The organism is Streptomyces sp. NPDC000229 (assembly GCF_040300825.1).
GTDB lineage: Bacteria > Actinomycetota > Actinomycetes > Streptomycetales > Streptomycetaceae > Streptomyces.
Map to the genome: position 1 here is coordinate 1 of NZ_JBEPEL010000012.1, position 113,021 is coordinate 113,021.

The 113,021-nt window shown below is 71.3% G+C and carries 107 protein-coding genes (1 of these 107 running past the window's edge); 63 read left to right on the top strand and 44 right to left on the bottom strand.

Translation table 11 applies throughout. The annotated features are described in order from the left end of the window. Positions 1–737: 737 nt before the first annotated feature. A complete protein-coding gene (locus ABT360_RS09265) occupies positions 738–923 on the bottom strand; it encodes a GntR family transcriptional regulator (protein ID WP_351813145.1) in 186 nt (61 codons plus the stop codon). Between the two features lie 79 nt (positions 924–1,002). Between ABT360_RS09265 and ABT360_RS09270 the strand changes: the two genes are divergently transcribed. The 3 genes from ABT360_RS09270 (at position 1,003) to ABT360_RS09280 (ending at position 3,138) form a co-directional block, all read left to right on the top strand. Beyond that, on the top strand, positions 1,003–1,437 hold the full coding sequence (locus ABT360_RS09270; RefSeq protein ID WP_351813148.1) for a hypothetical protein: 435 nt from the start codon (positions 1,003–1,005) through the stop codon (positions 1,435–1,437). Then, entirely contained in the window at positions 1,416–1,916 is a 501-nt protein-coding gene (locus ABT360_RS09275; protein WP_351813151.1) for an SUKH-4 family immunity protein, read from the top strand. Before ABT360_RS09270 ends, ABT360_RS09275 begins: the two co-directional genes overlap by 22 nt. Positions 1,917–2,598: 682 nt before the next feature. Then, positions 2,599–3,138 (top strand): SMI1/KNR4 family protein, encoded by a 540-nt coding sequence (locus tag ABT360_RS09280; protein ID WP_351813154.1) that lies wholly within the window; start codon positions 2,599–2,601, stop codon positions 3,136–3,138. Between the two features lie 212 nt (positions 3,139–3,350). On the opposite strand, the gene ABT360_RS09285 is transcribed toward ABT360_RS09280, so the two are convergent. Then, the gene (locus tag ABT360_RS09285; RefSeq protein ID WP_351813157.1) at positions 3,351–3,905 is read right to left on the bottom strand and encodes an Imm21 family immunity protein; all 555 of its coding nucleotides are present in this window, start codon (positions 3,903–3,905) and stop codon (positions 3,351–3,353) included. Between the two features lie 62 nt (positions 3,906–3,967). Between ABT360_RS09285 and ABT360_RS09290 the strand changes: the two genes are divergently transcribed. The 4 genes from ABT360_RS09290 to ABT360_RS09305 all read left to right on the top strand — a co-directional run bounded on the left by ABT360_RS09290 (position 3,968) and on the right by ABT360_RS09305 (position 6,252). Further along, the gene (locus tag ABT360_RS09290; protein ID WP_351813160.1) at positions 3,968–4,501 is read left to right on the top strand and encodes an SMI1/KNR4 family protein; all 534 of its coding nucleotides are present in this window, start codon (positions 3,968–3,970) and stop codon (positions 4,499–4,501) included. Positions 4,502–4,660: 159 nt separating this feature from the next. Then, on the top strand, positions 4,661–5,671 hold the full coding sequence (locus ABT360_RS09295) for a hypothetical protein (protein WP_351813163.1): 1,011 nt from the start codon (positions 4,661–4,663) through the stop codon (positions 5,669–5,671). A gap of 40 nt (positions 5,672–5,711) precedes the next feature. After that, the gene (locus ABT360_RS09300) at positions 5,712–5,855 is read left to right on the top strand and encodes a hypothetical protein (protein WP_351813166.1); all 144 of its coding nucleotides are present in this window, start codon (positions 5,712–5,714) and stop codon (positions 5,853–5,855) included. Between the two features lie 124 nt (positions 5,856–5,979). Further along, positions 5,980–6,252 (top strand): hypothetical protein, encoded by a 273-nt coding sequence (locus tag ABT360_RS09305; protein ID WP_351813168.1) that lies wholly within the window; start codon positions 5,980–5,982, stop codon positions 6,250–6,252. Positions 6,253–6,502: 250 nt separating this feature from the next. Here the strand turns inward: ABT360_RS09305 and ABT360_RS09310 are convergent, their stop codons facing one another. Continuing rightward, entirely contained in the window at positions 6,503–6,979 is a 477-nt protein-coding gene (locus tag ABT360_RS09310; protein ID WP_351813171.1) for a hypothetical protein, read from the bottom strand. A 127-nt stretch (positions 6,980–7,106) separates the two neighbouring features. On the opposite strand from ABT360_RS09310, the gene ABT360_RS09315 reads away from it, so the two are divergent. From ABT360_RS09315 to ABT360_RS09335, 5 genes are all read left to right on the top strand, one after another. Then, the gene (locus ABT360_RS09315; RefSeq protein ID WP_351813174.1) at positions 7,107–7,541 is read left to right on the top strand and encodes a hypothetical protein; all 435 of its coding nucleotides are present in this window, start codon (positions 7,107–7,109) and stop codon (positions 7,539–7,541) included. A gap of 66 nt (positions 7,542–7,607) precedes the next feature. After that, positions 7,608–8,168, top strand: a complete 561-nt coding sequence (locus ABT360_RS09320) for an RNA polymerase sigma factor (RefSeq protein ID WP_351813177.1) — start codon at positions 7,608–7,610, stop codon at positions 8,166–8,168. Further along, positions 8,165–9,190, top strand: coding sequence for a hypothetical protein (locus tag ABT360_RS09325; protein WP_351813180.1), 1,026 nt, complete (start codon positions 8,165–8,167; stop codon positions 9,188–9,190). The genes ABT360_RS09320 and ABT360_RS09325 overlap by 4 nt, the downstream gene beginning before the upstream one ends. Before the next feature lie 263 nt (positions 9,191–9,453). Beyond that, on the top strand, positions 9,454–10,137 hold the full coding sequence (locus ABT360_RS09330; protein WP_351813372.1) for an RNA polymerase sigma factor: 684 nt from the start codon (positions 9,454–9,456) through the stop codon (positions 10,135–10,137). Next, positions 10,137–11,264: a hypothetical protein gene (locus tag ABT360_RS09335; RefSeq protein ID WP_351813182.1), complete on the top strand. Its 1,128-nt coding sequence runs from the start codon at positions 10,137–10,139 to the stop codon at positions 11,262–11,264. Before ABT360_RS09330 ends, ABT360_RS09335 begins: the two co-directional genes overlap by 1 nt. Before the next feature lie 219 nt (positions 11,265–11,483). On the opposite strand, the gene ABT360_RS09340 is transcribed toward ABT360_RS09335, so the two are convergent. Then, on the bottom strand, positions 11,484–12,329 hold the full coding sequence (locus tag ABT360_RS09340) for a L,D-transpeptidase family protein (protein WP_351813185.1): 846 nt from the start codon (positions 12,327–12,329) through the stop codon (positions 11,484–11,486). A 184-nt stretch (positions 12,330–12,513) separates the two neighbouring features. Between ABT360_RS09340 and ABT360_RS09345 the strand changes: the two genes are divergently transcribed. The 5 genes from ABT360_RS09345 to ABT360_RS09365 all read left to right on the top strand — a co-directional run bounded on the left by ABT360_RS09345 (position 12,514) and on the right by ABT360_RS09365 (position 25,511). Continuing rightward, positions 12,514–14,094: an acyl-CoA mutase large subunit family protein gene (locus ABT360_RS09345; RefSeq protein WP_351813188.1), complete on the top strand. Its 1,581-nt coding sequence runs from the start codon at positions 12,514–12,516 to the stop codon at positions 14,092–14,094. 72 nt (positions 14,095–14,166) lie between these two features. Then, positions 14,167–14,826: a leucine efflux protein LeuE gene (leuE, locus tag ABT360_RS09350; RefSeq protein ID WP_351813191.1), complete on the top strand. Its 660-nt coding sequence runs from the start codon at positions 14,167–14,169 to the stop codon at positions 14,824–14,826. A 54-nt stretch (positions 14,827–14,880) separates the two neighbouring features. Further along, positions 14,881–15,714 carry a MerR family transcriptional regulator gene (locus ABT360_RS09355; protein ID WP_351813194.1) on the top strand — a complete coding sequence of 278 codons (834 nt, stop codon included), beginning with the start codon at positions 14,881–14,883 and terminating at the stop codon, positions 15,712–15,714. Between the two features lie 169 nt (positions 15,715–15,883). Continuing rightward, a complete protein-coding gene (locus tag ABT360_RS09360) occupies positions 15,884–24,991 on the top strand; it encodes a golvesin C-terminal-like domain-containing protein (RefSeq protein ID WP_351813197.1) in 9,108 nt (3,035 codons plus the stop codon). Between the two features lie 118 nt (positions 24,992–25,109). Beyond that, a complete protein-coding gene (locus ABT360_RS09365; RefSeq protein WP_351813200.1) occupies positions 25,110–25,511 on the top strand; it encodes a hypothetical protein in 402 nt (133 codons plus the stop codon). Here ABT360_RS09365 and ABT360_RS09370 read toward each other — a convergent pair. Both ABT360_RS09370 and ABT360_RS09375 read right to left on the bottom strand, forming a co-directional pair. Next, positions 25,468–26,805, bottom strand: a complete 1,338-nt coding sequence (locus ABT360_RS09370; RefSeq protein WP_351813203.1) for a polysialyltransferase family glycosyltransferase — start codon at positions 26,803–26,805, stop codon at positions 25,468–25,470. The genes ABT360_RS09365 and ABT360_RS09370 overlap by 44 nt on opposite strands. Then, positions 26,802–27,791 (bottom strand): glycosyltransferase family 2 protein, encoded by a 990-nt coding sequence (locus ABT360_RS09375; protein ID WP_351813206.1) that lies wholly within the window; start codon positions 27,789–27,791, stop codon positions 26,802–26,804. The genes ABT360_RS09370 and ABT360_RS09375 overlap by 4 nt, the downstream gene beginning before the upstream one ends. Positions 27,792–27,957: 166 nt before the next feature. Between ABT360_RS09375 and ABT360_RS09380 the strand changes: the two genes are divergently transcribed. The 12 genes from ABT360_RS09380 to ABT360_RS09435 all read left to right on the top strand — a co-directional run bounded on the left by ABT360_RS09380 (position 27,958) and on the right by ABT360_RS09435 (position 41,771). Continuing rightward, positions 27,958–29,226, top strand: a complete 1,269-nt coding sequence (locus ABT360_RS09380; protein WP_351813209.1) for a DUF6716 putative glycosyltransferase — start codon at positions 27,958–27,960, stop codon at positions 29,224–29,226. Beyond that, positions 29,223–30,416: an acylneuraminate cytidylyltransferase gene (locus ABT360_RS09385; protein WP_351813212.1), complete on the top strand. Its 1,194-nt coding sequence runs from the start codon at positions 29,223–29,225 to the stop codon at positions 30,414–30,416. Before ABT360_RS09380 ends, ABT360_RS09385 begins: the two co-directional genes overlap by 4 nt. 9 nt (positions 30,417–30,425) lie before the next feature. After that, a complete protein-coding gene (locus ABT360_RS09390; RefSeq protein ID WP_351813215.1) occupies positions 30,426–31,313 on the top strand; it encodes an N-acetylneuraminate synthase family protein in 888 nt (295 codons plus the stop codon). Continuing rightward, a complete protein-coding gene (locus ABT360_RS09395; RefSeq protein WP_351813217.1) occupies positions 31,310–32,404 on the top strand; it encodes a hypothetical protein in 1,095 nt (364 codons plus the stop codon). Before ABT360_RS09390 ends, ABT360_RS09395 begins: the two co-directional genes overlap by 4 nt. 216 nt (positions 32,405–32,620) lie before the next feature. After that, entirely contained in the window at positions 32,621–33,841 is a 1,221-nt protein-coding gene (locus ABT360_RS09400) for an amidohydrolase (RefSeq protein ID WP_351813374.1), read from the top strand. Between the two features lie 257 nt (positions 33,842–34,098). Further along, positions 34,099–35,142, top strand: coding sequence for a BMP family lipoprotein (locus ABT360_RS09405; protein ID WP_351813220.1), 1,044 nt, complete (start codon positions 34,099–34,101; stop codon positions 35,140–35,142). 126 nt (positions 35,143–35,268) lie between these two features. Next, positions 35,269–36,933 (top strand): ABC transporter ATP-binding protein, encoded by a 1,665-nt coding sequence (locus ABT360_RS09410; RefSeq protein WP_444852208.1) that lies wholly within the window; start codon positions 35,269–35,271, stop codon positions 36,931–36,933. Next, the gene (locus ABT360_RS09415; RefSeq protein ID WP_351813223.1) at positions 36,930–38,039 is read left to right on the top strand and encodes an ABC transporter permease; all 1,110 of its coding nucleotides are present in this window, start codon (positions 36,930–36,932) and stop codon (positions 38,037–38,039) included. Before ABT360_RS09410 ends, ABT360_RS09415 begins: the two co-directional genes overlap by 4 nt. Next, a complete protein-coding gene (locus tag ABT360_RS09420) occupies positions 38,036–39,307 on the top strand; it encodes an ABC transporter permease (protein WP_351813226.1) in 1,272 nt (423 codons plus the stop codon). Before ABT360_RS09415 ends, ABT360_RS09420 begins: the two co-directional genes overlap by 4 nt. Continuing rightward, the gene (locus tag ABT360_RS09425; RefSeq protein ID WP_351813228.1) at positions 39,304–39,693 is read left to right on the top strand and encodes a cytidine deaminase; all 390 of its coding nucleotides are present in this window, start codon (positions 39,304–39,306) and stop codon (positions 39,691–39,693) included. The genes ABT360_RS09420 and ABT360_RS09425 overlap by 4 nt, the downstream gene beginning before the upstream one ends. Before the next feature lie 120 nt (positions 39,694–39,813). Continuing rightward, positions 39,814–41,091: a thymidine phosphorylase gene (locus ABT360_RS09430; RefSeq protein WP_351813231.1), complete on the top strand. Its 1,278-nt coding sequence runs from the start codon at positions 39,814–39,816 to the stop codon at positions 41,089–41,091. 89 nt (positions 41,092–41,180) lie between these two features. Then, complete coding sequence (locus tag ABT360_RS09435) at positions 41,181–41,771, top strand: Uma2 family endonuclease (protein ID WP_351813234.1); 591 nt, start codon at positions 41,181–41,183, stop codon at positions 41,769–41,771. Here the strand turns inward: ABT360_RS09435 and ABT360_RS09440 are convergent. Next, positions 41,737–42,024: a hypothetical protein gene (locus tag ABT360_RS09440; protein ID WP_444852202.1), complete on the bottom strand. Its 288-nt coding sequence runs from the start codon at positions 42,022–42,024 to the stop codon at positions 41,737–41,739. The two genes, ABT360_RS09435 and ABT360_RS09440, sit on opposite strands and share 35 nt — an antisense overlap. A 56-nt stretch (positions 42,025–42,080) precedes the next feature. Between ABT360_RS09440 and ABT360_RS09445 the strand changes: the two genes are divergently transcribed. Next, positions 42,081–42,437, top strand: coding sequence for an STAS domain-containing protein (locus ABT360_RS09445; protein ID WP_351813237.1), 357 nt, complete (start codon positions 42,081–42,083; stop codon positions 42,435–42,437). Here the strand turns inward: ABT360_RS09445 and ABT360_RS09450 are convergent. From ABT360_RS09450 to ABT360_RS09460, 3 genes are read right to left on the bottom strand one after another with little or no spacing between them, the layout of a single operon-like run. Next, entirely contained in the window at positions 42,370–43,365 is a 996-nt protein-coding gene (locus tag ABT360_RS09450; protein WP_444852203.1) for a sigma-70 family RNA polymerase sigma factor, read from the bottom strand. The genes ABT360_RS09445 and ABT360_RS09450 overlap by 68 nt on opposite strands. Before the next feature lie 41 nt (positions 43,366–43,406). After that, on the bottom strand, positions 43,407–44,102 hold the full coding sequence (locus ABT360_RS09455; protein WP_444852204.1) for a L,D-transpeptidase family protein: 696 nt from the start codon (positions 44,100–44,102) through the stop codon (positions 43,407–43,409). 32 nt (positions 44,103–44,134) lie between these two features. Beyond that, positions 44,135–45,424 carry an MFS transporter gene (locus ABT360_RS09460; protein WP_351813241.1) on the bottom strand — a complete coding sequence of 430 codons (1,290 nt, stop codon included), beginning with the start codon at positions 45,422–45,424 and terminating at the stop codon, positions 44,135–44,137. A 62-nt stretch (positions 45,425–45,486) separates the two neighbouring features. Here ABT360_RS09460 and ABT360_RS09465 point away from each other — a divergent pair, with 62 nt between their 5' ends. Next, positions 45,487–46,446 carry a LysR family transcriptional regulator gene (locus ABT360_RS09465; RefSeq protein ID WP_351813243.1) on the top strand — a complete coding sequence of 320 codons (960 nt, stop codon included), beginning with the start codon at positions 45,487–45,489 and terminating at the stop codon, positions 46,444–46,446. Between the two features lie 21 nt (positions 46,447–46,467). Here ABT360_RS09465 and ABT360_RS09470 read toward each other — a convergent pair whose 3' ends face one another. The 3 genes from ABT360_RS09470 to ABT360_RS09480 form a co-directional block, all read right to left on the bottom strand. Then, the gene (locus tag ABT360_RS09470) at positions 46,468–47,649 is read right to left on the bottom strand and encodes a hypothetical protein (protein WP_351813244.1); all 1,182 of its coding nucleotides are present in this window, start codon (positions 47,647–47,649) and stop codon (positions 46,468–46,470) included. A gap of 308 nt (positions 47,650–47,957) precedes the next feature. Continuing rightward, positions 47,958–48,218, bottom strand: coding sequence for a hypothetical protein (locus ABT360_RS09475; RefSeq protein ID WP_351813246.1), 261 nt, complete (start codon positions 48,216–48,218; stop codon positions 47,958–47,960). A gap of 250 nt (positions 48,219–48,468) precedes the next feature. After that, entirely contained in the window at positions 48,469–48,816 is a 348-nt protein-coding gene (locus ABT360_RS09480; protein ID WP_351813248.1) for a helix-turn-helix transcriptional regulator, read from the bottom strand. A gap of 187 nt (positions 48,817–49,003) precedes the next feature. On the opposite strand from ABT360_RS09480, the gene ABT360_RS09485 reads away from it, so the two are divergent. Continuing rightward, positions 49,004–49,768, top strand: coding sequence for a hypothetical protein (locus ABT360_RS09485; RefSeq protein WP_351813250.1), 765 nt, complete (start codon positions 49,004–49,006; stop codon positions 49,766–49,768). A gap of 109 nt (positions 49,769–49,877) precedes the next feature. Here the strand turns inward: ABT360_RS09485 and ABT360_RS09490 are convergent, their stop codons facing one another. Beyond that, on the bottom strand, positions 49,878–50,399 hold the full coding sequence (locus ABT360_RS09490) for an RICIN domain-containing protein (RefSeq protein ID WP_351813252.1): 522 nt from the start codon (positions 50,397–50,399) through the stop codon (positions 49,878–49,880). 183 nt (positions 50,400–50,582) lie between these two features. Here ABT360_RS09490 and ABT360_RS09495 point away from each other — a divergent pair, with 183 nt between their 5' ends. After that, positions 50,583–51,104, top strand: a complete 522-nt coding sequence (locus ABT360_RS09495; RefSeq protein ID WP_351813254.1) for a DUF3515 family protein — start codon at positions 50,583–50,585, stop codon at positions 51,102–51,104. Between the two features lie 63 nt (positions 51,105–51,167). On the opposite strand, the gene ABT360_RS09500 is transcribed toward ABT360_RS09495, so the two are convergent. Continuing rightward, positions 51,168–51,938, bottom strand: a complete 771-nt coding sequence (locus tag ABT360_RS09500) for an alpha/beta hydrolase (protein WP_351813256.1) — start codon at positions 51,936–51,938, stop codon at positions 51,168–51,170. Between the two features lie 115 nt (positions 51,939–52,053). On the opposite strand from ABT360_RS09500, the gene ABT360_RS09505 reads away from it, so the two are divergent. Together ABT360_RS09505 and ABT360_RS09510 are read left to right on the top strand one after the other, a co-directional pair. Then, on the top strand, positions 52,054–53,208 hold the full coding sequence (locus ABT360_RS09505; RefSeq protein WP_351813258.1) for an adenosine deaminase: 1,155 nt from the start codon (positions 52,054–52,056) through the stop codon (positions 53,206–53,208). A gap of 129 nt (positions 53,209–53,337) precedes the next feature. Further along, positions 53,338–53,670, top strand: coding sequence for an ATP-binding protein (locus tag ABT360_RS09510; RefSeq protein ID WP_351813259.1), 333 nt, complete (start codon positions 53,338–53,340; stop codon positions 53,668–53,670). A 76-nt stretch (positions 53,671–53,746) separates the two neighbouring features. On the opposite strand, the gene ABT360_RS09515 is transcribed toward ABT360_RS09510, so the two are convergent. The 5 genes from ABT360_RS09515 to afsQ1 all read right to left on the bottom strand — a co-directional run bounded on the left by ABT360_RS09515 (position 53,747) and on the right by afsQ1 (position 57,447). Continuing rightward, positions 53,747–53,947: a PspC domain-containing protein gene (locus ABT360_RS09515; protein WP_351813260.1), complete on the bottom strand. Its 201-nt coding sequence runs from the start codon at positions 53,945–53,947 to the stop codon at positions 53,747–53,749. 79 nt (positions 53,948–54,026) lie between these two features. After that, positions 54,027–54,617 (bottom strand): VanZ family protein, encoded by a 591-nt coding sequence (locus ABT360_RS09520; protein WP_444852205.1) that lies wholly within the window; start codon positions 54,615–54,617, stop codon positions 54,027–54,029. A 55-nt stretch (positions 54,618–54,672) separates the two neighbouring features. Further along, entirely contained in the window at positions 54,673–55,281 is a 609-nt protein-coding gene (locus tag ABT360_RS09525) for a hypothetical protein (RefSeq protein ID WP_351813264.1), read from the bottom strand. Further along, the gene (locus ABT360_RS09530) at positions 55,274–56,773 is read right to left on the bottom strand and encodes a HAMP domain-containing sensor histidine kinase (RefSeq protein ID WP_351813266.1); all 1,500 of its coding nucleotides are present in this window, start codon (positions 56,771–56,773) and stop codon (positions 55,274–55,276) included. Before ABT360_RS09530 ends, ABT360_RS09525 begins: the two co-directional genes overlap by 8 nt. Then, complete coding sequence (afsQ1, locus tag ABT360_RS09535) at positions 56,770–57,447, bottom strand: two-component system response regulator AfsQ1 (RefSeq protein WP_179166385.1); 678 nt, start codon at positions 57,445–57,447, stop codon at positions 56,770–56,772. The genes ABT360_RS09530 and afsQ1 overlap by 4 nt, the downstream gene beginning before the upstream one ends. A 149-nt stretch (positions 57,448–57,596) precedes the next feature. Between afsQ1 and ABT360_RS09540 the strand changes: the two genes are divergently transcribed. Beyond that, complete coding sequence (locus ABT360_RS09540) at positions 57,597–58,319, top strand: SigE family RNA polymerase sigma factor (protein ID WP_351813268.1); 723 nt, start codon at positions 57,597–57,599, stop codon at positions 58,317–58,319. A 255-nt stretch (positions 58,320–58,574) separates the two neighbouring features. Here the strand turns inward: ABT360_RS09540 and ABT360_RS09545 are convergent, their stop codons facing one another. Beyond that, positions 58,575–59,288, bottom strand: coding sequence for a uridine kinase (locus ABT360_RS09545; protein WP_351813269.1), 714 nt, complete (start codon positions 59,286–59,288; stop codon positions 58,575–58,577). A 54-nt stretch (positions 59,289–59,342) separates the two neighbouring features. Here ABT360_RS09545 and ABT360_RS09550 point away from each other — a divergent pair, with 54 nt between their 5' ends. Further along, entirely contained in the window at positions 59,343–59,705 is a 363-nt protein-coding gene (locus ABT360_RS09550) for a hypothetical protein (RefSeq protein ID WP_351813271.1), read from the top strand. Positions 59,706–59,795: 90 nt separating this feature from the next. Here the strand turns inward: ABT360_RS09550 and ABT360_RS09555 are convergent, their stop codons facing one another. From ABT360_RS09555 to deoC, 3 genes are read right to left on the bottom strand one after another with little or no spacing between them, the layout of a single operon-like run. Further along, a complete protein-coding gene (locus ABT360_RS09555; RefSeq protein ID WP_351813273.1) occupies positions 59,796–60,698 on the bottom strand; it encodes an aldehyde dehydrogenase family protein in 903 nt (300 codons plus the stop codon). Further along, positions 60,691–62,124: an aldehyde dehydrogenase family protein gene (locus ABT360_RS09560; protein WP_351813275.1), complete on the bottom strand. Its 1,434-nt coding sequence runs from the start codon at positions 62,122–62,124 to the stop codon at positions 60,691–60,693. The genes ABT360_RS09555 and ABT360_RS09560 overlap by 8 nt, the downstream gene beginning before the upstream one ends. Positions 62,125–62,129: 5 nt before the next feature. After that, positions 62,130–63,071 carry a deoxyribose-phosphate aldolase gene (deoC, locus tag ABT360_RS09565; RefSeq protein ID WP_351813277.1) on the bottom strand — a complete coding sequence of 314 codons (942 nt, stop codon included), beginning with the start codon at positions 63,069–63,071 and terminating at the stop codon, positions 62,130–62,132. A 260-nt stretch (positions 63,072–63,331) separates the two neighbouring features. On the opposite strand from deoC, the gene ABT360_RS09570 reads away from it, so the two are divergent. From ABT360_RS09570 to ABT360_RS09580, 3 genes are all read left to right on the top strand, one after another. Further along, positions 63,332–64,615 (top strand): hypothetical protein, encoded by a 1,284-nt coding sequence (locus ABT360_RS09570; RefSeq protein ID WP_351813279.1) that lies wholly within the window; start codon positions 63,332–63,334, stop codon positions 64,613–64,615. Positions 64,616–64,737: 122 nt separating this feature from the next. Beyond that, positions 64,738–65,331 (top strand): class F sortase, encoded by a 594-nt coding sequence (locus ABT360_RS09575; protein WP_351813281.1) that lies wholly within the window; start codon positions 64,738–64,740, stop codon positions 65,329–65,331. A gap of 30 nt (positions 65,332–65,361) precedes the next feature. Further along, positions 65,362–65,952, top strand: a complete 591-nt coding sequence (locus tag ABT360_RS09580) for a PH domain-containing protein (RefSeq protein WP_351813283.1) — start codon at positions 65,362–65,364, stop codon at positions 65,950–65,952. A gap of 3 nt (positions 65,953–65,955) precedes the next feature. Here ABT360_RS09580 and ABT360_RS09585 read toward each other — a convergent pair whose 3' ends face one another. The 4 genes from ABT360_RS09585 to ABT360_RS09600 all read right to left on the bottom strand — a co-directional run bounded on the left by ABT360_RS09585 (position 65,956) and on the right by ABT360_RS09600 (position 70,799). Continuing rightward, positions 65,956–67,146, bottom strand: coding sequence for a hypothetical protein (locus tag ABT360_RS09585; protein WP_351813285.1), 1,191 nt, complete (start codon positions 67,144–67,146; stop codon positions 65,956–65,958). 125 nt (positions 67,147–67,271) lie between these two features. Continuing rightward, positions 67,272–68,912: a phospho-sugar mutase gene (locus tag ABT360_RS09590; protein ID WP_351813287.1), complete on the bottom strand. Its 1,641-nt coding sequence runs from the start codon at positions 68,910–68,912 to the stop codon at positions 67,272–67,274. Between the two features lie 445 nt (positions 68,913–69,357). Continuing rightward, entirely contained in the window at positions 69,358–70,182 is an 825-nt protein-coding gene (locus tag ABT360_RS09595) for a purine-nucleoside phosphorylase (protein WP_351813289.1), read from the bottom strand. A 179-nt stretch (positions 70,183–70,361) separates the two neighbouring features. After that, positions 70,362–70,799 carry a gamma-glutamylcyclotransferase gene (locus tag ABT360_RS09600; RefSeq protein ID WP_329876342.1) on the bottom strand — a complete coding sequence of 146 codons (438 nt, stop codon included), beginning with the start codon at positions 70,797–70,799 and terminating at the stop codon, positions 70,362–70,364. Between the two features lie 139 nt (positions 70,800–70,938). Here ABT360_RS09600 and ABT360_RS09605 point away from each other — a divergent pair, with 139 nt between their 5' ends. After that, positions 70,939–72,378, top strand: a complete 1,440-nt coding sequence (locus tag ABT360_RS09605; RefSeq protein ID WP_351813292.1) for an NAD(P)H-quinone dehydrogenase — start codon at positions 70,939–70,941, stop codon at positions 72,376–72,378. 189 nt (positions 72,379–72,567) lie between these two features. Further along, the gene (locus ABT360_RS09610; RefSeq protein WP_351813294.1) at positions 72,568–73,530 is read left to right on the top strand and encodes a DeoR/GlpR family DNA-binding transcription regulator; all 963 of its coding nucleotides are present in this window, start codon (positions 72,568–72,570) and stop codon (positions 73,528–73,530) included. 121 nt (positions 73,531–73,651) lie between these two features. On the opposite strand, the gene ABT360_RS09615 is transcribed toward ABT360_RS09610, so the two are convergent. Both ABT360_RS09615 and ABT360_RS09620 read right to left on the bottom strand, forming a co-directional pair. After that, on the bottom strand, positions 73,652–74,260 hold the full coding sequence (locus ABT360_RS09615) for a TetR/AcrR family transcriptional regulator (protein ID WP_351813379.1): 609 nt from the start codon (positions 74,258–74,260) through the stop codon (positions 73,652–73,654). Between the two features lie 107 nt (positions 74,261–74,367). Further along, positions 74,368–76,122, bottom strand: coding sequence for an acetyl/propionyl/methylcrotonyl-CoA carboxylase subunit alpha (locus tag ABT360_RS09620; RefSeq protein ID WP_351813296.1), 1,755 nt, complete (start codon positions 76,120–76,122; stop codon positions 74,368–74,370). A gap of 356 nt (positions 76,123–76,478) precedes the next feature. Between ABT360_RS09620 and ABT360_RS09625 the strand changes: the two genes are divergently transcribed. After that, complete coding sequence (locus ABT360_RS09625; protein ID WP_351813298.1) at positions 76,479–76,922, top strand: hypothetical protein; 444 nt, start codon at positions 76,479–76,481, stop codon at positions 76,920–76,922. Positions 76,923–76,931: 9 nt separating this feature from the next. Here the strand turns inward: ABT360_RS09625 and ABT360_RS09630 are convergent, their stop codons facing one another. After that, a complete protein-coding gene (locus tag ABT360_RS09630; protein ID WP_351813300.1) occupies positions 76,932–77,543 on the bottom strand; it encodes a Maf family protein in 612 nt (203 codons plus the stop codon). Positions 77,544–77,592: 49 nt separating this feature from the next. Beyond that, entirely contained in the window at positions 77,593–77,721 is a 129-nt protein-coding gene (gene mmpB, locus ABT360_RS09635; protein WP_351813302.1) for a morphogenic membrane protein MmpB, read from the bottom strand. A gap of 125 nt (positions 77,722–77,846) precedes the next feature. On the opposite strand from mmpB, the gene ABT360_RS09640 reads away from it, so the two are divergent. Continuing rightward, complete coding sequence (locus tag ABT360_RS09640) at positions 77,847–78,038, top strand: hypothetical protein (RefSeq protein ID WP_351813304.1); 192 nt, start codon at positions 77,847–77,849, stop codon at positions 78,036–78,038. Here the strand turns inward: ABT360_RS09640 and ABT360_RS09645 are convergent. Beyond that, complete coding sequence (locus ABT360_RS09645; protein WP_351813305.1) at positions 78,035–78,244, bottom strand: acyl-CoA carboxylase epsilon subunit; 210 nt, start codon at positions 78,242–78,244, stop codon at positions 78,035–78,037. The genes ABT360_RS09640 and ABT360_RS09645 overlap by 4 nt on opposite strands. A gap of 9 nt (positions 78,245–78,253) precedes the next feature. Continuing rightward, positions 78,254–79,855, bottom strand: coding sequence for an acyl-CoA carboxylase subunit beta (locus tag ABT360_RS09650; RefSeq protein ID WP_351813307.1), 1,602 nt, complete (start codon positions 79,853–79,855; stop codon positions 78,254–78,256). 109 nt (positions 79,856–79,964) lie between these two features. Between ABT360_RS09650 and ABT360_RS09655 the strand changes: the two genes are divergently transcribed. The 5 genes from ABT360_RS09655 to hutH all read left to right on the top strand — a co-directional run bounded on the left by ABT360_RS09655 (position 79,965) and on the right by hutH (position 85,902). Continuing rightward, on the top strand, positions 79,965–80,816 hold the full coding sequence (locus ABT360_RS09655) for a biotin--[acetyl-CoA-carboxylase] ligase (protein ID WP_351813309.1): 852 nt from the start codon (positions 79,965–79,967) through the stop codon (positions 80,814–80,816). Positions 80,817–80,924: 108 nt separating this feature from the next. After that, positions 80,925–82,151: an adenylate/guanylate cyclase domain-containing protein gene (locus tag ABT360_RS09660; RefSeq protein ID WP_351813311.1), complete on the top strand. Its 1,227-nt coding sequence runs from the start codon at positions 80,925–80,927 to the stop codon at positions 82,149–82,151. A gap of 39 nt (positions 82,152–82,190) precedes the next feature. After that, positions 82,191–82,979: an enoyl-CoA hydratase/isomerase family protein gene (locus tag ABT360_RS09665; protein WP_351813313.1), complete on the top strand. Its 789-nt coding sequence runs from the start codon at positions 82,191–82,193 to the stop codon at positions 82,977–82,979. Positions 82,980–83,009: 30 nt separating this feature from the next. After that, a complete protein-coding gene (locus tag ABT360_RS09670; protein WP_351813315.1) occupies positions 83,010–84,296 on the top strand; it encodes a GGDEF domain-containing protein in 1,287 nt (428 codons plus the stop codon). Between the two features lie 64 nt (positions 84,297–84,360). Further along, complete coding sequence (gene hutH / locus ABT360_RS09675) at positions 84,361–85,902, top strand: histidine ammonia-lyase (RefSeq protein WP_351813381.1); 1,542 nt, start codon at positions 84,361–84,363, stop codon at positions 85,900–85,902. Positions 85,903–85,929: 27 nt separating this feature from the next. Here the strand turns inward: hutH and ABT360_RS09680 are convergent, their stop codons facing one another. After that, positions 85,930–86,214, bottom strand: coding sequence for a hypothetical protein (locus tag ABT360_RS09680; RefSeq protein WP_351813317.1), 285 nt, complete (start codon positions 86,212–86,214; stop codon positions 85,930–85,932). Between the two features lie 106 nt (positions 86,215–86,320). Between ABT360_RS09680 and ABT360_RS09685 the strand changes: the two genes are divergently transcribed. From ABT360_RS09685 to ABT360_RS09695, 3 genes are all read left to right on the top strand, one after another. Further along, a complete protein-coding gene (locus ABT360_RS09685; protein ID WP_351813319.1) occupies positions 86,321–86,662 on the top strand; it encodes a hypothetical protein in 342 nt (113 codons plus the stop codon). A gap of 213 nt (positions 86,663–86,875) precedes the next feature. Beyond that, entirely contained in the window at positions 86,876–88,141 is a 1,266-nt protein-coding gene (locus ABT360_RS09690) for a L,D-transpeptidase (protein WP_351813320.1), read from the top strand. Between the two features lie 204 nt (positions 88,142–88,345). After that, a complete protein-coding gene (locus tag ABT360_RS09695) occupies positions 88,346–88,693 on the top strand; it encodes a DUF1330 domain-containing protein (protein WP_351813322.1) in 348 nt (115 codons plus the stop codon). 37 nt (positions 88,694–88,730) lie between these two features. Here ABT360_RS09695 and abc-f read toward each other — a convergent pair whose 3' ends face one another. The 3 genes from abc-f to ABT360_RS09710 form a co-directional block, all read right to left on the bottom strand. Further along, the gene (gene abc-f / locus ABT360_RS09700) at positions 88,731–90,350 is read right to left on the bottom strand and encodes a ribosomal protection-like ABC-F family protein (protein ID WP_351813323.1); all 1,620 of its coding nucleotides are present in this window, start codon (positions 90,348–90,350) and stop codon (positions 88,731–88,733) included. Between the two features lie 330 nt (positions 90,351–90,680). Further along, positions 90,681–91,343 carry a peptide-methionine (S)-S-oxide reductase MsrA gene (gene msrA, locus ABT360_RS09705; protein WP_351813325.1) on the bottom strand — a complete coding sequence of 221 codons (663 nt, stop codon included), beginning with the start codon at positions 91,341–91,343 and terminating at the stop codon, positions 90,681–90,683. 95 nt (positions 91,344–91,438) lie between these two features. Beyond that, the gene (locus ABT360_RS09710; RefSeq protein ID WP_351813327.1) at positions 91,439–92,548 is read right to left on the bottom strand and encodes a hypothetical protein; all 1,110 of its coding nucleotides are present in this window, start codon (positions 92,546–92,548) and stop codon (positions 91,439–91,441) included. A gap of 60 nt (positions 92,549–92,608) precedes the next feature. Here ABT360_RS09710 and ABT360_RS09715 point away from each other — a divergent pair, with 60 nt between their 5' ends. Further along, a complete protein-coding gene (locus tag ABT360_RS09715; protein ID WP_351813329.1) occupies positions 92,609–93,763 on the top strand; it encodes a cystathionine gamma-synthase in 1,155 nt (384 codons plus the stop codon). A 24-nt stretch (positions 93,764–93,787) separates the two neighbouring features. Here the strand turns inward: ABT360_RS09715 and ABT360_RS09720 are convergent, their stop codons facing one another. Genes ABT360_RS09720 through ABT360_RS09730 form a run of 3 tightly spaced genes read right to left on the bottom strand, consistent with a single transcriptional unit; the run spans position 93,788 to position 95,054 of the window. Then, positions 93,788–94,036, bottom strand: coding sequence for a hypothetical protein (locus ABT360_RS09720; RefSeq protein WP_351813331.1), 249 nt, complete (start codon positions 94,034–94,036; stop codon positions 93,788–93,790). Next, positions 94,033–94,485 carry a sigma factor-like helix-turn-helix DNA-binding protein gene (locus tag ABT360_RS09725; RefSeq protein WP_351813333.1) on the bottom strand — a complete coding sequence of 151 codons (453 nt, stop codon included), beginning with the start codon at positions 94,483–94,485 and terminating at the stop codon, positions 94,033–94,035. The genes ABT360_RS09720 and ABT360_RS09725 overlap by 4 nt, the downstream gene beginning before the upstream one ends. A gap of 32 nt (positions 94,486–94,517) precedes the next feature. Then, positions 94,518–95,054, bottom strand: a complete 537-nt coding sequence (locus ABT360_RS09730; RefSeq protein ID WP_351813335.1) for a MarR family winged helix-turn-helix transcriptional regulator — start codon at positions 95,052–95,054, stop codon at positions 94,518–94,520. Between the two features lie 132 nt (positions 95,055–95,186). Between ABT360_RS09730 and ilvA the strand changes: the two genes are divergently transcribed. From ilvA to ABT360_RS09745, 3 genes are all read left to right on the top strand, one after another. Next, positions 95,187–96,416, top strand: a complete 1,230-nt coding sequence (gene ilvA, locus ABT360_RS09735) for a threonine ammonia-lyase (protein ID WP_351813337.1) — start codon at positions 95,187–95,189, stop codon at positions 96,414–96,416. Between the two features lie 157 nt (positions 96,417–96,573). Continuing rightward, positions 96,574–97,593 carry an ATP-binding cassette domain-containing protein gene (locus ABT360_RS09740; protein WP_351813339.1) on the top strand — a complete coding sequence of 340 codons (1,020 nt, stop codon included), beginning with the start codon at positions 96,574–96,576 and terminating at the stop codon, positions 97,591–97,593. Further along, positions 97,590–98,441 (top strand): ABC transporter permease, encoded by an 852-nt coding sequence (locus tag ABT360_RS09745; protein ID WP_351813341.1) that lies wholly within the window; start codon positions 97,590–97,592, stop codon positions 98,439–98,441. Before ABT360_RS09740 ends, ABT360_RS09745 begins: the two co-directional genes overlap by 4 nt. Positions 98,442–98,504: 63 nt before the next feature. Here the strand turns inward: ABT360_RS09745 and greA are convergent, their stop codons facing one another. Continuing rightward, positions 98,505–99,002, bottom strand: a complete 498-nt coding sequence (gene greA, locus ABT360_RS09750; protein ID WP_351813343.1) for a transcription elongation factor GreA — start codon at positions 99,000–99,002, stop codon at positions 98,505–98,507. A 178-nt stretch (positions 99,003–99,180) separates the two neighbouring features. Continuing rightward, on the bottom strand, positions 99,181–99,582 hold the full coding sequence (locus ABT360_RS09755) for a DUF4307 domain-containing protein (protein WP_351813345.1): 402 nt from the start codon (positions 99,580–99,582) through the stop codon (positions 99,181–99,183). A gap of 151 nt (positions 99,583–99,733) precedes the next feature. On the opposite strand from ABT360_RS09755, the gene mca reads away from it, so the two are divergent. After that, on the top strand, positions 99,734–100,615 hold the full coding sequence (gene mca / locus ABT360_RS09760; protein ID WP_351813348.1) for a mycothiol conjugate amidase Mca: 882 nt from the start codon (positions 99,734–99,736) through the stop codon (positions 100,613–100,615). Beyond that, on the top strand, positions 100,608–100,850 hold the full coding sequence (locus ABT360_RS09765) for a hypothetical protein (protein WP_444852206.1): 243 nt from the start codon (positions 100,608–100,610) through the stop codon (positions 100,848–100,850). The genes mca and ABT360_RS09765 overlap by 8 nt, the downstream gene beginning before the upstream one ends. 362 nt (positions 100,851–101,212) lie before the next feature. Here ABT360_RS09765 and ABT360_RS09770 read toward each other — a convergent pair whose 3' ends face one another. Continuing rightward, complete coding sequence (locus tag ABT360_RS09770) at positions 101,213–104,440, bottom strand: tetratricopeptide repeat protein (RefSeq protein WP_351813382.1); 3,228 nt, start codon at positions 104,438–104,440, stop codon at positions 101,213–101,215. A 138-nt stretch (positions 104,441–104,578) separates the two neighbouring features. Between ABT360_RS09770 and ABT360_RS09775 the strand changes: the two genes are divergently transcribed. From ABT360_RS09775 to ABT360_RS09795, 5 genes are all read left to right on the top strand, one after another. Then, on the top strand, positions 104,579–106,612 hold the full coding sequence (locus ABT360_RS09775; RefSeq protein ID WP_351813352.1) for a thioredoxin domain-containing protein: 2,034 nt from the start codon (positions 104,579–104,581) through the stop codon (positions 106,610–106,612). Between the two features lie 271 nt (positions 106,613–106,883). After that, positions 106,884–108,140 (top strand): glycosyltransferase, encoded by a 1,257-nt coding sequence (locus ABT360_RS09780; RefSeq protein ID WP_351813354.1) that lies wholly within the window; start codon positions 106,884–106,886, stop codon positions 108,138–108,140. Further along, entirely contained in the window at positions 108,137–109,822 is a 1,686-nt protein-coding gene (locus ABT360_RS09785) for an ArnT family glycosyltransferase (protein ID WP_444852207.1), read from the top strand. Before ABT360_RS09780 ends, ABT360_RS09785 begins: the two co-directional genes overlap by 4 nt. Further along, a complete protein-coding gene (locus ABT360_RS09790; protein ID WP_351813356.1) occupies positions 109,819–111,000 on the top strand; it encodes a glycosyltransferase family 2 protein in 1,182 nt (393 codons plus the stop codon). The genes ABT360_RS09785 and ABT360_RS09790 overlap by 4 nt, the downstream gene beginning before the upstream one ends. Positions 111,001–111,050: 50 nt before the next feature. Continuing rightward, on the top strand, positions 111,051–113,021 hold the 5' portion of the coding sequence (locus ABT360_RS09795; RefSeq protein WP_351813386.1) for a galactose oxidase early set domain-containing protein. The gene runs 420 nt beyond the window's last position; only the first 1,971 of its 2,391 coding nucleotides appear in the window; the start codon lies at positions 111,051–111,053; its stop codon lies beyond the right edge, outside the window.

Here is a 113,021-nt window from a genome sequence, read left to right on the forward strand (position 1 = left end):
GGGACACCAAGTGGGTCGTCGCACCATGGAGTTGGCCGGGTGTCGGTTCCGTAGCGGCTCATGTACACTCTTTCCCTACACGACGCTCTTCCGATTCCATGGCGCCATTCACGGCCTCCTCCCTACTGAAATCGCTTGGGGAGTATGCCGAATTCTCTTCAGGGGAGATGTGGGAAGCGGGAGTCCTGACAGTCATGTCGTCCTGCTATGACTCCATTCTCTCGTTCGAGTCGATCGGGCGGATAGTCAATGCCGAAGAGGAGAGGGCCAATGGCCGGTGCAGGCGCGCGGTCGCGTCCCAACTGCATCTTGTTCATCAAGCCCTTGCTGGTGATTCATGAGATGATCGCTCCGGCAGCATGCTGGGCGAGCTCACCGGCCATGCCATCAACTCGGGTGTGGCCAACCTTGTTATTTAACCGAAATGATCTTTTCCCTACTGGACCGGGGAGTGGACTGGCGGGCGTGGAAGCAGCCGCGGATGATGTGGGGGCGTGGCCGATCTCGCCAGCGGGCTCATTCCTCCTTGCGAGGTTGAACGCACTGCCTCTCGGCGCGCTGCCGCAGGGCGGCATCAAGGGGTTCCAGCGCGTCTTGGGTCGGCGGGTAATGAGGCGCGTACGCAGAGCAGGCGTAGACGTTCCAGCCGGGGCCGCTGGCGCTGTGGACTTCGTGGACGAGGACTGGGGAGTCGGTGATGTGCTGGCAGCGGGCGCACATGCGGACCGGGTCGGGCATCACGCGACCTCCATGCCGTGGATCCAGTATGGGCCAGGGGTGTCGATGCCGAGGGTGGCAAGCAGCGGCGCGGCGCGGCGCTCGACTTGTTCGGCGAGGGCCCGTTCCGCCGGCAGGCGCATTCCCGGACGCAGCTCCCCAGCGACAATCCGTGCCGCGATGTGGTCAGCGACGGCTACGTACACCAGCTGCGGCGCCTGGGGGTCGAACTCCGGAATTTCGCGAGTAACCGAAGGACCAGGCGGCAGGAGCCCGCGTAAAGCGGTGGACGTGGTGCGGGTTATGTGTTCGGACGCCGGGTCGATCGACTCTCCGAACGGGCGATTCTTCGGCGTCGTGCGAAGGTTTTCTGCGGTTGAGTTCGACGTTCCTGACGATCCTGACGCAGATGGGTACATCTTTCAGTACGGAAAGGTGAACTGGCTCCCGGAGCCCACCTTTTCTTTGAGTCTGGTCCGCCAGCTTGAGGTAACGGATTCTTCCGGGGAGCATGAGGGATACCTCCAAGTTCAGTTCGAGCTCAGATATTCCTTGAGTGAAGAGCTTGAAAGTCTGGGAAGTCGCACGGAATGGTGGTTTCCCGGTGATGAATCCTCGCTCGACACGTGGCTGAGCTCCTTGGCGGAGCTGCCGATCGTCGACCTGCTTTCCAGGAAGGTCGCCAGGGAGTTCGCCGTATGGGAGGACGGGACCTGCTGAACACCCTTCGATGGAGCGACGATCGGGCGTGTGCCGTGTCCGACGCCTGGACCAGGGCCTTTTTGGTGGATCAAGGGATGCCGACGTTGGCGATCCTGTTCGAGGCCGACCCACAGCCGTCGGAGGTGTTTTCGACGGACGCCGGGGACGAGATCCTCAGGATCGGGTCGTTCGATGGCGACTTCGATTTCTTTCTGAATGTCGATACGGGTGAGGTTCTTTTCGGGATGGACAGGGACCCCGATCCCGTCTTCGCAAATACGAGCCTGTCCGCTTTCGTCGCATGTCTCCGGTGGGTCGACGCCAAGTTCCCGTTTTACTCGTCGCCCGACGACACCTCGGTGAAACTGGCTGCCGGGCAGCGGGTCCGGGAGTTCCTGCGGTCGGTGGACCCCGCGTGTGTCGAGGCCCCGGAGGGGTTCTGGAAGTCCTTCGTGCACGACGTCGAGAGCGGGGACTACTACGAGGGCTCGTTTTAGCTCGGGAGCTGGACCAGGCCGATCGCGTGTGCTCCTCGGTCTTGGTACGGACGGCGCGGACCTTCCAGGTGCCGGCGGGCAGGGGAACGGGTGCTTGGTCGGGCAGTCCACCGCCCGGGTACTCGACGTTCAAGTCGGTGCCCGCGCTCGCCGAGTCCATGAGCACCGACCTCACCGTCCAAGGTCAGCACACCTACTACGTCACCGTGGGCACGGGGCAGGTGCTCATGCACAATGTCGGCGGGGCAAATGCGGAGTCGCTTCGACGGCGCCTCCGGGCGCGTCGATTCCGGGGCGCACGCCCGCGACGGTGGGCAACTCCAGAGGACGGACGGACTACACAGAGATCTTCTTCGAGGCGAACCCTGCCCAGCGAGGAAATGTGTGAGCACCTCACGCTGTCGAACAGTAGGTGTTGAACCGATACCCCGGCCCCTTCTCGGCGGATTAAATTCACTCGCTGGAGAATCTCCGGGGAATCCCCACTGGAACGGTGAACAGTCGCGTGCACAGTGAAATCCGAAACCTCTGGAATGCGTTTTGTGACGCGTACGAAGAGACGGGCTCGACGCCGTCCCGTGGCAATGCCTTCGTCTATCAACACAGTTCGGGTCGAGGATCAGTTGGGCCACTGGTTCTCGCCCGTACCAGGTAAGTGCCAACGTCGGCGCAGGCTGGCCGAGTGGCCCTCGGTAGCCTGCGCCGACCATTTCCCATGGCGCCTGTCTTGCGGCGCCTGCTCGAATTCACCATGACGAGGTGCACAGTGTGGCGTGAGTTGATCGGGTCTGTGGGCCCTGATGTGACCTTTCACGGGTCGGAATCCGAGGAGACGATCGCCGCGCTTGAGCAGAGCCTCTCGTGTCGGCTGCCGCCCGACCTCGGAGAGGTGTTGTCCGAGGTCGGAGGCGTGTCCTGTCGGGGGGTCCCGGTCCTGTGGACTGCCGAAGAGGTGCTTCGCGAAAACCGTGCCCTCCGCGACGACCCCGACTTCGCCGATCTGTATATGCCCTTCGATCCGCTGTTGTTCTTCGGTGGCGGAGGTGGCGGAGGTGGCGGAGATCTGTTCGCTTTCATCCGCAATCCGGAACGCGACCGTGACATTTTTCTATGGGAGCACGAGAGTGACAGTCGCTATCGCGTCGCCTTTTCGCTGCGCGATTACTTGCGGCAAGCCATTTCCGGGGCAGGCGGTGACTGGTTCAGAGGTAATCCGGTATAGCTGATCCGAGCTACGTCGGACAAGGAATGTCGCCGACGGCGTGATACTCAGGGGTCAGCTCGTCCGTTCTGCTCGTCGTTCGACGACGCATCGGTGAAGATGAGTACGGGGTAGCGGATCCGGGAATTACGGCGTTCGGTGGTCCCGGCGTGTGTCGAGGCCGCGGATGGGTTCTCGACGTCGTTCGTGCACGACGTCGAGATCGGGGACTACTACGAGGGATCGTTGTAGCTCAGGAGCTGAACCAGGCCGACCCATGTGTGCTCGTCGGCCTTGGTGTGGACGGCGCGGACCCTCCAGGTGCCGGCGGGCAGCGGGACGGGTGCTTGCTCCGGCAGACCGCCGCCCGGGTACGTGACGTCCAGGTCGGTACCGGCGCTCACCGAGTCCATGAGCACCGCCGGGCCGTCCGTCGTCCAGGTGCCGCAGTCCTCCCAGGCGGTCGAGGGGCTCGTGAGGACGCGCTCGGCCGCGGCGGTCAGCTCGGCTTCGGACGAGGCGGCCAGCCATCGCAGGAAGGCGCGGTGCTCCGGGAGGTAGCGGGTGGTGGCCGGCTCGTCCCCCAGGATCAGGGCCTCGGCCTCCCCGCCTCTGATCGCGATCGCATCGGCCAGGTCCTCGACCGCGCACGCCCGGTCGTAGTCGTCCGGCGTATCGGTGTCGCCGACGATCATCCCGCCTTCGGTGCAGCCGCCCCATCCGGCCAGCGCGGAAACGGGAACGACGGCGAGGGGCCCGCCCATTGACTCCACCCAGGTGCGCTTCATGGCGTCAGTGTGCACTCGGCCACTGACAAGACCATGCCTGCCCGGTGGTATCCATGGGCCGCATGGATACCGAGCAGGCCGACCCCGCTGACCTCGCCGCCCTTCGTGCCGCCTTCGACGTGGACGACGGTGGCGCGTCCGCCCTGGGCTGGGAGGCCGTGTACGCCTTCGAGACGGAGCACGGCATCGTGGTGCCCGAGCCGTACCGGACGTTCGTCGCCGAGATAAGCGACGGCTCGTATGCCGGGCCGCCGGACTACGGGTTGGTGGGGCTGGCCGAGCTGCCGAACGACTGGGGGGACGGCAGGCCGGAGCGGGAGCTGAGCCGGCCGTTTCCGCTGACCGAGGCGTGGCTGTGGGAGGACGACCCGAGGCCGGAGGAGGAGATCGAGCCGATCCTCGACCAAGTCTTCGACCACGGTTCGATCGTGCTCGGTACGGACGGGTGCGGTATGTACTGGCACCTTGTCGTCACCGGGCCGCAGCGCGGCCGCATCTGGAACATCTGCGGTGAGGGCGCGACGCCCTTCGGGGCGGGCTTCGCCGGGTGGGTCGCGCACTGGGCCGCGGGCAGGCCGTGGTTCGACGACGAGTGAGACGGCGACGGGGCAACCCTTTGGGGGAGTTGTGAGTCTCCTGAGTGATCACGCCGTGATCGCACTGACGAGGAGACCACCATCACCGCCATACGCAAGACTCTGACCGCCACCGCAGTCGTCGGCGCCGTCCTGGCGGGTTCGGCCGCCTGCGGCACGGTGGAGCAGCTTTCCGCCGGGAAGAAGCTCGACCAGGCCTTCGAGAAGCTCGGCAAGGAGAAGACGATCTCCTTCGAGCTCGACCTGGACACCGACGCCCAGAGCCTGAAGGCGCTCGACGCCTCCTCGGACCCGGAGCCCGGCGAGGAGATTCCCGACGAGGCCGCCGATCTGCTCAGCGGCGCCAAGATCAGCGTCACCGTGCAGTCGAAGAAGCCGATCGACGAGTCCGGCGAGAAGGACTACGTCGGCATGGCCATGAAGGTCAGCACCAAGGACGGCGACCTCGTCGAGTACCGGGTCGTCGGCGACTACACCTACCTCCGCTCCGACATCGACGCCCTCGGCAAGGCGATGAACACCCCCATGCCGTCCGCGAAGGACCTGCCCCCGGAGGCGGGCGGCCTCAAGAAGGCGTTCGAGGGCGAGTGGGTCAAGTTCAACACCAAGGAGATGGAGAAGACCACCGCCGAGATGGGGGCGGAGCCCGGCGCCAAGCCCGCGCCCGAGCCCACCCTCGACGCCAAGACGCAGAAGCAACTGCTCGAGGCGCTCCGCGAGACCATCGCCCGCGAGGTCGAGTTCACGACCTCGTCCAGCAAGGACGGCACCGAGCACATCACCGCCACGGCTCCGTTCCGCACGCTGATCACGGAGCTGGTCGGCGAGATCCGCCCGCTCGCGAAGGACCTGCCCCCGGGCATGGAACTGCCGACGGACAAGGACCTGAAGGACGCCCCGAACGCCAAGGTCACGGCCGACTTCACGCTCAAGAACGGCGAACTGGCCGAAGTGAACATCGACCTCGCCAAGCTGGCCGAGGACGCGAAGGTCAAGAAGTTCGGCCTGGTGCTGCGGATGAGCGAGGGCCAGGCCCCCACGGCCCCGGCCGGTGCCACCGAGCTGGACATCGACGAGCTCATGGGTGGGTTCGTTGGCGCAATGATGTCCGACGAGGAATTCGGCGAGGAGGGCTTCCCGGAGGAGGGCTTCCCCGAGGACGCGGCGTAGCACACGCCGGGGCGGGGGGCGCGCGGGGCGTGGGGCGCGCATGGGGATACTGATGTCCGCGGGGCTGCTGGGGCCGCTCGCCCTCGTCCAGTGGTACGTGGCGTTCATGCGAGTGGCGGCCGGTGTCCTCCGCCTGGTCGCCGCGCCCCTGCTTCTCTTCCCCGCCGCTCCACGGCGCGGGTGACCGCGTATGCGGGGGGATCGCCGTGTTCTGAGGGGGCTCACGGGGGCACTCGTCGCCCAGGTGGTGCAGGCAGCGGCGCTGCGGGAGGCTGACGGCGATGGTGACGGGTCGGCGAGTGGATCCCGTGCAGATCCTCATCCGGGTCGGCGACACCGATCCGGACGTCGGCGGGAACGAGGAGGCCTACCAGGAGTGGGTGTACCTGGCCCGCGAGGCCGGGTGGGACGTGGTCGAGAGCCCCGGTTTCCAGGAGCCCGAGGACGGCGGGACGCAGTGCGGGCTCGTCGAGATCGAGGGCCTCACGTACCGCATCCACTACGGCCCACGGGCCCGGCTCGACCTGACGGATGGCGACACGGTCCTCGGGTACGCCGCATGGGCCGAGCCCGTACAGTGAGTAACTGCACGGGTGCGCAGTGCGGACGGCGCGCCCGATCCCCTCGGTACCCGGGGCTGTTGCAGACGGCGCCGTACGCGCGGGTGCTGTTTACGCGGCCCCGACGTCGTACAGGCCGCCGTGCGTCTCGCGGTGAGCACCCTCCGCCTGGCGTTCGGTGACGCCGACCGGGCCGCGGTGACATCCGCGGCCGGGAACGGCTCATGGACGGCCGGCGCTGGTACGGGGCTGTGGCGGCGGACAGGGAGTTCTAGGGCCGGTCCGACGGTTCTTCCTCCGCCCCGCTGAGGTGGGCGTACGGCGCCACGGACACGCCTTCGGCGACGGCTCGACGGTCGTCCTCGCCCGCTGCCGGGTCGAGGTCGCCGGCCCACAGGGACCTCATGGACCACACGGCGAACCCGGCGTGGAAGTCGTGGCCGATGTCGGACGGCGTGCTGGTGTACCCCAGGGCTTGGAGATCGGCGACGACGTCGTCGAGGAACCGGTGGGTGAGCTGGACACCGGCGTAGTGGGCTTCGGCGTCGCCACCCTCGCCGCTGTAGCTGATTTCCACGAGTTCGACCGTGTCGTCCTCCGCGTAGGTGACCACGAGCATCGGCGAGGTGTCGTAGACCGCGCGCTCGCCCCCAGGGCCGTGGTGCGGCGGCCCGACGCGCTCCTCGACGTCGGAGCGACGGTCTCCGATTTTGACGAGGTCGACGCCGTGTCCGGGAATGATCAGCATGCCGGGATCATGCCAGCCGACGCACGAGTTGTGCGAATGGTTGTACGAGTCTGATGAAGTCGTCGTATGAGAAGCCACACATTCTGTTTCGCGTGACGGTCGCGGTGCCCGCGTCGCTGGGTCTGGCATGGATGGGGACTTCAGCACACTGCCGGCCGCACGGAGCGTCCGCGCCTATGTGACGCAGTTCGTGGCGCGGGTCACCGAGCGGAACCGGCTGCCGCTCGACTACAGCGTCGCCAGCCTGCGGCTCGTCGACCTCGTCGTCGACGGCCTGCGGCGCGACCAGCCCGAGCGGTCGCGGGTCGAGCCGTTCCTGTGCGGGCTCGGTGCGTACACCGGGGAGGTCATCGTGCGGCGGGCCGGGGCGGAGTGGGTGGACTTCGACGACGGGCAGCGGGAGTACTTCGGGCAGCCCGTCGGCATCGTGATGCCGGACGGGCGGGCCTGGAACCCGCTGGGCAAGGTCGTGAACCGGTTCGAGGCGGGCCCGGAGGAGTCCGTCCAGCACTTCTACCTGATGATCCACGGCCGGGCGGGGCGCGGGAAGGTGCTGCTGTGACACTTCCGTGCGTTCTGGCGCAGAGAATGGTGGGGGATCTGTGACGGGCGGCGCGAAGAGGGCAGTGTGGGGGCGTACGACACGGAGCTCGGCGCTGCCGTCGAGCGCGCCCAGCGGGGGGACGAGGACGCGTTCGCGCGGGCGTACCGGCTGGTCCACCCAGGGCTGCTCGGATACGTACGCGGGCTCGTCGGCGACGACGCGGAGGACGTCGCCGCCGAGGCGTGGCTGGAGATCGCCCGGGACCTCGGGCGTTTCCGGGGCGACGGCGCGGGTTTCCGCGGGTGGACGGCGACCATCGCCCGCCACCGGGCGCTCGACCATCTGCGCAAGCAGAAGCGAAGCCCCCGTACCTCTTTAATCGAACAGGACGTACTGGATTTGCCGGGCGGCCAGGACACGGCCGCCGCGGCTCTGGAGAGCCTCTCGACGGAGCAGGCGCTCGCGATGATTCGCGGGCTGCCCCGCGAGCAGGCCGAAGCGGTGCTGCTCCGCGTGGTCGTGGGGCTGGACGGGCCCGCGACGGCGCGGGTGTTGGGCAAGCGGCCGGGAGCGGTGCGCACCGCCGCGTACCGAGGACTGAAGAAACTCGCCGGGCGACTGGCGCAGGGCGGAGCTAGGGGATGAGCAGGGACAGGAAGCCGCGGGACGGTGACGCCGCGGCCGGTGACACCGTGGTGCCGGCCGCGGTGCCGGCCGCGCTGCTGGCGGCCGTCGTGCGGAACGCCGAGGTCGACCCGGCGGGTGAGGAACGGGCGGTCGCGGCGTTCCGGGCGGCCCGTGACGAGGGCCGGCACGCCGTGGGCAAGACCCGGCGGCGTGACGACTGGCGGCCGGGCCGGGAGCAGCGCCGTCGGCGTTCGCTGCGGGCGGCGGCGATGGGGCTGGCGGCGACCGTGCTGCTGGGCGGTGTCGCCGTGGCGGCGCAGACCGGCGCGATCCCCTCGCCATTCGGCGGCGGTGACGGCGGTGCGGTCCCGGAGCCACGGCCTTCGACGACGTCCACGCCCGAAGGCGGCGTACCGGCGACGCCGCTCGCGGAGCGGCCGCGCGCGGAGCAGGGTCCGATCTCACGGCCGACGCGCTCGGCGCGTACGTCCGGGGCCGGCACGGGTGAGGAGAACGGCGCGGAGGGGGTCGACGGTCGCTCCGACGGGAAGTCGGGCCCGAAGCCCAAGGGCAAGGCCGGGTCCCACTCCGGGGCGAACGCCGGTGGCCGGGCGGGTGCGAAGGACGGGCAGCAGCCGGACACGAAGGCCGGGCGGAAGCCGAACGCCAAGGCGGGTACGGAGTCCGCCGGGAAGCCCGACACGCCCCCGGAGGCAAAGCCGGCCACGAAGGGCGGCTCGAAGGACAGATCGAAGGGCGGCCCCAAGGGTGGTTCGCAGGGCGGCAGCTCGAAGGTGAGCGGCGGCTCCAAGGGCGGGCCGAAGACGGCTGCCGAGCCGGGTGGCGGAAAGCCCGCCGCGAAGGGCGACGGAAAGCCCGCCGCGAAGGGCGGCAGCTCGAAGGTGAGCGGCGGCTCGAAGAACGGGCCGAAGGCGGCCGCCGAGCCCGGGGGGAAGGCGACCGGCGCCGAGCCGCAGAAGGCGGGGGCGCATTCCCGGCCGGGCGGCCCTGCCAAGAACGACCCGAACGGCAAGCCATGACCTGCACCCGTGTCCGGGGCGGAGGACGACCGGGGCCGCCACCCCCCACAGGAGAGGCCCCGGTCGTCGTCCACGGGTCCGTGGTACGGCCCCGTACTCCTATCAGCGCCACGGGTGCGGTTTCTGTCACACCGCATTCAGTCAACGTGATGTTGCAGGTTGTACAAGACGTGGACGCGACGGCGGGTGACCACGTAGCGTGCTGCTGCGCGCCGGGCGTAGTGACGGCGGTGACCAGCCGCGATGACGAACAGGTAGTGGGAGTGCTGGGGGACGACGCGGAGCTGACCACCGCGGTGCTGGCGGCGCAGGACGGGGACGAAGACGCCTTCCGTGCTGTGTACCGCGCCGTGCATCCGCGGTTGCTCGGCTACATACGCACGCTGGTCGGCGACGCCGACGCGGAGGACGTCGCGTCCGAGGCCTGGCTCCAGATCTCCCGTGACCTCGACCGGTTCAGCGGGGACGCCGACCGCTTCCGCGGCTGGGCGGCCCGTATCGCTCGCAACCGCGCCCTGGACCACCTGCGCATGCGCGGCAGGCGCCCCGCCGTCGGTGGGGACGAGACCGAGCTCACGGACAAGCCGGCCGAGTCCGACACCGCGGACGAGGCCATGGAAGCCCTGGCCACCGGCCGGACCATGAACCTGATCGCGCAGCTTCCGCAGGACCAGGCGGAGGCCGTCATCCTGCGTGTCGTCGTCGGGCTGGACGCCAAGAGCGCCGCCAAGACGCTGGGCAAGCGACCCGGCGCCGTACGTACCGCCGCCCACCGCGGACTGAAGCGGCTGGCCGAGCTGCTGGAGGCGGACGCGGGTGCCGGCGCCCCGGCCGAAACCCCGCCCGGCGCGCTGAGCGCCGTGCCGCCACAGCCCAAGCACCGTGCGGTTTCCGGGGTGCGTACCGGTGTGACGCATTGGCGCTCGCGGACGCAGAAGGACATGTGATGGCCGACGAGCGGGATGAGTGGCTCGACCAGGACGCGGCGGAGAACCTGCTGCGGGGTGAACCGGTCGGTCCCGTCGACGATCACGCGCGGGAGCGGGCCCGGCAGGTCGCGCGGGCGCTGGACGCCCTGCGCGCCGCCGCCGACCCCGCGGCGGGCGAGCTGCCAGGCGAGGAGGCCGCGCTGGCGGCGTTCCGTGAGGCGCGGGCGGAGAGGGCCGCCGGGGCGCGAGCCGCCGTGACACCGTTGTCCGGTTCGCCCGGCGTCGCGGACGTGCCGGACCTCGGTGCGGTACGCGACAGTGCGGGGCCCAGGAGACGGATGCGCTGGGCACGGCCCGTGCGGTGGGGCCTGGCCGCGTCGGTCGCCGGCCTGGCCGTCGGCGGCGTGGCCGTGGGCGCCGGTACGGGCATGCTGCCGGTGCTGGGCGGCGAGAGCGAGCCGCTGCCCGCCGCGTCGGTGTCCGGTGTCGCCACGCCGGGTACGTCGGCGTCCGGCGGGGTGACCGCCGGCTCCGGCTCCGCCACACCCGGAACGGGCGGCGAGCCCGGGGGCGTACCGCCGTCCGCGTCGGCGACGCCCGGGGCGGGCGAGGAGCGCGTCCCGGGGCGCCCGGACCCGGAGTCGAACGGCGGAGTCGGGGACGACGACGGTTCGGGCGGGCCCGGGGACGGCACGGGTGACGTGCCGGGTGCGGGACCGGACTCGGGTTCCTCCGGCATCTCCGGCTCCGGCTCGGAGCACGGCTGGCCGGCGCGGACCGTGGAGGACTGCCGGGACTACCGCGACGGCCGCCTCGACCGGGACCGCCGGGAGCGGCTCGCCGACGAGGCCGAGGGCGAGGCCAACATCAAGATCCTGTGCGACAAGGCGCTGTCCGGTGACGCCCAGCACCAGAACGGCTCCACCGGCGCCGGCGGTTCCACCGGCTCCGGCTCCGGCTCCGGCAGCGGCGGCCACGGGGGCGACGGCTCCGGCGGCGGCAGCGGCTCCGGCACGGGTGGTGGCTCGGGCGGCGGCGAGGACGAGGGCCGCGACGACGACGACTCGGACGCGGCGCGCCCGTCGGTCTCCTGGACTCCGCTGGCCCCGGCGCTCTCCGTGCGCCGGACCGGATGGGTCTTCTGACCCGCCGAACGGCCCTTGACCTGCGGTTTCAAAATTTCTTCCGCGAGGGTGTGACGTTTTTCCACCCCACGGCGCAGTAATGAGTGAGCCGACTGGTCATCGGCAGCGCGAAGAGCCGGGGTTCCCCCCGTACCTACGGCTCAGCGCACACGGCGCGGGCGGGACACGTTCCCCCGGTCCCGCCCGCGCCCTCTCTTCTCCCCACGGATCGCCAACGGATCACCAGTGGACGACGACCTTGTCCCCGACCTTCACCTGGTCGAAGACCGCGGCGAGCCGTTCCATGTCCCGGACGTTGACGCAGCCGTGCGAGCCGCCGTTGTAGCCGCGGGCCTTGAAGTCCGACGAGTAGTGCACGGCCTGGCCGCCGCTGAAGAACATCGAGTACGGCATCGAGGTGTGGTAGAGCGTCGACTCCCACTCCCGTTCCTTGCGGTCGACCTTGAAGATGCCTTCGCGGGTCGGCGTGTTCTCCGAGCCGAAGCGGACGTCCATCGCCGACACGACCTTGCCGTCGATCATCCAGGCGAGGGTCCGGCTCTCCTTGCTGATGCACAGCACCCGGCCCGTCATACAGCGCGCGTCGGGCTTGTCCAGCTCGTTGGTGGTCGGCGGCCGCAGCTCCGCGGCGCTCGGCTTGCGCGAGCTGGACGTCAGCTTCGCCCAGGTCGTCCCGTCGACCTCGCCGGTGGCGGACAGTCCCTGCTTCTTCTGGAACGCCGAGACCGCCTTGGCGGTCATCGAGCCGTAGAAGGCGGTGGGGCTGCGGTGGAAGTGGCCGAGCTGGCGCAGCCGCGCCTGCACCTCGCGGACCTGCTCGTTCTCCGTACCCTCCGCCATCAGGACCTTCGCGGCGGGCGGCGAGGCCGGCGCGGGGGCCGTCGGCTCGGCACCGCCGGCGGCCGACGCGCCCGACGAGGGCGAGGCGGACGCCGAGGGTGACCCTTCCGACGGTGAGGCCGCCCCCCCGGCCGCCCCCACGGCCTGGGTGGTGCAGCCGGTGGCGGCCAGGGCGACGGCGGCTGCGGCCAGTACCGCTCTGCGTATGACGGACGTACGGTGCATGTGAGCCCCCCCGAGTTGATGACCTGTACCTATTGGATGCTCGTCAGGGGTGCTTGGTTGCGCGCTGCGGCGCATGCTGTGAGCAAGGTCCCAGCGTGCGGCTCTCCACCCGTCGCACGCCCGCCGCTACAGTCCGTCGCGAGGGTCGGTACCAGCGAGTAGGTCGAATCGGAAGGCACAGCACATGGCGCGCGAGTCGGAGTCGGGACTGCCCATCGAGCCGGTGTACGGGCCGGACGCTCTGAGTGGGTGGGACCCCGACGAGAAACTGGGCGAACCGGGCTCGTACCCCTTCACGCGCGGTGTCTACCCGACGATGTACACCGGGCGGCCGTGGACGATGCGCCAGTACGCCGGTTTCGGCACCGCCGTGGAGTCCAACGCCCGGTACAAGCAGCTGATCGCCAACGGCACCATGGGCCTGTCGGTCGCGTTCGACCTGCCGACCCAGATGGGGCACGACAGCGACGCTCCGATCGCGCACGGCGAGGTCGGCAAGGTGGGCGTGGCGATCGACTCGATCGACGACATGCGGGTGCTGTTCGGCGGGATCCCGCTGGACAAGGTCTCCACCTCGATGACGATCAACGCCCCCGCCGCTCTCCTCCTGCTCCTGTACCAACTCGTCGGCGAGGAGCAGGGCGTCCCGGCGGACAAGCTGACCGGCACCATCCAGAACGATGTGCTCAAGGAGTACATCGCGCGCGGCACGTACATCTTCCCGCCGAAGCCGTCGCTGCGGCTGATCGCGGACATCTTCAAGTACTGCAAGGCCGAGATCCCGAAGTGGAACACCATCTCGATCTCCGGCTACCACATGGCGGAGGCCGGGGCGTCGCCCGCCCAGGAGATCGCCTTCACCCTCGCGGACGGCATCGAGTACGTCCGTACGGCCGTGGCCGCGGGCATGGACGTCGACGACTTCGCGCCCCGCCTCTCGTTCTTCTTCGTCGCCCGCACCACCATCCTCGAAGAGGTCGCGAAGTTCCGGGCCGCCCGCCGTATCTGGGCGCGGGTGATGCGGGACGAGTTCGGCGCGAAGAACCCCAAGTCGATGATGCTGCGCTTCCACACCCAGACGGCGGGCGTGCAGCTCACCGCCCAGCAGCCCGAGGTGAACCTGGTGCGCGTCGCCGTACAGGGCCTGGCGGCGGTCCTCGGCGGTACGCAGTCCCTGCACACCAACTCCTTCGACGAGGCCATCGCGCTGCCGACGGACAAGAGCGCCCGCCTGGCGCTGCGTACGCAGCAGGTCCTGGCGTACGAGACGGACGTCACCGCCACCGTCGACCCGTTCGCCGGGTCCTACGTCATCGAGAAGATGACGGACGAGGTGGAGGCCGCGGCCCTCGAGCTGATGACGAAGGTCGAGGACCTCGGCGGCGCGGTCAACGCCATCGAGCGCGGCTTCCAGAAGAACGAGATCGAGCGCTCCGCCTACCGCATCGCCCAGGAGACCGACTCCGGCGAGCGCGTCGTCGTCGGCGTCAACCGCTACACGCTCGACGAGGAGGAGCCCTACGAGCCGCTGCGCGTCGACCCGGCGATCGAGGCCCAGCAGGCCGAGCGCCTCGCCAAGCTGCGCGCCGAGCGCGACCAGGCGGCGGTCGACACGGCGCTCGCGGAGCTGAAGAAGGCCGCCGAGGGCACCGACAACGTCCTGTACCCGATGAAGGACGCCCTCAAGGCCCGGGCCACGGTCGGCGAGGTCTGCAACGCGCTGCGCGAGGTGTGGGGGACGTACGTCCCGACGGACGCGTTCTGACGCGTACGCCCGCTATTCCGCGAGCCGGAAACCTGAGGCGGAGTGTCGTACCCCTGTGCGACACTCCGCCCCATGCTGGGTGTCACCGATCTGCCGACCTATCTCGCGGGCCTCGTCCTGATCATTCTGCTGCCGGGGCCGAATTCGCTGTACGTGCTGTCCGTCGCCGCCCGGCGCGGCGTACGGACCGGGTATGTCGCCGCCTCCGGTGTGTGGTGCGGCGACACGGTCCTGATGACGCTGTCCGCGGCCGGTGTCGCCTCTCTGCTCCAGGCGAACGCGCTGCTGTTCGGGATCGTGAAGTTCGCGGGCGCCGGTTACCTGACGTGGCTCGCTGTCGGGATGCTGCGGGCGGCCTGGTCGATGTGGCGGACGCGGCGGGAGCGGGTGGCGGAGGAGCTCGGCGAGGCCGCTCCGGAGGCGGCCGCGGAGCGGCCGTTCCGGCGGGCTTTCGTGATCAGCCTGCTGAACCCGAAGGCGATCCTGTTCTTCATCGCGTTCTTCGTCCAGTTCGTCGACCCGGCGTACCAGTACCCCGCGCTGTCCTTCGTGGTGCTCGGGTCGCTCGCGCAGGCGGCGAGCGTCCTCTACCTCACCCTGCTGATATTCGCCGGCACGCACCTGGCCGCCGCGTTCCGCCGCCGCAAGCGCCTTTCGGCCACCGCCACCTCGGCGGCGGGCGCGCTGTTCCTCGGCTTCGCGGTGAAGCTCTCGCTCAGCAGCGCGGTGTGAGTGCCGGGCGGGCTTGACCCTGACACCGTGTGAGGCCGTGTCGTAGGAGGCGTCATGTTCACCATCGGAGACTTCGCCAGACACGGCCGGGTGTCGGTCCGGATGCTGCGCCACTACGACGCCATCGGACTGCTGCGCCCCGCCCGCGTCGACCCGTACAGCGGCTACCGCTTCTACGAAGCCGGTCAGCTCGCCCGGCTCAACCGCGTCATCGCGCTCAAGGACCTCGGCTTCACGCTCGACCAGGTGCGGTCGATCCTCGACGAACAGGTCGGCGCCGAGGAGCTGCGCGGGATGCTGCGGCTGCGGCAGGCCGAGCTGGAATCGGCCATCGGCGAGGCGGCCGCGCGGCTGGCGCAAGTCGGGGCGAGGCTCCGAGCCATCGAGAGCGAGGGACACATGTCCACGCAGGATGTCGTCGTCAAGAGCGTTCCGGGCGTCCGGCTGGCCGAGCTGACCGGCATCGCCGCGGGCTTCGGTCCGGGCGAGATCGGGCCCGTCATCACGCCCCTCTACCAGGAGCTGTGCACCCGTCTGGAGGCCGCCGGAGTCACCGGCTTCGGCCCGGGCATCGCCTACTACGAGGACGCCCCGGCGGGCGACGGCTCGATCGTCGTCCACGCGGGGATGACCGTCCCGGCAGGCGTGGCCGTGCCGGACGTCCCCGACGTGCGGATCGTCGACCTGCCCGGCATCGACGAGGCGGCGACGGTCGTCCACCGGGGCCCGATGGACGAGCTGCTGCCCACCATCCAGACCCTGGCCACCTGGATCGACACCAACGGCTACCGCTCGGCGGGCTACTCGCGCGAGCTGTACCTGGAGTGCCCCGAGGACCACGCCAAGTGGGTCACGGAGATCCAGGAGCCGGTCGTCAGGGCGACCTGAGCCCCCTCCTGGCAGTGGCTGGAATCCCTTTTCGGGGGAATGTCCGGACGGTTGACATGGCCCTGTCGTAGGGCGCTAGAAACTCCGCCGGACCTGTACGGACCACCCGCGCCCGGCGTGCACACACGCCGGGGCCTGGTTCCATGCGCCCTCGGAAAGGGAGTACGTGATGCCTGGTCAACACAGACGGCGGCTCCTGGCGGTGAGTGCCCTGGTGGCGCTCCTCGCCACGGGTGTGCCGCAGCCCGCCTTCGCCGCCCCGCCACCCGGTGACGACGGAGGCGGAGGAGTCATCGACGGCCTGAAGGACTTCTTCGGGGCCGGTGACGACGATCCGCAACCTGCCCGACCACCCAAGCTCCCCGACACCGGGGTGCCCGCGAACGAGCACCTGCCCAAGGGGCGCGCCGCCGCCCCCGCCAAACGGGTCAAGGAACTGGAGCAGCGGCGGACGCCGAACGCCCGGTACTGGCAACTGTCCGACGGACGGGTCCAGTCGGAGGTCTCCGCCGTGCCGACCCACTACCGGGCCGGCAAGGAGTGGAAGGCCATCGACACGGCGGTCCGGCCCGCCGACCGTACCGGTTTCAGCCACGCCAACACCACCAACCTCACCCGCAGTTACTTCAGCGACCGCCCCGGCGAACTCGTCCGCTTCGAGCTCGATCCGGGCCACTGGGTCGCGCTCGGCCTCAAGGGCGCACCGGCCGCGAAGCTGACGCCCCTCGTCTCCGGCTCCACCGTCACGTACAAGAACGCCCTCGGTGCCGGCACCGACCTGACCTACACGGTCGGCAACGGCACCATCAAGGAGGGCATCGTCCTCAACGGGCGGCCCGCCGCCCAGGCGCCCGCGTACGCCTTCACGCTCACCACGCACGGCCTGACCGCCCAGCGGCAGAAGAACGGGTCGATCGCCCTCCACAGCGAGAGCGCGGGCCCCACCCGGCCCGAACTCGTCATCCCCGCGCCCTTCATGACCGACGCGAAGAAGGACGCCCGGGCGCCGTACGGGACGGCGAGCAGCGACCAGGTCCGGCAGGACCTGACCGGGAAGAACGGTTCGTACACGCTCACCCTCCGGCCGGACGCCGACTGGCTGGCGGCACCCGGGCGCCGGTACCCGGTGGTCGTCGACCCGACCATCTCCATCGCGCCCACGTCCACCCAGTCCCAGGACGTGATGATCTCCTCGGACGGGCCGGCGTCGAACTACGACGGCAACTGGCGGCTGTCCGTCGGCAACACCGGCACCGGCTCCTCACGGGCCCTGCTGAAGTTCCCGCTGACCGGCGTCCCCGCCGGCACGAAACTGGACTCGGCCGACCTCAAGCTCTACTTCGACCAGACCCACACCACCGGTGACTCCGAAGTCCGGCTGGAGGCGCACCGCGCCACCGCCGCCTGGAGCGAGTCCACCGCCACCTGGAACAACGCGAGCGGCATCACCGGCGAACTGTCCGGCACCTCCGTCCTCGTGGACGACCGTGACGCGGGCACCACGGCCGCCAAGGGCTCGTGGCCGGCGTCGGCCAACACCACGTACACCCAGCACGCCGTCAACCAGGACTACCTCTTCAACAAGGACGCGGTCGCCGGGGACACCTACACCTGGCAGCCCAGCCTCCCCGAGGACGGCGACTACCAGGTCGAGGCGCACTACGTGCCCGCCTCCGACCGGGCCGCGAACGCCCCGTACACCGTCACCTACAACGGCGGCAGCAAGACGTACACCGTCGACCAGCGCGCCGGCAGCGGCGGGGTGTGGAAGACGCTCGGCACCCACCCGTTCAAGGCCGGCACGCTGGGCAAGGTCGTCCTCGGCGACGGCCCCGCCTCCACCTCCACCGCCGTCCTCGCCGACGCCGTCCGCTTCACCAAGGGCGGCGTGGTCACCAAGAAGCCCGGTGAGGCCAACACCTGGCACTCCTTCAGCGTCACCAAGACCGTCCAGTCCTGGATCGACGGTACGCACGCCAACCACGGGTTCGTGGTGAAGGCCGGTGACGAGTCGGCGAACGGCCCCAAGGGCGGCCCGCGCTACGAAGCCGCCGAGTACGCCTACAAGGGCGAGGTCGCCAACTATCCCAAGCTGGTCCTCACCTGGGGCCGTCCCGGCGTCACCCTGGACGCGCCGCAGGTGATCCGGGCCACCGGCGCCGAGCTGTCCTGGTCCGCCTACCAGGACCCCGACGCGGCGAGCACCGCCGACGACATCGTCGAGTACCAGGTCCACCGCAGCGTCTTCCAGACGTTCACGCCGTCCTCGCAGACCCTGGTCGCGCCGGTCGCCGCGAACACCACGACGTTCGCGGACTCCACCGCCACCCCGACCCCGGCGGACTCGGCCGACGCGTTCGGGAACGTCTTCTACTACATGGTGGCGGTCAAGACCCGCGACGGGCAGGTCATCCCCGCCCCCACCCAGATAGTGCGGCTGCCCAAGGCCGGCCGCACGACCGTCGTCCTCCAGGGCAGCGCGGCCGACACCACCCTGTCCTCCGCCCGGCCCACCACCGGGCACGACAGCATCACAGAGTCCGGCACCGGCCACCCGTGGCTGTCGGTCGGCAACAACTCGACGACGTACGGCACCACCCGCGCCCTGTTGAAGTTCCCGTCCCTCAGCCAGGTCCCCGCGACCTCCCGGGTGCTGGAGGCGCAACTCGACCTGTGGGGCACCACGACCACCACCGGCAGCGCGGGCGCCGTCTACGAGCTCCACGCCCTCGGACGGGACTTCGACGAGACGGCCGCCTCCTGGAACAACGCCACCGCCACCACCCCGTGGACCACGCCCGGCGGAGACGTCGACGCCGCGGTCGCCGACACGGTCTCCACGATCACCAACGACCCGGCCCGCCAGTCCTGGTACCTCACCTCGCTCGCCCAGTCCTGGGTCACCACCCCGGCCTCGAACAAGGGCGTCGCGATCAAGCTCAAGGACGAGTCGGCGGCCGGCCCGCAGGAGCGCACGCTGTTCCTCTCCTCCGAGGCCGAGGAGCCGCAGCTGCGCCCCCAGCTCGTCGTCACCTACATCGACAAGTCGACGGACTCGACGTACTTCGCCCCCGACACCCCCGCGCGGATGATCCCCGGCGACCAGTACACCGTCGACGTCACCCTCACCAACACCACCACCAGCACCTGGAAGGCGACCGACCGGGTCCTCTCCTACACCTGGTCGCTCCCGGACGGCACCGACGCCACCACCGGCGGCAACCAGCTCCACACCGCCCTGCCCGAGGACGTCCTGCCGGGCGAGACGGTCACCGTCAAGGCGGCGCTGAAGACACCGATCAACTCCGACTCGGGCAACAAGCGCCTCGACTACGTCCTGAAGTGGGACCTGCTCGACAAGACGGCCGGCACCTGGCTGTCGGCGACCGAGTCGATCCCGCCGCTCGCGCAGAACGTCCGCGTCGAGGACCCGACGTCGAACCAGCTCGGCCTGGAGAAGTTTTACTCGTACGCGGGGAAGAACACCGGCGCCGGCTCGACCCTGATGAACAACCTGTACGCGGGCAACACGGTCTGGCAGTACAACGCCTTCTCCAACCCGGGCCGCGGCCTGTCCACCTTCGTGCGCTTCGCGTACAACACCCAGGACACCAGCGACACCGTCCTCGGCCACGGCTGGTCCGCGCAGACGGCGATGCCGCTGCGGCTGGGCGCGGCGCTGGACTTCCACCCCAACCCCGGCCCGCGCGAGGTGACCCTCCCGGACGGCGACGGCACCGCGCACGTCTTCCGCAAGCAGGACGACGGGACGTGGAGGGCCCCGGCCGGTGTTCACTACCTGCTCCAGCAGGGCTCCGGCACGGATTGCAAGCCGTCCAGCGACGGTGACCCGAAGGCCTGGTCGCTGACCCGGCCGGACCGGACCCAGTTCTTCTTCGACTGCGACGGCTACCTGACGTCCATCGTCGACAAGAACGGCAACACGCAGACGTACACCTACGAAGAGCGCAAGTCCAACAACAAGCCGGTCAAGTTCCTCCGGTACATCACCGACCCGGCCGGGCGTCAGACCCTCACCGTCGACTACTGGACGAAGGCCGACACCAACAGCCCGAAGATCATCGACCACGTCCGCTCGATGACCGACATCTCGGGCCGCAAGCTCACCTTCGACTACTCGGACAAGGGCCTGCTGACCAAGCTCACCGACGGCGCGGGCAGCACCCAGCCGAAGGTCTTCCTCTTCGAGTACGACGCGACGCAGGGCAACAAGAACGTCAAGCTCATCAAGGTCACCGACCCGCGCGGAAACGCCACGTCGCTCGACTACTACTACCCGAACGAGGGCGACGACCCGAAGTTCCACTGGAACACCCAGACCATCACCGACCGCCTCGGCGGCACCACCGGCTTCGTCTACACCGACCCGGACGGCACGGCCGGCTCGGTCATCCGCACCAAGGTCACGGACGCGGAGAACCACGCCACCACCCACGAGATCGACGGGTACGGGCGCGTCTCGCAGATCACCAACGCCAAGGCGAAGACCACCAAGGTCACCTGGGACGCCGACAACAACGTCACCCGGATCGAGGCGCCCAACGGTGCCGTGTCCACCTGGGCGTACGACCCGAAGACCGGCTACCCGCTGGAGCAGAGGGACGCCGAGGCCAACAAGAACGGCACCCCGGCCCAGACCTTCACCTACGCCACCGGCCTGAACGGTCACATCGCGGACCTGTTCGAGCGGAAGTCCGCCGAGGGCCGCACCTGGCGGTTCGGCCACGACAGCCGCGGCAACGTCACCTCGGTCACCGACCCGAAGGGCGTCGCCACCGCGGACCCCGACGACTACACGTCCCGGACCGAGTACGACGCCTACGGACAGGCCGTCCGGTCGATTGACGCCAACGGCCACGCCACGCGCTACAGCGGCTTCCAGCCCATGGGCTACCCGGAGACGATCACCGACGCGCTGAACAACCCCTCCACCTTCGCGTACGACGTACGCGGCAACGTCACGAAGATCGTCAACGCCAAGGGTGCCCAGGTCACCCAGACCTACGACACCTTCGGCCGCCCGTTGGAGAAGAAGGAGCCCAAGGACCAGGCGGCGGGCCAGTTCATCATCACGCCCGCGCCCGTCTACGACGCCAACGACAACCTCACCAAGGTCACCGCGCCCAACGGCTCCGTCTCCACCTCGGTGCTCGACAAGGCCGACCAGGTCGTCGAGTCCACCGTCCCGGGCGACGAGCCGACCGACGCGCCCCGCAAGACCACGACGACGTACGACAAGGCCGGCAACGTCCTCACGGTCACCACGCCCAAGGGCAACCAGACCGCCGAGGCCGGGGACTACACCGTCACCACCCGGTACGACGAGCTCTACCAGCCGGTGGAGATCACCGACGCGGCCGGCTACACCTCCACGTCGACGTTCGACGACGTCGGCAACATCACCAAGATCGTCGACCCGCGCAAGAAGGCCACCGCGGACCCCGACGACTACACCCTGAAGTTCGAGTACGACCTGAACCACCGGGTGGTCAGGACGATCGACCCGCTCGGCAACACCACCACCGGCCGGTACGACAAGGACGGCCTCAACATCGCCCGCACGGACGCGGACGGCAACGAGACGCTCTCCACGTACGACGAGCGCGGCGCCCTCGTCGAAACCAAGGCACCCTTCAGCAAGGACGCCTCGGGCACCATCACGTACCGCACCACCAGGTATGAGTACGACCAGGTGGGCAACCGTACGAAGACGATCACCCCGCGTGGTGTCGAGACCACCGACGACACCACCGACTTCACCGCGGAGACCGTCTACGACGAGCTGAACCGGGTCAAGGAGGAGCGCTCGCCCTTCGACAAGGACGACCCGCGCTACTCCTCGCCCGACACGACGATCTACTCCTACGACTCGGTCGGCAACCTCGACTCCGTCTCGGCGCCCCCGTCGGACGGCCAGACGGTGCGCAACGTCACGAAGTACACGTACTACGACAACGGCTGGACCAGGACCGCCAAGGACCCCTGGGACATCACCACCTCCTACGAGTACAACGATCTCGGGCAGCAGACGAAGAACACCCTGACCTCGGCGGGCGGCTCCCAGCAGCGCACGCTGACCTGGGACTACTACCTGTCGGGCAACCAGAAGTCCCGCTCCGACAACGGCATCCCCGTCGGCAATCAGGTCGTCCTCGTCGACAGCTCCGACTTCAACAACACGGCGACCCTCGGCAACTGGGACCGCTCGCAGGCCGAGCTCCAGCACGGCTACGACACCTACTGGCACCCCGCCGGCACCGGCTCGGCACAGTTCGTGTGGCAGCTCAACATCCCGCAGAACGGCACCTACGAGGTCTTCGTACGCCACCCCCGGATGACGGGCGCGGCCGGCGACGCCTCCTTCACGGTCGACCACGACGGCGGCAGCGCCACCAAGACCGTCGACCAGACGAAGAACGCCGGTGAGTGGGTCTCGCTGGGCAGCTACCCGTTCGTCGAGGACGGCCCGCAGAAGGTCACCGTCACGGACAAGGCCAACGGCACCGTCCTCGCCGACGCGGTGAAGCTCGTCCGCGTCGACACCGGTGCGGCCGCCGACCAGAAGAAGGACTTCACCTACCGGTACGACGCCAACGGCAACAAGACGGAGGTCAAGGACAACTCGGCCGGCGCCAAGATCGACACCTACCGGATCGGGTACGACAAGCTCAGCAACATCGCCAAGGTCGAGGAGATCGCCGGCGGCGTGGTGAAGAACACCACCGCGCTGACGTACGACGAGATCGGCAACCCGGTCACGGCCACCCACGACCTGACCTGGTCGAAGATCGAGTACGACGCCCGGGACATGATCTCCAGGGTCGTCAACGCCGATTCGCCCACCGCGGGCAATCAGCAGATCACGACCATGACCTACACCGCCCGAGGGCAACTGCTCAAGCAGACCAAGCCCAACGGCAACACGCTCGACATGAGCTACTACCTCGACGGATCGGTCAGGCAGTCCGTCGAGAAGACGTCCGGCGGCGCCGTCGTCGCCCAGCACGACCTGGAGTACTCGCCCAACGGGCACCGCTCCAAGGACGTCCTGAAGCTGATGAACGCCGATGACAACTCGGCCCACATCAACAACACGTACACCTTCGACTACGACCCCCAGGACCGGATCACCAAGGTCACCAAGGGCGGCGACGACCCCGCCACCGAGACCTACACCTACGACCGCAACAGCAACGTCATCGAACAGTCGGTCGGCGGCGTCACCACCACCAACCGCTTCGACCGCAACCGCCTGCTGTCCTCGACGGCCGCCGGGATCACCTCCACCTACAACTACGACCCGCTCGGCCGGCTCGACACGGTCAGCGCGGGCGGCCAGACCGTCGAGAAGTACTACTACGACGGCTTCGACCGCACCGTGAAGACCCGGACCGGCACCGGCGCGTCCGCGTCGACGACCACGTACACCTTCGACCCGTTCGACCGGACCGTCTCCCAGAGCACCTCCGGCACCGACCCGAAGACCACCGTCTTCACCTACCTCGGCATGGACAGCCAGGTCCTGCGCGAGGAACTGAACGGCAAGCCGGACAAGGACTACCAGTACCTCCCGTCCGGCCAGCAGGCCACCCAGATCAAGCACAAGGACGGCGGGGCCAAGGAGTACTCGCAGTACACCACCAGCCCGCGCGGTGACATCGAGGCGATCACCAAGGAGGACGGAAGGACCCGCGCCACCTACGGCTACACCGCGTACGGCTCCGACGACGAGTCCCAGTTCACCGGGGCGGACAAGCCGGACGCCGGCAACCCCGACCAGGAGTCGTACAACGCCTTCCGCTTCAACGCGGCGCGCTTCGACAAGGCGTCGGGCACCTACGACATGGGCTTCCGCAACTACGACCCGGGGCTGAACCGCTTCCTGACCCGGGACTCCTACAGCGGGGCGCTGTCGGACATGTCGCTGGCCACGGACCCGTTCACCGGCAACCGGTACGCGTTCGCCGGCGGCAACCCGATCACCTTCGTCGAACTCGACGGTCACCTGTTCGGGCTCTCGCTGTCCGACATCGGCCACGCGGCGCTCGACGTCGTCGGCCTCATCCCGGTCGTGGGCGAGGTGGCCGACGTCGCCAACGGCATCTGGTACGCGGCCGAGGGCAACTACGTCGACGCGGCCCTGTCCATGAGCTCGGCGATCCCGTTCGTCGGCTACGGAGCCAGCGCCGTCAAGGCGGGCCGGTACGTCGCGAAGGGCGTCGAGGCGGCCGACACGGCCAACGACACCCGCAAGGCCGCCGACAACGCCGCCGGCGCCGCCACACCGCCCAAGCCCAAGGCCGACGAACCGGACGCGCCGAAACCCAAGAACGACGACCCGGCACCCAACCCGAAGGACGAACCGGACGCTCCCGGCTGCCCGGTGCGCAACAGCTTCGTCCCCGGCACCCAGGTGCTGATGGCCGACGGCTCCACCAAGGCCATCGAGGACCTGGCGCCCGGCGACCACGTCCGCGCCACGGACGTGGAGAGCGGTGACACCCGGGCGCGCACGGTCAGCGAGCCGCGCAGCAGTGAGGGCGACAAGCAGCTCATCACCCTCACCGTCAAGACCGTCGGCATGAGCGCGGAGGTCCAGGGCGAGGTCACCTCGACCGCGGACCACCTGTACTGGCTGCCGGACGCCGGACGCTGGGTCAAGGCCCGCGACCTGGCCCCCGGCAGCTGGCTGCGCACCTCGTCCGGGATCTGGGTCCAGATCTCGGCGGTCGAGCGGACCCAGCGCCACGAACGGGTCCACAACCTCACCGTCGAAGGCGATCACAACTACTACGTGATGGCCGGCGGGATCCCGGTCCTCGTCCACAACCAGTGCGGCGAGCAGGTCCCGTACGGATCCGACGGCCTGCCCAGGGCGGCCGCCGAGCGGAGGTTCGCCCCCAACTCGGGTGTCATCCAGGGCAGCAACGTCGCCGCCGCCCGGCTGCGCGACGGACGCGTCCTCACCGGCGTCAGCAACCCCAGGACCGGCAAGCACGCCGAGGAGGACATCCTCGGCCAGCTCAAGGACGGCGACATCGTCGACGAGCTGTACACCGAGCGCCAGCCGTGCGGCCCCAACCAGAACAACTGCATCGGCCAGCTCCTGGACAACAACCCCGAGATGCGGATCACCTACTCGGTACCGTGGTCCGACCACCCCGACCCGGAGTCGGCCAAGTTGCTCAACAGCGGCTCCAAGCAGCTGCTCATGGGCATGATCAGCACCTACGCGAAGAACACCGGCCGCAGGTGATCTGACCTGACCCGGCCGGGCCCACGGGCGGCCGTCCACCGGTGAACAGCCGGCGGGCGGCCGCCCTTCGTACACGACGCACAGACTTCGTACACGACGCACAGAAAGGACCTGCCTCATGGCGCTGAGCGCACAGGCTCTCGCGAGCCGGGTCAGGGACGAACTCGCGGCGGCGGGGCTCCCGCTCGCCGTCCCGCACATGACGGTCGACGAGCGGTTCCGGGTGGGAGCGGACGTGTTCGTCGAGGAGGAGGACGACGTGGCGTACGTCTTCGTCGCCTGGCGCACCCACCACGCGCTGGCCGACGCCTCGTCGGGCGCCCTGCTGCGGGGCGACCTCGCCCACCGCGCCGTACTGCATCACGGCAAGGCGTGCCGGGCGATGCGGGACGCGATGGCCGAGGTGCTGGGCTCCGCCGGGTTCGTCGTCGAGCATGCGGACGACGTGAACGAGTACCGGCCGCTGGAGCTGCGGATCACGTCCGGTCCGGAGCCGTACGTTTCGCCGTGGGGGGCTTGAGCCGCCGGCGCAGTGCCGCGCGCCCCAGGCGGCGGGCGCGCCGGGCCAGGCGGCGGACCAGGGCGTTGCGGGGGACCGGGAGGCCGCCGGGGAGGCCGAGCACGGTGAGGCGGCGCCGCTTGAAGTAGCGGCGGGAGCGGTCGTCCGGGTGGGCGGCCAGGTACCGCTCGGCCGCCGGGCGGAGGTCCGGGCGGACCTGGGGCTGCATCGCGAACCCCACGGCGTGCAGGAGGCCGGTGAGGTCGTCCACGCCGTGGGCCTCGCCCGTCTCCAGGTCGGGCACGAGCGCGTCGGCGAGCGTCACCGGCACCCGGTTGCTGTTCTGGTACGGGGACAGCCGGTCCAGCAGCGGGCCCGTGCCCAGGCGGGCGACCGGGACGCCGTAGAAGCGGGCCGCCGTGAACAGCCCGGTCGAGAAGCAGGCCACCACCAGCGCGGGCCGCAGCCGCCGGAACAGCACCTCGGCGAGGACGGGCCGGGCGAGCACGGTCAGGTCGGCGCCCAGCTCCGCCGCCTCCCGCTCCAGCACACGCGACCAGGAGGCGGACGCCACCGGGTGCGGCTTGAAGACGATCCTGCGATGCCCGCGCGCCACCGCGCCGCGCACCATCCGTATGTGCAGGGCCTCCTCCTCGGCGGGGGAGAGGATCCCGAGTGCGGACAGGTACTGGCCCAGGATCAGGGCGGCGCCTTCCGGGGCGTCCACAGGCTCGGCCAGTTCGTCCACCACCTTGGTGAACGCCTCCGTCGGGACCACCTCCGCCGCCGCCCCGAACTCCGCCAGCAGCAGCGGGCGCAGCCCCGGCACGAGGTCCAGGTGGAGCAGCCGCCGCACCCGCTCGCCGACCAGGGGGTCCAGCTTGCTGCGCGTCGGGCCGTAGCTCATCAGCCCGTCCGCGTACACGTCGATCGCCGCGTCCGGGAACAGCTGCGCGACGGTGAGCGCGGGCGCGACCTGGAGGGACTCGACGACCAGCTCGACCGGTTCCTCGCCGAGCCCCCACAGCAGCCGCAGGTACCGCTCCCACAGCGGCACGTCGTCCGGCCGGGGCGACCAGCCGCCCGGGTGGAACGGCGCGACGGTGTCGTTCCACGACAGTACGGAGTCGAAGCGGTCACGCAGCCGCTCGAAGCCGGGCATCCGGTCCAGCGGGACGGCCGTCTCGGGGACCGCCGCGTTGTTGGCGACCAGCAGCAACCGGCGGCCGGCAGGCGGGAAGCAGCCGCTGTCCAGGGCGGCGGCGAGGGTGACGGCGCCGTAGAGGGTGGAGGCGTAGAAGATCTGCGTGGTCATGCCGTGGCCTCCAGGGCGGCGGAGCCCGGTACGGGGCGGCGGCGCAGTCTGCGCAGCCGGGACGCCCGCTCGGCGTCCATCGTGTCGAGGACGTCGTTCAGAACGGCCTGGGGCATCCGTTTCAGGGCGGCCGCGCTCAGCGTGCGCAATTTCCGGGCGACCGGCGCCTCGAACCGTTCCACCGAGCCCAGATGGTGCGCGATGATCGCGCAGTAGGTGCGTACCGCTTTCGGCATCAGCATTTCCGCGTCCGCGTCCTTCGCCGTTTCCGACAGCACCTCGTCGAAAGCGCGGATGAAATCCAGCTGTCGAATATCGCCGATTTGTGTGAGCGACGAGGAGACACCGCGCCGGTAGAAGATGCTGAGCGTGCCGATCGCCGCGAAGGAAGCCGCCTCGCGGTGCAGCCGCCAAATCCACGGCCGGTCCTCGGCCGTGCGGAGACCGTCGGTGAAATGCAGCAGTCCCCGGTCGACCAGGCGCCGGTGGTACATCCCGGCCCAGGCATACGGATAGTCCACCGATGTGGAGCGCCCGGCCGGCAGTATGGCGTCGCGCGGCCGCAGCACCACCCCGCGCCGGCCCACCGGGACCCGCTGCACGGTCCGGGACCTGGCGGTGCACCGCACATGGTCCGTACGGACGAAGTCGCAGCCCAGCTCCTCGATCGCGGTGAGGACCCGGGCGAAATGGCCGGGCGCCAGCCAGTCGTCGCCGTCGAGGAACGCCAGGTACTCGCCACGGGCCGCGTCGATACCGGTGTTGCGGGCGGTGGCCAGCCCGCCGTTGCGTTCGTGGCGGAGCAGCACCGCCCCCGGGATCTCGCGCGCCGCGCGTGCGAGGAGCTCGGGTGTCCCGTCCGTCGAACAGTCGTCGACGAGCAGGAATTCGAAGTCCTCGCGGGCGTTGGCGCGCAGGCTCATCAGGGTGTCCGGGGCGTATGTCTGCACGTTGTAGAACGGCACGACGACGGAGAGCTTGACCACCCGCGAGACGCTAGGCGCCGTCGCCGTCATTCGACTCGGCCGGGAAAGGGATGTGCGGTGAACACTGAGCGGCGCGCTCATTAACCGGATTGCCGCCGGCCGCTGTTCACCGTTTGTTGCGGCCGAGTTGGGCCGGGCGGCCGTGCACCTTTCTAACGTCCTCGGCGTGCCATCACGCAATCGTGAAGCGGTGCGGGTCGCGGTACTCGCGGACTCCGACACCCGATGGAAATGGGGCGCCCTGACGGCGCGCCGCATCAGCCCGCCCGGCCACCGGGTGACCGGCTTCGTGCTGCGCGGCCGGGCCACGCCGACCGCGCGCCAGCTCGCCGAGGTCGGCGCGGACGTGGCCGCCCCGCGGGAGGTGACCGGGGCGGAGTTCCTCGCGTCGGTGCGGGACGAGGCGTACGACGTGGTGGTCCTCGCGCTCGTCGGCGGCACCGTGCAGGCGATGCTGCACGGCCTGGCCGGGATGGTGCTGCCGCGCCGCCCGGTGATCGTCACCGGCTATGTCGGCGTCGTCTACGAGAAGCTCGCCGACGGGCTGTTGCTGCGGCACGGGGCGGACGTCGTGCTCGCCAACTCACGGGCCGACGCCCGGCGGTTCCGCGCGGTGTACGAGGGCGTCGGCGCCGACGCGTCGGCGGTGGTGGAGGCGGCGCTGCCGTTCCTCGGCGGGGCCCGGTACGCGCCGGTCCCGGGCCGGGACACGGTCGTGTTCGCCGCGCAGCCGTCCGTACCCGCGTCCCGGGACGACCGCGCCTACCTGCTGCTCCGGCTGGTCGAGCACGCCCGGCTCCACCCGCACCGCGAGGTGCTGCTCAAGCTCCGTTCCAAGCCGGGTGAGCACACCACGCACGTGGAGGAGCACCCGTACCAGAAGCTGGCCAAGGGCCCGCTGCCGCCCAACGTCCGGCTGGTCCACGGCCACATGGGCGAGGTCCTCGACCGGACCGACCTGCTGGTCACCGTCTCCTCCACGGCGGCCCTGGAGGCCCTGCACCGGGGCGTCCCGACGGCGGTCCTGACCGACCTGGGCGTCCGCGAGGCGCTCGGCAACCACCACTTCATCGGCTCGGGCCTGCTCACCTCCTGGGACCGGCTGGACGGCGGCCACCGCCCGTGCCCGGACGCCGCGTGGCTGACCGACCAGGGCGTGGCGGCGGACGGCTCGTACGAGGGGTCGTTCGACGCCGCCCGGGCCCGGGTGCTCGACCTGCTCGCCGAACCCGCGCTGCCGCCCGTCGCGCCCTACTACACCCCGGCGACCGCCCCCGGCTACCTGCCCGCGATCCTCGGCCGCCACCGCCTGGACGCCACCGGACCGCCCGCCGCCGGCCCGGTACGCCGCCTGCTGCGGGACGCGGCACGCGGCGTCTACCGCCACGGGGTGCAGCGCGTGGCCCCGGTGATCCGCCGCCTGGGGGAGCTGTGACGACCCGTCCGAGCCGGCCGACCGTCCTCGCCGTGATCCCCGCCCGGGGCGGCTCCAAGGGCGTGCCCGGCAAGAACCTCGCCCCCGTCGGCGGCGTCCCCCTGGTCGCCCGGGCGGTACGCGCCTGCCTGGCCGCCCGGCGTGTGACGGACGTCGTCGTCTCGACCGACGACCCCGCCGTCGCGGCCACCGCCCGCGCGGCCGGCGCCGAGGCGGTGCACCGCCCGGCCGGTCTCTCCGGCGACACGGCGACCAGCGAGGCGGCGGTGCTCCACGCGATGGACGCCTTCGAGGCGCTGCACGCCCGCCCGGCGGAGGTGGTCCTGCTCGTCCAGTGCACCAGCCCGTTCGTGACCGCGTCGGACGTCGACCGCGTCACCGCCCGGGTGCTGGAGGGCGGCGCCGACACGGCCCTGACGGTCGCCCCGTCCCACGGCTTCCTGTGGCGGGACCGGGGCGACGCCCACGGGGTCAACCACGACAAGGCCCACCGCCCCCGCCGCCAGGAGCGCGAACCGGAGTACCTGGAGACGGGCGCCGCGTACGGCATGGAGGCGCGCGGGTTCCGCGAGCACGGCCACCGCTTTTTCGGCCGGACCGCGCTCGTCGTCACCGACCCCGCCCGCGTGCTGGAGATCGACGACCCGCACGACCTCGCCCGTGCCCGCGCGCTCGCACCGCTGCTGGACCCGGCTCCCGCCCCGACGCTCGACGACGTCGACGCCGTCGTCCTCGACTTCGACGGGACCCAGACCGACGACCGGGTGCTGATCGACTCCGACGGGCGCGAACTCGTCGCCGTCCACCGGGGCGACGGACTCGGCGTCGCCGCGCTCCGCCGCGCCGGCGTCCGGCTGCTGATCCTGTCCACCGAGAAGAACCCCGTCGTCGCCGCCCGCGCCCGCAAGCTGGCCGTCCCCGTCCTGCACGGCATCGACCGCAAGGACCTCGCGCTCAAGCAGTGGTGCGACGACCACGCCATCGACCCCGGGCGCGTGCTCTACGCCGGAAACGACGTCAACGACCTGCCCTGCCTCGGGCTCGTCGGCTGGCCCGTGGCCGTGGCGGACGCCCACGACTCCGTACGCGCCGCCGCCCGCGCCGTCACCGCGTCCCCCGGCGGCGCGGGGGCGGTCCGCGAGATCGCGGCCTGGCTCCTCGGCCCCACCCTGCACACCCCCGCTACGTAAGGACGCACCATGAACCCCCGCCTCCGCACCCTCGGCCGCAAGACCGCAGGCCCCGGCGAGCCCGTCTACATCACCGGCGAGATAGGCATCAACCACAACGGCGACCTCGACAAGGCCATCGCCCTCGTCGACGCCGCCGCCGACGCGGGCTGCGACGCCGTGAAGTTCCAGAAGCGCACCCCCGAGATCTGCACCCCCCGCGACCAGTGGGACATCGAGCGCGACACGCCCTGGGGCCGGATGACGTACATCGACTACCGCCACCGCGTGGAGTTCGGCGAGGACGAGTACCGCGCCATCGACGAGCACTGCCGCGAGCGCGGCATCGACTGGTTCGCCTCCCCGTGGGACACCGAGGCCGTGGCGTTCCTGGAGAAGTTCGACCTCCCCGCCCACAAGGTCGCCTCCGCCTCCCTCACCGACGACGAACTGCTGCGCACGCTCCGCGCCACCGGCCGCACGGTGATCCTCTCCACCGGCATGTCGACCCCCAGGCAGATCCGCCACGCCGTGGAGGTCCTCGGCAGCGACAACATCCTGCTGTGCCATGCCACGTCCACCTACCCGGCCAGGGCCGAGGAGCTGAACCTGCGCGTCATCCAGTCCCTGATGCGGGACTACCCCAACATCCCCATCGGCTACAGCGGCCACGAGACCGGGCTGCAGACCACGCTCGCCGCCGTCGCGCTCGGCGCCTGCTTCGTCGAGCGCCACATCACCCTCGACCGCGCCATGTGGGGCTCCGACCAGGCCGCCTCCGTCGAACCGGGCGGCCTCACCCGCCTCGTGCGCGACATCCGCACCATCGAGACCGCGCTCGGCGACGGCGTCAAGAAGGTGTACGATTCGGAGCTCGCCCCCATGAAGAAGCTCCGCCGCGTCCCGGCCACGGTATGACGCCCGCGCCCCGGCCCACGTCGTCCCCCACCACCTCGTCCCCCACCACGTCGCCCCGGACCACGCCGTCCCACCTGGCCTTCGTCGAAAGCCCGGTGCAGCTCCTGAACGTCCTGGAGTGGGCCCACCACGCCGGCCGGCCGGACCTCGTCGTCACCGTCCTGTCACCCACCGACCCGATGTCGCGCGGCCAGCTGCGCCGCATGGCCCGGCTGGCGCGCGACGAGGGGTTCACGGTCCGCTGGCAGGAGGCCCGCGGCGGCCGTGGCGCGCTGCTGCGGGCGCTGCGGGACCTGACGCCGTCCCTGCTGCGCGCCGAGCGGGTGATCATCGGCGACCCGTTCTCCCGTTACGTACAGCTCCTGCTGACGCTCTTCGGGCCGCGCGCCCTCACGGTCGTCGACGACGGCACGGCCACCATGGAGTTCGCCGCCCAGCTCGCGCGGGGTGAACGGCTGGTGCGCTGGCACCGGCGCGGCGTCCGGGGCCCGCGCGAACTTGCCCTCGCCCCGGTCACCGCCCTCGCCCGCCGCCGGCTCGCCCCGGCGCGGGGCCGTACGGTCGAGATCTTCACCGCCCTGCCGGTCGAGGCGCCGCCCGGCACCACGGTCACCGCCAACGGCTTCGCGTGGACCCGTGCCCGGTTCGGCCCGCCCCGGCTGACCCGGGGCGCGGACCTGGTGGGCACCTCGCTGGTGGAGACGGGTGTGGTGGACCCCGACCGGTACGTCGGCGCCGTCGCCGCGCTGGCCGCCGCCCACGGCGCCACCCGCTACTTCGCGCACCGCCGCGAGAGCGTGGAGAAGCTGCACCGGATAGCCGTGGAGACCGGCCTGGAGGTGGTCCGACCGGACCTGCCGCTGGAGCTGATCGCCCGGCGCGGCCCGATCGGCCGTACGGTGCTGAGCTTCCCCTCCACGGTGGTGCACACCCTCCCGGCGGCGCTGGGGGGCACCGGCGTCACGATCACCGTGTGCGGGATAGCGCCGGAGTGGCTGCGCGAGAGCGCCTCGCCCCGCGCGCAGGGGTTCCTCGCGGGAGTGGCGGAGTCGGCACGCTCGGTGCACGGCCTGTCGCTCACGGGTGCGTAGACGCCCGCCCCACGGGAGTGGATCACGAACGCGAACACCTGACCGGAAACCGACCGAGAAAGATCGACACAAGCCCGAAAACGCGTGAGCTTACCCACTTCATCTGGCGCTCAAGCCCGCCGTCCAGGGTTTCTTTCCCCTATCGGGCTGAAGTTTTGTAGATCACACGTTAGTTGAGGGCGAAACGCGCCTACCCTTTCATGGGTGAACAAGGTGATGTCCCGCGACCCCGAAACAGACGTTCCCGGCGATACGCCCCTCCTCGGCGCGCTGCCAGAGAGCCTGCGCGCCGAGTTGATCGCGTTCCGCCGGGATGTGCACATGCACCCCGAGCTGGGCTTCCAGGAGTTCCGCACCACCGCGGCGATCAAGACGCGCCTCGAAGCGGCGGGGCTCACCCCCCGGGTCCTCCCCGGCGGCACGGGGCTGACGTGCGACATCGGTACGTGGGACGGCGTACGCCCCATGCTGGCGATCCGCGCCGACATCGACGCGCTGCCCATCCCGGACACCAAGACGGAGGTCCCGTACCGCTCCACCGTGCCCGACCGGGCCCACGCCTGTGGCCATGACGTGCACACCACCGTCGTCCTCGGGGCCGGCCTGGTGCTGGCCGACCTGGCCCGCGAGGGCCTCCTGCCGTGCGCCGTGCGCCTGATCTTCCAGCCCGCCGAGGAAGTCATGCCGGGCGGCGCGATCACCGCCATCGACGCCGGCGTGCTGGACGGCGTCGGCCGGATCATCGCCGTGCACTGCGACCCGCGCGTCGACGTGGGCCGCATCGGGCTGCGCACCGGGGCGATCACCTCCGCCTGCGACCGCCTGGAGGTCACCCTCGACGGCCCCGGCGGCCACACCGCCCGCCCGCACCTGACGACCGACATGGTCACCGCCGCGGCCCGGGTCGCCGTCGACGCGCCCGCCCTGCTGTCCCGCCGGATCGACACCCGTGCCGGGCTGGTCCTGACGTGGGGCCGCATCGAGGCGGGCCACGCGCCCAACGTCATCCCGCAGCGCGCCGAGCTGGGCGGCACGGTCCGCTGCCTGGATCTGGAGGCCTGGCGGCACGCCCCGGACCAGGTGTACGCGGCGATCGACGAGGTGGCGACGCTGCACGGCGCCAAGTGCCAGATCGAGTACGTGCGGGGCGTCCCGCCGGTCGTCAACGACGCGTCCGTCGCGCAGCTGCTGCACGACGCGATGGAGGCGCGCTGCGGCGCGTACGCGATCGAGGACACCGAGCAGAGCCTGGGCGGCGAGGACTTCTCCTGGTACATGGAGCACGTGCCCGGTGCGATGGCCCGGCTGGGCGTCCGCCGCCCGGGTGATACGGCCCGGCTCGACCTCCACCGGGGCAACTTCGACATCGACGAACGGGCCATCGAGGTCGGCGTCGAACTCTTCACCGCCGCCGCCCTGATCGACGGCGGCCTCTGACCCCCGGCGGACCCCGGCCCACCGCGTGACAGGGCGGCTCACACGGCCTCGTCACGCAGTGGGCCGACCGCCCATTTCCGGTCACCAACCGGCAGTGCTCCACTACGCCTGGTGGCGGTACCGCCCAGGCCATCCGCTGTTCGCGTCGATCTGGTAACGGCTACCGAACAGGCCTTTACCTGACATCTACGCGCGTTACGATCGCCGCGAAACCAGCGCCGAGAAGAGGCGCTTAGGTCAGGTCGAAGGAGCCTCCCTTGCGCCGGATCACCAGGATCGCAACCGTGGGCGTCGCGTCCGCGGCACTCGCACTCAGCGCCACCGCATGTGGCGGAAAGTCGTCGGACAGTGCTTCCGACGGCGAAGCCAAGGCAGCCATCGCGTACGACATCGGTGGCCGCGGCGACCAGTCGTTCAACGATGCGGCGTTCGCCGGCCTCGAGAAGGCCGAGAAGGACCTCGACATCAAGGGCACCGAAGCCGAGCCGAGCGAGGGCGAGGGCGACCCGGACAAGGTCCAGCGCCTCACCGAGCTGGCCCGCGCCGGCAACAACCCGGTCATCGGTGTCGGTTTCGCCTACGCGCCCGCCATCGCCGAGGTCGCGCCCAAGTTCCCGAAGACCACCTTCGGCCTGATCGACGACACCTCGAAGACCGGCAAGAACATCGCCAACCTGGTCTTCAACGAGGAGCAGGGCTCCTATCTGGCCGGTGTCGCCGCCGCCAAGGTGACCAAGTCCAAGACCGTCGGCTTCATCGGCGGTGTCGAGACCCCGCTGATCAAGAAGTTCGAGGCGGGCTTCGTCCAGGGCGTCAAGGACACCAACAAGGCCGTCAACGTCAAGGTCCAGTACCTGACGCAGCCGCCGGACTTCGGTGGCTTCTCCAAGCCGGACCTGGGCAAGGCCGCCGCGGAGGGCCAGCTGGACGCGGGCGCCGACGTCATCTACGCCGCCGCCGGTCTCGCCGGCTCGGGCTCGATCGAGGCCGCCGCCAAGGCCAAGAAGTGGGCCATCGGCGTCGACTCGGACCAGTACAACCAGAAGGGCCTGGCTCCCTACAAGGAGTACATCCTCACCTCGGTGACCAAGGACGTCTCCGACTCCGTCTACAACCTGATCAAGTCGGTCAAGGACGGCAAGCCGCAGTCCGGTGAGGTCCGTTACGGCCTCGACAAGGACGGCGTGGGCCTGGCCCGTTCCAACCCGGCCTTCACCAAGATGACCGATGTCATCGCGGCCGTGGACAAGGCCAAGGCCGACATCTCCGCCGGCAAGATCAAGGTCAAGACCGCTCCGTAACCGCGCGGCCGGACGTGGGTCCGCGGGTCCGGAGAGGCGGCGAGAGGCCGCCCCTCCGGACCCGGACCATGTTCGCTCCGGTTTTCCCTTCGCTGTCGCTACGCGCGTAGAGCCCCGCCCGGCGCGATAACTTCGGCACCTGCCCACCCGCCCTCCCGCTCCTCAAAGCTCCTTTCCCGCCAAGGAGAGTGCGTCATCAACGCGTCCAGCCCGTCATCGCCGCCGGCTGCATCGGCCGCCGCCGCCGTAGAACTGCGCGGCATCACCAAGCGCTTCCCCGGCGTCGTCGCCAACCACGACATCGACATCACCATCCGCAAGGGGACCGTCCACGCCCTCATCGGTGAGAACGGGGCCGGCAAGTCGACCCTGATGAAGATCCTCTACGGCATGCAGAAGCCGGACGAGGGCACCATCACCATCGACGGCAAGCAGGTCTCCTTCTCCAGCCCCGCCGACGCCATCGCGATCGGCATCGGCATGGTCCACCAGCACTTCATGCTGGCCGACAACCTCACGGTGCTGGAGAACGTCGTCCTCGGCAGCGAGAAGCTGTACGGCATCGGTGCCAAGGCCCGCAAGAAGATCATGGAGATCTCGGACGCGTACGGGCTGAACATCCGCCCGGACGTCCTGGTCGAGCAGCTCGGTGTCGCCGACCGCCAGCGCGTGGAGATCCTCAAGGTCCTCTACCGCGGCGCCCGCACCCTCATCCTGGACGAGCCGACCGCCGTGCTCGTCCCGCAGGAGGTCGACGCGCTCTTCGCCAACCTGCGCGAGCTCAAGGCCGAGGGCCTGACGGTCATCTTCATCTCGCACAAGCTGGGCGAGGTGCTGTCCGTCGCCGACGACATCACCGTCATCCGCCGCGGTACGACCGTCGGCACCGCCGACCCGCGCACCGCCACCACCAAGCAGCTCGCCGAGCTGATGGTCGGCGCCGAGCTGCCGTCGCCCGAGACGCGGGAGTCGACGGTCACGGACGTCCCCATGCTCACGGTCGAGGACCTGCGCCTCACCGAGACCGACCCGGACGGCATCGTCCGCGAGGTCCTGGCGGGCATCGGCTTCACCATCCACAAGGGCGAGGTCATGGGCATCGCCGGCGTCGAGGGCAACGGCCAGACCGAGCTCATCGAGGCACTGATCGGCCTGCGTGCCCTCGACGGCGGTGTCATCACCCTCGACGGCGCCGACATCTCCCACGCGCCGACCCGCAAGCGCCGCGAGGGCGGTATCGGCTACATCCCCGAGGACCGCCACCGCCACGGCCTGCTGCTGGAGTCCCCGCTGTGGGAGAACCGCATCCTCGGGCACGTCACCGAGGCCCCCAACAGCAAGCGCGGCATCCTCGACCTCAAGGCCGCCCGCAAGGACACCGAGCGGATCGTGCGCGAGTACGACGTCCGCACCCCGGGCATCGAGGTCACCGCGGCCTCCCTTTCCGGCGGCAACCAGCAGAAGCTGATCGTCGGTCGCGAGATGAGCCACGCCCCCAAGCTGCTGATCGCCGCCCACCCCACCCGCGGTGTGGACGTCGGCGCACAGGCGCAGATCTGGGACCAGATCCGCGAGGCCCGCCGCGAGGGCCTGGCGGTGCTGCTGATCTCCGCCGACCTGGACGAGCTCATCGGGCTCTCCGACACCCTGCGGGTGATGTACCGCGGCCGCCTGGTCGCGGACGCGGACCCCGCCACGATCACCCCGGAGGAGCTGGGCTCGGCCATGACCGGCGCCGCGACCGGCCACCTCGAGCACCACGACGAGAACGCGAACGGTGAGGGCCGATGAAGAAGTTCGACAAGGACCGGCTGATCCTGGGCCTCGCCGGCCCGGTGCTCGCCCTGGTCGTGGCCTTCCTGCTCACCTCCGTGGTGCTGCTGGTCTCGGACCGTGACCCGTTCGAGCCGTACCGGATCATGTTCCAGAGCCTGGAGTTCACCGACATCCAGGTCCTCATCCTCAACCAGACCGGCACGTACTACCTCGCCGCGCTGGCGGTCGCCATCGGCTTCCGGATGAACCTGTTCAACATCGGTGTGGACGGCCAGTACCGCCTCGCGGTGATGCTCGCCGCGGTCGTCGGCGCCGCCGTCGAGCTGCCCGGCCCGCTCCACATCCTGCTGATCGTCCTCGTCGCGATGCTCGTCGGCGCCCTGTGGGCCGGTATCGCGGGCGTCCTGAAGACCACCCGCGGCGTCAGCGAGGTCGTCTCCACGATCATGCTGAACGCCATCGCCACCAGCCTGATCGCCTGGATGATCCTGCCCGCCAACCTCGGTGTGCAGCCGCCCGGCTCCAACGACCTCACCACCGGTGAGATCGCCGAGTCCGGCTGGATGCCCGGCCTGGACGTGGACGGCGGCACCATCTACGGCTTCACCTTCGTCGCCTTCGCGCTCGGCGTCGTCTACTGGTTCGTCCTCAACCGCACCCGCTTCGGCTTCGACCTGCGCGCCACCGGCGCCAGCGGCTCCGCCGCCCAGGCGAGCGGTGTGGACGCCAAGAAGATGGTGCTCACCGCCATGCTGATCTCGGGCGCGGTCGCCGGCCTCGCCGGTATGCCGATGCTGCTCGGCCAGACCCACACGTACAGCCTGAGCTTCCCCGTCGGCGTGGGCTTCACGGGCATCACCATCGCCCTGCTCGGCCGCAACAGCCCGGTCGGCATCTTCTTCGCCGCGCTGCTCATCGCCTTCCTGGACAAGGCGTCCGCGTCGCTGGACCAGTACGGCTTCGAGAAGGAGATCGCCACGATCATGCAGGGCCTGATCGTGATCTCCGTCGTCGTGGCGTACGAGCTCGTCCGGCAGTACGGGCTGCGCCGTCAGCAGCAGAAGGTCGGCGAGGAGCTTGCCGCCCAGGCCCGCAAGAACAAGGAGGAAGTGGCGGCATGAGCGAGTCCACGAGCACCGTTACGGCCGCTGCCGCGGCGCCCAAGAAGGGCGGCGGACGCCGCCGGCTGTCCCTGCCCGTCGTGCTGCTGATCATCGCCGGCGGCCTGGCACTGTTCTCGCTGGTCCGTGTGATCAGCGGCGCCGACGACCTCACCTCCGTGGGCCAGGTCTCCGGCGCCCTCCAGCTGGCCGTCCCCATCGGCCTCGCGGGTCTCGGCGGCCTGTGGTCCGAGCGGGCCGGCGTGGTCAACATCGGCCTCGAAGGCATGATGATCATGGGCACCTGGTTCGGTGCCTGGGCGGGCTACCAGTGGGGCCCGTGGACCGGCGTCCTGCTGGGCATCGTCGGCGGCGCGCTCGGCGGCCTGCTGCACGCGGTCATGACGGTCACCTTCAACGTCAACCACATCGTCTCCGGCGTGGCCATCACCATCCTCGCCACCGGCGCCACCCGCTACCTGTCGAACTTCACGTTCGCCGAGGCCCCGGGCGGCTCCTCCAAGCAGTCCCCGCGCATCGACCGGGTCACCGACATCACCATCCCGGGGTTGTCGGACGGGCTGGCCGACCTCCAGGCCAAGCACTGGTTCTTCGTCTCCGACCTCGCGGGCGTGCTCGGCGGCCTGGTCACCAACCTGTCGCTGCTGACCGTCGTCGCGCTGCTGCTCATCCCCGGCACCTGGTGGGTCCTGTGGCGCACCGGCTTCGGCCTGCGGCTGCGCTCCTGCGGTGAGAACCCGGTCGCCGCCGAGTCCCTCGGCGTCAACGTCTACAAGTACAAGTACATCGCCGTGATCGTCTCCGGCGCCCTCGCGGGCCTGGGCGGCGCCTTCCTCGCCATCGTCTCCACCGGCATCTACCAGGAGGGCCAGACCGGCGGCCGCGGTTACATCGGTCTCGCCGCGATGATCTTCGGCAACTGGATGCCGGGCGGCATGGCGCTGGGCGCCGGACTGTTCGGCTTCACCGACAGCCTCAAGCTGCGCGGCGGCGCCGAGAACGTCCACGCCATGCTGCTGCTGCTGGCGATCCTGCTCGTCGGGCTCGTCATCTGGCAGCTGTACAAGAAGAAGTACGTCGCCGCGGCCATGGCCGCCGTCGTCTCCGCCCTGCTGTTCGTCTGGTACGCGGGCACCGACCGGCTGCCCAGCCAGTTCGTGGACGCCGCGCCGTACGTCACCACGCTGCTGGTGCTCGCGCTGTCCGCGCAGCGTCTGCGTATGCCGAAGGCGGACGGCATGCCCTACAAGAGGGGCCAGGGCAAGTGACGGACGACGCCTGGGAGGCCCTGCGCGAAGCCGCCCGGGAGGCCATGTCCCACGCGTACGCCCCGTACTCGGGCTACGCGGTGGGCGCGGCGGCCCTGGTCGATGACGGGCGCACGGTCACCGGGTGCAACGTGGAGAACGCCTCGTACGGCATCGGCCTGTGCGCCGAGTGCGGGCTGGTCTCCCAGCTCCAGGCCACCGGCGGCGGCCGGCTGACGCACTTCGTGTGCGTGGACGGCCGCGGCCAGGTACTGGTGCCGTGCGGCCGCTGCCGGCAGCTGCTGTACGAGTTCGGCGGCGACGAGCTGCTGCTGGACACGCCGGCGGGCGTGCTGACGCTCGCCGCGATGCTGCCGCAGGCGTTCGGGCCGCAGCACCTCGGTTGAGACGGGACGACCCTTCCGCGCTGTCCGCGGAGGGGTCGTCCTTCTCCACCCCTCTTCTCTATGCGCGTAGAGTCGCGCGCACAGGACTGTCCCACCCCGCTGGAAGGAACCCTTTAGGCCATGGACGCGATTTCCGTCATCCGCACCAAGCGGGACCGGGGCGAGCTGAGCCCCGAGCAGATCGACTGGGTCATCGACGCCTACACGCGCGGTGAGGTCGCCGACGAGCAGATGTCGGCGCTCGCCATGGCGATCCTGCTGAACGGCATGAACCGTACGGAGATCGCCCGCTGGACCGCCGCGATGATCGCCAGCGGCGAGCGGATGGACTTCTCCTCCCTGTCCCGCCCCACCGCCGACAAGCACTCCACCGGTGGCGTGGGCGACAAGATCACCCTGCCGCTCGCCCCGCTGGTCGCCGCGTGCGGCGCCGCCGTACCGCAGCTGTCCGGCCGCGGCCTCGGCCACACCGGCGGCACGCTCGACAAGCTGGAGTCCATCCCCGGCTGGCGGGCGCTGCTCTCCAACGAGGAGATGCTGCACGTCCTCGACACCACGGGCGCGGTGATCTGCGCGGCGGGCGACGGCCTCGCCCCCGCCGACAAGAAGCTGTACGCGCTGCGCGACGTCACCGGCACGGTCGAGGCGATCCCGCTGATCGCGTCGTCCATCATGTCGAAGAAGATCGCCGAGGGCACCGGCTCGCTGGTCCTGGACGTCAAGGTCGGCTCCGGCGCGTTCATGAAGAACATCGCCGACGCCCGCGAACTGGCCTCCACCATGGTGGGCCTGGGCACCGACCACGGGGTGAAGACGGTCGCCCTGCTCACCGACATGTCGACCCCGCTCGGCCTGACCGCGGGCAACGCCCTGGAGGTCCGCGAGTCCGTCGAGGTCCTCGCGGGCGGCGGCCCCGCCGACGTCGTGGAGCTCACCATCGCACTCGCCCGCGAGATGCTCGACGCCGCCGGCATCAAGGACGCCGACCCGGCGAAGGCCCTCGCGGACGGCTCCGCGATGGACGTCTGGCGCCGCATGATCGCCGCCCAGGGCGGTGACCCGGACGCCGCCCTGCCGGTCGCCCGCGAACAGCACGTCGTCACCGCCCCCTCCTCGGGCGTCCTCACCCGCCTCGACGCGTACGGCGTCGGCGTCGCCGCCTGGCGCCTCGGCGCGGGCCGCGCCCGCAAGGAGGACCCGGTCCAGGCGGGCGCGGGCATCGAGCTCCACGCCAAGCCGGGCGACACCGTCACGGCGGGCCAGCCGCTGCTGACCCTCCACACGGACACCCCGGAGAAGTTCGACTACGCCCTGAAGTCCCTGGACGGCGCCTACGACGTCGCCGCCGCGGGCACGGCGTACGAGCCGACCCCGGTCGTGCTGGAACGTATTGCCTGACACTCGTACGGCTGAACGGGACCGATGGACCTCCGTCGGTCCCGTTCGGCATGCTGGGGTCGGTGTCACAGCCGAAGAAGGAGACCGCCATGAGTGCACTCCCCGCCGATCCGACTCCGGGTCGCCACTGGGACGAGCTTGTCCGCTTCTGGGAGGAGTCGGACTGGCCCGAGGGCAGCAAGGTGGAGATCATCGATGGGATCATTGTCGTGACACCACCGCCCGCCGCACCGCTTAACCGCATCGCCGAGAAGGTCCATCGCAGGCTGTACACGGTGGTCCCTGATGACTGGGGCGTCTACCAGACGCTGGGAGTGGCCCACCCCTCGCGCGGGCGCCTCTACGTCCCGGATCTCGTGGTCATCCCGGAAAGCGCCGTGGCCGAGCTGGAAGGGAGCGAGTCCGCTCCCCTCACGGCGGCCGAACTGATCGTGGAGATCACGTCCTTCTCCAACGCGAGCTACGACCGGTTGAACAAAGCCGCCGCCTACGCGGAGGCCAAGGTCCCGCTCTATCTGCTCATCGACCGCTTCGCTCCCGCCGGACCGACCGTCACCCTCTACGGTGAGCCCAAGGGCGACGTCTATCGCGTCCTGAGCGCGGTCAAGTTCGGCGAGGACATCCACCTTCCCGCCCCCTTCGATCTCACCCTGGAAACCAGCGCCTTCCCGGTCGGCTGAAGACCCCCACCAACCCCGCCAGCTCCCGCATGTCGTCGAAGACCACCACCCCCTCGCCCGCCAGCCGTTCCGCCACGATCGCCGTGTACGTCTCGGACGACGAGCCCACGAAGAGCTCCACGATCTCCGCCTGCGTGAACGAGACGCCCAGATAGGCGAAGATCTCCGCGCCGACGCGCACACAGGTCCGCTCGCTGTCCACCAGGATGCCGTCGCAGTCGAAGATCACCAGCTCGACCGGCTCACGAGTCATGGTCCGGAGCGTACGGCCGCCGATGAGTTCCGCCCCCGGCGCGGGTCTCCTTCTCTGTGGACACCAAGGATCCGATCGTCCTGAGCGTCGCCGGCGTCATCGAGCCCGCCGACGTACCCCGCCTCTGCGAGGAGCTGACCGCGCTGCTCGGTGAGCGGGGCGACCCCGGCGACGTCATCTGCGACGTCGGCGGCGTCACCCGGCCGAACCTCGCCACGGTCGAGGCCCTGGGCCGGCTCCGCCTGACCGCTCAGCGGCTGGACCGCCGGATGACCGTGCGCAACGCACAGCCCGCCCTCCGGGCGCTGCTGGAGCTGGTCGGGCTGGCCGACCAGCTCCTTACGCCTACGCCTCCAGCCGCTCCGGGAGATCGAACAGCGGGAACCAGCGCTTCACGTCCAGGAACGACGTGATGCCCGAGACCTTGCCGTCCGCGATCTCGATGACCATGAGCGCCCACGGGCTGAAGCCGCCCTCCGGGTCGGGGTGGTAGTGCGCGAACGCGGGCGTGCCGTTGGCCACCACCGGCACCAGCCGCGAGCCCCGGCACACCTCGCCGACGCCCAGCATCCAGCCGACGATGTCGTCGTGCCCCTGGAGCCACAGGTCGTAGGGCGGCATGGACAGGGTGGCGTCCTCATGGAGCAGTGCGGTGAGGGCCGCCATGTCGTACCCCTCGAAGGCCGCCACGTACCGGTCGAGGAGCTTCTTCTGCTCCTCGTCGAGCGGGTCGGCCGTGTCGGTCTTCGCCGGCTCGGACTCCGCGAGCGTCGCCCGCGCCCGCTGCAACGCGCTGTTGACCGACGCGACCGAGGTACCGAGCAGCTCCGCCACCTCGCTCGCCTTCCACGCGAGCACCTCGCGCAGGATCAGCACCGCCCGCTGTTTCGGCGGCAGGTGCTGGAGCGCCGCCACGAACGCGAGCCGCACCGTCTCCTTCGCCACCGCCGCCTCCGCCGGGTCGGCCACCGTCGGCAGCACCCGCCCGTCCGGCACCGGCTCCAGCCAGGTGACCTCCGGGCGCGAGTTCAACTGCGCCTGCGCCACCGGTGTCGGCGCCGTCAGGTCCATCGGACGCGCCCGCCGGTTGCCCGCGTTCAGCGCGTCCAGGCACACGTTCGTCGCGATCCGGTACAGCCAGGAACGCACCGAGGACCGGCCCTCGAACTTCTCGAAGCTCCGCCACGCCCGGACCATGGTGTCCTGGACGGCGTCCTCCGCCTCGAAGGCCGACCCCAGCATGCGGTAGCAGTACCCGGTCAGCTCGGTCCGGTACTGCTCCAGGCTGGCCACATCGCTCGCCACATCAGTCATCGCGTCCGCCCCTGTCGCGCTTCCCATGCCTCACGACGGAAGCTACAGGAGGGGACTGACAACGCGGGTCACGTTCCGGGCTTGCGCCCGTGGACGAACACGTCGTCGCCGTTCCTCAGCAGGTTCCAGTACGCCTTGGCGTCCGCCTCGCGCATGTTGACGCAGCCGCGCGAACCGGGCGGGTTGTACATCGACTTGCCGACGGAGTGGAACGCCTGGCCGCCGTCGAAGAACTGCGCGTACGGCATCCGCACCTTGTAGAGCGTCGACCAGTGGTTGATGTTGCGGTGGTAGATCTTCGTCGCGCCGGTACGGGTCTCGTCGCCGTCGCGGCCGGTCCGCACCGGCACCGGTCCGTAGGTGAGCCTGGCGCCGTCCTGGATCCAGCTCAGCTGCCGCGTCAGGTCCACGCACGCGATGCGCCCCTTGTTGGTGGGGCACGTGCCCGCAGCGTTGGGGTTCTTCCCCGCGGCCCGCTGCTGGAGGATCGTGTTCATCGTGCGCCAGGTGATCTCACCCGCGTACCCGATGGTCGGCGTGATCCCGTGCCAGCGCTGGAACGTCTGTATCGCCTGGCAGTCGGCCGGCGACTGCTTCCCGTCCACCGGCCGGCCCATGAACTTCTCGACCTGCTTCTGGTACGGCCCGGTCGACGTCGTACAGGACGCCGCCTGGGCCGGTGCGGCCCCCAGCGCGACCGTCAACGGCACGACCAGCCCCGTGAGACCGAGCACGACCCCGGCCCGTCTGCGTATCCCACCCACGTACACCACTCCCCTGGAGCCCCTAGTGGTAGTTATGCCCTTAGGACGCTCGGGGAAGCGGTGTGGTTGTACGTTTCGCGGGACTTGCGGTCCTGTACGCGCGCGGCGTGCGTCCCGTACAGGGTCAGGGAGACGACTCCGAGGACGGCGACCAGCCCCAGCAGGACCGTGCCCGCCCAGCCGCCGGCGTGGAAGGCGACCGCGCCGAGCGTGCCGCCCGCGCTGCTCCCCACGTAGTACGCCGACTGGTACAGCGCCGACGCCTGCGCGCGGCCCGTCTTCGCCGTGCGGCTCACCGACGACGAGGCGACCGCGTGCCCGGCGAAGAATCCGGCCGTGATCAGGACCAGGCCGAGGAGCACCGACGTGAGCGTGTCCGACAGGGACAGCAGCAGGCCCGCGGCCGTCGTGGTCACCGCCAGGTACAGCGCGCCGCGCCGCCCCATGCGGCCGACCAGCTTGCCGGCCGCGGCCGACGACACCGTACCGACCAGGTAGACGAGGAAGATCGAGCCGATCACGCCCTGCGGGAGCGAGAACGGCGCCTCGACGAGCCGGTAGCCGATCACCGTGTAGACGGCGCCGAAGACGGTCATGAACAGAGCGCCGATCGCGTACAGGCGCATCAGCAGCGGGTCCGACAGATGCGTGCGTACGGCCGCGGCCAGCGCGCGCGGGTTCGGCGAACCGGGCGAGAAGTGCCGCGCCCTGGGAATCATCAGCCGGAACACCACCAGGCACACCACGGCCATCAGTCCGACAGCGGCGAGCGCCGCGCGCCAGCCCCACAGCTGGGCCACCCACCCCGTGACCAGCCGGCCGCTCATGCCGCCGATGCTGTTGCCCGCCACGAACAGGCCGATCGCGGCGACCAGCGCCTTGGGCCGTACCTCCTCCGCCAGGTACGCCATCGCCGACGCGGGCACTCCCGCGAGCGCGGCGCCCTGCACGGCGCGCAGCGCCACCAGCCACTCCAGGCTCGGCGCGAACGGCACCAGCAGCCCGACGACGACGGCCACCACGAGGGAGGCGGTCATCAGGGTGCGGCGGCCGAACCGCTCGGACACGGCGCTCAGCGGCAGGACGCACAGGGCGAGCGCGCCGGTCGCGGCGGACACGGTCCAGCTGGCGGCCGAGGCGCTCACGCCGAAGTCGGCGGAAACGGCCGGGAGCAGGGCCTGCGTCGAGTAGAGAAGGGCGAAGGTGGCGACTCCGGCGGCGAAGAGCGCGAAGCTCATCCGGCGGTAACCGGGGCGGCCGGGGGAAAGGCGAGTGTCGGCGACCGCGTCGGTGGCGGCCGCCTTGGTACTGGCGGAAGGCATGTCTCGACCGTAGGCACCCGGGCTTGATGCGTCCAATGCACGGAACGGCTTTAATCGTTCCCATGGCGCATAACCACAGCTCACGGGAGTGGCTGTCACCGAACAGTAACGAAGAAGACATGGGGCTGCTGCTGGCGCCGCGGCTCGCGTACTTCGCGGCGGTCGCCCGCCACGAGCATGTGACGCGCGCCGCGCACGATCTCGGTGTGCCGCAGTCGACCCTGTCGAGGGCCATGGTCCGGCTCGAACAGGACCTGGGCGTCTCGCTGTTCGCCCGCAAGGGCCGCACGGTCTCGCTCACCCCGGCCGGCCGCACCTTCCTGGCCTCCGCCGAGCGGGCGCTGGCGGAGGTGGAGCGCTCGGCCGACGCGGTACGGGCGGACGCCGACCCGTCGGCGGGGCGGGTCGCCTTCGGGTTCCTGCACACGATGGGCTCGGAGACCGTCCCCGAGCTCATCCGCGCCTTCCGGGTCGACCACCCCAAGGTCCGTTTCACGCTCGTCCAGAACTACGGCGAGGCCATGATCGAGCGCCTCCGCGCCGGCGACCTGGACCTGTGCCTGACCTCCCCGGTCCCGGACGCCCCCGACCTGGTGGCCCGCCGCCTGGACGAGCAGCGGCTACGGCTCGTCGTCCCGGACGACCACCGGCTGGCCACCCGCAAGCGCGTCCGCCTCGCGGAGGCCGCCGACGAAACGTTCGTCACCCTGGAGCCCGGCTACGGGCTGCGCCGCATCACCGACGCGCTGTGCGCCGAGGCGGGCTTCAACCCCCGGATCGCCTTCGAGGGGGAGGAGGCCGAGACGCTGCGCGGCCTGGTCGCCGCGGGCCTCGGCGTCGCACTGCTGCCGCCCCCGGCCGTCGCCCGCCCGGGGGTCGTCGAGCTCACGGTCACCTCCCCGCGCGCGGCCCGCGAGATCGGCGTCGCCTGGCTCGACGGCCACCCCGACACGCCCCCGGTGGCCGCCTTCAAACGGTTCCTGCTCTCCCGCCGGGGCCGCCTCCTGAACGAGCCGGGGTGATGGCGAGCCCCGCCGGGGAGGTCAGAACTTGCCGTAGCGGCCGGTCAGGTCGGCCTCGGGGCAGGCGACCGAACCGATCAGGCAGGCGACGTTGGCGTACTTGCGTGTGTAGACGTTGGTGACCTTGCCGCCGTCGTAAATGTAGATGTGGTGGTTGGGGAACATCCGGTGCTTGCCGGAGCGGATGGTGTAGTTCCCGCTCTGGGTGAGGTTCATGGTGAAGGCTCCGGAAGCAGCACCCTTGACTCCGCCCAGGCCCTTGCAGAAGGGGTTGGTGGCGTGCACGACCATCCGTACGTCCACGTAGTTCTTGCCGGACCCCAGCTTCTTGGCGTAGGTGTTCGCGGCGCTGGCGGTCTTCTTGGTGACGTACTTGCCGGTCTTCTTCACGTACACGGTGGTGGGGTTGATGTGCTTGTTGCCCACCACGCTCTTGGACTTCCACGTGACGGTCGCGTGCACGGCGAAGCGGTACTTGCTCGACTTCCAGTTGAAATCGGAGTGCCCGTCGCCGCCGAACTGGAAGTTCTTGCCGTAGTCACAGCCCGCCGTGGGAGCGTCGACCTTCTTCTCCGGGATGAAGCCGGTCCAGGTCAGCGTGGACGTCGCGGCCACGGCCGCTCTCTCGGCCCGCTCGGACGCCGCCTTGCGCAGACCCGTCAGTGATCCGGACGCGGGGACGGACACCTTCATGCCGTACAGCCGGGACTCCGGGGCGCCGCTCTTCGGCAGCAGCGGAACGACCTGGTAGTGATGCTCGGCGCCCGGCTTCACGGTCGTGTCGCGGAAGGACGTCACCCCCGCGGCCAGGGTGGCCACGTCCTTGCCGTCCCGGGTGATCACGTAGCGGGCGTCGTTCGCGTAGCCCTTCCACGACAGCTCCACGAAGCCCTTGCCGGCGGCCGCGGTGATCCCCTCACGGGCCATGGAACGGTCGACGACCGCGGTCTCACCCGAAGCGGCTCGCATGACGCCGAACCCCTGCGTCTGCAGGGTCCTGCCTTCGGCACTGTTCGCGCTGAGGCCGGACACGTCCTTCAGTCCGTTGGAGGACAGCGCGGACATGGAGAACGCGGCAGTGCTGGGGCGCGGGGTGCGGTCGGAGGGCGATTCGGTGGAGGCGGACGCCTGGAATCCCCCCGCGACGAGCGTGAGCGGAGCTATGGAAAGCGCCGTCACCCTGGCGAAACGAGAAAGGTGCATTCTTCATTTCCCTTCGTCCTGCTTGAACGTCTCAAGGCGGTGCCAACGACCATAGGAAGAAGGGATCTTGGGGCGTAAGTGTCTCCTGGGGCAGTGCCCCGAAGGGCAGTGGCCTTTCGTGGGGCCATGCCGCGGACCGGCCGGCCGGGCAGGGAAAGGAGTCGGCCGGACAGGGGAAAGGAGTCGGCCGGAAAGGAGTCGGCCGGGCAGGAAAAGGGGCCGCCACGCGCATTGCGCGGCGGCCCCTTGCTCCATGCGGCGGCCTGCGGCGGGGTCGGGCGTTCTCCCCGTGCCCGGGGGTAAACGCGTCAGGCGCTGAAGGCGGCGACGAGGAAGACCGGGTACAGCACGCCGAGGGCCCCCGTGGCCAGGCCGATGGCGCACTGGCCTCGGTTGAGCTTGCTGCCCAGACCAAGGGCGGCGAAGGTGACGGCGAGACTGCCGGCCAGGAGCGGGATCGCGATCCCGAGGTAGCCGGAGAACACCGCGGTGATCAGTGCGACGGTGCCGAGAACGATGGAGACCGGCCCGTAGAGGGTCGCAGGGCTGTCGGTCGCTCCAGTGGCCATGTCAGGTTCCTTGCTGTTGGGCTTCGGCCTCGTCCGAGGCGCGGATAAGGGCATCCTGGACACTTCATCATGGCACTTTTCCAGGCATGCCCCGGATATGAACGCCGCCTGAGGAGGTCGTGTGAGACGACCCCCGCGCAGGGCGTGGGGGGTGCGGACCGGAGAGGACGGACACCGGCGGGACATACCGCCGGGTCCACTCCGCCGCGGGGCCGCGCCCGGGGCAGGGACGGTCGGACGCGGCCGTCATTCATGCGGCAGACGGGCCCCGGAATGCCGGCCGCAAGGGGTCCTGCCGGCATGCGCAGTGGCAATCGACGCACAGCACCTCGTGTGCGATCACGGACAGCACCGCGGCCTGCAACCGCGTCTGCTGCTCCAGCTTCTCCACGATCCGCGCGATGTGCGCCTTTACCGTGCGCTCCGCGATGCCCAGCTCTCGCGCAAGGGCACGGTTGCCCAGTCCTGTGCCCAGGAGGAGAAGCACTTCCCTCTCCCGGCCCGTCAGCCTCTTCAGCCTCCCGATCCCCCGTACCGGGTCAGCCCCGGTACGCCGGTAAGCACAAGACGTATCTGCCGTGTCGGACCGCTCGGTCATAGCTGGTCCTTCCTGATCCCGCAGTTCCCAGCAGAGCCCCGTGCCCTGGGTGCGGCGGTGATCATGAACAATTTAGCCGCCCCCGCTGACACCGGCACGCCATAAGTGGAGCCGTCTCACGGGATGGTCCCTCAAGGGCAATGCCCCAAGAGACAATATCGGTCAACTCGCCCTCTCCATAGGCTCGTTGCGCACCATCAAGCACCACAGCCGCAAGGAGAACTTCATGCACGGCCGCATCACCACGCGCCGCATCGCCATCACGGTTGTCGCCGGCGCGGCCACTCTCGCCGTCCTGGCCCCGGCCGCGTCCGCCGCGGCCGCCACCGTCCACCCCACCCAGGCGGCCGCCCGGGCCGACGCGAAGCTCGCCGCCGAGCTCACCGTCGCCGGCTACACCACCTACCTCAAGCACCAGAAGACGCCCGAGGCCAAGAAGGCCCTCCAGTCGTTCCTCAAGCTGCCGGCGGGCAAGCAGGCCCGGTTCGTCAAGTACCTGCAGAACCGGGACATCTACAAGGCCCTCATCAACCAGACCAAGGGCAACTTCAACCGTCAGCTCAAAGTCGTCGACCCCTACAACGCCGATGTGAAGTTCGTCACCGAGGTCACCGCCAAGAGCGTCAAGGGCAAGAGCACCCAGCAGATCTCCTTCACCGTGACGGAAACGATATTCAACATCCCGGTCACCAGCGAGACGGTGAACCTGCGCTACGACGTCGTCAAGGGCAAGGTCACCGGGACCCCGCGTGCCGCCAGTGACGTCAAGAACATCAACGCCGCCATCACCATCCACAAGGGCACGGTCGGCGCGGTCAACACCGGCGTCGCCACCGCCTCCACCACCTGGAAGGCCACGCCCCGGCTGAAGTCCTTCGGCAAGGGCGTGGACAAGGTCCAGGAGGTCGCCGGCCACACCGGCACCTGGAAGGCCAAGCTGGCCAACCGCTGACCGGCACACAATCCTCGGCCGCGCGAAGCCCCGCCGACGAGGGGAGGCCCCGCCACACACGGTGTGGCGGGGCCTCGGCGTGAGCGCTGCCGACGGGGGCAGCGGTGGCCTACGACAGGCCCCACTCCTGCTTCTTGCGGCCCGCCGTCGACTTGTCGTACTGGCTGATCACTATCTTGGTGCCGGACGCGTCATTGTTGGCGGTGATCACCTTGCCCGCCCACTTGCTGATGATCTTGCTTCCGCCGAGAGTCCACTGCTGCGTGGACGACTTGGCGTTGCAGCTCCGCTGTGTGACCTGCGTGCCGCTCTTCGTGCTGGAGACGCCCAGGCACTTCCCGGACTTCCGGTTCTTGATGGTGTAGACGCCCTTGCTGCCGCTCAGGGTCCACCGCTGGGAGGCGTCATTCTTGCTGCACCCCCGCAGCTTCAGTACGGCGTTGTTCTTCGTCGACCCGTCCATGGACAGGCACATGCCGATCTTGCCCCAGACCTTCTCCAGCCGGACGTTCGCGTACGGGCTCGTGGCCTTCGCCGCACCGGCAGTCGCCGCGGTCGCCGGTGCGACCGTTCCGGCGAGCATCGCGGTCGCCGCACCCGCGAGCACGAGACCCTTGGTTGCTTTGCGCATGGGAAATTCCCCCTCTTTCCTTCGGGATGACCGTGGAGACGAACATAGGCGCGGCCATTGACGGTCCGCGACGTCCCGTCAGCCACTGCCCTTTGGGGCACTGCCCCGAAGAACACCGTCGGGTGATGCGGTGGAACCAGCCCTGGTAACCCGCCTCTTGGGGGATTCGCGTACGGTCCTGGCATGCCAGGAAGAAGAATCGGGGGGCCTTTCACGAAGGCCCGGGTCACCGTCATGACAACGGCGGCCGTCGGTATCGGCGTGGTCTCCATTCTCACCGTCCGGGAGATGACCTCGCCCACCTTCGGCCTCGAAGCCGCTCCCCGGGCCCACGCGTCCGAGTGCGCGACGATCGCCAAGGGCTACCCGGAGCAGATGGCGGGCCGCGAACGCACCCGCACCGACGTCCCGGGTGCGGCGGTGTGGGGGGACGGTGCGGTGATAGTGCGCTGCGGCCTCGAGCCACCCGCGCCGACCATCGACCCGTGCGCGAACATCGACGGCGTGGATTGGGTGTGGCGTGAAGGACACTCCGACGGCGGACGGAAGCTCATCATCACCTACGGGCGCGACCCGGCCGTCGAAGCGACGTTCTCCGACGGGGTCAGCCCCGATGCGGTGCTGGTTGGCCTGTCCCGGGTGGTCGGGCCCATCCGGCAGGATGAGAAGTGCTTGGCGCCGTACGAGGACGTCACAGCCCAGTGAGGCGTGCGGTGACCCGGCGCTGCGGTACGAGCGGCGGGACCTGCGGCCGGGCGGGAAGGCCGCCTACCGCCGCAGCGCCCTCCCGAAGCCCGAGGCCAGCGGCATCCGCAGCCCCAGCGGCGGGGGTGCGGCGAAGGCGTCGGCGAGCGGGCGGGAGAAGGGGTGGCCGAACAGCGCGCCCAGCACGAAGTCGGCGGTCAGCGCGGCCACTTCGTCGTGGTGCTCGCGCAGCGCGTGACCGTCCGAGTGGACCTCGAACCGGCACGTGTCCCGGTTCGCCTTCTTGGCGCGCTCCGCCAGCCGGTACGACAGGTCCGGATCCGTACGCATGTCGTTGGTGCCGTGCACGATCAGTACGTGACGCCCGGCGAGCTGTTTCACCGGTTCGGGTGTCGCCGCCACATCGTCCTCGGGCAGCCAAGGGGCGAGTGCCAGCACCGAGTTGACGGCCGTGTGGCCCGCCGCGCGCAGCGCCGCCCGGCCGCCCATGCCGCGCCCGACGAGACAGACCGGGACGTCGCCGTACCGGCGTACGACCTCCGACACCGCCCACCGCGCGTCCGCCGCGAGCCGCGCGTCCGCGCCGTTCCAGCCGCGCCCCCGGTACCGCACCACATGGGCCACCAGCCCGTCCGCCCGCCCCGCGCGGGCCAGGCGGCGCGCCGTCGGCAGGGCGGCGGCGCGCGCGACCGGCGACGGGCCGCGGGCCGACTCCGGCTCCCCGTCCGGGAGGAGCAGCACCACGCCGCCCACCGCCGAAACGGACGTCCCGACGGGCCGGCCCAGTCCGGGCGCCCGCGTGCCTCCCGTACCTACGAGTGCGTGGTGTGCCATGGCAGAACAGTCTCAGAAGAGCAGGTGTACGCGATCCGTACGCGGGGTCACTGTTACGTATCGACAGCCGCGTGAAAGAGGCTCCTTCTACGCGCGTAGGGGCTAGAGTTCGAAAATGACGAGCCAGACACCCCAGATCCCTACCGCGGACCAGATCCGCCGCGCCCCCAAGGTGCTGCTCCACGACCACCTCGACGGTGGTCTGCGCCCCGGCACCATCCTCGACCTCGCCGACGCCACCGGATACACGGCGCTGCCCGAGCACGAGCCCGACAAGCTCGGCATCTGGTTCCGCGAGGCCGCCGACTCCGGTTCGCTGGAGCGCTACCTGGAGACCTTCGCGCACACCTGCGCCGTCATGCAGACCCGCGAGGCCCTCGTCCGCGTCGCCGCCGAGTGCGCCGAGGACCTCGCCGAGGACGGTGTCGTGTACGCGGAAGTCCGCTACGCCCCGGAACAGCACCTCGAGGCGGGCCTCACCCTCGAAGAGGTCGTCGAAGCCGTCAACGAGGGCTTCCGCCTCGGTGAGCGGCGTGCCCGCGAGAACGGCCACCGCATCCGCGTGGGCGCCCTGCTCACCGCCATGCGGCACGCCGCCCGCGCCCTGGAGATCGCCGAACTCGCCAACCGCTACCGCGACCTGGGCGTCGTCGGCTTCGACATCGCGGGCGCCGAGGCCGGCTTCCCGCCCACCCGCCACCTCGACGCCTTCGAGTACCTCAAGCGCGAGAACAACCACTTCACCATTCACGCGGGCGAGGCCTTCGGCCTGCCGTCCATCTGGCAGGCGCTCCAGTGGTGCGGCGCCGACCGCCTCGGCCACGGGGTGCGCATCATCGACGACATCCAGGTCGCCGAGGACGGCACCGTCGCGCTCGGCCGCCTCGCCGCGTACGTACGCGACAAGCGCATCCCGCTGGAGCTGTGCCCCACCTCCAACCTCCAGACCGGTGCCGCCGCCTCGTACGCGGAGCACCCCATCGGGCTGCTGCGCACCCTGCACTTCCGGGCCACGGTCAACACCGACAACCGGTTGATGTCGGGCACCAGCATGAGCCGTGAATTCGAGCTGCTGACCGAGACGTTCGGTTACACGCTCGACGACATGCAGTGGTTCACCGTCAATGCGATGAAATCAGCATTCATTCCTTTCGACGAACGACTGGCGATGATCAATGACGTGATCAAGCCCGGGTACGCCGAGTTGAAGTCCGAATGGCTGTTCCGTCAGACCGCCGCGACCAGCGATTCCTCCCTCAAGAAGCCCTGAAGCCGACCCTCCCCGAACGGCCGGGAAATTCCATGACCTGGCCGTTCGGGTGTTTGCGGGGGCCGCCGGACGATGACTAAGTTGCAGAGCCGCTCATCTTTCCCCGAGTTCTCCCAAGGACGAAATTCGATGAAGCAGTCTGCCGCCAAGACCCTCGGTGTCGCCGCCCTCGGCGCCGCGTTCGCCGCCGCCACCGCCGGCACCGCCTCCGCGGCCACCACGACGCCCGCCGGCGCCGCGCTGGGCACCGCCACCGCCACCGCGGTGCCGGTCGTCCAGTCCGCCGTCGAGCAGTCTCCGAACAACGCCACCGAGCTCCTCGCCACCACCCAGGAGCTGGCCGGCGCCGTCACCAAGAACGCCTCGCTCCAGGGCCTGCCCATCGACCCGGCCACCGTCACCGGCCTCCTCGGCGGCCTGCCCGTCGGCGGCACCCTCCCGGTCGCCGGCCTCGGGGGCTGAGCCACCCGGCAGCACCCACGCCGAAGGGGGCACCCACCGGTCACGGTGGGCGCCCCCTTCGGCCTGCGCGGAGTGACTACCAGGCCGGCTTCGCGGCCTTCTCCGACGGCAGCAGCATCCACAGCGCCAGGTACAGCAGGATCTGCGGGCCGGGCAGCAGGCACGACGCCACGAAGATCACGCGCATCGTCGTCGCGGAGGTGCCGAAGCGCCGGGCCAGCGCTGCGCACACTCCGCCGATCATGCGTCCGTCACGAGGGCGGGCAAGTGCGGCCATGGTGGGCTCCTTCGCGGGAGGAAGTCGAATCCTTCGATTGACTCCATCCTCGCCCCAAAGCCCTGGACAAAACGTCGGACTACGGGGCGATGCCGACCCTGGGAATCCTCGGGGTCGCACCCTGAGGGACGTCGTCCCGCAGGACGCCCAGCCCCCGGCCCCGGCTCCCGCCCGGCCGCCGGTCCTCGCCCGGCCGCTGCTGCCGGCGCCGTAGCCGCCCCCGCCACGCGGGCACCACCGCGAGGTGCGCCAGCGCCACGCCCGTGGTGTTCAGCAGCAGCGCGTCCACGTCCACGACCCGCCCCGGCACCGCCGTCTGCACCAGCTCGATGCCCAGTGACACCAGCGCGCCCGCCGCGACCGTACGGGCCAGCGACGCCCACGGGGAGACGGCCAGCCGGCCCCCCGCCATGGGCAGCAGCACCCCGAGCGGGGCCAGCAGCAACAGACCCTCGCCGATACGTCTGGCGGCCTCCAGCGGCCCCAGCGCCAGGTCGGCCCTGATCCCGGCCAACGGCTCCAGATTGGCCGCCGTCACCCACATCACGTCCCGCGGCCGGAGCGTCAGCCACCCCACGAGCACGAGATGAGCGATGAGGAGGATGAGCCCCGCCGCGCGGAAGCGGATGACGGCATTGCCGTCCGAACCAAGACGCTGCACGCCCCCCAAGACGCGCCGAGCGGCGTGATCGGTTCCGCCCCCGTACCGACCGGTCGTCCACCGCTCAGGACGACGGCCGGGTCGGAGCCGCCGAGTCCGGGCGCTCCCTCAACTGCGCCGTGCACGCGTAACGCCGCACCGGATAGGGGCCGGGGCCGCCGAGCAGGGCCGTCCCGCCGTCGGCGACGGCCGCGTTCTCGGCGTACGTGCACACGAGCTGCGACAGCGCCGCCGCGGGCAGGTCCTCCGGCTGACGGCTCAGCCGCAGCGCCCCCTCCGGGTCTCCCCCGCGGCCCGCCGACACGCTCAGCGGGCCTTCGACGGACGTGGTGAACCCCGCCGCGCGTTCGCTCGCCGACGGCTCCGCGAGGAGCTGGTTCAGCAGTGCCTGCGCCGTCGCGACCCTGCTGCCCTCGGGATCCTTGTCGCCGGTCTCCGGAACCGTACGGTCCACCGCGTCCAGACCGGACGCGCACAGCAGGTACACCCGGACCGGCACCGCCTGCGGCTGCGCCCGTGACGCCAGGTCCTCACCCGACACGCTGCACGGCAGCCGCGACGGCGCGGCGCCCGCGTCGACCGGCACCGACGTCGTACGGATCCCGCAGCCGGCGGCGACGGCGGCGACCACGGCGACCCCCGCGAGCGCGACCAGGCCCCGTCGCTCACGCATCCCCATCACCGCCACCCTCCTGCTTCCCGTCCCGCTCCGTACCGGTGCCCGTCCGCGACGCGTCGCGCGGCAGCCGCAGCACGAACACCGCCCCGTCGCCGTCCGGCGAGTTGGCCGCCGTGATGTCGCCGCCGTGGATCAGGGCGTTCTCCATCGCGATCGACAGGCCGAGACCCGAGCCCTCCGAACGCGGCCGCGACGCGCTCGCCTTGTAGAACCGGTCGAAGACATGCGGCAGTACGTCCTCGGGGATGCCCGGCCCGTGGTCGCGCACCTCGATGAACAGGTCGTCCTCCGCCGTCCGCACCGACACGCGCACCGGCGAGCCGCCGTGCTTGAGCGCGTTGCCGATCAGGTTCGCCAGGATCACGTCGAGACGGCGCGGATCGAGCCGTGCCATGATCCCGCGCTCGGCGTCCAGCTCCACCGCGTCCAGCCACGCCCGTGCGTCGATGCACGCCGTCACCTGGTCGGCGACATCGACGTCGTCCAGGACGAGCCGTGCCGTACCCGCGTCGAAGCGGGTCACCTCCATCAGGTTCTCGACCAGTGTGTTCAGCCGCCGTGTCTCACTGACGACCAGCGTGACGGCCGGCGCGATCATCGGGTCGAGGCTCTCCTCTTCCTCCTCCAGCACCTCCGTCACGGCGGTCAGCGCGGTCAGCGGCGTACGCAGCTCGTGGGACATGTCCGCGACGAAGCGGCGGCTCGACTCCTCCCGCGCGCTCATGTCCGCGACCTTCTTCTGCAGGCTCTCCGCCGCGCTGTTGAACGTCCGGGACAGTTCGGCCAGTTCGTCCGTGCCCGACACCCGCAGCCGGGTGTCCAGCTCGCCCTCGCCCAGCCGCCGCGCGGCCTCCCCGAGGCGGTGCACCGGCTTCAGCACGGTCGTCGCCGCGGCCTGCGCGAGCAGCGCCGAAACGATGAGCGCCAGCGCGGACGCGATCCCCAGCGACCAGGCCAGCGAGTTCAGGTCCTGCCGCTCCGGCTCCAGCGACTTGAACATGTACCCCGTCGGCCCGCCGCCCACGATCCGCGTCCCGCCCACCAGATACGGCGTGCCGTCGCGCGTGGTCCGCTGCCAGAACAGGTGGTACGGGAACTCGTTGCCGTCCGCCACCTCCTGCCGCTCGTTCACGGCACGCCGCAGCTCCTCGGGCACGTCGTCCATCGTGAACCGGTCCGGATCGGACACCCCCACGATCGGCTTGCCCTTGGCGCGCTCGCCCAGCAGCACGACGCCGTACCCGACACCGCCGGCCGACATCTCCTCGGCCGTCCGGCGCAGCTCCTCCTCCGTCGGCCGCAGCGGCAGCGTGGCGGCACGTCGCTGCATCTCCTGGCGGAAGTTGTTCAGCGCCGAGTCCTGGGCCCGCTGCAGCACCGCCTCACGGTTGAGCCAGTACGCGATCCCCGACGCGGACGCGGCGGCGGTCAGCGCGACCAGGGCGAAGACGACGACGAGGCGCAGCCGCAGACTCGTCCTTCTCACGCAGGCACGTCCAGCCGGTAGCCCACACCACGGACCGTACGGATCAGGGTCGGCGAGGACGGCACGTCCTCCACCTTCGCCCGCAGCCGCTGGACACACGCGTCCACCAGACGCGAATCGCCCAGGTAGTCGTGCTCCCACACCAGTCGCAGCAACTGCTGCCGGGACAGCGCCTGGCCCGGGCGGCGCGACAGCTCCAGCAGCAGCCGCAGCTCCGTCGGCGTGAGCTGGAGGTCCTCACCGTTCTTCGTCACGGTCATCGCCGACCGGTCGATCACCAGCGACCCGAACGTCGCCGAGTCCGTCGACTCGCGCTCCCCGCGCCGCAGCACCGCCCGGATCCGCGCGTCCAGCACCCGGCCCTGCACCGGCTTGACGACGTAGTCGTCCGCACCGGACTCCAGACCGACGACCACATCGATGTCATCGCTGCGCGCGGTCAACAGGATGATCGGCAACTGGTCGGTGCGCCGGATGCGCCGGCACACCTCGAAACCGTCGATGCCGGGCAGCATCACGTCCAGCACGATCAGATCCGGCCGCTGCTCACGCAGCAGTTTCAGGCCGTCCTCGCCCGTCGCCGCGGTGGCCACTTTGTGGCCCTGGCGTGACAGCGAGAGTTCGAGGGCCGTGCGGATGGAATCGTCGTCCTCGATCAGCAACAGGAAAGGCACGCCGTCATTCTGTCCCATGGGGGCGGGACAGTTCGACCGGTGGGGGCTGTGACAGGTCTGTGACAGTCGGCGGACACCGCTATGAACTCGCCGGGGCAAGCTCATTGGCACACGGACCGAAGCAGACTCCAACCGACGGGGGGCGCGAGATGAACGCACTGCACAGCACCACCTCAAGCGCAGTTGTCACGCGTCTCCACGACGTCACGCGGAGCACGGAGAAGTCCGGCGCGGTGAACGGGCGGGGGTGCGTTCGCAGCGCCGGGCGTCAGCACAAGGCGCCCTACATGGTCGCCGTGACTGACGGGGGAACGGCGTACGGGGAGGTCTCGGGGGAGCGGACGAACCTCACGGAGGCGGAGTTCACCGCCTACGTGCGGGAGCGCCGCGCCTCCCTGTACGCCACCGCCTACCACCTCACCGGCGACCGGTTCGAGGCCGAGGACCTGCTGCAGAGCGCGCTGTTCTCCACGTACCGGGCCTGGGACCGCATCAGTGACAAGGCGGCGGTCGGCGGCTACCTGCGCCGCACCATGACGAACCTGCACATCAGCGCCTGGCGGCGGCGGAAGATCGACGAGTACCCCACCGAGGAGCTCCCCGAGTCCGCCGGCGACACCGACGCGATGCGCGGTACGGAACTGCGGGCGGTGCTCTGGCAGGCGCTCGCCCGGCTGCCCGAACTGCAGCGCACGATGCTGGTGCTGCGCTACTACGAGGGCCGCACGGACCCGGAGATCGCGGAGATCCTGGACATCAGTGTCGGCACGGTGAAGTCGAGCATCTGGCGGTCGCTGCGCCGGCTGCGCGAGGACGAGGTCCTCGGCTTCGGCCGTGACGAAGAGGAGTCCTTCGGCCAGCTCGTGGCCTGAAGGCTGGGGGGCCGGCCGTGGTCTCGGGGGAGACGGCGGCCGGTGGGGGGACCAGGGGGGACACGGGGGACAACGGGGTACGGGGGACAACGGGGTACGGGGGACAACGGGGTACGGGGGAAAGGCGCGGGGCCGGACAGGACGGGGGGTCTTGTCCGGCTCTGTGCGTGGTGCCCGAACCGGCGCGCGCTCTCGCGGAGGTGGTTGCCCGGCCGCGGGGGCCGCTGCAGGCCGGGCTCGCTCACACCAAGGGTGTTACGCCGGTTCCGGAGCGCGGACGGTCTTCGGCGCGCGGTGGCGGCCGGCCGCGGCGGCGGCGAGGCGGCCCAGGGCTTCCGCCTTGTCGCACGGGTGCGCGCCCAGCGCCGTCTGGCGGGTGACGATCGAACGCTCGGCACGCATCAGGCGCCAGCCCCGGCGGAGCAGGACGGGCACCGACTTGCGGCCCTCGCGGAGGTCCCGGAGCAGCCGGCGGCGGAACGTGGTGGACGGACGGCCGCGCAGGCACAGGGCGTCCGCCAGGACGTCGAGTTCTTGGCACCGCGCCACGATGTCCGCGGCGAAGATGCCCTCGGCCACGAAGAGCGGGGTGCGCTCGATGTCGAGGACCTCCCGGTCGACGCGCGAGCTGGTGGCGATGTCGTACACCGGGACGGTCGTGCGTCCGGTGGCGCACAGCTCCACGATGGCGGCGACGGCCGCGTCCGCGTCCCAGGACAGCGGGGAGTCCCAGTCGACGTCCGTGCTCCCGGGGACGAGCGGGAGCGTCGGGTCGTGGCCCTCCTTGTAGAAGTCGTCGAGGCGCAGCACGGGCAGGCCGGTGCGGGCCGCGAGGGAGGACTTGCCGGAGCCGGAGGGGCCCGCGAGCAGCACGACGCGGGTCGGGATCGGTTGGGAACTCACGGGACACCAGTCTGAACCATTGACCCGGTCGGGGGACCCCACGAGGGACCCGTTGGTATCCAGCATCACATCTCAAATACGGTGCGTATCCGACACGTTACGCAGGTGGCAGGAGCTTCCATGACACGTCATATCTTGCTGAAGGCCGGGCTGACCGTTTCGGCCCTGGGCGCCGCCCTCGGTGTCACGGGGGGCACGGCGCACGCCTTGGTGCAGCCGCCGCAGGTGCCGCAGCTGCCGAAGATGGACCCCCAGGCGGCCCTCCAGGCCACGATGGGCGCCGTCCCGCATGTGACCGGGGTGGCCAAGAACCTGAAGGTCAACCCGCTGGCGGGGACGGGAGTGGACCCGCTCAACAACGGCGTGGGTACGCAGGTCAGCGACTTCAAATCAGTCGAGACGACCTCGGCGACCGGCTCCCTGACGAGCCTGCCGAACCTGCCGGTGGTGGGGCCCCTGCTCGGCGGGGTCGTCCCGGGCTGACGTCCGGGAGCACCAGAACGGATCCGCAGTACGAGAACGGCTCCGCTTCCCCCGGACGGAGGGGAGGCGGAGCCGTTCGGTCACATGGGATCAGTACGAGGACCCCGACGCGCCCAGCGAGCCCGTCGGGTGCCAGACCGTCTTGGTCTCCAGGAACGCGGTCAGGCGGTGCGTGCCCGGGTCGGCGGCGAAGTCCTCGCCGTCCACAGCCTGGGGACGCAGCACGCGCTTGAGGTTGTCCGCCGCGGCGATCTCCAGCTCACGGGCCAGCTCGGCGTCCGCGCCCGTCAGGTCGATCGCGTTGACGTCCTGGTGCGCGGCGAGCGGAGCGGCGATCTCGGCCGCCTTGCCCGACAGGACGTTCACGACACCGCCCGGCAGGTCGGAGGTGGCCAGCACCTCGCCCAGGGACAGCGCCGGGAGCGGGGCCTTCTCGGAGGCGATGACGACCGCCGTGTTGCCGGTGGCGATCACCGGGGCGACGACGGAGACCAGGCCCAGGAACGACGACTCGCGCGGGGCGACGACCGCGACGACGCCGGTCGGCTCCGGCGTGGACAGGTTGAAGTACGGGCCCGCGACCGGGTTCGCCCCGCCCACGACCTGGCCGATCTTGTCCGTCCAGCCCGCGTACCAGACCCAGCGGTCGATGGCCGCCTCGACGACCTCGGCCGCCTTGGACTTGGACAGGCCCTCGGCGTGCGCCACCTCGTGCACGAACTGGCCCTTGCGGCCCTCCAGCATCTCGGCGACGCGGTAGAGGATCTGGCCGCGGTTGTAGGCCGTCGCGCCCGACCAGCCGCCGAACGCCTTGCGCGCCGCGACGACCGCGTCACGGGCGTCCTTGCGGGAGGAGAGCGGCGCGTTGGCCAGCCACTTGCCCTTGTGGTCCTGCACTTCGTACACCCGGCCGCTCTCGCTGCGGGGGAACTTGCCCCCGACGTACAGCTTGTAGGTCTTGAAGACGCTCAGACGGTCACGATTCTCAGACATCGAGGTACGCCTCCAGGCCGTGGCGGCCGCCCTCGCGGCCGAAGCCCGACTCCTTGTAGCCGCCGAAGGGCGAGGTCGGGTCGAACTTGTTGAACGTGTTGGCCCAGACGACGCCCGCGCGGAGCTTGTTCGCCACCGCGAGGATGCGGGAGCCCTTCTCCGTCCAGATGCCGGCGGACAGGCCGTACTGGCTGTTGTTGGCCTTGGCGACGGCCTCGTCCGGGGTGCGGAACGTCAGCACCGACAGGACCGGGCCGAAGATCTCGTCGCGGGCGATGGTGTGCGCCTGCGTGACGTTGGTGAAGAGCGTCGGGGCGAACCAGAAACCGGAGCTCGGGATCTCGCAGGCGGGGGACCAGCGCTCGGCGCCCTCCGCCTCGCCCGTCTCGGCCAGCGCCTTGATCCGGGCCAGCTGCTCGGCGGAGTTGATCGCACCGATGTCGGTGTTCTTGTCCAGCGGGTCGCCCAGGCGCAGCGTCGACAGACGGCGCTTGAGGGCGTCCAGCAGCTCGTCCTGGATCGACTCCTGGACCAGCAGACGGGAGCCCGCGCAGCAGACCTGCCCCTGGTTGAAGAAGATGCCGGTGACGATGCCCTCGACGGCCTGGTCGATGGGCGCGTCGTCGAAGACGATGTTGGCGCCCTTGCCGCCCAGCTCCAGGGTCAGCTTCTTCTTCGTGCCCGCGACCTGGCGGGCGATGGCCTTGCCGACCGCCGTGGAGCCGGTGAAGGCGACCTTGTTGACGTCCGGGTGCTCGACGAGCGCGGCGCCGGCGTCCCCGTAACCCGGGAGGATGTTCACGACACCCTTCGGCAGGCCCGCCTGGCGGCAGATGTCCGCGAAGAACAGGGCGGACAGGGGGGTCGTCTCGGCGGGCTTGAGCACCACCGTGTTGCCGGTGGCGAGCGCCGGGGCGATCTTCCACGCCAGCATCAGCAGCGGGAAGTTCCACGGGATGACCTGGCCCGCGACGCCGAGGGGACGCGGGTTCGCGCCGTAGCCGGCGTGGTCGAGCTTGTCGGCCCAGCCCGCGTAGTAGAAGAAGTGCGCGGCGACCAGCGGGAGGTCCGCGTCGCGGGTCTCCTTGATCGGCTTGCCGTTGTCCAGGGTCTCCAGGACGGCGAGCTCGCGGCTGCGCTCCTGGATGATCCGGGCGATGCGGAAGAGGTACTTGGCGCGCTCGGCGCCGGGGAGCGCCGACCACTTCTCGAACGCCTTGCGGGCGGCCTTCACGGCCCGGTCCACGTCCTCGGCGCCGGCCTGGGCGACCTCGGAGAGCACCTCCTCGGAGGCGGGCGAGATGGTCTTGAAGACCTTGCCGTCCGCGGCCTCGGTGAACTCACCGTCGATGAACAGGCCGTAGGACGGCGCGATGTCGACGACCGAGCGGGACTCGGGGGCGGGTGCGTACTCGAACTTAGTCATCGTGATCAGTCCACCGTCACGTAGTCGGGACCGGAGTAACGTCCGGTGGCCAGCTTCTGACGCTGCATCAGCAGGTCGTTCAGCAGGCTCGACGCGCCGAACCGGAACCAGTGGTTGTCCAGCCAGTCCTCGCCGACCGTCTCATTGACCAGGACCAGGAACTTGATGGCGTCCTTGGTGGTCCGGATGCCGCCCGCGGGCTTCACCCCGACCTGTACCCCGGTCTGGGCGCGGAAGTCGCGCACCGCCTCCAGCATGAGCAGCGTGTTCGCGGGGGTGGCGTTGACGCCGACCTTGCCGGTCGAGGTCTTGATGAAGTCCGCGCCCGCGATCATGCCGAGCCAGGAGGCGCGGCGGATGTTGTCGTACGTGGACAGCTCGCCGGTCTCGAAGATGACCTTCAGGCGGGCCTGCTCGCCGCAGGTCTCCTTCACGGCCCGGATCTCCTCGTACACCTTCAGGTAGTCGCCCGCGAGGAACGCCCCGCGGTCGATCACCATGTCGATCTCGTCCGCCCCGGCGGCGACGGCGTCACGCGTGTCCGCGAGCTTGACGTCGAGGGCGGCGCGGCCGGCCGGGAAGGCGGTGGCCACGGAGGCGACCTTCACGTCCGTGCCGGCCAGGGCGGCCTTGGCGGTGGCCACCATGTCGGGGTACACGCAGAGCGCGGCGGTGCGCGGCGTCGTGCGGTCGGTGGGGTCGGGATTGACGGCCTTGGCGGCGAGCGCCCGGACCTTGCCCGGGGTGTCCGCGCCTTCGAGTGTCGTCAGGTCGATCATCGAGATGGCCAGGTCGATGGCGTACGCCTTGGCCGTGGTCTTGATCGAGCGGGTACCGAGAGACGCGGCGCGCGCCTCCAGGCCGACGGCGTCGACGCCGGGCAGCCCGTGGAGGAAGCGGCGCAGTGTGCTGTCGGACGCGGTCACGTCAGCGAGTGCAGTGGGCATGGTCACCACTTGAGCATATCTACGCGCGTAGCTGCCTGTACAGCCCCGCGCCCGGCGTCCGCGCGAAAGCCCTGGTGGTCACGGGTGGAGTGAGCTCTGTCACGCGGCTGTGACAGGGAGCGGACGGCTCCCCCACACAAGATCCATAACTTTGTCCGTGCAGCCCGCCAGAACTCACCGGCCCCACCCGAACGAGCAGGCGGCATGCGGCTCTTCCTTCTCGCATCCACTTCCTTCTTCTTCAGCTTCACGGAGTCGTCATGCGTTTCGCCCTTCGCACCGCCGTCGCCACCGCCGTCCTCGCCGGTGCCGCCCTCACCCCCGTGGCCACCGCCACCGCCGCCTTCGCCACCGGGGGCACCCAGTCGGCCGCCGGCGCCGTGAAGCCCGCCTCCTCGGATGCCGCCCAGCCCGCCACGCCGGAGACGAAGCCCGCCGCCGACGCGAAGCCTGCCTCTTCGGACGCCGCCGGGTCCGCCGCCCCCGCCACGGCCGTCACGCCGGACACGGAGCCCGCCACGCCGGCCGACACCAAGCCGGCCACCCCGGCCGACAAGCCGGAGGCGGAGAGCGACGGCAAGCGGGAGCCCGTCAGGACCGTGCAGCTCGTCGAGGGCATGTCCGCCCAGGTCTTCCGCGTGGACGGCACCCTGGAGGCCGACGTCTACAAGGCGGGCAAGACGCTGTTCACCCTGAAGGCGGGCGAGAAGCGGACGTACAACCGCGTCGAGGTCCTCCTGAAGGCGGACGGCCGGGTGATCCCCCGCCAGGTCGACGAGGACATGGGCGCGCTGATCCGCACCGGGACCCTCAAGAACGGCACGTACGTCAAGATCTACCAGGTCAACTCGAACCACCACCGCGCCGACACCTTCATCGACGGCGTCTCCGTCGGCGTCCTGGACGCCAACGGGCGTTCGGCCGCGAGCCAGAACGACGTCCAGTACTTCGTGCTCAACCCGGACGGTTCGACGTACAACTGGCTCGGGCTGGAGAACGTCGTGACGGGCGCCAAGGCGGGCATGTACAAGCTGCCCAACGGTCAGCTGATCCAGATCGTCAAGTCGGCGTCGGGGCGTTACGGGATCTCGGCGTGCGACAGCGGCGGCTGCCCGGAGTACGCCCGCATGGTCCAGGGCACCGACAACCTCGTCCTGCGGACGGGCTCGTCGGTCGTCGTCCTCAACTGGCAGGGCACGTTCTCCCACCACGTCATCGGCGCCGCCACCCAGACCGCGGCCGTCTACGTCGGTGCCGAGGTCCCGGGCACGGACAAGGGCGGCGACAAGGGCACGGGCAAGGGTGCCGCCAAGCCCACGCCCGCCGCCACCACGGGCACCACGGGCACCACGGGCACCGCCCCGCAGGGCACCACCTCGCAGACCTCCGTCGTGCCCAAGGGCGGCGTCGCCGCCGGTGCCGAGACGGCCGGTGACGGAGGCAACAGCCTGCTGATCGCCTCCGGCGCGGGCGCCGCCGCGCTCTCCGCCGCCGGTCTGGGCTTCGTCGCCATGCGCCGCCGCCAGGCCGCCGACCGCGGCTGATCACCCTCTCCTTCCCGTGACCTGATCCATTGACCCGAGCAGGCCACATCCCACCCCCTCGGGCGGGCCGCCGCACCACACCCCGTGCGGCGGCCCGCCGCCCACGTTCCCAGGAGCCCCCTGTGAAGCACCGGCTCGCCGCCGCGCTGCTCGCCCTCGCCGGGCTGACCGCCTGCGGCACCCCGGCGGACGACCCCAAGGCCGCCGCCCCGCCCGCGCACGTCAAGCCCGCCACCGCCCCTCCCGAAGCGGCCGCCGCCCCCATGGCCCGGTCCGAGCCGGTACGGGTGCGGATCCCCGCCGCGGGCGTCGACACCGGGCCCGTACTCGACCTCGGTCTCGCCGCCGACGGCACCGTCGAGGTGCCGTCCGTCGCCGACGCCGACAAGATCGGCTGGTACGGCAAGGGCGTCACGCCCGGTGAGAAGGGTCCGGCCGTGCTGATCGGCCACTTCGACACCGCCGAGGGCCCGGCCGTACTGAAGGACGTCGCCAAGGTGCGTACCGGTGACGAGATCGAAGTCCGGCGCGCCGACGGCACCACGGCCGTCTTCCGCGTACGGGAACTGGAGCAGGTCGACAAGAAGGCCTTCCCCACGCGGAAGGTCTACGGCGACACCACCCGCCCCGAACTGCGCCTCATCACCTGCGGCGGGGAGCTCGTGGACGGCCACCGGCCCGACAACATCATCCTGTACGCCGATCTGGTCGTGTGACGCCCGGGACGGTGAGGCAGAATCGGCCCCATGACGACCCCCCAGGAGCCCCAGTACGCCGACCGGTCCTTCCGCTCGACCGCGGGGATCGTGGGCGGCCTGCTGCTGCTCGGCTTCGCCGCCTGGATCGCCGGTGACGCGCTCGTCACCGGCGAAGGACGGGTGCGCTGGATCGCCGTCGCGGGGCTGCTGCTCGTGGTGCCGCTGATCGTCGCGTTCACCTTCCGGCCCGTGGTGTACGCCAACGACGACCGCATGCGGGTACGGAACCCGTTCCGGACCGTCGACCTGCCGTGGGCGTCGGTCGCGGACGTACGCGCGGGGTACTCCAGCGAGGTCATCACCCGGGACGGCACCAAGTACCAGCTGTGGTCGGTGCCCGTCTCGCTGCGGGAGCGGAAGAAGGCGGCGCGGAGGCAGGACCGGGGCGGACCGGGCGACGCCGTGGAGGCGCCCCGCACCGCCGGGGCCGACCAGACCGTCGCCGACCTGCGCGACCTGGCCGAGCGGTGCGCGTCGCGGCCCGGTGCCCAGGGCGACCCCCACGTCCGCTGGGCCTACGAGATCATCGTGCCCGCGCTCGCCGGACTCGCCCTGCTCGTCGTCCTCCTGGTCGTCTGACGCTCACGGCGGACCCGGCCAGACGAGCAGCATGTAGGCGCCCAGCCACGCCGACGACACGGCCGCCGCGCCCAGGACCAGGCCCGCCACCGGCAGCCGCGCCCGGCTCACCGCGACCGCGAGCGGCAGCAGCAGCGGGAAGCAGGGCAGCAGGAAGCGGGCGCGCGGGAAGTACACCCCGCCGCTGCCCAGCACCACCAGCAGGAGCACCCCGCAGAAGACCAGGAGCGGCAACGGCTGCCGGTCGGCCAGGCACAGCGCGTACAGCGCCACCGACGCCACCAGCACCACCGACACGGCCACCAGGAACAGCTGGGGCGTCCGGTCGTACGCCAGCAGCTCGCGCATCCAGCGGAGGGTGCCCGCGCCGCCGTCCCACGTGTTGCGCCACAGCCGCTGCACCGCGAAGTACCCGTCCCAGCGGCCCACCCGGGCGCCCACCCACGCCACGTAGCCCAGCCAGCCCAGCGGGGCGGTGAGCGCCGCGAGAAGCGGGGGCCACGCGCGCGTGCGGGCCGCCACGGCCAGGCCGGTCACCGTCACGGCCGCCGCGAGGGCGATCCCGGTGGGGCGGGTCAGTCCGGCGAGCACGGTCAGGGCGGCCGCCGCGTACCAGCGGCCGGTCAGCACCGCGTAGAGCGCCCACGCGGCGAGCGCCGTGAACAGCGACTCCGTGTAGCCCATCCACTGGACGATCCCGACCGGCAGCGCGCCCCACAGCACGGCGAGGACCGTGCCGACGCGGCGCCCGCACAGCCGGTCGCCGACCGCGAAGACGCCCCACGCCGCGACCAGCGAGAAGGCCACCGCCAGAACCAGTGCCACCGACGCGCGCGAGCCGGGTGTGACGCCCGCGACCGCCTTGATCAGCACCGGGTACAGCGGGAAGAACGCCAGGTTGTTGGAGTCGTACCTGGTGCCGAGATGGTCCTGGTACCCGTGGTCGGCGATGCCCAGGTACCAGTCCGAGTCCCACGAGGTGGCGAGCGTCGGCCACACCCCGTGCTGTTTGAGGCGTGCCCAGCGGGCCAGGACCAGCAGCCCGAAGAGCCGGACGGTCAGGTAGCCGAGCAGCGCGGGCGCGGCGTGCCGCAGCGAGCGGGCGGTCCGCTCCCGTGCGCCCCGGCCCGCCGCGGACGGGGGCCGGCGCGACGCGGGGACGGTCGGGCGCGGGGTGATCACCGACGGCGGCACGGTGGCGCTCCAGGGGCTCGGCTGCGGTACCGGGGGTCACCCTGCTCGGTGACCCCGGGTACGTACCGGGCCCCTGCGTCAAGTGCCGTACGAGATTCACCCGTACGTGAACCTGGTGACGAGGCTCAGATACCGGCCGCCGCCGCCAGGTCCCGCTTGATCGCGGCCAGGACGTCGTCGCCCTTCGCCCGCGCGCCGGCCAGCTCGCCGGCGTCGGCGACCGGGACGACGACCTCCAGGTAGCACTTCAGCTTGGGCTCGGTGCCGCTGGGGCGGACGATGACGCGGGCCTTGAAGGCGCCGTCCAGGTAGTACCGCAGCCCGTCCGTGGGCGGGAGCCTGTCGGTGCCCTTGGTCAGGTCCTCGGCCGACGTCACGGTCAGCCCGGCGAGCGCGGTCGGCGGCTGCTCACGCAGGCGGCGCATGGCGTTCGCGATGACGCTCAGGTCCTCCACCCGGACGGACAGCTGGTCCGTGGCGTGCAGCCCGTGCCTGACGGCGAGGTCGTCCAGCAGGTCGGAGAGGGTGCGGCCCTGCTCCTTCAGCTCCGAGGCCAGTTCGGCGACGAGCAGCGCCGCCGTGATGCCGTCCTTGTCCCGTACGCCACCGGGGTCGACGCAGTAGCCGAGCGCCTCCTCGTAGCCGTAGGCCAGGCCCTCCACGCGGGCGATCCACTTGAAGCCGGTCAGCGTCTCCTCGTACGGCAGCCCGGCCGCCTCGGCGATCCGGCCCAGCAGGCTGGAGGACACGATCGACTCGGCGAAGGTGCCGGTGGCGCCCTTGTGGACCAGGTGGGCGGCGAGCAGCGCGCCGACCTCGTCACCGCGCAGCATGCGCCAGCCGTCCTCGTGCGGTACGGCGACGGCGCAGCGGTCGGCGTCCGGATCGTTGGCGATGACGATGTCGGGCCCGGCCTCGCGGGCCTTGGCGAAGGCCAGGTCCATCGCGCCCGGCTCCTCGGGGTTGGGGAACGCGACGGTCGGGAAGGCCGGGTCCGGCTCCGCCTGCTCCGCCACCAGCGTCGGCGCGGGGAATCCGGCGCGCTCCCAGGCCGCGAGGACGACGTCCTTGCCGACGCCGTGCATGGCCGTGTAGACGACGTTCGCGGTCCGCGGGGACCCGGGGCTCAGGACGGCGTCCGTGCGCGCCAGGTAGGCCTCCAGGACCTCGTCCCCGAGGGTCTCCCAGCCGTCCGACGCGCGCGGTACGTCGTCGAGGCTCGTGATCGCGGCGATCTCCGCGGCGATGCCGGTGTCGGCGGGCGGCACGATCTGCGAGCCGTCGCCCAGGTAGACCTTGTAGCCGTTGTCGCGGGGCGGGTTGTGGCTGGCGGTCACCTCGACACCCGCGACGGCGCCCAGGTGCCTTATGGCGTACGCAAGGACGGGCGTCGGCAGCGGGCGCGGCAGGACGGCGGCGCGCAGCCCGGCGCCGACCATGACGGCGGCGGTGTCGCGGGCGAAGTCGGCCGACTTGTAGCGGGCGTCGTAGCCGATGACGACGAGGCCGCCGGTGTGGCCCTGGTCCTTGAGGTACGCGGCGAGCCCGGCGGCGGCCCGGATCACCACGGACCGGTTCATCCGCATGGGCCCGGCCCCCAGCTCGCCGCGCAGCCCCGCCGTGCCGAACTGGAGGGTGCCGCTGAACCGGGAGGCGAGCTCGTCGAGGTCCCGCGCCTCGATGAGCTTGGCGAGCTCGTCCCGCGTCTCGGGATCCGGGTCCTCGGCGAGCCACGCCTCCGCCTGCGCGATGAGGTTCTGCTGCACGGTGTCTGCCTCTCTGGATGTCTGCGACTGGTCTGCGCCAGGGATACCGGTACCCCGGCCGGCCGTCCCCTTCCCGGGGCGGGGGCCCGGTTGCCCGTACGGGCGTGGCGCGTCGGGCGTGTTTGCCCCCCGCGAGCTCGGTCGCCCATGCCCGGAACGCCCCACCGCACGCGCCCCGCGGGGGTGATCCGGGCCCGTCGTCGGCGGCGGCGGTACGGGGTCGGCCGGCCGCACCGGCCTGGCGCCGGGAAGCTGCCGAACCGGCACGTGGGGCCGCCAGCCCCCACGTACTGCCGACACGCCCCGCGTGGGGGCCCGGGGATGGAGCCGCCGGTTCAAGGAAGCGGGCCCCGCGCCCGCCGGGGAGCGGGGGAGGGGCGGGGGACGAAGGCCCCACCCCCGCCACCCGGGGGGCCGGGGCTTGTGCCCCGCGCCCCCGGGACGGTCAGATGCGGTCCAGGACCCGGGTCAGGAGCTCGCCCATGCGGGCGGCCGAGTCGCGGCCCGCCTGGAGGACCTCCTCGTGGTTCAGCGGCTCGCCCGAGAGCCCCGCGGCGAGGTTGGTGACCAAGGAGATGCCGAGGACCTCCGCACCCGCCTCGCGGGCCGCGATGGCCTCCAGGACGGTCGACATGCCGACCAGGTCGCCGCCGAGGACGCGGACCATGTTGATCTCGGCCGGGGTCTCGTAGTGCGGGCCGGGGAACTGGACGTACACGCCCTCTTCGAGGGTCTCGTCGACCTCCTTGCACAGCGCCCGCAGGCGCGGCGAGTAGAGGTCGGTGAGGTCCACGAAGTTGGCGCCGACGATCGGCGAGGCGCCCGTCAGGTTCAGGTGGTCGCTGATCAGGACCGGCTGGCCGGGGCGCATGCCCTCGCGCAGGCCGCCGCAGCCGTTGGTCAGCACGACCGTCTTGCAGCCGGCGGCGACCGCGGTGCGCACACCGTGGGCGACGGCGGCGACGCCACGGCCCTCGTAGTAGTGCGTACGGCCCAGGAAGACCAGCGCGCGCTTGTCGCCGATGGTGTACGAGCGGATCTTGCCGCCGTGGCCCTCGACGGCCGGGGGCGGGAAGCCGGGGAGCTCCGTGACCGGGAACTCGGCGTCGGGGGCGCCGAGGGCGTCGACGGCCGGCGCCCAGCCGGAGCCCATCACCAGGGCGACGTCGTGGGTCTCGGCGCCGGTCAGCTCGCGCAGGCGCGCGGCGGCGTCGGCGGCGGCGGCGTAGGGGTCGCCCTGGAGGTGGTCCGGGGTGGCAGTTGCGTTCACAGAGTCTCTCGCCTCGCGAAGTAACAGTCGCCCCGGGCCGCTCTCGTGGACCGGGGGTCCGGGGGCCGGCCCCGGAAGAATGCAGTACGCACAAGAGCGTAGCCCGACTTTGCCTACGCGCGTAGATGACGATGCCCACGGAGCTGGGATCGTTGTCTTGTCGTTTTCGACAAAAGCCCTCAGCAGGGCCGCTTGCGCAGCTCCATCACGTAGTCGTGCGGGGCGCCCGCGGACTCCGCGGCGTCCGCGATCTCGCCCAGGTAGCGCGCGGAGGGCAGGCCGCCCTCGTATCCGTTGAGGACGTACACCCAGGCGGGTTCCTCGCCGTCCAGGGTGTCCACCCGCACCCGCATGCGGCGGTAGATGTCCAGGCCGACGCCCTCCCAGCGGTCCATGGAGTCCTCGTCCATGGGGGCGATGTCGTACAGCGCGACGAACACCTGGGAACGCGGCGCCTCCACGATCGTGGCCAGCGCGCCCTCCCAGCCCATCTGCTCGCCGCCGAACGTCAGCCGCCAGCCGTTGAGCCAGCCCGTACCGCGCAGCGGGGAATGCGGGGCGCGGCGGGTCATCAGCCGCGCGTCGAGGTTGCCGGCGTACGCGGCGTAGAGCGACATGGGATCGAGGGTACGGGAGGGCCGGGGGTGAGTGCTGTTTCCCGATGGAGGGCCCCGGGGGGAAGCCGCCCGGGCCGTGCGGGACAATGGGGTACGTACTTGCATCCCTGCCGTGACGAGAGCGCGAGGCGTAACCCCAGTGACCCGGATCGTGATCATCGGTGGCGGACCCGGCGGATACGAGGCGGCCCTGGTGGGCGCCCAGCTCGGCGCGGAGGTGACCGTCGTCGACACCGACGGCCTCGGCGGAGCGTCCGTCCTGACCGACTGCGTACCCTCGAAGACCCTCATCGCCACGGCCGAGGTGATGACCACCTTCGACTCCTCCCACGAGGAGCTCGGCATCATCGTCGCGGACGACACTCCGCACATCGACCAGCCCGCCCGGATCGTCGGCGTCGACCTCGGCAAGGTCAACCGGCGTGTGAAGCGGCTCGCGCTCGCCCAGTCGCACGACATCACCGCCTCCGTCACGCGTGCGGGCGCGCGCGTGCTGCGCGGCCGGGGCCGGCTCGACGGCCGCCAGGCGATGGACGGCTCCCGACAGGTGATCGTCACCGCCGCCGACGGCAGCGAGGAGACGCTCACCGCCGACGCCGTACTGATCGCGACCGGCGGCCACCCGCGCGAGATCCCCGACGCCCTGCCGGACGGCGAGCGCATCCTCAACTGGACGCAGGTGTACGACCTGGACGAGCTCCCCGAGGAGCTCATCGTGGTCGGCTCCGGTGTGACCGGTGCCGAGTTCGCCGGCGCCTACCAGGCGCTGGGCTCCCGGGTCACCCTGGTCTCGTCGCGCGACCGCGTGCTGCCCGGCGAGGACCCGGACGCGGCGGCCGTGCTGGAGGACGTCTTCCGGCGCCGCGGCATGAACGTCATGGCCCGCTCCCGCGCCGCCTCCGCCAAACGGGTGGGCGACCGGGTGGAGGTGACGCTCGCCGACGGGCGGGTCATCTCCGGTACGCACTGCCTGATGGCCGTCGGAGCCATCCCGAACACCGCCGGGATGGGGCTGGAGGAGGCCGGCGTACGGCTCAAGGACTCCGGCCACATCTGGACCGACAAGGTCTCGCGCACCTCCGCGCCCGGTGTGTACGCCGCCGGTGACGTCACCGGCGTCTTCGCGCTCGCGTCGGTCGCCGCCATGCAGGGCCGGATCGCGATGTACCACTTCCTCGGCGACGCGGTGACCCCGCTGAACCTGAAGACCGTCTCCTCGAACGTCTTCACCGACCCCGAGATCGCCACGGTCGGTTACACGCAGGCGGACGTCGACGCGGGCAAGATCGACGCGCGGAGCGTGAAGCTGCCGCTCCTGCGCAACCCGCGCGCCAAGATGCAGGGCATCCGGGACGGCTTCGTCAAGATCTTCTGCCGTCCGGGCACCGGCATCGTGGTCGGCGGCTGTGTCGTGGCGCCGCGCGCCAGCGAGCTGATCCACCCGATCTCGATCGCGGTCGACAACAACCTGACGGTCGAACAGATCGCAAACGCCTTCACCGTGTACCCGTCCCTGTCGGGCTCGATCGCCGAGGTGGCACGACAGTTGCACACCCGGAAGACGAGCGCCGAGCTGTAATCGGTCGCCGCGGGGACGCCGGGGGAGGGACAACACCCGGCAACCCCCGGCAAGTCGGGACATCGATCAGTCAAGGAACGTTCTCGGACGGGCCCGCCTATACCACTTGGCGGGCCCGTCTGTTCGCAACTTCGCGTAATAGGCGCATACCGCTGCAAAGAAACGGTCGCTGGGGTTACTGTCAGTTTCGTGTTCGCTGCAGAACGTCGTCAGTTGATCCTTGAAATGGTGCGCGCCAACGGGGCGGTATCGCTCCGGGAGCTCGCCCGTGTCGTCCAGACCTCCGAAGTGACCGTACGGCGTGACGTGCGGGCGCTGGAGGCAGAAGGACTCCTCGACCGCCGGCACGGCGGTGCGGTGCTGCCGGGCGGTTTTACGCGAGAGTCCGGCTTCCCGCAGAAATCCCATCTCGCGACCGCCGAGAAGACGGCCATCGCCGACGTGGCCGCCGGACTCGTCGAAGAGGGCGAGGCCATCGTGGTCGGCGCGGGAACCACCACGCAGGAGCTGGCCCGCCGGCTCGCCCGTGTACCCGGGCTGACCGTCGTCACCAACTCCCTGCTCGTCGCCCAGGCACTGGCCCACGCCAACCGGGTGGAGGTCGTCATGACCGGCGGCACCCTGCGCGGCTCCAACTACGCGCTGGTGGGCAGCGGGGCCGAGCAGTCCCTCCAGGGGCTGAGGGTCTCGCGCGCGTTCCTGTCCGGGAGCGGGCTCACCGCCGAGCGCGGCCTGTCCACGTCCAACATGCTGTCCGCGAGCGTCGACCGGGCGCTGGTCCAGGCGGCGGCGGAGGTCGTCGTACTGGCCGACCACACCAAGCTCGGTACGGACACCATGTTCCAGACGGTGCCGACGGACCTGATCACCCGGCTGGTCACCGACGAGCCGCCCGTCCACGACGACCGGGCGGGCACCGAGCTCCAGGCACTGGCGGACCAGGGCGTCCAGATCACGGTGGCCGGCCAGGCGCCCGGCGCGTCCGGCGCGGAGGGCGCCCCGCCACCGGGCCGCCAGGCCCGCCGGGACGTCCCCCTCCCGGGCCAGCGCGCCCGCCACCCGGGCGGCCCGCAACTGCGCAGCGCGTCCCTGTCGGGCGACGGCCAGCCCCCGGAACGCAGCGCGCGGGTGGCGGACCTCCGCCGCCGCTGACGGCCCCCTCACGGCCGTACGTCCCGCGGCGCGCCGACCGGCGCCGTGAGGCGCCCCACCGGGTCCGGTGACGCCCGGACGGCGCGCCCCGGGGAGGCCGCCCGGCCGGACGGGGGTCGGGTCAGGGCTTGAGGCCCCGCAGTGTCAGGGTCAGGAGACGGTCGGCCAGCCCCGGATCGTCCGGGGACTGTTCGGCGGCCAGGGCGATCGCGTTGGTGAGCTGCATCAGGTCGCCGATCGACACGTCCGCCCGTACCGCGCCCGCCTCCTGGGCGCGGATCAGCAGCCGCTCGCCCGCCGAGCGCATCGGTGTGCTGCACTGCGACAGCGCCGAACTGGCGTCGTGCGAGGCCGACATGAGCGCGCGGGCGAGGCCGCGGTACTCACCCGCGTGCGTGACGATGGCACGCAGCCACTCCACGAGCGCCGTGCACGGCTGTGCCGAGCCGGCCAGATCGTGCGACCGCTCCAGCAGGGCGTGGAGCGCCTCCTGGAAGACGGCGTTCATCAGCGCGTGCCGGTTGGGGAAGTGCCGGTACAGCGTACCGATCCCCACCCCGGCGCGGCGCGCGATGTCCTCCAGCGACGCATCGGTGCCGTGCTCCGCGAACGCGACGCGCGCCTCGCTCAGCAGCCGCTCGTAGTTGCGGCGGGCATCGGCGCGCATGGGGCGCGGCGCGCCCGGCGTCCTGTCCGCCGCCGTCCCGCCCGCCGCCGTACTCGTCGCCATCGCGCCGTCCTCCCTCGCAGGCCCCGCCTCTGTCTCCAGGATGCCATCGAGGCCCATGGCGAGGGGCCCGCCGGGCATGCGCCGACGGGCCCCTGTGGTGAGGTGTGTCAGTCCTTGATCTCGCAGATCGCGGCGCCGGACGTCACCGACGCGCCGACCTCCGCCGACAGGCCCTTGATCGTGCCCGCGCGGTGGGCGTTGAGCGGCTGCTCCATCTTCATCGCTTCGAGTACGACGATGAGGTCGCCCTCCTTGACCTCCTGGCCCTCCTCGACCGCGACCTTGACGATCGTGCCCTGCATCGGGGAGGCGAGCGTGTCGCCCGAGGCGGCGGAACCGGCCTTCTTGGCGGCCCGGCGCTTGGGCTTGGCGCCCGCGGCCAGACCCGTACGGGCCAGGCTCATGCCCAGCGAGGACGGCAGCGAGACCTCCAGGCGCTTGCCGCCGACCTCGACGACGACGGTCTCGCGGCCCGGCTCCTCCTCCGCCTCGGCCTCGGCGGGCGCGGCGAAGGGCTTGATCTCGTTGACGAACTCGGTCTCGATCCAGCGCGTGTGGACGCGGAACGGGTCCGAGGTGAACGCCGGGTCGGCGACGACCGCACGGTGGAAGGGGATGGCCGTGGCCATGCCCTCCACGTTGAACTCCGCCAGAGCACGGGCGGCGCGCTGAAGGGCCTGCTCACGGGTCGCACCGGTGACGATCAGCTTGGCGAGCAGGGAGTCCCACGCCGGGCCGATGACGCTGCCCGACTCCACACCCGCGTCCAGGCGCACACCCGGGCCGCTGGGCGGCGCGAAGGCGGTGACGGTGCCGGGGGCGGGGAGGAAGTTGCGGCCCGGGTCCTCGCCGTTGATGCGGAACTCGAACGAGTGACCGCGTACGGCAGGGTCGTCGTACCCGAGCTCCTCGCCGTCGGCGATACGGAACATCTCGCGGACGAGGTCGATACCGGTGACCTCCTCGGTGACCGGGTGCTCGACCTGGAGGCGGGTGTTGACCTCCAGGAAGGAGATCGTGCCGTCCTGGCCGACGAGGAACTCCACGGTGCCGGCACCCTCGTAGCCGGCCTCCTTCAGGATGGCCTTGGACGCCCGGTACAGCTCGGCGTTCTGCTCGGCGGACAGGAACGGCGCGGGGGCCTCCTCGACCAGCTTCTGGTGACGGCGCTGCAGCGAGCAGTCACGCGTCGACACCACCACGACGTTGCCGTGCTTGTCGGCCAGGCACTGGGTCTCCACGTGCCGGGGCTTGTCGAGGTAGCGCTCGACGAAGCACTCGCCGCGGCCGAAGGCGGCGACGGCCTCGCGGACGGCGGAGTCGTACAGCTCCGGGACCTCTTCGAGCGTGCGGGCGACCTTCAGACCGCGTCCGCCGCCACCGAAGGCGGCCTTGATGGCGATCGGCAGGCCGTGCTGCTCGGCGAAGGCCACGACCTCGTCCGCACCGGACACCGGGTCGGGCGTACCCGCCACCAGCGGCGCACCCGCCCGCTGGGCGATGTGCCGGGCGGCGACCTTGTCACCGAGGTCCCGGATCGCCTGGGGCGGCGGGCCGATCCAGGTCAGGCCCGCGTCGATGACTGCCTGGGCGAACTCCGCGTTCTCGGAGAGGAATCCGTAACCCGGATGGATGGCGTCCGCGCCGGAGTCCGCGGCGGCCTTGAGCACCTTGGCCATGTCCAGATAGCTGGCGGCCGGGGTGTCACCGCCCAGGGCGAACGCCTCGTCGGCCGCACGGACGTGCAGGGCGTCCCGGTCCGGATCGGCGTAGACGGCTACGCTGGCGATCCCGGCGTCCCGGCAGGCACGGGCGACACGGACAGCGATTTCGCCACGGTTGGCGATGAGCACCTTGCGCACGATGGCTCCCTCCTTGAAACAAGCTGAGTTTAGGGACTGCCGACACGGCCTTTCGACCCGTCCCCAATGGTGAGCTTGCCCACACGGAGCGTGATTCGAGGCGTAGTGGAGTCGTGAAATCCCTTGTCGCACCACGTTACGCAGGGCTTCTTGACGGAACAGTAACCCTGGGGTGTGGTCTAGGTCTCTGTCTTCCCGGCCAGCGAGGCCTCCCGATTCTTTGTGGAGTCCCTACGAATGGCCGAATGATTCTTTGCCGCCCTCCCGGAACCCTTGTCCCCACGTTTACCAGTCAGTAGCCTGCGCGCTGTCGTCCGTACTGACTCATCGGGGCAGGTAACAGGCAGGGAGAGCCCATGGTGGCCCGCAGACCGATAGCGCTGGCGGCCGGGACCGTACTGGTCCTGGAGGCGGTGGGCCTGGTGCTGTTGCACATGGTGCTCGCCAAGGTCATGGGAGGCCAGCGGATGTCGCTGGACGGTCTCGACCCGGACCTGATGGTGACCGCGATCTGGGTCATGGGCGGGGTCTTCGGGGCGTACGTGGCGTTGTGCGGGGCGCTGCTGGTGCTCCTCGGCGTCCGGGACCGCTCGCCGGGGCGTGCCATACGGATCGTGCTCATCTCCTGTGCGATCACGCACGGGGTGCTGGGCGCGGTGGCGGTGGGCCTGGTCGGGTGGGGCGCGTTCGCCTGCATGATGGTCGTGCTGGGGCTCGTCGTCGCGTCGCTGGTGCTGTACGCGCCGGAGGACGGGGAGCCCGCGCCGCCCGTGCAGGAGGGCGGCGTGGCTCCGGCGTGACGCGGGAGGTCAGTCGCTCCACAGATCGGTGATGGAGATGCCCAGTTCGGCCAGCAGGCGGCGCAGCAGCGGCAGGGACAGGCCGATCACATTGCCCGGGTCGCCGTCGATCCCGTCGATGAACGGGGCCGAGCGGCCGTCGAGGGTGAACGCGCCCGCGACGTGGAGGGGTTCGCCGCTGGCGACGTACGCGGCGATCTCCTCGTCCGTCGGGTCGCCGAAGCGGACGAGGGTGGAGGCGGTCGCGGAGGCGTACCGCTTGGCGGTCGTGTCGTAGACGCAGTGGCCCGTCTGGAGGATGCCGGCGCGGCCGCGCATCGCCTTCCAGCGGGCGGTGGCCTCCTCGGCGTCGGCGGGCTTGCCCAGGGCCTGCTTGTCCAGCTCCAGGACCGAGTCGCAGCCGATGACGAGTGCGCCGCTCACCTCGGGCTTGGCGGCCACGTGGGCGGCCTTGGCCTCGGCGAGGGCGAGCGCCAGCTCGGCCGGGGTCGGGGCGGTGAACTTGTCCTCGTCGACCCCGCTGACGATCACCTCGGGGGTGAGCCCGGCCTGGCGCAGCAGACCGAGGCGGGCAGGGGACGCGGAGGCGAGGACGAGGCGGCGGCGCCGAGCAGCAGTCATGGGCGCCATCGTACGGAAAACGCCCCTGCCGGCGGGGGCGGTGACCGTGTCAGTGGAGGCCCACCGCGAACATCGCCAGCACCATCGCCAGCGCCAGCAGAATCCCCGCGCGGCGCAGCATCGCCTGCATGTCGCGCAGCTCTTCGGGGGGTTCGTTCTCCGGGTCGGACCACAGCATCCTTCGATCCTGCTCGTGGGGTCCGCCCTGCGCCTGAGTATGCGTACTCAGGCGCCCCGGTGCTTACGGACTAATCAACGGACTGATCAAGGGGTGGTGAACACGCGACGACCTCGACCGGGTCGGTGCCGGGCGGGGCCTCGCCGCGGGCGAGCGCGCGCCGCCGGTCCGGCGCGTTCGACGCGGTCGTCGGCTGCCACCGGCTCATGGCCGGCCCGGCCGACCCGGACCGGCTGCACCCCGCGTACGCGTACGAGGACGGCCTCCACCCGGACGAGGCGGGGTGGAGGCCGTCGCCGACCTGTTGTGACGGCTAGAGCGGCCAGTACGAGCGCGCCCATGACCGCGGGCCCGGCTGCGGGCGGCGGCTCTGGGCGATCCTCGCCGGGTCCGACCAGCCCTCGGGAACGCGCGCCGCGCCGCCGGAGTCCGCCGAGGCGGTGGCGGCGGCGCGCGCCTGGACCACCGCCAGTGCGGCGGCCAGCTCCTCCGGGGTCGGGTTGCCCCGCAGAACCTTGATCATGGGGGCTCCTTAGAGGGGGATGTTGCCGTGCTTCTTCGGGGGCAGGTTTTCCCGCTTCGTCCGCAGCTGACGCAGGCCCTTGACGATCTGCGTCCGTGTCTCGGACGGCATGATGACCGCGTCGATGTAACCGCGGTCGGCCGCCGTGTACGGATTGAGCAGGGCGTCCTCGTACTCCTGGATCAGCCGCGCCCGCGTCGCTTCGACGTCGTCGGCCTCCGCGATGGCGCGGCGGTGCAGGATGTTCACCGCGCCCTGCGCGCCCATCACCGCGATCTGCGCGGTCGGCCACGCCAGGTTCAGGTCGGCGCCCAGGTGCTTGGACCCCATGACGTCGTACGCGCCGCCGAACGCCTTGCGCGTGATCACCGTGATCAGCGGGACGGTCGCCTCGGCGTACGCGTAGATCAGCTTGGCGCCGCGCCGGATGATCCCGCCGTACTCCTGGTCGACGCCCGGCAGGAAGCCCGGTACGTCGACGAACGTCAGCACCGGGATGTTGAACGCGTCGCACGTGCGGACGAACCGGGCGGCCTTCTCGGAGGCGTTGATGTCCAGGCAGCCCGCGAACTGCATCGGCTGGTTGGCGACGATGCCGACCGGATAGCCCTCGACCCGCCCGAAGCCGGTGACGATGTTCGGGGCGAACATGCCCTGGGTCTCCAGGAATTCACCGTCGTCCAGCACGTGCTCGATGACGGTGTGCATGTCGTACGGCTGGTTCGCCGAGTCCGGGATGAGGACGTCCAGCTCGCGGTCCTCGTCGCTCAGCTGAAGGTCCGCCTCCTCCGGGAAGGCGGGCGCCTCGGAGAGGTTGTTCGACGGCAGGTACGACAGCAGGGACTTGACGTACTCGATGGCGTCCTTCTCGTCACCCGCCATGTGGTGCGCCACACCGGACGTGGTGTTGTGCGTCCGGGCGCCGCCCAGTTCCTCGAAGCCGACGTCCTCGCCCGTCACGGTCTTGATGACGTCGGGGCCGGTGATGAACATGTGCGAGGTCTGGTCGACCATCACCGTGAAGTCGGTGATCGCCGGGGAGTAGACCGCGCCGCCCGCGCACGGGCCGACGACCAGGCTGATCTGCGGAATCACGCCCGAGGCATGGGTGTTGCGGCGGAAGATCTCGCCGTACATGCCGAGGGCCATGACGCCCTCCTGGATACGGGCGCCACCGGAGTCGTTGATGCCGATGACCGGGCAGCCGGTCTTCAGGGCGAAGTCCATCACCTTGATGATCTTCTGCCCGAACACTTCGCCGAGGGCCCCGCCGAAGACGGTGAAGTCCTGCGAGAACACCGCCACCGGGCGGCCGTCGACCGTTCCGTACCCGGTGACGACACCGTCTCCGTACGGGCGGTTCTTCTCCAGGCCGAAGCTGGTGGAGCGGTGCCGGGCGAACTCGTCCAGCTCGACGAAGGAATCCTCGTCCAGCAGCAGGGCGATCCGCTCGCGGGCCGTCAGCTTGCCCTTCGCGTGCTGCTTCTCGACGGCGCGCTCGGAGCCCGCGTGCGTCGCCTCGTCGATACGGCGCTGCAGATCCGCGAGCTTGCCCGCGGTCGTATGGATGTCGATCTTCTGGGGCTCTTGGGGCTTGGCCGGCTCGGACATCGGGATGCGGCTCCCTGGCTGGTCACGGGATCGTTGGCTACTGATCCGTAGCGTATCGGCGGGCATGGCCTTCGGCAGTGCGGTGTTTACCACACCTACGCTGACTTGCATGACGCCCTCACTTGGTCCAGGGAGCCCCTGGTCCGACCTCGAACGACCGCCGCTCAACGCCGCCTCCCTGCGCCGCGCCCTCGTCCGGCCCGGCGGGCTGTGGACCTCCCTCGACATCGTGCCCGCCACCGGCTCGACCAACTCCGACCTGGCCGCCCGCGCCGCCGGCCTCCCCGAGGGCGCCGTGCTGGTCGCCGAGGAGCAGACCGCGGGGCGCGGCCGACTGGACCGCACCTGGTCCGCGCCCGCCCGCTCGGGCCTGTTCTTCTCCGTCCTGCTCAAGCCGGACGTCCCCGTCGCCCGCCTCGCCTGGCTGCCGCTGCTCACCGGCGTCGCCGCCGCCACCGGCCTGGCCCGCGCCGCCGGTGCCGACCTGGCACTGAAGTGGCCCAACGACCTGATGGTGAAGGTGGCGGGGGAGGAGCGGAAGGCGGGCGGCATCCTCGCCGAGCGGGCCGGTGACGACGGAATCGTCGTCGGGCTCGGGCTCAACGTCACGCTCCACAAGGAGGAGCTGCCCGTGCCCACGGCCGGCTCCCTGCTCCTCGCGGACGCGATCTCCACCGACCGCGACACGCTGCTGCGCGCCCTGCTCCGCTCGCTGGAGCAGTGGTACGGCCGGTGGACCGCCGCCGGCGGCGACCCGGCGGCGTGCGGACTGGCGGAGGCGTACGCGGCGGGCTGCGCGACCCTCGGCCGTACCGTCCGCGCCGAGCTGCCCGGCGACCGCACCCTCACCGGGGAGGCGGTCGCCATCGACGGCGACGGCCGGCTGGTGGTGGCGCCGCCCGGCGGAGAGAGGGAGGCCGTGGGCGCGGGAGACATCGTGCATCTGCGCCCGGTGGACTGACCCGCTCGGCCGCGGGGACGTGAGCCAGGGCACACCTGCCGTATCGTTGACGACGATCCAGCTACAGATCGGCAGGACAGTGCGCAGGGAACGGGCAGGAGGCGGCCGGTGACCGTCGACGACGCGAACTCGGGCGGGTCCGGGTCCGGGCCGAACGGGGCGGAGCCGAGCGGGGCGGAGCCCGGTGGGGCGGAGCCCGGCGGGACGCCGAGCGGGGCGGAGTACCCCACCCCCCACCATGTCGTCGACCACACGGCGGAGCCGACCGACGACCCCCTGGCCATCCGCCTGGAGCAGCTGATCCTCGGTGCCGAGCGCCGCTACACCCCCTTCCAGGCGGCCCGCACCGCCGGTGTCTCCATGGACCTGGCCTCCCGGTTCTGGCGGGCGATGGGCTTCGCCGACATCGGGCAGGCCAAGGCGCTGACGGAGGCGGACGTGCTGGCGCTGCGCCGGCTGGCCGGTCTGGTCGAGGCGGGGCTGCTGAGCGAGCCGATGGCGGTGCAGGTGGCCCGGTCCACCGGCCAGACCACCGCCCGGCTGGCCGAATGGCAGATCGACTCGTTCCTGGAGGGCCTCACCGAGCCGCCCGAACCCGGGATGACGCGTACGGAAGTGACGTATCCCCTGGTGGAGCTGTTGCTGCCGGAGCTCCAGGAGTTCCTGGTGTACGTGTGGCGACGCCAGCTCGCGGCGGCGACCGGGCGGGTGGTCCAGGCCGCCGACGACGAGGAGATGGTGGACCGGCGCCTCGCGGTCGGCTTCGCGGACCTCGTCGGCTTCACCCGGCTCACCCGGCGGCTGGAGGAGGAGGAGCTGGGCGAGCTCGTCGAGGCGTTCGAGACCACCTCGGCCGACCTGGTCGCCGCGCACGGCGGGCGGCTGATCAAGACGCTCGGTGACGAGGTGCTGTACGCGGCCGACGACGCCGGCACGGCCGCGGAGATCGCGCTCCGGCTCATCGAGACGCTCACCCACGACGAGACGATGCCCGCGCTGCGCGTCGGCATCGCCTTCGGCACCGTCACGACCCGGATGGGCGACGTCTTCGGTACGACGGTGAACCTGGCGAGCCGGCTCACCTCGATAGCGCCCAAGGACGCGGTCCTGGTCGACGGGGCGTTCGCCAAGGAGCTGTCGCGCACGGGTGAGGCGCCGGTGTCGGAGTCCCAGGTCGCCGAGGAGATCGCCCGGGCGGAGAAGGAGGGCGAGGCGCCCGCTGCCTTGTCGAAGTATCGCTTCGCTCTCCAGCCCATGTGGCAGCGGCCGGTGCGCGGTCTCGGGGTGATCGAGCCCTGGCTGCTCACGCGGCGGGAGCCTAAGATCCCCGGTTAGCGGTCGCTAACGTTCGTTAACCGGGAGGGTGTGTCACGCATGTCCGAGCAGCGCTTCGGTGAATTCGTCGCCGTTCGTCACCACGACCATGTCGCCGAGCTGGTGCTCGACCGGCCCAAGGCCATGAACGCCGTCTCCACGGAGATGGCCCGCTCCATCGGCGCCGCCTGTGACGCGCTGGCGGCCGATCCGTCGGTGCGCGTGACGGTGCTCACCTCCTCGAACGACAAGGCGTTCTGCGTGGGTGCCGACCTCAAGGAGCGCAATTCGCTGAGCGACGCCGAGCTGGTGCGCCAGCGGCCGGTGGCGCGCGGCGCGTACACCGGCGTGCTGGAGCTGCCGATGCCGACCGTCGCCGCCGTGCACGGCTTCGCCCTGGGCGGCGGGTTCGAGCTCGCGCTCGCCTGCGACCTGATCGTGGTGGACGCGACAGCGGTCGTCGGGCTGCCCGAGGTGTCGGTGGGCGTCATCCCGGGGGGCGGGGGTACGCAGCTGCTGCCGCGCCGGGTGGGGGCCGCGCGGGCGGCGGAGCTGGTGTTCACGGCGCGGCGCGTGGCGGCGGCCGAGGCGGTGTCGCTGGGGCTCGTCGACCAGCTGGTGGACGACGCCCGTGTGGGCGCCCTGGAGCTGGCCGGCCGGATCGCCGCCAACTCGCCGGTCGGGCTGCGCGCCGCCAAGCGCGCCATGCGGCTGGGGCAGGGCCTGGACCTGCGGGCGGGCCTGGAGGTCGAGGACGCGGCGTGGCGGTCGGTGGCCTTCTCGGGCGACCGGGCCGAGGGCGTCGCGGCGTTCAACGAGAAGCGGAGGCCGGAGTGGCCCGGGGAGTGAAAAGTCGGTCATCCTCCCTAAGCTTGAGGAATGGGTGAGGATGTCCGGCTACGCGCTGTCGTGGCGCTCGCGCAGGCCATGGCGTCGGCGCACACTCCGCGCGAGACCTGGCGGGCGGCCGCGCTGGGCGCACGGGACGCGCTCGGCGGGACGTTCGCCGCGCTCTCGATGTGGGAGCGCGACCTCGGCCGGCTGAAGGTGCTGGTGAACGCGGGAGCGCGGGCGCCGGACGAGGAGGAGTTCCCGGACTCCGAGACGTACCCGGTCCACCAGTTCTCCGAGATCACCGAGTTCCTGCACGAGCGGTGGGCGGGCGGCGGCGAGCCGAACGCCTGGGTGGAGACGGCCGAGGGGCATGAGGTGCCCGGAGGCCCGGCGTACGCGGCGCTGCGCGGCAGGGTGGCCGCGCTGCGGCGGCGCGGGCGGGGCTGCTGCGTGGTCGCGCCGATAGTGATGCACGGGCGCGCGTGGGGCGAGCTGTACGTGGCCCGGCCGGTCGGGGCGCCGCTCTTCGACCGCCACGACGCCGACTTCGCCACCGTCCTCGCGTCGGTCGTCGCGGCCGGGATCGCACAGACCGAGCGGCTGGAGGAGGTCCGCAGGCTGGCCTTCACGGATCCGCTGACGGGTCTCGCCAACCGGCGGGCGGTGGACATGCGGCTGGACGAGGCCGTGGAGCGCTTCCTGGCGGACGGGACGGTGGTCAGCCTGGTGGTCTGCGACCTGAACGGCCTCAAGCGCGTCAACGACACGCACGGGCACGCGGTGGGGGACCGGCTGCTGGAGCGGTTCGGCTCGGTCCTGTCGTACTGCGGGGCGATGCTGCCCGGCGCGCTGGCGGCGCGGCTCGGCGGGGACGAGTTCTGCCTGGTGTCGGTGGGGCCGCAGGCGGACGAGGTGGTGGCCGCCGCCGACGAGCTGTGCGTACGCGCCGGCGACCTGGAGCTGGGTGAGGGCGTGGCGTGCGGGGTGGCGTCGACCGGTGACCCGATCGGCCCGGTGCAGTCGGCGCGGCGCCTGTTCCGGCTGGCGGACGCGGCCCAGTACCGGGCCAAGGCGGCACGGTCGCCCAAGCCGGTGGTGGCCGGCCGTGACGGCACGGTCATCGCCCTGGCGGACCACCCCCCGGCCCCTTCCCGCGACCGTCGCAGCTTCCGCGACGCCCCTCCGGACGCGGCCGCCCTGGGGCCCCTCCCGGCTCCGCCGGACGCTGGTGGCCCGGGTGGTCCGGGTGGCCCGGGTGCTCCGGGTGCTCCGGGTGGTCCGGCAGCCGGGGAGGAGCCGGGCGCTGGGGCGGAGGGGGCTCCCGGGGCGTAAGGGGCTCTTGTCGGGCGAGGTAGTGACACGTTGGGATTCAGTCCGTACGCTGCTGAATATGGATATGCACACAGTCGTGGTGGGGACGTCCGGTACCACCGCCCAGGACGTCATCGCCGTGGCCCGCGGCAACGCCCGTGTCGAGCTCTCCCCGGAGGCGCTCGCCGCGCTCGCCAAGGCCCGTGAGATCGTCGACGCCCTCGCCGCCAAGCCCGAACCCGTCTACGGCGTGTCGACCGGCTTCGGAGCGCTGGCCACCCGGCACATCAGCCCCGAGCTGCGCGCCCAGCTCCAGCGCAACATCGTGCGGTCGCACGCCGCCGGCATGGGCGCGCCCGTCGAGCGCGAGGTCGTCCGCGCGCTGATGTTCCTGCGGCTGAAGACCGTCTGCTCCGGCCGCACCGGCGTCCGCCCCCAGGTCGCCCGGACCATGGCCGACGTGCTCAACGCCGGGATCACCCCGGTCGTCCACGAGTACGGCTCCCTCGGCTGCTCCGGCGACCTCGCGCCGCTCAGCCACTGCGCGCTCACCCTGATGGGCGAGGGCGACGCCGAAGGCCCCGACGGCCGTGTCCGCCCCGCCGGCGAGCTCCTCGCCGAGCACGGCATCGAGCCCGTCGAACTGCGCGAGAAGGAGGGCCTCGCCCTCCTCAACGGCACCGACGGCATGCTCGGCATGCTGATCATGGCCCTCGCGGACCTGGACAAGCTCTACAAGTCCGCCGACATCACCGCCGCCCTGTCGCTGGAGGCGCTCCTCGGTACGGAGAAGGTCCTCGCGCCCGAGCTGCACGCCATCCGCCCGCACCCCGGTCAGGGCGCCGCCGCCGCGAACATGCTCGCCGTCCTCAAGGGCTCCGGTCTCACCGGTCACTTCCAGCAGGACGAGGCCCCGCGCGTCCAGGACGCCTACTCCGTACGCTGCGCGCCCCAGGTCGCCGGCGCGGGCCGCGACACCATGGCCCACGCCCGCCTCGTCGCCGAGCGCGAGCTCGCCTCCGCCGTCGACAACCCGGTCGTCCTGCCCGACGGCCGCGTCGAGTCCAACGGCAACTTCCACGGCGCGCCCGTCGCCTACGTCCTGGACTTCCTCGCCATCGCCGCCGCCGACCTCGGCTCCATCGCCGAACGGCGCACCGACCGGCTGCTCGACAAGAACCGCTCCCACGGCCTGCCGCCGTTCCTCGCCTTCGACGCGGGCGTCGACTCGGGCCTGATGATCGCCCAGTACACGCAGGCCGCCCTGGTCAGCGAGCTGAAGCGACTCGCCGTCCCGGCCTCCGCCGACTCCATCCCGTCCTCCGCCATGCAGGAGGACCACGTCTCCATGGGCTGGTCGGCCGCCCGCAAGCTGCGCACCGCCGTCGGCAACCTCGGCCGGATCATCGCCGTCGAGCTGTACGCCGCGACCCGCGCCATCGAGCTGCGTGAGGGGCTCACCCCGGCGCCCGCCTCCCGCGCCGCCGTCGAGGCGCTGCGCGCGGCGGGCGTCCAGGGTCCCGGGCCGGATCGTTTCCTCGCCCCCGACCTGGAGGCCGCCGACGCCTTCGTACGCGAGGGCAAGCTCGTCGAGGCCGTCGAGAAGGTCACCGGCCCGCTGGCCTGACCACCGTTGTGCGCGGGGCGCGCACCGTCAGAGGACGGTGTGCGCCCCGCGGCGTACGGCGAAGGCCACCAGCCCCGTACCGATGCCCAGGAAGGCCGCGCCCCCGATCAGGTACGGGGTGGTGTCCACGCTCCCCGTGTCGGCGAGCGCGAGCTCCGGGCTCTTCGCGGACGAGGCGGCGGCCGTTCTCGTTTCGTGCCGCTCCGCGGGTGGCTGTTCCACGGTGGCGTTGGCCGAAGGGACGAACCACAGCGCACCGAGCAGGGTCCCGGCGGCGGTGGCGGTCAGCAGCGGTCGACGTGCGACGGACACAGATTCAGATCCCCTTGCGGAACCGAGAATTGGTGGGTGCGCCGATGCTAATGAACACAGCGGGTCGCAGGAAAGTCGTGGGTCCCGGCAGCTTACGCTCCGTCATATGAGCCCTGCTGAGACATCACGGTATGTGCGCCTTCGGGTGGAACTGCTGCTGGAAGTGACGGACAACGCTCAACTCACCGGAGCCGCCCTCGAGCGCGTGGAAGCCGACGAATTCATGGCGGACGAGGAGCGTACACACGCCCGGTCCGCGGTACGAGAAGACGAAGCGGAAGCTCTCGCATACCTCGTCGAGCCGGTCGACCTGGTCGGTCAGGTGCCGGGCGTCGAGCTCGCCCAGGCGTCGTGGACCAGCGAGCAGGTGGACTACGACCCCGGCGCGGACATGTGGGACCTGGACGAGGAGGATGATGAGGACCACCTCGACGACGTACGACCGTAGCGTGTGACCTGTGACACGCTCGGGGGCCCGGGCCGCCGCCCGGCAGGCGCGTCCGGGCCCCGTTTCACGCGTGTCCGTATACCTCGGGAAGATCGGGAACCGGCGGCTCTCCGGGGTGCGTCGATCAGTGGTGTTCCCCACATCCATGCCTGATGGGGAACCGGACGGGTTGTTATGGGTGTTGTTGAGACAGTTGGCAGGGATTCGGCGACGATGGAGAAGCGTGTGATGACGGACAGCAAGCGGCGCAAGAGCCTGACGGCTGCGTCCGCACTGCTCGGCGGCGTACTGGTGCTCACCGGCTGCAGCGGCGGCGAGGACAAGGCCGACGCCTCCGAAAGCTCCAAGACGTCACAGTCCCAGGTCGACGCGGCGGCCGCGAAGGACGCCTCGCAGGCCCGAATAACGATCTCGCCCAAGAACGGCGCGCAGAACGCCGGCATCAACGACGACGCCAAGGTCACCGTCAGCGAGGGCACGCTCACCCAGGTGACCATGACGTCCCCGGACGGCAAGACCGTCAAGGGCGAGATGGCCGCCGACAGCAAGAGCTGGAAGCCCAGCGAGCAGCTGGAACGGGCCACCACCTACAAGATCGCCGTCACGGCCAAGGACTCCGAGGGCCGGGAGGCCCACGAGAACTCCTCCTTCACCACCGTGTCCAAGGAGAACAGCTTCATCGGGAACTACACCCCCGAGGACGGCTCCACGGTCGGCGTCGGCATGCCCGTCTCCATCAACTTCAACAAGCCGATCACGGACAAGAAGGCCGTCCAGTCCGGCATCTCCGTGTCCTCCAGCAGCGGCCAGGAGGTCGTCGGGCACTGGTTCAACTCCCAGCGCCTCGACTTCCGCCCCGAGAACTACTGGGCCGAGGGCTCCAAGGTCACGCTGAAGCTGAACCTCGACGGTGTCGAGGGCTCCGACGGCGTCTACGGCGTCCAGCAGAAGACCGTCACCTTCACCATCGGCCGCAACCAGGTCTCCACCGTCGACGCCGCCGCCAAGACCATGACGGTCACCCAGGACGGCAAGACGATCAAGACCATCCCGATCTCCGCCGGCGCCCCCGAGAACCCGACCTACAACGGCCAGATGGTCATCTCCGAGAAGTTCAAGGAGACCCGGATGGACGGTTCGACGGTCGGCTTCACCAAGAAGGACGGCAAGGGCGAGTACGACATCAAGGACGTGCCGCACGCCATGCGGCTGTCCACGTCGGGCACCTTCATCCACGGCAACTACTGGGGCTCCGACTCGATCTTCGGCAAGGTCAACACCAGCCACGGCTGCGTGGGCCTCAACGACGCCAAGGGCGCCGACGACCCGAACCAGCCCGGTGCGTGGTTCTACGACAACTCGATCGTCGGTGACGTGGTCGTCGTCAAAAACTCCAAGGACAAGACCATCGCCCCGGACAACGGCCTCAACGGCTGGAACATGAGCTGGGCGGAGTGGAAGGCCGGCTCGGCGGTCTGATCCACCGAATCGACGGCGGGCGGCGGTTCTCCTGACGGAGGCCGCCGCCTTCGTCGTCCACGGGCGCACGCTCAGGAGCGACGTCCGGGTACCGCTTCGTCATCGGCGCCGCGACGATCCGGCGCCGTCCATGACGCCCGGGGTAATCGACCCCGGACGGCACCCCCGGGGAGCATGGGGTCATCCCCACCCGAGGAGGAGCCCATGCCCGCCTACGCCATCGGCAACCTGAAGCCCCCGGCCCGGCTCGACGACGACATCTTCGCCTACATGGAGCGCATCCAGGGCACCCTCGACCCCTTCGGCGGCCGCTTCCTCGTCCACGGCGCACCGGCCATGGAGGTACGCGAAGGGGAGTGGACCACCGCGCTCGTGATCATCGGCTTCCCGTCGATGGACCACGCGCGCGACTGGTACGACTCCGACGCCTACCAGCGGCTCATCCCCCTGCGCACCCGCCACATGGACGGCGACATCCTGCTCGTCGACGGCGTCGCCCCGGACTACGACCCGGCGGCGACGGCCGCGATGCTGCGGGCGGCCCGGGCCTGACGCGTGATCAGGCCCGGGACCGGCGCCTGAAGGGCAGTCACGCGACCAGTCCCGCGCGCAGTTCCAGTCGCTCGCCCGCGAAGGCGCTGCGGAAGCGGCGGTCGTGCGAGACCACGACGACCGCCCCCGCGTACGCCTCCATCGCCGCCTCCAGCTCCTCGACCAGGCCGAGCGCCACATGGTTCGTCGGCTCGTCCAGTACGAGGAGGCCGACGGGGCGCGTCATCAGGCGGGCCAGCTCCAGGCGCCGCCGCTGGCCCACCGACAGGGCGTCCACCGGAACCGGCAGGTCTTCCTCCCGGAACAGCCCGAGCGCCAGCAGCTCCTCCGCGTGGTCCTCCGGCACACCCGGGCGCCCGGCCGCGTACGCCGCCAGCAGCGGGCGGCAGGGCGGGCGCGCGGGCAGCTCCTGCGGGAGGTAGCCCACCCGGGCCGGGCGGTGCACGGAGCCCTCGTCGGGGCGCAGGTCACCGGCGATCACCCGCAGCAGGGTCGTCTTCCCGGCACCGTTCGGGCCGGTCACCAGCAGCCGGCCGCCCGCCCCGACGGTCAGGTCCGCCACCCGCAGCCGGTCCCCGACGACCACGCCGTCCAGCTCCACGGCCACGTCGGCCGTTCCCGGCGCGGCCGTCAGCCGGGGCGTGAACCGCAACGGCTCGGGGGGCGCCGGAACCGGCTCCCGCCGCAGCCGATCCAGCCGCTGCCGCGCCGCCCTGACCCGACCGGACAGCTTCGCCTCGTGCGAGCGCCGGTGCTTGCCGAAGCCCTCGCGCGGGTCCCCGCCCGAGGCGGCCAGCCGCTGCCCGGCCGCCGCGACCAGGGCCTCCGTGTCCGCCAGGTCGTCCAGCCAGGCCTGGTGGTCCAGCTCCCAGCGGCGGCGGGCCGCGGCCTTGGCCGCCCGGTAACCGGCCCAGCCGTCCCCGTACCGGGTCACCGCCCGGGTGTCCCGGTCGACCTCCAGGATCGCGGTCGCGACCGCCTCCAGGAACGCCCGGTCGTGCGTCACGGCCAGCACCGTGCCGCGGTGCGCCCGCAGCCGCTCCTCCAGCCAGCCGGTCGCCTGCCGGTCGAGGTGGTTGGTCGGCTCGTCGAGCAGCAGCAGCTCCGCGCCCGAGGCCAGCGCGCAGGCCAGGGCCAGCCGCGACTGCTCGCCGCCGGACAGCGACCCGAGCCGCCGCGCCCGGCCGATGTGCCCGACGCCCAGCCCGTGCAGGGCGGCGTCGACCCGGGCGTCGGCCCGGTAACCGCCGCGGTCCTCGTACGCGCTCAACAGCTCGCCGTACGCGGCCAGTTCGGCTTCCGAAGCGTCCCCGAGGGTCGCCTCGGCCGCCCGCAGCCGCCGCTCCGTCTCCCGCAGCTCGGCGAGCGAGGCGTCGACGGCGTCCTGCACGGTCGCGGACGGGTCCAGCTCCAGCGTCTGCGCCAGATGGGCCACCCCGCCGGGGAAGCGGACGGTCACCTCACCGCTGTCGGGGGCGTCGGCCCCGGCGATCAGCCGCAGCAGCGTGGACTTGCCGGAGCCGTTCTCGCCGATGACGCCGATCCTCTCGCCGGGACGGACGGCGAACGTGACGCCATCGAGGACGGACCTGTCCCCGTAGGCCTTGGAAACGTCCTTGAGCGTGAGTTGAGAAGAGGTGTGGGCGCGATCGCACATGGGTCTTTCCCTGATGTCCGGGTTCGGTGAAGGACGGGGCACGGCAGGACGCCTACGCGTCCGCGCCCGGAATCAGAGAAAGAAGTAGTACGCACCCATGCGCCCGAGTGTAGGGGCGGGCCTGCCGCCGCTCCACCGAATATTTGCCGGTCAGGGCCACCGGTAGACGTAACGGCCGGCGCGGCGGTCGAAACCCGCGGCGACGAGGTGGGGCGGGAGCTGGAACTCCTGCTCGGTCCATAGGAGGAGGGCCGCCGCCAGGCCCTCGGGCTGGACATCCAGATGCCCCAGGGTCCTTCGATCAGCCGGTGGCGGGCGGTGCGCGGCTGGTCAGCCATCCGCCTTGGCGACCCCGATCGGGCAGCTCACGCCCGTACCGCCGATGCCGCAGTAACCGCCCGGGTTCTTGTCCAGGTACTGCTGGTGGTAGGCCTCGGCCGGGTAGAAGGGGCGGTCGTCGGCGGGGAGGATCTCCGTGGTGATCGCCCCGTACCCGGATCCGGTCAGCACCTGCTGGTAGGCGTCGCGGGAGGACTGGGCGGTCTGCGCCTGGGCGGGGGAGTGCGTGTAGATCGCCGAGCGGTACTGGGTGCCGACGTCATTGCCCTGGCGGAAGCCCTGGGTGGGGTCGTGGGACTCCCAGAAGAGCTTCAGGAGTGCGGCGTAGGAGACCACGGACGGGTCGAAGACCACGCGGACGACCTCCGTGTGACCCGTCATGCCCGAGCAGACCTCCTCGTACGAGGGGTTGCGCGTGTAGCCGCCCTGGTAGCCGACGAGGGTCGTCCACACGCCGTCGGTCTGCCAGAACTTCCGCTCGGCGCCCCAGAAACAGCCCAGGGCGAAGTCCGCGACCTCCAGGCCGGCCGGGTACGGGCCTTCGAGGGGGTTGCCGAGGACGGTGTGGCGGGAGGGCACGGTGAACCCGGGCTCCGGGCGGCCGCGCAGGGCCTGGTCGGGGGTGGGGAGCACGGGGGTGCGGCCGAACAGCATGACTCGGTCTCCTTGTCGCGGGGACGCCGGGGCGGCACCGGGACAACGCTCCGGTGCCGGCCGGAATTCCGCGCCGGGGCCGGAGCGCCGCGGGGTCAGTGGGGGAGCGTCGCCGGGCTGCCGCCGTTCGCCTCGTAGCCGGCGACCGCCAGTGCCCGGTAGACCGCGTACTCCGCCGCCGGGTCCTCGCTCAGCGTCCACGGGAGCGCGCCGATGTGGCCGTCCACGTGGACCAGCTGGTGCATGGCCTCCGACCAGCGTTCCGCCCGTACCAGGAAGTGGATCAGCAGGTGGCGGACGTGCGCCAGCATGGGGTCGTCCGGGCGGGCCGAGTGCACCGCGTACAGCGCGCCCTCCATGGCCCTCGACACCACCTCGGTTCCGTAGAAGTCCTGGACCAGCGCCACCTCCGGCAGGTGCTCGAAGACCGCGAACAGCGGCAGCGCGGCGAGCAGCGAGCCCTGCGGGGCGCGCGCGGCGGCCGCCGTGGCGAACCGGTCCGCGTCCTGCCGGGAACCGTGCCACTTCTCGCACCAGAAGTGCAGGGCCGCCAGGTGAGCGCCCATGTGCTGCGGCGCCCGGTCGATGATCTTCGCCCAGACCTGGTCGAACTGCTCGTGGGTGTATCCGAGACCGCGCGCGACGGCCAGCTCGGTGATGTACGGAACCGGGTCGCCGGGTGCCAGCAGCGCGGCCTCCTCGCAGACCGTGCGCGCCTCCTCCAGGATGATCCGGAAGTCGTCCGTGCCCGCCGCCGACGACCGCCACGCCTGCTGCACCAGGAACTCGGCGTGCACCTCGGCCCCGCCCGGGTCCTTGGGCTTCTCCGCGCGCCACGCCCGCAGCCACGCCCCTCCCGTGCCCGGCTGCCGGGCCAGCTCCAGTGACGCGGCGCCCGCGAACGCCTGCACCCGCTGCCAGCGCACCTCGCCGTCCTTGTCGGTGCCCGCCAGCAGCTGCGACGCGGCCCGCCAGTCCTGCGTGCCCTGCACCACTTCCAGTACGTCGAGGAGGTCCTGGTCCGGCCCCGGCATCCGTACGTCGAGCTGCTCCTGGCGTACGAACCCGTACGCGCTCGGGTCGGCGGCGTCCGGCGAACCGGGTGCGACCAGACGGATACCGCCACCGGTGCGGCGGCGCCTCAGCCAGGGCGCGACGACCATGGCGATCATGCCCATCGCCAACAGGAACCAGAGAATCTCCATACGGCCATTGTCCCGGACGCGTCCGGTGCATACAGCCGCCCGCGACTACCCTCGGGGCTCATGAGCGACGAGCACACCCACCAGAACTTCGAGACCCGCGCCATCCACGCGGGCAACACCGCCGACCCGCTGACCGGCGCGGTCGTCCCGCCCATCTACCAGGTGTCCACCTACAAGCAGGACGGTGTGGGCGGCCTGCGCGGCGGCTACGAGTACAGCCGCAGCGCCAACCCGACGCGCACGGCCCTGGAGGAGAACCTCGCGGCCCTGGAGGGCGGCCGGCGCGGCCTCGCCTTCGCCTCCGGCCTCGCCGCCGAGGACTGCCTGCTGCGCGCCCTCCTCGCCCCCGGCGACCACGTGGTCATCCCGAACGACGCGTACGGCGGCACGTTCCGCCTCTTCGCGAAGGTCGTCGCACGGTGGGGCGTGGAGTGGTCGGTCGCCGACACCTCCGACCCGGCGGCGGTACGGGACGCGATCACCGACCGGACGAAGGCGATCTGGGTGGAGACGCCGTCGAACCCGCTGCTCGGCATCACCGACATCGCGGCTCTCGCGGAGGTCGCCCGCACGGCGGGCGTCAGGCTCGTCGTCGACAACACCTTCGCCAGCCCCTACCTCCAGCAGCCTCTGGCGCTCGGGGCGGACGTGGTCGTGCACTCGCTGACCAAGTACATGGGCGGCCACTCCGACGTCGTCGGCGGCGCGCTGGTGACGGCCGACGAGACGCTGGGCGAGGAGCTGGCGTACCACCAGAACGCGATGGGCGCGGTCGCCGGGCCGTTCGACTCGTGGATCGTGCTGCGCGGCATCAAGACGCTGGCCGTCCGCATGGACCGGCACAGCGAGAACGCCACCCGCGTCGCCGAGATGCTCCAGCAGCACCCGAAGGTCACCCAGGTCCTCTACCCGGGCCTGCCCGAGCACCCGGGGCACGAGGTCGCCGCCAAGCAGATGCGCAGCTTCGGCGGCATGATCTCCTTCCGCGTCCAGGGCGGCGAGGAGGCGGCCGTCGAGGTCTGCAACCGCGCCAAGCTCTTCACGCTGGGCGAGTCCCTGGGCGGCGTGGAGTCGCTCATCGAGCACCCGGGCCGGATGACGCACGCGAGCGTCGCCGGTTCGCTGCTGGAGGTCCCGGCGGACCTGGTGCGCCTGTCGGTCGGCATCGAGAACGCGGACGACCTGCTGGAGGACCTGCGCCAGGCGCTGGGCTGAGCCCACCGGCCGCGTCACGTCACGTCACCAGCCCTCGAACGGTGGCGTGACGTCCGCCGGCGGCGCCCGCCACGGCTCCGCGACCGACGCCCACAGCGCGAACGCGACCGCCGCCACCGTGAGCAGCACCCACAGCACACGGCGCAGCCACCGCGCACGGCGCAGCGCGCGCGTGCCGCGGCTCACCGCGCGGGGCAGCAGGTCCGGCGGGACCTGGACGTGCGCCGGGGCGTCGAGCAGGCGACGGACCTCGTCCTCCTTGCGGTCCCTCACGGCCCCCTCCGCAGGACGGTGACCGCGCGCGTGCACGTCGCCCGCACCCGGTCCGCCGGCAGCCCCAGCAGCGCCGCCGTCTGCTCCTCGGCGACGCCCTCGTACAGGCGCACCACGACGACCAGCCGTTCCAGTGGGGTGAGCCGGGACAGGATCCCGCCGTAGGGGCGGTGGAAGCGCCAGGCCGCGCGGGCGAACCGGGCGGCCAGCTCACGGCGGGTGAGGTCGTACGGGTCCTCGTCGCGCAACCGGTCCCAGCGGGCGTACGTGGCCGCCAGGGCGGCGGTCAGCAGGGCCTGCGCGCGGGGGGCGCGGCCGGGCGGCTCGGTCGTCAGGAGCGTGGCGGCGTGCAGCAGCCGGCCCGCCGCGCCCGCGACGTACGCCTCGAAGTCCCGGTCCCGGGCGTGGTGGAGCTGCGCCGTGGCCTGATGCCGCCGCTGCTCTCGCACGTCCTCATATCAGGCCAGGTGCCCGGCCCGGGTCAAGAGGCGGGAGCCGCCTCCGTCTCCCGGTCGGCCGGCGGCAGACCGGCCTGCCGGGCGGAGAGCGCGGAGTTGAAGCGGGTGAGCAGGGTGCAGAACGACTCGCGTTCCGCCTCGGTCCAGCCGTCCGTCACCTGCGCCATCAGCTCGCGCCGCGAGGAGCGGACCTCCTCCAGGCGGGCCTGGCCGCGCGGCGACAGCTGGAGCACGACGGCACGGCCGTCCTCCGGGTGCGAGGTGCGCTTGACCAGGCCGGTGTCGACCAGCGGCGCGACCTGGCGGGTGACCGTGGACGAGTCGATGCCCATCCCCGCCGCCAGCGCCTTGACGCCCATCGGGCCTTCCTGGTCGAGACGGTTGAGGAGCAGGTAGGCGGCGCGGTCCATCGAATTGCGGAGCTGGCCGGTGCCGCCGAGGCGGGTCTGCTCGGCCCGCCGGGCGAAGACGGCCACCTGGTGCTGGAGGGCATCGAGGAGACCGTGGTCGCCCGGGGGTTCGGGGGTGGTCCCCGGGGAGACAGGCGCAGGAGTCGTCATGTCCTGAGATGTGGGCATGGCTGCGGGGCTCTCTCGTGCGGTGGTGGTCGGTTGGTGGGGGACAGAGTACGCGGCCCCGTGCGCCTTGGTACCAGCGCTGCACAAACGTGATGAGCTGCGAGACTTGGCGTCATGAGCTTCGGTACGCCACACCCCTCACACCCCGTCATTCTCGACGACGTCCGCGGGGCGCAGAAGATGCTTTCCGGGGTGGCCAGAGTGACCCCCATGGAGGGCAGCCGGTACCTGTCGCGGCTGGTGGGTTCGCCGGTCCACTTCAAGTGCGAGAACCTCCAGCGGACGGGGTCGTTCAAGCTGCGGGGCGCCTACGTGCGGATCTCCGGGCTGCGCCCGGAGGAGCGGGCGGCGGGGGTCGTCGCGGCGTCGGCCGGCAACCACGCCCAGGGCGTCGCGCTCGCCTCGTCGCTGCTGGGCGTGCGGTCCACGGTGTTCATGCCGGTGGGCGCCCCGCTGCCGAAGGTGGCGGCGACGCGGGAGTACGGGGCGGACGTGCGGCTGCACGGGCACGTGGTCGACGAGACGCTGGCGGCGGCGCAGGAGTACGCGCACGACACCGGCGCGGTGTTCATCCACCCCTTCGACCACCGGGACATCATCGCCGGGCAGGGCACGGTGGGGCTGGAGATCCTCGAACAGTGCCCCGAGGTGCGGACCGTCCTCGTCGGGGTCGGCGGCGGCGGGCTCGCGGCGGGCATCGCGGTGGCGGTCAAGGCACTGCGGCCGGACGTGAAGGTGATCGGTGTGCAGGCGGAGGCGGCGGCCGCGTACCCGCCGTCGCTGGCGGCGGGCCACCCGCTGGCCATCGACACCGCGCCCACGATGGCGGACGGCATCCATGTGCGGCGCCCCGGCGACGTGCCGTTCGGGATCGTGGAGGAGCTGGTCGACGAGGTGCGCACGGTGTCGGAGGACCAGCTGTCGTCGGCGCTGCTGCTGTGCCTGGAGCGGGCCAAGCTGGTGGTGGAACCGGCCGGGGCGAGCCCGGTGGCGGCGCTGCTGGGCGCGCCCGAGGCGTTCACCGGGCCGGTGGTGGCGGTGCTGTCGGGCGGGAACGTGGACCCGCTGCTGATGCAGCGCATCCTGCGCCACGGCATGGCGGCGGCCGGCCGCTACCTGAGCCTCCGGCTGCGCCTCACGGACCGCCCGGGCGCCCTCGCGACGCTGCTGGGCGTGCTGTCGGTCGTCGACGCCAACGTCCTGGACGTCGGCCACGTCCGCACCGACCCGCGCCTGGGCCTGACGGAGGTCGAGGTGGAGCTCCACCTGGAGACGAAGGGGCCCGAACACTGCGACGAGGTCGCCTCGGCCCTGCGTGAGGCGGGCTACACGGTGATGCCCTGACGGCGACGCCCCGCTCCGGATCGAGGCCGGGGCGGAGCCTCTTGTGAGTCGCGATGTATCGCGTTAGCCTGCGGTCGGTCATGTAATTTCCGGGCGGTCCCCGCCCGGCATCCCTACGCTTCGGGTAGCGATTCACCCCATCAACGGGAGAAGCCACATGCCAGGCGCAATTCACGCCGAAGGTCTGGTGAAGACCTTCGGCGACGTACGGGCTCTGGACGGCGTGGACCTCGACGTCCCCGAAGGGACCGTCCTGGGGCTTCTCGGCCCCAACGGTGCCGGCAAGACCACCGCCGTGCGCGTACTCACCACCCTGCTCAAGCCCGACAGCGGCAAAGCGGTCGTCGCGGGCATAGACGTCCTCAAGCACCCCAACGAAGTCCGCCGGGCCATCGGCCTCTCCGGCCAGTTCGCGGCCGTGGACGAGTACCTCACCGGCCGCGAGAACCTCCACATGGTCGGCCAGCTCTACCAGATGTCCGGCAAGGCGGCGAAGATACGCGCGGGCGAGCTGCTGGAGCGGTTCAACCTCGCCGAAGCCGCCGACCGCCCCGCCAAGACCTACTCCGGCGGCATGCGCCGCCGCCTCGACCTCGCCGCCGCGCTCGTGGTGTCGCCGCCCGTGATGTTCATGGACGAGCCGACCACCGGACTCGACCCGCGCAACCGGCAGCAGCTGTGGGACGTCATCCAGGAACTGGTCGCCGGCGGCACGACCCTGCTGCTGACCACGCAGTACCTGGAGGAGGCCGACCACCTGGCGCACGACATCTGCGTCGTCGACCACGGCAAGGTCATCGCCCGCGGCACCTCCGACCAGCTCAAGCTCCGCACCGGCGGCGAGCGCGTCGAGGTCGTCGTCCACCAGCCCGACCAGATCGCCCCCGCCCGCGCCGTCCTCGCGGGCTTCGGCAAGGGGGAGGTCGCCGTCGAGACGCACACCCGCAAGCTGACCGTCCCGGTGACCGGCGGTGCCAAGCTGCTCGCCGAGGTCATCCGCGAACTGGACACCCGGGGGGTCGAGATCGACGACATCGGTCTGCGCCGCCCCACCCTCGACGACGTGTTCATCTCGCTGACCGGCCACGCCGCCGAGCTGGCCGACGACGAGGGCGGTGGCCGTGCGGTCACCCCCGAGGACGACCGCAAGGGCGGCCGGAAGGAGGCCGCGAAGTGAGTGCCGTGTCCGACACCACCCCCCGGCTCGCCGCCCCCAAGCCGCGCGGCGGCATCGCCCAGTCGGTGGCCGACTCCCTCGTCGTCGCCCGGCGCAACCTGATCCGTATGTCCCGGATCCCGGAAATGGTCATTTTCGGGCTCATCCAGCCGATCATGTTCGTGGTGCTGTTCAGCTACGTCTTCGGCGGCTCGATGAACATCGGCGGAACCACCGACCCGGACGTCTACCGCAACTTCCTGATGGCCGGCATCTTCGCCCAGACCGTCACCTTCGCCACCGCGGGTGCGGGCGCGGGCATCGCCGACGACATGCACAAGGGCCTCATCGACCGGTTCCGGTCCCTGCCCATGGCCCGCGGCGCGGTCCTCACCGGACGTACGCTCGCCGACCTCGTACAGACCGCGCTCACCGTCGTCGTCCTCGCGGCCGTGGCCCTCCTCGTCGGCTGGCGCATCCACGAGGGCGTGCCCAAGGCGCTCGGCGCCTTCGCGCTGCTGCTCCTGCTCGGATACGCGTTCTCCTGGATCGGCGCGCTGATCGGCCTCTCCGTACGTACCCCCGAGGCGGCCACGTCCGGCGGGCTGATCTGGCTCTTCCCCGTGACGTTCCTGTCCAACGCGTTCGTGGACTCCTCCCGGATGACACCGTGGCTGCGCCACATCGCCGAGTGGAACCCCTTCAGCGCCACCGTGCAGGCCTGCCGGGAGCTTTTCGGCAACCCGGGCGTCTCGAACTCCACCGCCGGGCCCATGGAGCACCCGGTGTGGGCCTCGGTCCTCTGGTCGCTGCTGATCATCGCGGTGTTCCGCACCCTCGCGGTGCGCAAGTACCGCTCGGCGGCATAACGCCGAAAGGGCCGGGCCGCGCACCGACGGTGCGCGGCCCGGCCCTTTCCGGTGCCGGATGTCTCAGCCCGAGTACGGCTTCGCGTCGAGGATCGTGACGGACGCCTTCTTGCCGTTCGGCAGCTCGTACTCCGCCTCCTCGCCGACCTTCTTGCCGTTGACGCCCGAGCCGAGCGGCGACTGCGGGGAGTACGTCTCGATGTCGGAGCTCGCGTACTCGCGCGAGGCGAGCAGGAAGGTCACGGTGTCGTCCTCGTCGCCGTCGAACGCGATCGTGACCACCATGCCGGGCGCCACGACGCCGCTCTCCGCGGGAGCCTCGCCCACCTTCGCGTGCTCCAGGAGCTGGGTGAGCTGCCGTACGCGCAGCTCCTGCTTGCCCTGCTCCTCCTTGGCCGCGTGGTACCCGCCGTTCTCGCGCAGGTCGCCCTCCTCGCGCGCCGCCGCGATCTTGGCGGCGATCTCGGTTCGCGCGGGACCAGACAGGTACTCCAGCTCGGCCCTGAGCTGGTTGTACGCCTCCTGGGTGAGCCAGGTGACGTTTTCGCTGGTCTGGGTCACAGGTGCTCCTCGTCGGTACTGGGAATACAAAGCATCGCCCTACCCAGAAGGATTGTGCCTTCCTGGATGGGCGAAACCACGAGCCTAACAATTTCGGCGGGCAAGGGGGAGGACGAAAGCCCCGGAATCTGTGTCCGTGCAGGTCACGGCGTGGACACGGACCGGATGCGTGGCGCGGCTACTCCGAGGTGCAGCCGAGCAGCTCCGCGCTCGTCGCCTCGGCCGTCGTACGCACGGTGACCACCTGGTCGATCCGCTCTTCGGCCTGGTCGAACCGGACGTCCTTGTGGCCCACCTCGCCACCGTTCTCCGCGAGGGCGCGCAGCGTGCAGGAGCCCTTGGCGTCCCTGTCCTTGCGGACCTCCAGGTGCACCTGGACCCGGTCGTCGGCCGAGAGATCGAACTTGATCACCTCGGCGCTGATCCGCTGCCCGGCGATGTAGTCGTACCCGAACCAGCCGACCATGGCGAGCAGAGCGACGCCCAGCACCGAGCCGACGATCTTGAGTTTGCGGTCGGCACGCTCGTCCGCCGAGCGGCCGTACCGGCCCTCGGGCAGCCCTTCCCGTACCGCACTCATGATCGTTCCTCTCCTCGGCCGAACGGCGGAATTTTCCGCCCACCGATTCCGTCACTATAGAAGCCGCCCTCCCGCCGCCCGACCGCCACCCCGCATCGACGTCCCCTTGGGACGGCCCCTATTGACCGTGACAATTCATGAGGATCGAGTCTTGACTGAGCAGCTGCGACTGATGGCCGTTCACGCCCACCCCGACGACGAGTCGAGCAAGGGCGCGGCGACGATGGCCAAGTATGTGTCCGAGGGGGTGGACGTGCTGGTCGTGACCTGCACCGGAGGCGAGCGCGGTTCCATCCTCAACCCGAAGCTCCAGGGTGACCCGTACATCGAGGAGAACATCCACGAGGTACGCCGCAAGGAGATGGACGAGGCCCGCGAGATCCTGGGCGTCAAGCAGGAGTGGCTGGGCTTCGTCGACTCGGGTCTTCCCGAGGGCGACCCGCTTCCGCCGCTGCCCCAGGGCTGCTTCGCCCTGGAGGACGTCGACAAGGCCGCCGGCCGCCTGGTGAAGTCCATCCGGGCCTTCCGCCCGCAGGTCATCACCACGTACGACGAGAACGGCGGTTACCCGCACCCCGACCACATCATGACCCACAAGATCACGATGGTGGCCTTCGACGGTGCGGCGGACGCCGAGAAGTACCCGGAGTCGGAGTTCGGCCCCGTCTGGCAGCCCTCGAAGGTGTACTACAACCAGGGCTTCAACCGTCCCCGCACGGTCGCCCTGCACGAGGCACTGCTGGCCCGCGGCCTGGAGTCGCCGTACGGGGAGTGGCTGAAGCGCTGGGAGGAGTTCGAGCGCGCCGAGCGGACCCTGACCACGCACGTTCCGTGCGCGGACTTCTTCGAGATCCGCGACAAGGCCCTGATCGCCCACGCGACCCAGATCGACCCGGACGGCGGCTGGTTCCGCGTGCCGATGGAGATCCAGAAGGAGGTCTGGCCGACGGAGGACTACGAGCTGGCCAAGTCCGTGGTGGATACCTCCCTCCCCGAGGACGACCTCTTCGCGGGCATCCGCGACAATGCCTGATATGAGCGCACACCAGGCACTGACCCAGCTCGTCCCGCTCGCCGCCAAGGAGCTCGACGAGAACAAGGTGACCCCCGGCGTCCTCGGTTTCATCGTCTTCGCGGTCATGGCCCTGGGCGTGTGGATGCTGATGAAGTCGATGAACCGCCACATGGGCAAAGTCGACTTCGAGGAAGCCCCCGAGGCCCCGGCGGCCGCGGGCCCCGAGGGCAAGGCAGGCAAGAGCGCGCGGTAACGACTCCGCGCCAGATCGTCGTCACGGCTCCACGGCCGCCCACCGGGGCGGCCGTGGAGCCGCGGCGTGCCCCGGCCGGGTGACCGTGGAGCCGCGGCGTGCCCCGGCCGGGCCCGGGGTGGCCGCGTGACGGGGCCGGCGGGCATTCAGCGGCTCGGGGCCCGTGTCCGGCTCGGGGCGCGTATTCGGCTCGGGGCGCGTATTCGGCTCGGGGCCGTGTCCGGCTCGGCGTGCGTATTCGGCTCGGGGCCGTGTCCGGCTCGGGGCCGTATCCGGTCGGGGGCCGCGCCGGTGCGGGGGCCGTGACAGGACCCGCTTCGTGGCGGCCCGCCCGGGGCTGGGGTGTGTCCGGAGGGGGTGGGTCAAGGGCGGGCCGGGACATCCGTGGGGACGCCCATGACCTCGCGGGCGTGGCGGTCGGGGGTCAGACCGAGTGTCCAGGCCTGCCAGGGCGACTCCAGTCGGATGCCGCGTTCCAGGACGAGGGACCAGGCCGTCAGGGCGTCCTCCAGCCGGGGGTCGCGGGCCGGGTGCTTGGCGTCCGCCAGTGCCGTGAGCTCCTGCTGGGCGACCACCGTGCCGACCTCCACGCCGCCCGGGGAGGCGTACGGCAGCAGGGTGCAGCGCAGGAAACGGGACCAGTCCGCGCCGCGGAGGTCGCCGTACGAGTCGAACAGGGCGGTCGCCTCGTCGCACAGGGCCAGCGCCTGCGGGGCGCGGCTGTTGCCCGCGTCGATGACCGCCAGCTCCAGACACGTCCACGCCTCGCCGTGGGCCACGCCGATGCGGCGGAAATCCGCTCGGGCGTCCACCAGGAGCTGGCGGGCGAAGCCCGAGTTGCGGAGGTTTCCCGTCCGGGCGGCGCGCTGGTCGCGGGTGGCGCGGCCCGAATGGTGGCGGGCGCACGCCAGGCCGTACACGTCCCGCATCCGCGAGAACATCGTGCGGGCCCGCTCCAGCTCCCGTACCGCCTCATCCGTCTCGCCCCGGTCCTCCAGCGCCTGGCCCAGGTAGTACAGCGTCCACGCCTCGCCGCGCACGTCCTCGTTGTCCCGGTGCCGGGCCAGGGCCGTGCTCAGCTGCTCCGCCGCCGGGCCCGGGTCGCCGTCCACGAGGCGGGCCCGGCCGAGCTGGGTCAGCGCCCACGCCTCGCCGCGTCCGTCGTGCGTGCGCCCGTACAGCTCCAGTGCCGTGCGCAGCTCCTGCTCCGCGCGCGGCACGTCCCCCATCCGCAGGCACACCTGGCCCAGCTGGAAGTGCGCCCACGCCTCGCCGTGCAGCGACTCGCTCTCCCGGTGCAGCGCGAGCGCCGTGCCGAGCAGGCCGAGCGCCTCCGCGAGGTTCGCCCGGTCCCGCTCCACCGCCGCCAGGGCGTGCAGCGTCCACGCCCGGTCCGCCGCCAGCTCAGGTGACGCCTGGAGCGCCAGCGCCTCGCGCAGCCGCGCCGCCGCCTCCGGCAGATTGCCCTGGTGCTGGAGGGTGATGCCCAGCGAGCACAGGGCCAGCGCCGCCCCCGCGTCCTGGTGGGCCTCCTGGTACAGCGACACCACCGACGTCAGCGTCGTACGCGCCGTGTCCAGTTCCCCGAGCTGCCGCGCCGCGATACCCGTCCGCCACTGCACCGACCGCACCAGCAGTCCCTGGTCCACGGCCTCCGTGAGCTGCTGGAGCTCGCCCAGCCGGTGCAGGTCGCCGCGCAGCAGGCAGTAGTCGCACAGCGCGCCCAGCAGGTCCAGCACCGTCTGCCGGCTCACGCCCTCCGCGCCCCGCAGCGCGGCCGTGATGAACGCCGACTCGTCGTCCAGCCAGCGCAGCGCCGCGTCCAGCGACGCGAAGCCGTGTCCGTCGAAGCGGGCCCCCTGGCCGGCGCGCGTCGACATCTTGCCGTCGACCATGCGGATCACCGCGTCGGCGAGCTCCGCGTAGTTGCGGATCAGCCGTTCCTGCGCGGCCGCGATCCCGTCCGCGTCCTCCTCCTCGCGCAGCCGCGCCGCCGCGAACGCCCGTACCGCGTCGTGCAGCCGGAACCGGTCACCCCGCACCTGGTCCAGCAGCCCCGCCCGCGCCAGCTCCCGCAGCCGCTGCCGCCCCTCCTCCTCGCCGGCCGCCAGCAGAGCCGCGGCCGCCGCCGCGCCGAGGGACGCCCGGCCCGCCAGCGCCAGGCGCCGCAGCAGCCGCCGCTGGTCGTCGTCCAGTTCGGCCGCGTAGCACGCCGACAGGGCCCGCTCGACCGGGCCGCCCTCCCGCCCGGCCAGCAGCCCCACGACCTCGCCCACCGGACGCGCACAGATCGCCGAACCCGCCACCCGCAGCGCCAGCGGCAGCCCGCCGCACAGCTCGCGCAGCCGCTCCGTGCCCTCCGCGTCGTACGGCCCGGCCCCCGGCCCCCCGGCGGCGTCCCGCAGCAGCTCCTCGGCGTCCGCCTCGTCCAGCCCGCCCACCGGCAGGTGGTGCACCCACGCCGGCACGTCCTCACCCAGCTCCAGCGGTTCGCGCGCCGTGACCAGCACCAGGCCGTCCGAGCGCTCCGGGATCAGCGTGCGGACCCGGGCGGCGTCGTGCGCGTCGTCCAGCACCACCGTCACCGGCAGTCCGGTCAGATGCTGGTGGTACACCTCGGCCAGCCTGCGCACCTGCTGCTCCGCCGACGACCGGTCCCGGGGCAGCAACTGCTCACGCGGCGCGCCCAGCCGGTTCAGCAGGTTCAGCAGCGCGTCCCGCGTCGTCAGCGGAGGCTCGTCGCCGCCCCCGCCCCGCAGGTCCACCAGGCACGCCCCGCGGAACAGGTCCCGCAACCGGTGCGCCGCCCGCACGGCCAGGGCGGTGCGGCCCGCGCCGGGCTCGCCGTGCAGCACCACGACCACCGGACGCGTCTCGGTGGACGCCCGTGCCTCCCGCACCCACCGCTCGATCCGCTCCAGCTCCGCACGCCGCCCCGTGAACGGCGCGTCCGGCTCCGGCAGGTGCCCGTAGGACTGCTCCAGGGCGGCGCGCCGGCGGGCGATCGCGCTGCGGTCGAGCCCGCGCAACCGCGGCGCGGCCTGCGGCTCCGGTTTCGTCCCGGCCGCCGCCGCCAGGATCCGCTGCTGGTCCAGGAACGGGCGGATGCCCCGTACCTCCAGTGCCGTCAGCCACTGCAGCCGCAGCTGCTCCGGCCCGCCGGGCTGGCCCAGCGCCCCGGCCCGGCGGTGCGCGGCCGGCCAGTGCCCCGCGGTCGCCTTCAGCACGGTCGCCGCCGCCCCGGCGACCGCCACCACCGCCCCTGCCCCCAGCGCCGTGCCCGCCGCCGTGCCCAGCGCCAGGTCCGCGCCGATCGCCGCCACCGCCGCGACCGCGGTGACCAGGCCGGGCGCCCCGACGGCCTGCCCGCTCAGCCGCTCGGACAGCGCCGGCCGGTCCGCCTCCGCCTCGTCCAGCGCCGCCGTGTACGCCGCGTACTCCTCCGCGGCGTTCGCCGCCAGGGTGTCCAGTGCGTCCCTGCCCCGCGCCAGCAGCACCCCCGCGTCGGCCCGGCCGCCCGAGCGCCGCACCTCCTCCTCCACGGCCCGGGCCAGCAGCCGCTCGGCCTCCGCCCGGTGGTTCTCCCGCATCCGTGTCATCCGCGTCCCCCTCCGCAAGCGATCGCTCCGGGGACAAGTGTCCGCCGCACGGCTGATCGGCGCGAGGGGCTGTGGACAACCTCCGGACGCTCGAGGCATCGGGTACGCGCATCCGGCAGGATGGGTGGTATGCCGAACCGACTGGCCCATGAGACGTCCCCGTACCTCCTCCAGCACGCCGACAACCCGGTCGACTGGTGGCCCTGGTCGGGTGAGGCATTCGAGGAGGCCCGGCGGCGCGGTGTGCCCGTGCTGCTGAGTGTCGGTTACAGCTCCTGCCACTGGTGCCACGTCATGGCGCACGAGTCGTTCGAGGACGAGACGACCGCCGCGTACGTCAACGAGCACTTCGTGCCCGTGAAGGTCGACCGCGAGGAGCGCCCGGACGTCGACGCCGTCTACATGGAGGCCGTGCAGGCCGCCACCGGCCACGGCGGCTGGCCCATGACCGTCTTCCTGACGCCCGACGCCGAGCCGTTCTACTTCGGTACGTACTTCCCGCCCGCGCCCCGCCACGGCATGCCGTCGTTCCACCAGGTCCTCCAGGGTGTCGCCGTCGCCTGGGCCGACCGGCGCGAGGAGGTCGACGAGGTCGCCGGGAACATCGTGCGGGAGCTCGCGGGGCGCTCCCTCGCCTACGGCGGGGCCGGTGCGCCCGGTGAGCAGGAGCTCGCCCAGGCACTGCTGGGGCTCACCCGTGACTACGACGACCGGCACGGCGGTTTCGGCGGGGCGCCGAAGTTCCCGCCGTCCATGGTGGTCGAGTTCCTGCTGCGCCACTACGCGCGCACCGGCGCCGAGGGCGCCCTCCAGATGGCCGCGGACACGTGCGAGGCGATGGCCAGGGGCGGTATCTACGACCAGCTCGGCGGCGGCTTCGCCCGCTACTCGGTGGACCGCGAGTGGGTCGTGCCGCACTTCGAGAAGATGCTGTACGACAACGCCCTGCTGTGCCGGGTGTACGCCCACCTGTGGCGGGTCACCGGCAGCGACCTGGCCCGCCGGGTCGCCCTGGAGACCGCCGACTTCATGGTGCGGGAACTGCGCACCCCCGAAGGCGGGTTCGCCTCCGCGCTCGACGCCGACAGTGACGACGGCACGGGCAGGCACGTCGAGGGCGCCTACTACGTGTGGACGCCCGAGCAGCTGCGCGAGGTCCTGGGCGAGGAGGACGCCTCGTACGCCGCCCAGCACTTCGGCGTCACCGAGGAGGGCACCTTCGAGCACGGCTCGTCCGTGCTGCAACTGCCGCAGGGCGCCGGGGTCGTGGACGCCGAGCGCCTCGACCGGATCCGCCGGCGGCTGCTCGCCGCCCGCGACCAGCGGCCCCGTCCCGGCCGCGACGACAAGATCGTCGCCGCCTGGAACGGGCTCGCGATCGCCGCGCTGGCCGAGACCGGCGCCTTCTTCGACCGCCCCGACCTGGTCGAACGGGCCACCGAGGCGGCCGACCTGCTCGTACGGCTGCACATGGGCTCCGGGGCGCGGCTCGCCCGCACCTCCAAGGACGGGCACGTCGGCGCCAACGCCGGAGTGCTGGAGGACTACGCCGACGTCGCCGAGGGTTTCCTGGCGCTGGCGGCCGTGACCGGCGAAGGAGTCTGGCTGGAGTTCTCCGGTTTCCTCCTCGACATCGTCCTCGACCAGTTCACCGGCGAGGGCGGCGCGCTCTACGACACCGCGCACGACGCCGAGCAGCTGATCCGCCGCCCCCAGGACCCCACCGACAACGCCACTCCCGCCGGCTGGACCGCCGCCGCCGGGGCCCTGCTGTCGTACGCCGCGCACACCGGCTCCGAGGCCCACCGCGCCGCCGCCGAGGGCGCCCTCGGCGTGGTCAGGGCGCTGGGCCCGCGCGCGCCCCGGTTCATCGGCTGGGGCCTGGCCGTGGCCGAGGCGCTCCTCGACGGGCCGCGCGAGGTCGCCGTCGTCGGCCACCCGGACGACGACGCCGCCCGCGCACTGCACCGCACCGCCCTGCTCGGCACCGCGCCCGGCGCCGTCGTCGCCTTCGGCGCACCGGACGGAGGCGACGAGGAGTTCCCGCTCCTGAAGGACCGTCCCCTGGTCGACGGGCGGCCCGCCGCGTACGTCTGCCGCCACTTCACCTGCGACGCGCCCACCACGGATCCGGACGACCTGGTGCACAAACTGGCCAACTGACGCCGAAAACACAGTTTTTATCGGGACAGCGCCTAAGTGTCACCGTCTGCCTCTATTCTCATCGGACAAAGGAGTGGAGACTCCGCGCACGTTCTGGGGAGGGCGGGTGCGGACGTCGAACGAGGGCGTCGACGGCCAGGGGGGTCCTGCCGCGACTCGCCCCTGACATGTCTCTTGGGGAACGACCGTACTGCGGCGGCGTGACACCGGTGCGACCACCGGTGTGCGCACCTGCTCCGCCGCGGCGTGGTCGGAGGGGGGAAACCTTTCCATGCTCGTATCCATGTCCGTCGTCGCCATAGCACTGGCGCTCTTCTGGATGGCCGCCTTCACGCTGTGGTGGCAGATGCACGCCTGGCGTACGCCGGAAACGCTCGCCGCCACCCGTTTCGAGAGCCCGGACGGGCAACAGGGGCTGTCGTTCTCGCTGTTGCTGCCGGCCCGCCATGAGCAGCTCGTCCTGGAGCACACGATCGACCGGCTGCTGGAGTCCAGCCACCGGGACTTCGAGATCATCGTGATAGTCGGTCACGACGACCCGGAGACCACCGAGGTCGCCGAACGGGCCGCGGCAGGCGACCCCGGCCGCGTCCGCGTCGTCGTCGACACCCATGAGGCCAAGAACAAGCCCAAGGCCCTCAACACCGCCCTGCCGTACTGCCGGGGCGACGTCGTCGGCGTCTTCGACGCCGAGGACCAGGTCCACCCCGAACTGCTCGCGCATGTCGACCACGCCTTCACCGCCACCGGCGCCGACGTCGTCCAGGGCGGCGTCCAGCTGATCAACTTCCACTCCAGCTGGTACTCCCTGCGCAACTGCCTGGAGTACTTCTTCTGGTTCCGCTCACGCCTCCACCTGCACGCAGCCAAGGGCTTCATCCCGCTCGGCGGCAACACCGTCTTCGTCCGCACCGACGTCCTGCGCCAGGCCGGCGGCTGGGACCAGAACTGCCTCGCCGAGGACTGCGACCTGGGCGTGCGGCTGTCCAGCGTCGGCAAGAAGGTCGTCGTCGCGTACGACGCCGACATGGTCACCCGCGAGGAGACGCCCGGCACCCTGATGAGCCTGCTCAAGCAGCGCACCCGCTGGAACCAGGGCTTCCTCCAGGTCTACCGCAAGAAGGACTGGAAGCAACTGCCCACGCTCGGGCAGCGGATGCTCGCCCGCTACACCCTGATGACCCCGTTCATGCAGGCGTTCACCGGCGTCGTCATCCCGCTCAACGTGGCGATCGCGCTCTTCCTCGACGTCCCCATCGGCGTCGCCGTCATCACCTTCCTCCCCCTGCTGACCGCGATGGTGACGTTCGTCTTCGAGATCGTCGGACTGCACGACTTCGGCCGGCAGTACGGGCTGCGGGTCCGGTTCGTCCACTACCTGAAGCTCATCGTCGGCGGGCCGTTCTACCAGCTGCTGCTGACCGGCGCGGCCGTCCGGGCCGTCTGGCGCGAGCAGCGCGGGCGCAACGAGTGGGAGCTCACCAGCCACGTCGGTGCCCATCTCGTCCGTGAGGAGGCCACCCGGTGACGGCCACCCTCCCCGCGGCTCCCGCGGCTCCCGCGGCTCCCGAGCCCGCCACCGTCACGGCACCGTGCGACAAGAGACGGCTCGTCACCCGGCCCGTCGTACGCTTCCGCGGCTCCCGCCCCGACCTGGTCCTGTGCGGGGTGCTCCTCGCCGCGATCCTGATCGTCCAGGGCTGGAACATCCAGCAGTACCCCGCCCTCAGCGACGACGAGGGCACCTACCTCGCCCAGGCCTGGGCCGTGCAGAACGGCCGGGGCCTCGCCCACTACACCTACTGGTACGACCATCCACCGCTCGGCTGGATGCAGCTCGCCGCCCTCACCTGGATACCGTCGCTGATCGCGCCCGAGTCGATGACCGTCGCCTCGATGCGCCTGGCGATGCTGCTGGTCAGCGCCGCCTCCGCGGTGATGCTGTACGTCCTGGCGCGCCGCCTGTGGCTGCCGCGCTGGGCCGCGGGCCTGGCCATGGTGCTGTTCGGCCTCTCCCCGCTGTCCGTCGTCCTCCAGCGGGAGATCTTCCTCGACAACCTCGCCGTGATGTGGATGCTGCTGGCGTTCTGCCTCGCCGCCTCGCCCAACCGGCATCTGTGGCACCACGTCGGGGCTGGAGTCACCGCCGCCATAGGCGTCCTCACCAAGGAGACGATGCTCGTCGTCCTGCCGGCGCTGCTGGTGACCATGTGGCGCCACGGCCACCGCGACACCCGCAAGTTCGCCGTCACCGGCGCCATCACCGCCTGCGCCCTGATCGGGTTCTCGTACCCGCTGTTCGCGCTCCTCAAGGGCGAGCTGCTGCCCGGCGAGGGACATGTCTCGCTGTGGGACGGCATCACCTACCAGATGAGCCGCCCCGGCTCGGGCTTCATCCTCGAACCGGGCACCGGCTCCAACGGCGTGCTCGGCTCCTGGCTCTACTACGACCGGGTCCTGCCGCTCGGCGGCCTCGCCGGCGCCGCCCTGCTCCTGGTCACCGTCCGCTGGTCGGTCACCGCGCGGGCGCTGGCCGGACCCGCGCTGGCCGTCGCCGTCCTGGCGCTCGTGGCGATGCGCCCCTCCGGCTACCTGCCCGCCATGTACGTCATCCAGGCGCTGCCCTTCCTGGCCCTGGTCCTGGCCGGCGGCGCGGCGAGCGTCGCCCACGCCGTGCTGCGCAAGGGCCGCCGTACCCCGGCCCTCCTCCCGTTCCGCCGCGCGGCCGCCGTCCTCCTCGCGGCCACCGCCGCCGTGTACGTCGTCCCGCGCTGGTACGACGGCGACCGCACCGCCATGACCGCCGACGCCAACGCCCCCTACCGGGCCGCCGCGGCCTGGCTCGGCCGGGAGGTCCCCGACCCGGCCCACGCGCGCGTGCTGGTCGACGACGCGCTCTGGCTCGACCTCGTCCACGCCGGGTACGACCCCGGGCTCGGCGCCATCTGGTTCTACAAGGCCGACCTCGACCCGGCGGTGACGAGGACCATGCCCCGCGGCTGGCGGGACCTGGACTACGTCGTCGCCTCCCCGACCGTACGGCGCGACGCGCGTGACCTGCCCAACGTCAAGGCGGCGCTGGAGCACTCGACGCCCGTCGCCACCTTCGGCGAGGGCGAGGAACGGATCGAGATCCGGAAGATCACCGGAGACACGGCCACCGGAGACACGGCCACCGGAGACCGGATCAGCCGAGCGGAGGCCTCTTGACCATCCAGCCCACCGGCGCCGAGGACCTCGCCCCGGTCACCGACGACGTACCCGAGCCCGGTGCCGTCACCGTCGTCATCCCCACCTTCAACGAGTCGGCGAACGTACGGGAGCTGTTGCGCCGGATCGCCGCCTCCGTGCCCGGCCGCCTCCCGTGCGAGGTCGTCTTCGTCGACGACTCCACCGACGACACCCCCGCCGTGATCGCCGACGCCGCACGGGACTGCCCCTTCCCCGTCTCCGTCATCCACCGCGACGCCCCCGACGACGGCCTCGGCGGCGCCGTCGTCGCCGGGCTGAAGGCCGCCACCTCGGACTGGATCGTCGTCATGGACGCCGACCTCCAGCACCCGCCCGCGCTCGTCCCCGACCTCGTCGCCACCGGCGAGAAGGAGGACGCCGACCTCGTCGTCGCCAGCCGCTACCTGCCCGGCGGCAGCCGCGCCGGACTGGCGGGCGGCTACCGCGTCGCGGTGTCGCGCGGGGCGACCTGGCTCGCCAAGGGGCTCTTCCCGCGCGCCCTCCGCGGCATCAGCGACCCCATGAGCGGGTTCTTCGCCGTCCGGCGCAGCGCGGTGACCGCGGAAGCACTCCGTCCGCTCGGCTACAAGATCCTGCTGGAGCTGGCCGTACGGTGCCGCCCGGCCCGGGTCGCCGAGGTGCCGTTCGTCTTCGAGGAGCGGTTCGCCGGCGAGTCCAAGTCCACCGCCAGGGAGGGCCTGCGGTTCCTCCGCCACCTGGTCGAGCTGCGCACCGCGTCGCCGCTCGCCCGCATGGCCGCCTTCGGGCTCATCGGCCTCACCGGTTTCGTCCCGAACCTCGTCGCCCTGTACGCCCTCACCGGCGCCGGGCTGCACTACCTGCCCGCCGAGATCCTCGCCAACCAGCTCGGCGTCGCCTGGAACTTCCTCCTCATCGAGGTGCTCCTGTTCCGCGACCGGCGCCACCACCGGCACTGGGCCGACCGTGTGGGGCGCTTCACGCTCCTCGCCAATGCCGACCTCGTCCTGCGCATCCCCCTGATCGCCCTGTTCGTCGGGCAGCTCCACATGGCGGTGCTGCCCGCCACCGCCCTCGCGCTGCTGACCACCTTCGTCCTGCGCTTCGCCGGGACCGAGGCGCTGGTCTACCTGCCCCGCAGAGCGCGTGGGGCCCGCACGGGAAGGAACGTCCGGTGAAACCCACCCCTCGACGAAGGCGAAGAGTGGCGCTGCTCGCGATCGGCGCCATGGCCTCCGGCCTGCTCCTGGCCGCCCAGCCGCCGGCCGCGGCCGGGATCAACCTCATCAAGAACCCGGGCTTCGAAACCCCGGGGACCGGCCACGACGGCATGCCCGAGTGCTGGTCCAGATCGGGGTGGGGCGACAACGACTTCACGTTCAGCACCACCACCGACGCCCGTTCCGGCACCGGCGCCATGAAGGTCGAGCTGACCCGCCGCGTCGACGGCGACCGCAAGGCCCTGATCACCGAGTCGGACGCATGCGCCCCGGCCGTCGCCGCCGAGCGGCAGTACGACCTGTCCCTCTGGTACAAGTCGACGACCCCGGACACCGCGATCACGCTCTTCCGGCACGACACGACCGCCGGCTGGCAGTACTGGACCGACCTCAAGACCCTCCCGGTCGCCGGTGCCTACACCCGCGCCGAGGTGCGCACACCCGTCGTGCCGCCCGGCACCGACAAGATCGCCTGGGGCGTGTCCGTCTTCGGCACCGGCACCGTCACCACCGACGACTACGGGATGGAGGAGGTCGCCCCGCCCGCGCCCGACCCGGTGTGCACCGGCACCGCCGAGGAGTGCGCCAAGGGCAAGTGGGAGGTCCTGCCGACCAGGAACCCGGTCCGCTCCATGCACTCGGTCGTGCTCCACAACGGCAAGGTGCTGCTGATCGCCGGCTCCGGCAACGACCCGGAGATGTTCAAGGCGGGCACCTTCACCTCCGCCGTGTACGACCCGGCGAACGGCTCCTTCACGACCATCCCCACGCCCGTGGACATGTTCTGCGCCGGCCATGTGCAGCTGTCCGACGGCCGGGTGCTGGTGATGAGCGGCAACAAGGGCTATCCGTCGGCCGACGGCACGATCGGCTACCAGGGCCTGAAGGACTCGTACGTCTTCGACCCGGTGACGGAGACGTACATCAAGACGAACGACATGCACGACGGGCACTGGTACCCGTCGGCGACGATCCTCGGCAATGGTGACGTGATCTCCTTCGGCGGACTGAAGGAGGACTCCACCGGCAATGTGACGGCGGAGAGGTTCTCGGCCGTGCAGAACAGGTGGCTGCCCGTCAACGAGGTCAAGCAGACCTGGTCCTACTGGGGCCTGTACCCGTCGATGATCCTGATGCAGGACGGGCGGCTGTTCTACTCCGGCAGCCACACCTTCGGCAACGGCACCCCGGGCACCGGTGCCTCCATCTACGACTACGACGCCAACACCATCACCGACGTCCCCGGCCTGCGGAACAAGGACGAGCGGGACGAGTCGGCGAGCGTCCTGCTGCCGCCCGCCCAGGACCAGCGGGTGCTGACCATCGGCGGCGGCAACAACGAGCGCAACCCCGCCGCCAACCGCCTCACCGACATCATCGACCTCAAGCAGCCCGACCCGGCCTACGTCGCCGGCCCGCCGATCCCTCAGGGGCTGGTCGACCAGGGCGCCGGCAAGCGCCCGCAGACCGGCGACGAGGGCAAGATGTACGTCTCGGCGGTGCTGCTGCCCGACGGCAAGGTCCTGGAGACCGGAGGCGCGCTGCACGACCGGGCCGATCCGGTGTACGAGGCGTCGATCTTCGACCCGGCCACTGACACCTACCAGGCGGACATGGCCGCCGACCCGGTCCCGCGGGGTTACCACTCGTCGGCCTTCCTGCTGCCCGACGGCCGGGTGATGGCGGTCGGCGACAACCCCGGCAACGGCTCGTACAACCACGACGTGTCGGTCTACACGCCGCCGTACCTGCTCAAGGGCGCCCGCCCGCGGATCACTTCCGTGACCGACGGCCGGTGGAACTACGGCGACACGCAACGGATCACCGTCGACCGGCCGATCGCCAAGGCGGAGCTGATCCGCCCGGCCGCCGTCACCCACTCCTCCGACCCCAACCAGCGGTTCGTGGACCTGCCGCTGTCGGTGGTCGACGACCGGACGATCGACCTGAACGTCACCGGCAACCCGAACCTCGCCCCG

Excerpts from the sequence above, each read along its gene's own strand:
- ABT360_RS09275 (WP_351813151.1), top strand. The coding sequence starts at position 1,416 with ATGGGAGGACGGGACCTGCTGAACACCCTTCGATGGAGCGACGATCGG.
- ABT360_RS09285 (WP_351813157.1), bottom strand. The coding sequence starts at position 3,905 with ATGAAGCGCACCTGGGTGGAGTCAATGGGCGGGCCCCTCGCCGTCGTT.
- ABT360_RS09290 (WP_351813160.1), top strand. The coding sequence starts at position 3,968 with ATGGATACCGAGCAGGCCGACCCCGCTGACCTCGCCGCCCTTCGTGCC.
- ABT360_RS09300 (WP_351813166.1), top strand. The coding sequence starts at position 5,712 with ATGGGGATACTGATGTCCGCGGGGCTGCTGGGGCCGCTCGCCCTCGTC.
- ABT360_RS09310 (WP_351813171.1), bottom strand. The coding sequence starts at position 6,979 with ATGCTGATCATTCCCGGACACGGCGTCGACCTCGTCAAAATCGGAGAC.
- ABT360_RS09315 (WP_351813174.1), top strand. The coding sequence starts at position 7,107 with ATGGATGGGGACTTCAGCACACTGCCGGCCGCACGGAGCGTCCGCGCC.
- ABT360_RS09325 (WP_351813180.1), top strand. The coding sequence starts at position 8,165 with ATGAGCAGGGACAGGAAGCCGCGGGACGGTGACGCCGCGGCCGGTGAC.
- ABT360_RS09335 (WP_351813182.1), top strand. The coding sequence starts at position 10,137 with ATGGCCGACGAGCGGGATGAGTGGCTCGACCAGGACGCGGCGGAGAAC.
- ABT360_RS09340 (WP_351813185.1), bottom strand. The coding sequence starts at position 12,329 with ATGCACCGTACGTCCGTCATACGCAGAGCGGTACTGGCCGCAGCCGCC.
- ABT360_RS09345 (WP_351813188.1), top strand. The coding sequence starts at position 12,514 with ATGGCGCGCGAGTCGGAGTCGGGACTGCCCATCGAGCCGGTGTACGGG.
- leuE (WP_351813191.1), top strand. The coding sequence starts at position 14,167 with ATGCTGGGTGTCACCGATCTGCCGACCTATCTCGCGGGCCTCGTCCTG.
- ABT360_RS09355 (WP_351813194.1), top strand. The coding sequence starts at position 14,881 with ATGTTCACCATCGGAGACTTCGCCAGACACGGCCGGGTGTCGGTCCGG.
- ABT360_RS09360 (WP_351813197.1), top strand. The coding sequence starts at position 15,884 with ATGCCTGGTCAACACAGACGGCGGCTCCTGGCGGTGAGTGCCCTGGTG.
- ABT360_RS09365 (WP_351813200.1), top strand. The coding sequence starts at position 25,110 with ATGGCGCTGAGCGCACAGGCTCTCGCGAGCCGGGTCAGGGACGAACTC.
- ABT360_RS09370 (WP_351813203.1), bottom strand. The coding sequence starts at position 26,805 with ATGACCACGCAGATCTTCTACGCCTCCACCCTCTACGGCGCCGTCACC.
- ABT360_RS09390 (WP_351813215.1), top strand. The coding sequence starts at position 30,426 with ATGAACCCCCGCCTCCGCACCCTCGGCCGCAAGACCGCAGGCCCCGGC.
- ABT360_RS09395 (WP_351813217.1), top strand. The coding sequence starts at position 31,310 with ATGACGCCCGCGCCCCGGCCCACGTCGTCCCCCACCACCTCGTCCCCC.
- ABT360_RS09400 (WP_351813374.1), top strand. The coding sequence starts at position 32,621 with ATGTCCCGCGACCCCGAAACAGACGTTCCCGGCGATACGCCCCTCCTC.
- ABT360_RS09415 (WP_351813223.1), top strand. The coding sequence starts at position 36,930 with ATGAAGAAGTTCGACAAGGACCGGCTGATCCTGGGCCTCGCCGGCCCG.
- ABT360_RS09420 (WP_351813226.1), top strand. The coding sequence starts at position 38,036 with ATGAGCGAGTCCACGAGCACCGTTACGGCCGCTGCCGCGGCGCCCAAG.
- ABT360_RS09430 (WP_351813231.1), top strand. The coding sequence starts at position 39,814 with ATGGACGCGATTTCCGTCATCCGCACCAAGCGGGACCGGGGCGAGCTG.
- ABT360_RS09435 (WP_351813234.1), top strand. The coding sequence starts at position 41,181 with ATGAGTGCACTCCCCGCCGATCCGACTCCGGGTCGCCACTGGGACGAG.
- ABT360_RS09440 (WP_444852202.1), bottom strand. The coding sequence starts at position 42,024 with ATGACTCGTGAGCCGGTCGAGCTGGTGATCTTCGACTGCGACGGCATC.
- ABT360_RS09450 (WP_444852203.1), bottom strand. The coding sequence starts at position 43,365 with ATGGGAAGCGCGACAGGGGCGGACGCGATGACTGATGTGGCGAGCGAT.
- ABT360_RS09460 (WP_351813241.1), bottom strand. The coding sequence starts at position 45,424 with ATGCCTTCCGCCAGTACCAAGGCGGCCGCCACCGACGCGGTCGCCGAC.
- ABT360_RS09465 (WP_351813243.1), top strand. The coding sequence starts at position 45,487 with ATGGCGCATAACCACAGCTCACGGGAGTGGCTGTCACCGAACAGTAAC.
- ABT360_RS09470 (WP_351813244.1), bottom strand. The coding sequence starts at position 47,649 with ATGCACCTTTCTCGTTTCGCCAGGGTGACGGCGCTTTCCATAGCTCCG.
- ABT360_RS09475 (WP_351813246.1), bottom strand. The coding sequence starts at position 48,218 with ATGGCCACTGGAGCGACCGACAGCCCTGCGACCCTCTACGGGCCGGTC.
- ABT360_RS09480 (WP_351813248.1), bottom strand. The coding sequence starts at position 48,816 with ATGACCGAGCGGTCCGACACGGCAGATACGTCTTGTGCTTACCGGCGT.
- ABT360_RS09490 (WP_351813252.1), bottom strand. The coding sequence starts at position 50,399 with ATGCGCAAAGCAACCAAGGGTCTCGTGCTCGCGGGTGCGGCGACCGCG.
- ABT360_RS09495 (WP_351813254.1), top strand. The coding sequence starts at position 50,583 with ATGCCAGGAAGAAGAATCGGGGGGCCTTTCACGAAGGCCCGGGTCACC.
- ABT360_RS09500 (WP_351813256.1), bottom strand. The coding sequence starts at position 51,938 with ATGGCACACCACGCACTCGTAGGTACGGGAGGCACGCGGGCGCCCGGA.
- ABT360_RS09505 (WP_351813258.1), top strand. The coding sequence starts at position 52,054 with ATGACGAGCCAGACACCCCAGATCCCTACCGCGGACCAGATCCGCCGC.
- ABT360_RS09510 (WP_351813259.1), top strand. The coding sequence starts at position 53,338 with ATGAAGCAGTCTGCCGCCAAGACCCTCGGTGTCGCCGCCCTCGGCGCC.
- ABT360_RS09515 (WP_351813260.1), bottom strand. The coding sequence starts at position 53,947 with ATGGCCGCACTTGCCCGCCCTCGTGACGGACGCATGATCGGCGGAGTG.
- ABT360_RS09525 (WP_351813264.1), bottom strand. The coding sequence starts at position 55,281 with ATGCGTGAGCGACGGGGCCTGGTCGCGCTCGCGGGGGTCGCCGTGGTC.
- ABT360_RS09540 (WP_351813268.1), top strand. The coding sequence starts at position 57,597 with ATGAACGCACTGCACAGCACCACCTCAAGCGCAGTTGTCACGCGTCTC.
- ABT360_RS09545 (WP_351813269.1), bottom strand. The coding sequence starts at position 59,288 with ATGCTGGATACCAACGGGTCCCTCGTGGGGTCCCCCGACCGGGTCAAT.
- ABT360_RS09550 (WP_351813271.1), top strand. The coding sequence starts at position 59,343 with ATGACACGTCATATCTTGCTGAAGGCCGGGCTGACCGTTTCGGCCCTG.
- ABT360_RS09555 (WP_351813273.1), bottom strand. The coding sequence starts at position 60,698 with ATGTCTGAGAATCGTGACCGTCTGAGCGTCTTCAAGACCTACAAGCTG.
- ABT360_RS09560 (WP_351813275.1), bottom strand. The coding sequence starts at position 62,124 with ATGACTAAGTTCGAGTACGCACCCGCCCCCGAGTCCCGCTCGGTCGTC.
- deoC (WP_351813277.1), bottom strand. The coding sequence starts at position 63,071 with ATGCCCACTGCACTCGCTGACGTGACCGCGTCCGACAGCACACTGCGC.
- ABT360_RS09570 (WP_351813279.1), top strand. The coding sequence starts at position 63,332 with ATGCGTTTCGCCCTTCGCACCGCCGTCGCCACCGCCGTCCTCGCCGGT.
- ABT360_RS09580 (WP_351813283.1), top strand. The coding sequence starts at position 65,362 with ATGACGACCCCCCAGGAGCCCCAGTACGCCGACCGGTCCTTCCGCTCG.
- ABT360_RS09600 (WP_329876342.1), bottom strand. The coding sequence starts at position 70,799 with ATGTCGCTCTACGCCGCGTACGCCGGCAACCTCGACGCGCGGCTGATG.
- ABT360_RS09615 (WP_351813379.1), bottom strand. The coding sequence starts at position 74,260 with ATGGCGACGAGTACGGCGGCGGGCGGGACGGCGGCGGACAGGACGCCG.
- ABT360_RS09625 (WP_351813298.1), top strand. The coding sequence starts at position 76,479 with ATGGTGGCCCGCAGACCGATAGCGCTGGCGGCCGGGACCGTACTGGTC.
- ABT360_RS09630 (WP_351813300.1), bottom strand. The coding sequence starts at position 77,543 with ATGACTGCTGCTCGGCGCCGCCGCCTCGTCCTCGCCTCCGCGTCCCCT.
- mmpB (WP_351813302.1), bottom strand. The coding sequence starts at position 77,721 with ATGCTGTGGTCCGACCCGGAGAACGAACCCCCCGAAGAGCTGCGCGAC.
- ABT360_RS09645 (WP_351813305.1), bottom strand. The coding sequence starts at position 78,244 with ATGATCAAGGTTCTGCGGGGCAACCCGACCCCGGAGGAGCTGGCCGCC.
- ABT360_RS09650 (WP_351813307.1), bottom strand. The coding sequence starts at position 79,855 with ATGTCCGAGCCGGCCAAGCCCCAAGAGCCCCAGAAGATCGACATCCAT.
- ABT360_RS09655 (WP_351813309.1), top strand. The coding sequence starts at position 79,965 with ATGACGCCCTCACTTGGTCCAGGGAGCCCCTGGTCCGACCTCGAACGA.
- ABT360_RS09665 (WP_351813313.1), top strand. The coding sequence starts at position 82,191 with ATGTCCGAGCAGCGCTTCGGTGAATTCGTCGCCGTTCGTCACCACGAC.
- ABT360_RS09670 (WP_351813315.1), top strand. The coding sequence starts at position 83,010 with ATGGGTGAGGATGTCCGGCTACGCGCTGTCGTGGCGCTCGCGCAGGCC.
- hutH (WP_351813381.1), top strand. The coding sequence starts at position 84,361 with ATGCACACAGTCGTGGTGGGGACGTCCGGTACCACCGCCCAGGACGTC.
- ABT360_RS09685 (WP_351813319.1), top strand. The coding sequence starts at position 86,321 with ATGAGCCCTGCTGAGACATCACGGTATGTGCGCCTTCGGGTGGAACTG.
- ABT360_RS09690 (WP_351813320.1), top strand. The coding sequence starts at position 86,876 with ATGGAGAAGCGTGTGATGACGGACAGCAAGCGGCGCAAGAGCCTGACG.
- ABT360_RS09695 (WP_351813322.1), top strand. The coding sequence starts at position 88,346 with ATGCCCGCCTACGCCATCGGCAACCTGAAGCCCCCGGCCCGGCTCGAC.
- abc-f (WP_351813323.1), bottom strand. The coding sequence starts at position 90,350 with ATGTGCGATCGCGCCCACACCTCTTCTCAACTCACGCTCAAGGACGTT.
- msrA (WP_351813325.1), bottom strand. The coding sequence starts at position 91,343 with ATGCTGTTCGGCCGCACCCCCGTGCTCCCCACCCCCGACCAGGCCCTG.
- ABT360_RS09710 (WP_351813327.1), bottom strand. The coding sequence starts at position 92,548 with ATGGAGATTCTCTGGTTCCTGTTGGCGATGGGCATGATCGCCATGGTC.
- ABT360_RS09715 (WP_351813329.1), top strand. The coding sequence starts at position 92,609 with ATGAGCGACGAGCACACCCACCAGAACTTCGAGACCCGCGCCATCCAC.
- ABT360_RS09730 (WP_351813335.1), bottom strand. The coding sequence starts at position 95,054 with ATGACGACTCCTGCGCCTGTCTCCCCGGGGACCACCCCCGAACCCCCG.
- ilvA (WP_351813337.1), top strand. The coding sequence starts at position 95,187 with ATGAGCTTCGGTACGCCACACCCCTCACACCCCGTCATTCTCGACGAC.
- ABT360_RS09740 (WP_351813339.1), top strand. The coding sequence starts at position 96,574 with ATGCCAGGCGCAATTCACGCCGAAGGTCTGGTGAAGACCTTCGGCGAC.
- ABT360_RS09755 (WP_351813345.1), bottom strand. The coding sequence starts at position 99,582 with ATGAGTGCGGTACGGGAAGGGCTGCCCGAGGGCCGGTACGGCCGCTCG.
- ABT360_RS09765 (WP_444852206.1), top strand. The coding sequence starts at position 100,608 with ATGCCTGATATGAGCGCACACCAGGCACTGACCCAGCTCGTCCCGCTC.
- ABT360_RS09770 (WP_351813382.1), bottom strand. The coding sequence starts at position 104,440 with ATGCGGGAGAACCACCGGGCGGAGGCCGAGCGGCTGCTGGCCCGGGCC.
- ABT360_RS09775 (WP_351813352.1), top strand. The coding sequence starts at position 104,579 with ATGCCGAACCGACTGGCCCATGAGACGTCCCCGTACCTCCTCCAGCAC.
- ABT360_RS09780 (WP_351813354.1), top strand. The coding sequence starts at position 106,884 with ATGCTCGTATCCATGTCCGTCGTCGCCATAGCACTGGCGCTCTTCTGG.